101 protein-coding genes, 1 other RNA gene, 3 pseudogenes and 1 CRISPR repeat array (2 of these 106 only partly in view) are annotated in these 115,343 nt (G+C 36.8%); of the genes and pseudogenes, 41 read left to right on the forward strand and 64 right to left on the reverse strand.

What is annotated here, in order from left to right; genetic code table 11:
* Positions 1-1,723 carry the 3' portion of a ribonucleoside-diphosphate reductase subunit alpha gene (locus tag E4O01_RS12275; protein ID WP_253692470.1) on the forward strand. It extends 815 nt beyond the left edge of the window, so only the last 1,723 of its 2,538 coding nucleotides appear in the window; the start codon falls outside the window, past its left edge; it ends in the stop codon at positions 1,721-1,723.
* 80 nt (positions 1,724-1,803) lie between these two features.
* Here E4O01_RS12275 and E4O01_RS12280 read toward each other — a convergent pair whose 3' ends face one another.
* Positions 1,804-2,691, reverse strand: coding sequence for a fructose bisphosphate aldolase (locus E4O01_RS12280; protein WP_253692471.1), 888 nt, complete (start codon positions 2,689-2,691; stop codon positions 1,804-1,806).
* 240 nt (positions 2,692-2,931) lie between these two features.
* Here E4O01_RS12280 and E4O01_RS12285 point away from each other — a divergent pair, with 240 nt between their 5' ends.
* Both E4O01_RS12285 and fusA read left to right on the forward strand, forming a co-directional pair.
* Positions 2,932-3,831, forward strand: coding sequence for a hypothetical protein (locus tag E4O01_RS12285; protein ID WP_253692472.1), 900 nt, complete (start codon positions 2,932-2,934; stop codon positions 3,829-3,831).
* A gap of 81 nt (positions 3,832-3,912) precedes the next feature.
* Positions 3,913-5,964: an elongation factor G gene (gene fusA / locus E4O01_RS12290; protein ID WP_253692473.1), complete on the forward strand. Its 2,052-nt coding sequence runs from the start codon at positions 3,913-3,915 to the stop codon at positions 5,962-5,964.
* Between the two features lie 7 nt (positions 5,965-5,971).
* Here the strand turns inward: fusA and E4O01_RS12295 are convergent, their stop codons facing one another.
* Positions 5,972-6,904, reverse strand: a complete 933-nt coding sequence (locus E4O01_RS12295; RefSeq protein ID WP_253692474.1) for a DUF4299 domain-containing protein — start codon at positions 6,902-6,904, stop codon at positions 5,972-5,974.
* Between the two features lie 90 nt (positions 6,905-6,994).
* On the reverse strand, positions 6,995-7,882 hold the full coding sequence (locus E4O01_RS12300; RefSeq protein WP_253692475.1) for a hypothetical protein: 888 nt from the start codon (positions 7,880-7,882) through the stop codon (positions 6,995-6,997).
* 135 nt (positions 7,883-8,017) lie between these two features.
* Here E4O01_RS12300 and E4O01_RS12305 point away from each other — a divergent pair, with 135 nt between their 5' ends.
* On the forward strand, positions 8,018-8,371 hold the full coding sequence (locus tag E4O01_RS12305; RefSeq protein ID WP_371819572.1) for an FtsX-like permease family protein: 354 nt from the start codon (positions 8,018-8,020) through the stop codon (positions 8,369-8,371).
* A gap of 12 nt (positions 8,372-8,383) precedes the next feature.
* Here E4O01_RS12305 and E4O01_RS12310 read toward each other — a convergent pair whose 3' ends face one another.
* From E4O01_RS12310 to gyrA, 8 genes are all read right to left on the reverse strand, one after another.
* Entirely contained in the window at positions 8,384-9,085 is a 702-nt protein-coding gene (locus E4O01_RS12310; protein WP_253685980.1) for a CPBP family intramembrane glutamic endopeptidase, read from the reverse strand.
* On the reverse strand, positions 9,082-9,357 hold the full coding sequence (locus E4O01_RS12315; RefSeq protein ID WP_253692477.1) for a hypothetical protein: 276 nt from the start codon (positions 9,355-9,357) through the stop codon (positions 9,082-9,084). The genes E4O01_RS12310 and E4O01_RS12315 overlap by 4 nt, the downstream gene beginning before the upstream one ends.
* Before the next feature lie 108 nt (positions 9,358-9,465).
* Positions 9,466-9,687: a hypothetical protein gene (locus tag E4O01_RS12320; protein ID WP_253692478.1), complete on the reverse strand. Its 222-nt coding sequence runs from the start codon at positions 9,685-9,687 to the stop codon at positions 9,466-9,468.
* Positions 9,680-10,135 (reverse strand): hypothetical protein, encoded by a 456-nt coding sequence (locus tag E4O01_RS12325; protein ID WP_253692479.1) that lies wholly within the window; start codon positions 10,133-10,135, stop codon positions 9,680-9,682. The genes E4O01_RS12320 and E4O01_RS12325 overlap by 8 nt, the downstream gene beginning before the upstream one ends.
* A 104-nt stretch (positions 10,136-10,239) precedes the next feature.
* Entirely contained in the window at positions 10,240-11,079 is an 840-nt protein-coding gene (rlmJ, locus tag E4O01_RS12330) for a 23S rRNA (adenine(2030)-N(6))-methyltransferase RlmJ (RefSeq protein ID WP_253692480.1), read from the reverse strand.
* Between the two features lie 3 nt (positions 11,080-11,082).
* Positions 11,083-12,486: an MATE family efflux transporter gene (locus E4O01_RS12335; protein WP_253692481.1), complete on the reverse strand. Its 1,404-nt coding sequence runs from the start codon at positions 12,484-12,486 to the stop codon at positions 11,083-11,085.
* A 16-nt stretch (positions 12,487-12,502) separates the two neighbouring features.
* Complete coding sequence (locus tag E4O01_RS12340) at positions 12,503-13,237, reverse strand: potassium channel family protein (RefSeq protein ID WP_253692482.1); 735 nt, start codon at positions 13,235-13,237, stop codon at positions 12,503-12,505.
* Positions 13,238-13,246: 9 nt separating this feature from the next.
* Entirely contained in the window at positions 13,247-15,694 is a 2,448-nt protein-coding gene (gyrA, locus tag E4O01_RS12345) for a DNA topoisomerase (ATP-hydrolyzing) subunit A (protein WP_253692483.1), read from the reverse strand.
* A 164-nt stretch (positions 15,695-15,858) separates the two neighbouring features.
* Here gyrA and nagB point away from each other — a divergent pair, with 164 nt between their 5' ends.
* The 4 genes from nagB to E4O01_RS12365 are packed head-to-tail and all read left to right on the forward strand — an operon-like array spanning position 15,859 to position 21,017.
* Positions 15,859-16,653, forward strand: a complete 795-nt coding sequence (nagB, locus tag E4O01_RS12350; protein ID WP_253692484.1) for a glucosamine-6-phosphate deaminase — start codon at positions 15,859-15,861, stop codon at positions 16,651-16,653.
* Complete coding sequence (locus tag E4O01_RS12355) at positions 16,653-17,771, forward strand: AI-2E family transporter (protein WP_253692485.1); 1,119 nt, start codon at positions 16,653-16,655, stop codon at positions 17,769-17,771. The genes nagB and E4O01_RS12355 overlap by 1 nt, the downstream gene beginning before the upstream one ends.
* Positions 17,772-17,782: 11 nt before the next feature.
* Positions 17,783-18,838, forward strand: coding sequence for a ribonucleotide-diphosphate reductase subunit beta (locus E4O01_RS12360; protein ID WP_253692486.1), 1,056 nt, complete (start codon positions 17,783-17,785; stop codon positions 18,836-18,838).
* 13 nt (positions 18,839-18,851) lie between these two features.
* The gene (locus E4O01_RS12365) at positions 18,852-21,017 is read left to right on the forward strand and encodes a methyl-accepting chemotaxis protein (protein ID WP_253692487.1); all 2,166 of its coding nucleotides are present in this window, start codon (positions 18,852-18,854) and stop codon (positions 21,015-21,017) included.
* Between the two features lie 9 nt (positions 21,018-21,026).
* Here E4O01_RS12365 and E4O01_RS12370 read toward each other — a convergent pair whose 3' ends face one another.
* Complete coding sequence (locus tag E4O01_RS12370; protein WP_253692488.1) at positions 21,027-22,031, reverse strand: oxidoreductase; 1,005 nt, start codon at positions 22,029-22,031, stop codon at positions 21,027-21,029.
* 151 nt (positions 22,032-22,182) lie between these two features.
* Here E4O01_RS12370 and E4O01_RS12375 point away from each other — a divergent pair, with 151 nt between their 5' ends.
* The 4 genes from E4O01_RS12375 (at position 22,183) to E4O01_RS12390 (ending at position 25,252) form a co-directional block, all read left to right on the forward strand.
* Positions 22,183-22,710: an RNA polymerase sigma factor gene (locus E4O01_RS12375; RefSeq protein WP_253692489.1), complete on the forward strand. Its 528-nt coding sequence runs from the start codon at positions 22,183-22,185 to the stop codon at positions 22,708-22,710.
* On the forward strand, positions 22,697-23,026 hold the full coding sequence (locus E4O01_RS12380; RefSeq protein ID WP_253692490.1) for a hypothetical protein: 330 nt from the start codon (positions 22,697-22,699) through the stop codon (positions 23,024-23,026). The genes E4O01_RS12375 and E4O01_RS12380 overlap by 14 nt, the downstream gene beginning before the upstream one ends.
* A gap of 194 nt (positions 23,027-23,220) precedes the next feature.
* Complete coding sequence (locus tag E4O01_RS12385) at positions 23,221-23,973, forward strand: PLDc N-terminal domain-containing protein (protein ID WP_253692491.1); 753 nt, start codon at positions 23,221-23,223, stop codon at positions 23,971-23,973.
* A 37-nt stretch (positions 23,974-24,010) separates the two neighbouring features.
* Positions 24,011-25,252 (forward strand): TraB/GumN family protein, encoded by a 1,242-nt coding sequence (locus E4O01_RS12390; protein WP_253692492.1) that lies wholly within the window; start codon positions 24,011-24,013, stop codon positions 25,250-25,252.
* Between the two features lie 4 nt (positions 25,253-25,256).
* Here the strand turns inward: E4O01_RS12390 and E4O01_RS12395 are convergent, their stop codons facing one another.
* From E4O01_RS12395 to E4O01_RS12425, 7 genes are all read right to left on the reverse strand, one after another.
* Positions 25,257-26,612 carry an MATE family efflux transporter gene (locus E4O01_RS12395; RefSeq protein WP_253692493.1) on the reverse strand — a complete coding sequence of 452 codons (1,356 nt, stop codon included), beginning with the start codon at positions 26,610-26,612 and terminating at the stop codon, positions 25,257-25,259.
* 82 nt (positions 26,613-26,694) lie between these two features.
* Positions 26,695-27,345, reverse strand: coding sequence for a TetR/AcrR family transcriptional regulator (locus E4O01_RS12400; RefSeq protein ID WP_371819574.1), 651 nt, complete (start codon positions 27,343-27,345; stop codon positions 26,695-26,697).
* A 279-nt stretch (positions 27,346-27,624) separates the two neighbouring features.
* A CRISPR array of direct repeats spans positions 27,625-27,990; the repeat unit is 36 nt; unit sequence GTTTGAGATCCATCTTAAATTACACAACTCTCAAAC.
* A 93-nt stretch (positions 27,991-28,083) separates the two neighbouring features.
* Positions 28,084-28,758 (reverse strand): type II-A CRISPR-associated protein Csn2, encoded by a 675-nt coding sequence (csn2, locus tag E4O01_RS12405; RefSeq protein ID WP_253692495.1) that lies wholly within the window; start codon positions 28,756-28,758, stop codon positions 28,084-28,086.
* On the reverse strand, positions 28,755-29,060 hold the full coding sequence (gene cas2, locus E4O01_RS12410) for a CRISPR-associated endonuclease Cas2 (protein ID WP_253692496.1): 306 nt from the start codon (positions 29,058-29,060) through the stop codon (positions 28,755-28,757). Before cas2 ends, csn2 begins: the two co-directional genes overlap by 4 nt.
* Before the next feature lie 4 nt (positions 29,061-29,064).
* Positions 29,065-29,937 carry a type II CRISPR-associated endonuclease Cas1 gene (gene cas1 / locus E4O01_RS12415; RefSeq protein WP_253692497.1) on the reverse strand — a complete coding sequence of 291 codons (873 nt, stop codon included), beginning with the start codon at positions 29,935-29,937 and terminating at the stop codon, positions 29,065-29,067.
* The gene (gene cas9, locus E4O01_RS12420) at positions 29,934-34,121 is read right to left on the reverse strand and encodes a type II CRISPR RNA-guided endonuclease Cas9 (RefSeq protein ID WP_253692498.1); all 4,188 of its coding nucleotides are present in this window, start codon (positions 34,119-34,121) and stop codon (positions 29,934-29,936) included. The genes cas1 and cas9 overlap by 4 nt, the downstream gene beginning before the upstream one ends.
* 68 nt (positions 34,122-34,189) lie before the next feature.
* Complete coding sequence (locus E4O01_RS12425) at positions 34,190-35,392, reverse strand: DDE-type integrase/transposase/recombinase (RefSeq protein ID WP_371819575.1); 1,203 nt, start codon at positions 35,390-35,392, stop codon at positions 34,190-34,192.
* Positions 35,393-35,800: 408 nt separating this feature from the next.
* Between E4O01_RS12425 and recQ the strand changes: the two genes are divergently transcribed.
* From recQ to E4O01_RS12450, 5 genes are read left to right on the forward strand one after another with little or no spacing between them, the layout of a single operon-like run.
* Positions 35,801-37,672: a DNA helicase RecQ gene (gene recQ, locus E4O01_RS12430; RefSeq protein WP_253692500.1), complete on the forward strand. Its 1,872-nt coding sequence runs from the start codon at positions 35,801-35,803 to the stop codon at positions 37,670-37,672.
* A gap of 22 nt (positions 37,673-37,694) precedes the next feature.
* Positions 37,695-39,176: a DUF1538 domain-containing protein gene (locus tag E4O01_RS12435; protein ID WP_253692501.1), complete on the forward strand. Its 1,482-nt coding sequence runs from the start codon at positions 37,695-37,697 to the stop codon at positions 39,174-39,176.
* The gene (locus E4O01_RS12440; protein WP_253692502.1) at positions 39,173-39,820 is read left to right on the forward strand and encodes a P-II family nitrogen regulator; all 648 of its coding nucleotides are present in this window, start codon (positions 39,173-39,175) and stop codon (positions 39,818-39,820) included. The genes E4O01_RS12435 and E4O01_RS12440 overlap by 4 nt, the downstream gene beginning before the upstream one ends.
* 9 nt (positions 39,821-39,829) lie before the next feature.
* Entirely contained in the window at positions 39,830-41,149 is a 1,320-nt protein-coding gene (locus tag E4O01_RS12445; RefSeq protein WP_253692503.1) for a hemolysin family protein, read from the forward strand.
* Positions 41,146-42,444 (forward strand): hemolysin family protein, encoded by a 1,299-nt coding sequence (locus E4O01_RS12450; protein WP_253692504.1) that lies wholly within the window; start codon positions 41,146-41,148, stop codon positions 42,442-42,444. The genes E4O01_RS12445 and E4O01_RS12450 overlap by 4 nt, the downstream gene beginning before the upstream one ends.
* Here E4O01_RS12450 and E4O01_RS12455 read toward each other — a convergent pair.
* From E4O01_RS12455 to E4O01_RS12530, 16 genes are all read right to left on the reverse strand, one after another.
* Positions 42,407-43,426, reverse strand: coding sequence for an AAA family ATPase (locus tag E4O01_RS12455; RefSeq protein ID WP_253692505.1), 1,020 nt, complete (start codon positions 43,424-43,426; stop codon positions 42,407-42,409). The genes E4O01_RS12450 and E4O01_RS12455 overlap by 38 nt on opposite strands.
* Positions 43,427-43,501: 75 nt before the next feature.
* The gene (locus E4O01_RS12460) at positions 43,502-44,248 is read right to left on the reverse strand and encodes a hypothetical protein (protein ID WP_253692506.1); all 747 of its coding nucleotides are present in this window, start codon (positions 44,246-44,248) and stop codon (positions 43,502-43,504) included.
* A 10-nt stretch (positions 44,249-44,258) separates the two neighbouring features.
* Positions 44,259-44,951, reverse strand: coding sequence for a potassium channel family protein (locus E4O01_RS12465; RefSeq protein ID WP_253692507.1), 693 nt, complete (start codon positions 44,949-44,951; stop codon positions 44,259-44,261).
* A gap of 13 nt (positions 44,952-44,964) precedes the next feature.
* On the reverse strand, positions 44,965-46,689 hold the full coding sequence (locus E4O01_RS12470; protein ID WP_253692508.1) for a TrkH family potassium uptake protein: 1,725 nt from the start codon (positions 46,687-46,689) through the stop codon (positions 44,965-44,967).
* An 18-nt stretch (positions 46,690-46,707) separates the two neighbouring features.
* Positions 46,708-47,544 carry an FAD-dependent thymidylate synthase gene (thyX, locus tag E4O01_RS12475; RefSeq protein ID WP_253692509.1) on the reverse strand — a complete coding sequence of 279 codons (837 nt, stop codon included), beginning with the start codon at positions 47,542-47,544 and terminating at the stop codon, positions 46,708-46,710.
* 72 nt (positions 47,545-47,616) lie between these two features.
* Positions 47,617-47,835: a hypothetical protein gene (locus tag E4O01_RS12480; RefSeq protein ID WP_253692510.1), complete on the reverse strand. Its 219-nt coding sequence runs from the start codon at positions 47,833-47,835 to the stop codon at positions 47,617-47,619.
* Positions 47,836-47,848: 13 nt separating this feature from the next.
* On the reverse strand, positions 47,849-48,571 hold the full coding sequence (locus tag E4O01_RS12485) for a hypothetical protein (protein ID WP_253692511.1): 723 nt from the start codon (positions 48,569-48,571) through the stop codon (positions 47,849-47,851).
* A complete protein-coding gene (locus E4O01_RS12490) occupies positions 48,549-49,145 on the reverse strand; it encodes an EexN family lipoprotein (protein WP_253692512.1) in 597 nt (198 codons plus the stop codon). Before E4O01_RS12490 ends, E4O01_RS12485 begins: the two co-directional genes overlap by 23 nt.
* 47 nt (positions 49,146-49,192) lie before the next feature.
* A complete protein-coding gene (locus E4O01_RS12495) occupies positions 49,193-49,606 on the reverse strand; it encodes a hypothetical protein (protein WP_253686031.1) in 414 nt (137 codons plus the stop codon).
* Positions 49,607-49,641: 35 nt separating this feature from the next.
* Positions 49,642-50,688: a hypothetical protein gene (locus E4O01_RS12500; RefSeq protein WP_253692513.1), complete on the reverse strand. Its 1,047-nt coding sequence runs from the start codon at positions 50,686-50,688 to the stop codon at positions 49,642-49,644.
* Between the two features lie 28 nt (positions 50,689-50,716).
* Positions 50,717-51,748 (reverse strand): hypothetical protein, encoded by a 1,032-nt coding sequence (locus E4O01_RS12505; protein WP_253692514.1) that lies wholly within the window; start codon positions 51,746-51,748, stop codon positions 50,717-50,719.
* Positions 51,749-51,756: 8 nt separating this feature from the next.
* Positions 51,757-52,497: a LolA-like protein gene (locus E4O01_RS12510; RefSeq protein WP_253692515.1), complete on the reverse strand. Its 741-nt coding sequence runs from the start codon at positions 52,495-52,497 to the stop codon at positions 51,757-51,759.
* Positions 52,498-52,513: 16 nt separating this feature from the next.
* A complete protein-coding gene (locus E4O01_RS12515; RefSeq protein WP_253692516.1) occupies positions 52,514-53,722 on the reverse strand; it encodes an ABC transporter permease in 1,209 nt (402 codons plus the stop codon).
* Positions 53,723-53,739: 17 nt separating this feature from the next.
* Entirely contained in the window at positions 53,740-54,429 is a 690-nt protein-coding gene (locus tag E4O01_RS12520) for an ABC transporter ATP-binding protein (RefSeq protein WP_253692517.1), read from the reverse strand.
* Complete coding sequence (locus E4O01_RS12525) at positions 54,426-55,268, reverse strand: hypothetical protein (protein ID WP_253692518.1); 843 nt, start codon at positions 55,266-55,268, stop codon at positions 54,426-54,428. The genes E4O01_RS12520 and E4O01_RS12525 overlap by 4 nt, the downstream gene beginning before the upstream one ends.
* Complete coding sequence (locus E4O01_RS12530; protein WP_253692519.1) at positions 55,243-55,995, reverse strand: hypothetical protein; 753 nt, start codon at positions 55,993-55,995, stop codon at positions 55,243-55,245. Before E4O01_RS12530 ends, E4O01_RS12525 begins: the two co-directional genes overlap by 26 nt.
* A gap of 179 nt (positions 55,996-56,174) precedes the next feature.
* Here E4O01_RS12530 and sppA point away from each other — a divergent pair, with 179 nt between their 5' ends.
* A complete protein-coding gene (sppA, locus tag E4O01_RS12535) occupies positions 56,175-58,004 on the forward strand; it encodes a signal peptide peptidase SppA (RefSeq protein ID WP_253692520.1) in 1,830 nt (609 codons plus the stop codon).
* Positions 58,005-58,040: 36 nt separating this feature from the next.
* On the forward strand, positions 58,041-59,147 hold the full coding sequence (gene ychF, locus E4O01_RS12540) for a redox-regulated ATPase YchF (protein ID WP_253692521.1): 1,107 nt from the start codon (positions 58,041-58,043) through the stop codon (positions 59,145-59,147).
* Between the two features lie 217 nt (positions 59,148-59,364).
* On the opposite strand, the gene E4O01_RS12545 is transcribed toward ychF, so the two are convergent.
* On the reverse strand, positions 59,365-60,921 hold the full coding sequence (locus E4O01_RS12545) for a hypothetical protein (RefSeq protein WP_253692522.1): 1,557 nt from the start codon (positions 60,919-60,921) through the stop codon (positions 59,365-59,367).
* A gap of 388 nt (positions 60,922-61,309) precedes the next feature.
* On the opposite strand from E4O01_RS12545, the pseudogene E4O01_RS12550 reads away from it, so the two are divergent.
* The 3 genes and pseudogenes from E4O01_RS12550 to E4O01_RS12560 form a co-directional block, all read left to right on the forward strand.
* Positions 61,310-63,400: pseudogene (locus E4O01_RS12550) on the forward strand (methyl-accepting chemotaxis protein); the annotation flags it as partial.
* Between the two features lie 84 nt (positions 63,401-63,484).
* Positions 63,485-63,802: pseudogene (locus E4O01_RS12555) on the forward strand (CZB domain-containing protein); the annotation flags it as partial.
* A gap of 145 nt (positions 63,803-63,947) precedes the next feature.
* Positions 63,948-64,553, forward strand: coding sequence for a hypothetical protein (locus E4O01_RS12560; protein ID WP_253692523.1), 606 nt, complete (start codon positions 63,948-63,950; stop codon positions 64,551-64,553).
* Between the two features lie 141 nt (positions 64,554-64,694).
* On the opposite strand, the gene E4O01_RS12565 is transcribed toward E4O01_RS12560, so the two are convergent.
* The 6 genes from E4O01_RS12565 to E4O01_RS12590 form a co-directional block, all read right to left on the reverse strand.
* Entirely contained in the window at positions 64,695-65,678 is a 984-nt protein-coding gene (locus E4O01_RS12565; RefSeq protein ID WP_253692524.1) for a formylglycine-generating enzyme family protein, read from the reverse strand.
* Between the two features lie 149 nt (positions 65,679-65,827).
* Complete coding sequence (locus tag E4O01_RS12570) at positions 65,828-67,471, reverse strand: IdeS/Mac family cysteine endopeptidase (protein WP_253692525.1); 1,644 nt, start codon at positions 67,469-67,471, stop codon at positions 65,828-65,830.
* Between the two features lie 73 nt (positions 67,472-67,544).
* Positions 67,545-69,455, reverse strand: coding sequence for an IdeS/Mac family cysteine endopeptidase (locus E4O01_RS12575; RefSeq protein ID WP_253692526.1), 1,911 nt, complete (start codon positions 69,453-69,455; stop codon positions 67,545-67,547).
* Between the two features lie 12 nt (positions 69,456-69,467).
* Positions 69,468-70,439 carry an InlB B-repeat-containing protein gene (locus tag E4O01_RS12580; RefSeq protein ID WP_253692527.1) on the reverse strand — a complete coding sequence of 324 codons (972 nt, stop codon included), beginning with the start codon at positions 70,437-70,439 and terminating at the stop codon, positions 69,468-69,470.
* Between the two features lie 20 nt (positions 70,440-70,459).
* Positions 70,460-72,025: a transglutaminase domain-containing protein gene (locus E4O01_RS12585; RefSeq protein ID WP_253692528.1), complete on the reverse strand. Its 1,566-nt coding sequence runs from the start codon at positions 72,023-72,025 to the stop codon at positions 70,460-70,462.
* Positions 72,026-72,043: 18 nt separating this feature from the next.
* The gene (locus tag E4O01_RS12590) at positions 72,044-73,534 is read right to left on the reverse strand and encodes a lipoprotein 17-related variable surface protein (RefSeq protein WP_253692529.1); all 1,491 of its coding nucleotides are present in this window, start codon (positions 73,532-73,534) and stop codon (positions 72,044-72,046) included.
* Between the two features lie 201 nt (positions 73,535-73,735).
* Here E4O01_RS12590 and E4O01_RS12595 point away from each other — a divergent pair, with 201 nt between their 5' ends.
* Positions 73,736-75,001 (forward strand): leucine-rich repeat domain-containing protein, encoded by a 1,266-nt coding sequence (locus E4O01_RS12595; protein ID WP_253692530.1) that lies wholly within the window; start codon positions 73,736-73,738, stop codon positions 74,999-75,001.
* An 88-nt stretch (positions 75,002-75,089) separates the two neighbouring features.
* On the opposite strand, the gene pcp is transcribed toward E4O01_RS12595, so the two are convergent.
* From pcp to E4O01_RS12625, 6 genes are all read right to left on the reverse strand, one after another.
* On the reverse strand, positions 75,090-75,743 hold the full coding sequence (gene pcp / locus E4O01_RS12600) for a pyroglutamyl-peptidase I (RefSeq protein ID WP_253677662.1): 654 nt from the start codon (positions 75,741-75,743) through the stop codon (positions 75,090-75,092).
* Between the two features lie 14 nt (positions 75,744-75,757).
* Positions 75,758-76,756 carry a DUF979 domain-containing protein gene (locus E4O01_RS12605; RefSeq protein ID WP_253692531.1) on the reverse strand — a complete coding sequence of 333 codons (999 nt, stop codon included), beginning with the start codon at positions 76,754-76,756 and terminating at the stop codon, positions 75,758-75,760.
* Positions 76,749-77,423, reverse strand: a complete 675-nt coding sequence (locus tag E4O01_RS12610; RefSeq protein ID WP_253692532.1) for a DUF969 domain-containing protein — start codon at positions 77,421-77,423, stop codon at positions 76,749-76,751. The genes E4O01_RS12605 and E4O01_RS12610 overlap by 8 nt, the downstream gene beginning before the upstream one ends.
* 68 nt (positions 77,424-77,491) lie before the next feature.
* The gene (locus E4O01_RS12615; RefSeq protein WP_253692533.1) at positions 77,492-79,147 is read right to left on the reverse strand and encodes an ATP-binding cassette domain-containing protein; all 1,656 of its coding nucleotides are present in this window, start codon (positions 79,145-79,147) and stop codon (positions 77,492-77,494) included.
* Entirely contained in the window at positions 79,147-80,955 is a 1,809-nt protein-coding gene (locus E4O01_RS12620) for an ABC transporter permease (RefSeq protein ID WP_371819576.1), read from the reverse strand. Before E4O01_RS12620 ends, E4O01_RS12615 begins: the two co-directional genes overlap by 1 nt.
* 129 nt (positions 80,956-81,084) lie before the next feature.
* Positions 81,085-82,407, reverse strand: coding sequence for a hypothetical protein (locus E4O01_RS12625; RefSeq protein WP_253692535.1), 1,323 nt, complete (start codon positions 82,405-82,407; stop codon positions 81,085-81,087).
* Positions 82,408-82,578: 171 nt separating this feature from the next.
* Between E4O01_RS12625 and E4O01_RS12630 the strand changes: the two genes are divergently transcribed.
* The 3 genes from E4O01_RS12630 (at position 82,579) to E4O01_RS12640 (ending at position 86,539) form a co-directional block, all read left to right on the forward strand.
* Positions 82,579-84,690: a methyl-accepting chemotaxis protein gene (locus E4O01_RS12630; RefSeq protein ID WP_253692536.1), complete on the forward strand. Its 2,112-nt coding sequence runs from the start codon at positions 82,579-82,581 to the stop codon at positions 84,688-84,690.
* 72 nt (positions 84,691-84,762) lie between these two features.
* On the forward strand, positions 84,763-85,530 hold the full coding sequence (locus E4O01_RS12635) for an alpha/beta hydrolase (protein WP_253692537.1): 768 nt from the start codon (positions 84,763-84,765) through the stop codon (positions 85,528-85,530).
* A gap of 109 nt (positions 85,531-85,639) precedes the next feature.
* Positions 85,640-86,539 (forward strand): adenosine deaminase, encoded by a 900-nt coding sequence (locus tag E4O01_RS12640; protein WP_253692538.1) that lies wholly within the window; start codon positions 85,640-85,642, stop codon positions 86,537-86,539.
* A 1-nt stretch (position 86,540) separates the two neighbouring features.
* Here the strand turns inward: E4O01_RS12640 and E4O01_RS12645 are convergent, their stop codons facing one another.
* From E4O01_RS12645 to E4O01_RS12665, 5 genes are read right to left on the reverse strand one after another with little or no spacing between them, the layout of a single operon-like run.
* On the reverse strand, positions 86,541-87,329 hold the full coding sequence (locus E4O01_RS12645; protein ID WP_253692539.1) for a sulfite exporter TauE/SafE family protein: 789 nt from the start codon (positions 87,327-87,329) through the stop codon (positions 86,541-86,543).
* 33 nt (positions 87,330-87,362) lie between these two features.
* Positions 87,363-88,250, reverse strand: coding sequence for a DMT family transporter (locus E4O01_RS12650; protein ID WP_253692540.1), 888 nt, complete (start codon positions 88,248-88,250; stop codon positions 87,363-87,365).
* A gap of 20 nt (positions 88,251-88,270) precedes the next feature.
* A complete protein-coding gene (locus tag E4O01_RS12655; RefSeq protein WP_253692541.1) occupies positions 88,271-89,305 on the reverse strand; it encodes a virulence RhuM family protein in 1,035 nt (344 codons plus the stop codon).
* Between the two features lie 13 nt (positions 89,306-89,318).
* Positions 89,319-90,083 (reverse strand): prolyl oligopeptidase family serine peptidase, encoded by a 765-nt coding sequence (locus E4O01_RS12660; protein WP_253692542.1) that lies wholly within the window; start codon positions 90,081-90,083, stop codon positions 89,319-89,321.
* A gap of 19 nt (positions 90,084-90,102) precedes the next feature.
* A complete protein-coding gene (locus tag E4O01_RS12665; protein WP_253692543.1) occupies positions 90,103-92,118 on the reverse strand; it encodes a helicase in 2,016 nt (671 codons plus the stop codon).
* A 175-nt stretch (positions 92,119-92,293) separates the two neighbouring features.
* On the opposite strand from E4O01_RS12665, the pseudogene E4O01_RS12670 reads away from it, so the two are divergent.
* From E4O01_RS12670 to E4O01_RS14930, 5 genes and pseudogenes are all read left to right on the forward strand, one after another.
* A pseudogene (locus tag E4O01_RS12670) lies at positions 92,294-93,271 on the forward strand (adenine-specific methyltransferase EcoRI family protein).
* Positions 93,272-93,302: 31 nt separating this feature from the next.
* The gene (locus E4O01_RS12675) at positions 93,303-93,461 is read left to right on the forward strand and encodes an adenine-specific methyltransferase EcoRI family protein (RefSeq protein WP_253692544.1); all 159 of its coding nucleotides are present in this window, start codon (positions 93,303-93,305) and stop codon (positions 93,459-93,461) included.
* Complete coding sequence (locus E4O01_RS12680; protein ID WP_253692545.1) at positions 93,430-93,648, forward strand: adenine-specific methyltransferase EcoRI family protein; 219 nt, start codon at positions 93,430-93,432, stop codon at positions 93,646-93,648. Before E4O01_RS12675 ends, E4O01_RS12680 begins: the two co-directional genes overlap by 32 nt.
* A gap of 74 nt (positions 93,649-93,722) precedes the next feature.
* Positions 93,723-94,610 (forward strand): DUF262 domain-containing protein, encoded by an 888-nt coding sequence (locus E4O01_RS12685; protein WP_253692546.1) that lies wholly within the window; start codon positions 93,723-93,725, stop codon positions 94,608-94,610.
* Positions 94,611-94,780: 170 nt separating this feature from the next.
* Positions 94,781-94,885 (forward strand): HNH endonuclease, encoded by a 105-nt coding sequence (locus tag E4O01_RS14930; protein WP_371819577.1) that lies wholly within the window; start codon positions 94,781-94,783, stop codon positions 94,883-94,885.
* Between the two features lie 38 nt (positions 94,886-94,923).
* On the opposite strand, the gene E4O01_RS12690 is transcribed toward E4O01_RS14930, so the two are convergent.
* Complete coding sequence (locus tag E4O01_RS12690) at positions 94,924-96,537, reverse strand: ATP-binding protein (RefSeq protein ID WP_253692547.1); 1,614 nt, start codon at positions 96,535-96,537, stop codon at positions 94,924-94,926.
* Positions 96,538-96,644: 107 nt separating this feature from the next.
* Complete coding sequence (locus E4O01_RS12695) at positions 96,645-97,784, reverse strand: vWA domain-containing protein (RefSeq protein WP_253692548.1); 1,140 nt, start codon at positions 97,782-97,784, stop codon at positions 96,645-96,647.
* 108 nt (positions 97,785-97,892) lie between these two features.
* Between E4O01_RS12695 and E4O01_RS12700 the strand changes: the two genes are divergently transcribed.
* Both E4O01_RS12700 and E4O01_RS12705 read left to right on the forward strand, forming a co-directional pair.
* Positions 97,893-98,099, forward strand: a complete 207-nt coding sequence (locus E4O01_RS12700; RefSeq protein WP_253692549.1) for a type II toxin-antitoxin system VapB family antitoxin — start codon at positions 97,893-97,895, stop codon at positions 98,097-98,099.
* A complete protein-coding gene (locus E4O01_RS12705; RefSeq protein ID WP_253692550.1) occupies positions 98,084-99,073 on the forward strand; it encodes an asparaginase in 990 nt (329 codons plus the stop codon). Before E4O01_RS12700 ends, E4O01_RS12705 begins: the two co-directional genes overlap by 16 nt.
* On the opposite strand, the gene E4O01_RS12710 is transcribed toward E4O01_RS12705, so the two are convergent.
* Both E4O01_RS12710 and E4O01_RS12715 read right to left on the reverse strand, forming a co-directional pair.
* Positions 99,070-100,665, reverse strand: a complete 1,596-nt coding sequence (locus E4O01_RS12710) for an ABC transporter transmembrane domain-containing protein (RefSeq protein WP_253692551.1) — start codon at positions 100,663-100,665, stop codon at positions 99,070-99,072. The two genes, E4O01_RS12705 and E4O01_RS12710, sit on opposite strands and share 4 nt — an antisense overlap.
* A 2-nt stretch (positions 100,666-100,667) precedes the next feature.
* The gene (locus E4O01_RS12715; protein ID WP_253692552.1) at positions 100,668-101,078 is read right to left on the reverse strand and encodes a hypothetical protein; all 411 of its coding nucleotides are present in this window, start codon (positions 101,076-101,078) and stop codon (positions 100,668-100,670) included.
* A gap of 61 nt (positions 101,079-101,139) precedes the next feature.
* Between E4O01_RS12715 and rsmI the strand changes: the two genes are divergently transcribed.
* Complete coding sequence (rsmI, locus tag E4O01_RS12720) at positions 101,140-101,811, forward strand: 16S rRNA (cytidine(1402)-2'-O)-methyltransferase (protein ID WP_253692553.1); 672 nt, start codon at positions 101,140-101,142, stop codon at positions 101,809-101,811.
* Positions 101,812-101,885: 74 nt separating this feature from the next.
* Complete coding sequence (locus tag E4O01_RS12725) at positions 101,886-102,164, forward strand: flagellar biosynthesis anti-sigma factor FlgM (RefSeq protein ID WP_371819658.1); 279 nt, start codon at positions 101,886-101,888, stop codon at positions 102,162-102,164.
* Between the two features lie 144 nt (positions 102,165-102,308).
* Here E4O01_RS12725 and E4O01_RS12730 read toward each other — a convergent pair whose 3' ends face one another.
* Positions 102,309-103,331, reverse strand: a complete 1,023-nt coding sequence (locus tag E4O01_RS12730; protein ID WP_253692555.1) for a hypothetical protein — start codon at positions 103,329-103,331, stop codon at positions 102,309-102,311.
* Between the two features lie 129 nt (positions 103,332-103,460).
* Between E4O01_RS12730 and gltX the strand changes: the two genes are divergently transcribed.
* The 3 genes from gltX to E4O01_RS12745 all read left to right on the forward strand — a co-directional run bounded on the left by gltX (position 103,461) and on the right by E4O01_RS12745 (position 106,857).
* Positions 103,461-104,981 (forward strand): glutamate--tRNA ligase, encoded by a 1,521-nt coding sequence (gene gltX / locus E4O01_RS12735; protein WP_253692556.1) that lies wholly within the window; start codon positions 103,461-103,463, stop codon positions 104,979-104,981.
* 175 nt (positions 104,982-105,156) lie between these two features.
* Positions 105,157-105,681 (forward strand): hypothetical protein, encoded by a 525-nt coding sequence (locus E4O01_RS12740; protein WP_253692557.1) that lies wholly within the window; start codon positions 105,157-105,159, stop codon positions 105,679-105,681.
* A gap of 114 nt (positions 105,682-105,795) precedes the next feature.
* Positions 105,796-106,857 (forward strand): adenylate/guanylate cyclase domain-containing protein, encoded by a 1,062-nt coding sequence (locus E4O01_RS12745; protein WP_253692558.1) that lies wholly within the window; start codon positions 105,796-105,798, stop codon positions 106,855-106,857.
* Between the two features lie 15 nt (positions 106,858-106,872).
* On the opposite strand, the gene E4O01_RS12750 is transcribed toward E4O01_RS12745, so the two are convergent.
* Positions 106,873-108,666, reverse strand: a complete 1,794-nt coding sequence (locus tag E4O01_RS12750; protein WP_253692559.1) for a leucine-rich repeat domain-containing protein — start codon at positions 108,664-108,666, stop codon at positions 106,873-106,875.
* A 191-nt stretch (positions 108,667-108,857) separates the two neighbouring features.
* Between E4O01_RS12750 and E4O01_RS12755 the strand changes: the two genes are divergently transcribed.
* A complete protein-coding gene (locus E4O01_RS12755; RefSeq protein WP_253692560.1) occupies positions 108,858-110,018 on the forward strand; it encodes a glycerate kinase family protein in 1,161 nt (386 codons plus the stop codon).
* A gap of 66 nt (positions 110,019-110,084) precedes the next feature.
* Here E4O01_RS12755 and E4O01_RS12760 read toward each other — a convergent pair whose 3' ends face one another.
* Complete coding sequence (locus E4O01_RS12760) at positions 110,085-110,432, reverse strand: DUF805 domain-containing protein (RefSeq protein ID WP_253692561.1); 348 nt, start codon at positions 110,430-110,432, stop codon at positions 110,085-110,087.
* Between the two features lie 150 nt (positions 110,433-110,582).
* Here E4O01_RS12760 and E4O01_RS12765 point away from each other — a divergent pair, with 150 nt between their 5' ends.
* On the forward strand, positions 110,583-111,869 hold the full coding sequence (locus E4O01_RS12765) for an ArsB/NhaD family transporter (protein ID WP_253692562.1): 1,287 nt from the start codon (positions 110,583-110,585) through the stop codon (positions 111,867-111,869).
* A gap of 73 nt (positions 111,870-111,942) precedes the next feature.
* Positions 111,943-112,458 carry a cob(I)yrinic acid a,c-diamide adenosyltransferase gene (gene cobO, locus E4O01_RS12770; protein WP_253677668.1) on the forward strand — a complete coding sequence of 172 codons (516 nt, stop codon included), beginning with the start codon at positions 111,943-111,945 and terminating at the stop codon, positions 112,456-112,458.
* A 6-nt stretch (positions 112,459-112,464) separates the two neighbouring features.
* Here cobO and ssrA read toward each other — a convergent pair.
* The 4 genes from ssrA to E4O01_RS12790 form a co-directional block, all read right to left on the reverse strand.
* Positions 112,465-112,815, reverse strand: a transfer-messenger RNA (tmRNA) gene (gene ssrA, locus E4O01_RS12775).
* A 17-nt stretch (positions 112,816-112,832) separates the two neighbouring features.
* Positions 112,833-113,597, reverse strand: coding sequence for an ABC transporter permease (locus E4O01_RS12780; protein WP_253692563.1), 765 nt, complete (start codon positions 113,595-113,597; stop codon positions 112,833-112,835).
* The gene (locus tag E4O01_RS12785) at positions 113,569-114,546 is read right to left on the reverse strand and encodes an ABC transporter substrate-binding protein (protein WP_253692564.1); all 978 of its coding nucleotides are present in this window, start codon (positions 114,544-114,546) and stop codon (positions 113,569-113,571) included. The genes E4O01_RS12780 and E4O01_RS12785 overlap by 29 nt, the downstream gene beginning before the upstream one ends.
* Before the next feature lie 79 nt (positions 114,547-114,625).
* Positions 114,626-115,343, reverse strand: the 3' portion of a protein-coding gene (locus E4O01_RS12790; RefSeq protein WP_253692565.1) for a tetratricopeptide repeat protein. It continues 416 nt past the right edge of the window; the window shows 718 of its 1,134 coding nt (coding positions 417-1,134); its start codon lies off the right edge, out of view — the gene reads right to left on this strand; its stop codon occupies positions 114,626-114,628.

Consider the following 115,343-nt stretch of genomic DNA (forward strand, 5'->3'; position numbering starts at 1 on the left):
CCTCCATTTAGGCTTGAAGGAAAAATCGAACCGGATAGAATGGGTAAGGCGTTTTTACGATATGACCAGTTCCTTAAAGGTTACGATGGCTACCCCCACCCTTTCAAATGCCCGAAAGCCATATCATCAGCTTTCTTCATGCTTTATAGATACGGTCCCCGATTCTCTTGACGGCATTTACCGCAGCATAGATAACTTTGCCAAGGTTTCAAAATTCGGAGGAGGAATGGGACTTTACTTCGGAAAGGTTAGGGCCGTAGGCTCGCCCATCCGCGGCTTTATGGGAGCGGCGGGCGGAATTATCCGCTGGATAAAACTTGCAAACGATACGGCTGTTGCCGTTGACCAGCTCGGCGTAAGGCAGGGCTCGGTCGCCGTCTACCTCGATGTATGGCACAAGGACATTCCGGAATTTTTACAGCTCCGCACAAATAACGGCGACGACAGAATGAAGGCCCACGATGTTTTCCCCGCAGTCTGCTATCCCGACCTTTTTTGGAAAACCGTACGCGACGATATAAATGCTTCTTGGTATCTCATGTGCCCCCACGAAATTTTAAAAGTGAAGGGTTATGCCCTCGAAGATTTTTACGGAGAAGAATGGGAAAAAAGATACAGGGACTGCGTTGCCGATTCCCGTATCAGCAAAAGAGAAATCCCGATAAAAGAATTGGTACGCTTAATTTTAAAGTCGGCCGTAGAAACGGGAACCCCCTTTGCCTTTAACCGCGATCACGCAAATAAAACAAATCCCAACCCTCACAAGGGAATGATTTATTGCTCAAACCTATGCACGGAAATTTCCCAAAACATGAGCGAGATAAAACATAAGAGCATCGAAATAAAAACGGAAGACGGGGACACAGTCGTTGCAACAACTACCATCCCCGGAGACTTTGTTGTATGTAACCTCGCCTCCCTCGTTCTGGGAAACATTGACGTAAACGATGAAAAAGAAATCGACACAATAGTTTCTTCGGCAGTGCGAGCCCTGGACAATGTTATAGATTTAAATTTCTATCCTATTCCGTATGCACAAATTACCAACAGCAGGTACAGGTCAATCGGCTTGGGCGCTTCAGGCTATCATCATGCCCTTGCAAAAAACGGCATCGCATGGGAAAGCGAAGAACACCTTGAATTTGCCGACAAGGTGTTTGAAAAAATCAACTATGCAGCCGTCAAGGCCTCATCTCAAATTGCTAAAGAAAAAGGCTCCTATTCCTACTTTGAAGGAAGCGACTGGCAAACCGGTGCCTATTTTGAAAAGAGGAATTACATGGATGAAAAATGGAAAGTCTTGGCAGAAGAAGTAAAATCAAACGGAATGAGGAATGCCTATCTTTTGGCTGTCGCACCGACAAGCTCGACCTCGATCATAGCAGGCACAACAGCCGGTGTAGACCCCATTATGAACAAGTATTTTTTAGAGGAAAAAAAAGGTTCGCTAATGCCGAGGGTTGCGCCCTCTCTTTCTCAAGAAACCTATTGGCTTTATAAAAATGCCCACAATATTGATCAGACCTGGAGTATAAGGGCAGCAGGCCTGCGCCAGCGCCACATCGACCAAGCCCAATCGGTAAACCTCTATATTACCACCGACTTTACCTTCAGCAAGGTGCTTTCATTGTACATAAAGGCTTGGGAAGAAGGCGTTAAGTCAATCTACTATGTGCGAAGCCGCTCCCTCGAAGTCGAAGAATGTGAAAGCTGCAGTTCGTAAAAGCTGATTACAAAAAAAGAGCAAGGCTAGTCAACCTTGCTCTTTTTTATTGATCCTCTAAAACATAGTTCTTAAAAAAACTATGTTATTGAAGCTTCATAAACGCCCTTGATGGTTTTTTCCAAGGTTGCGTTAAACTCATCATCGCTTTGACTTGCAGAAAGGCCTTCGGCGAGAGCTCGGGAGAAACTTGCAATCATACCTCGGTTTTTAGCCAGAAGCTTGTTTGCATCGTCTCTGGAATAACCTCCTGAAAGGGCTACCATTCTAACTACCTGAGGATGCTTTGTGAATTCCTCGTAAAGGTTTTCTTTTGTCGGAATTGAAAGCTTGAACATTACAAGCAAGTCTTTCGGCAAGGTCTTAAGATGCTCTTCCAATTCTTTTTTGAGAATTTCTTCACACTTAGCCTTGTCGGGTGATTTAATATCTACTTCAGGCTCAATAATCGGAACAAGACCGGCCTTTGCAATTTGAATACCCAATTCAAACTGCTGATCTACAACAGCCTTGATACCTTGGGGATTTGCTTCCTTTATAACCGAGCGCATCTTTGTTCCAAAAATGTGCTTTTCTACAGCGTGCTTTAGCATAGCATCCAAATTGGGTATCGGCTTCATAAGCTGAACGCCGTCCTTTAATTCTGCAAGACCCTTATCGACCTTTAAAAAGGGGAGAATCTTTTTCTTTTCCCATAAGAAGTCGGCGGTGGGCATTCCCTCAATTTCGCGCTCCATTGTTTGCTCAAATAAAATTGCACCTAAAATATTATTGGAATTAAAAGCCTTACCTGTGATTATTCTTGTGCGCATAGCATGAACAAGATCAAACATCTCATCTTCATTGGAATAAGCCGTTTCAGGAACTCCGTAAGCCGCCAAAGCTTTAGGCGTACTTCCTCCGCTCTGATCCAACGCCGCAATGAAGCCCTTGTCATTCTTCATTCTTTCAAGTTTTACTTTATCCATAATTCACCTCTTTAAAAATATTTACCGCAAGTAATCCTGCATACTCTTCTATTATAACATATAACCTTTGTTTCGCTCAAGGGCTTAATTATTTCCACGGAAATCAATTTTGTAATATTTTTTTGATAAAAGATATATCCATGAGAGCTTTAAACATAATGTGAGATAAAGAATCTTTAGCTTGCTATTTATTTTATTTTTTGATAAAATAAAGCCCGATAAAATATTTGGAGATATTAAATGACAGACAATATGGAGAAACTGCTTAATCGCTTATTTTTTAAAGATATAAACGGTATATGGACAGGAAGTATAGGTAATAATAAATTTCTTATTAGACAAGATAAATTAACCGATCAAGAGCTTGCTCTTAAAACCTCCTGTGCCGTAAGCGGATCAAAGGGAGCGTTATTCACTTTTTTAGATGAGCAAAAAAAGATGGGAAGGGTAAAAACATTTAATATGGATGAAGATTTATTATCCTTAACTTATTCCTATGGTGATACTGATTTTGAGTTTGAATCTTTTTTAAAAGATCTTTCAGCTCTTCTAAGAGAATTAGAATCAAAAGATGTTTGCTTTTCATGTAGTAAAACAAGAGAAACAAATACTTATAAAATTAAGGGTGTTCCAACCTTTTTATGTTCTGAGTGTGCAGAAAATTTTAAAATGAAGATGGAAAAAGTAAACAATGAACCTAATAATTATTTAACCGGAACCTTATGCTGCATCATAGGTGCCCTACTCGGCTCTGCAGCTTGGATCTTAATATGTTATTTCGGTTTTTATGCGTCCATTGCAGGCTATTTTATAGCCTACTCTGCATTTTATGGTTATAATTTTGGAAAAGGAAAGGCAACCAAGGTAGGGGCTATAATAAATATCTTTGCTATAATTTTTGCCCTGCTTTTTGCTGAATATATAGGTTTATTTTTAGCCGTCAAAAAAGAAGCCGGTTTAGATTTTTTATCTTTTATAAAATTCTCTCCGGTCTTTTTTTTCGATCCGGAATTTATTAAATCTATTCTTCCTAGTCTAGGTCTTGGCTTTTTGTTTGCCGGATTAGGTTCTTATAGAATCATCAAGGATATGTTTATAAAGGCAAATGAGCTTTCAGGCATATCTATAGAAAGAATCTGACAAATTCAAAGCTCCCGATTGTTTTTTTTTGATTTTTTTGATATTATTTCCGCTTAAATAAGATTTTTGGAGAATGTGAAAATGCTTGATAAGATGCGGAATATAGGAATAATGGCTCACATAGATGCGGGAAAAACCACCACCACCGAGCGTATTTTGTTTTATACGGGAAAAATTCATAAGATAGGCGAAATAGATGACGGTCAAGCAACCATGGACTGGATGGCCCAAGAGCAGGACAGGGGAATCACTATCCAAAGTGCCGCAACCACCACTTATTGGAAAAATTTTCAGATAAATATAATCGACACACCCGGGCATGTAGATTTTACGGCCGAGGTAGAACGCTCCTTGCGTGTATTGGACGGAGCCGTTGCTGTTCTTTGTGCAGTCGGAGGAGTTCAGCCCCAGACCGAAACCGTTTGGCATCAAGCCGACCGCTACAAGGTTCCGCGTATTTGTTTTGTAAACAAGATGGACAGAATCGGTGCCGACTTTTTTGCAGTCTTAAAAGATGTGCACGAAAAATTCGGAGTTGAGGTTGTGCCGGTTCAAATTCCTATTGGAGCAAGCGACAGTTTTGAGGGAGTCATCGATCTTATTTCAATGAAAGAGATTCACTGGGATGCCGCAACCGAGGGTGAAAAATACGAGTATGCCGAAATAGCCCAAGACCGCCTTGCCTTGGCAGAAGAATGGCGCGAAAAAATGCTCGATACTATTTCTTCAGTTTCGGACGAAATCACCGAGCTCATCCTTGAAGGAAAAGATGTCCCCGAAGAGCTTATCAAAAAAGAAATAAGAAAGGCCGTTTTAAATCAAAGCTATATTCCGTTTTTGTGCGGATCGGCAAGAAGAAACATAGGCGTTCAGCCCTTAATCGATGCAGTTGTAGATTTTTTGCCTGCACCTGACGAAGTTCTCCCGGCAGAGGCTCTCAATCCCAAAAAGGAAGAAAAGATTGCAGTTCCGTGCAAGGTAGAAGGAGCTCCCTTAGGCCTTGTATTTAAGATTCAATACGACAAGGATGCGGGAAGCCTCTGCTATGTCCGAATGTATTCGGGAAAAATCAAATCCGGCGATCAGGTTTTTAACACGGGAAAAAAGAAAAGAGAACGCGTAAACAGAATCTTGCGTATGCATTCAAATAAGTCGGAACAAACGGATTCCGTTCAGGCCGGAGATATAGCCGTTTTTATCGGGCTGAAACTTTCGCAGACAGGAGATACCCTGGGTTCCGAGGGACAGCCTCTCTTACTTGAATCCATGCAATTCCCCGAACCTGTTATTTCCGTTTCGGTAGAACCTAAAAGCTTATCGGAAAGCGACCGCTTAAAAGAAGTCTTGGAAATTCTTTCAAAGGAAGACCCGACCTTCACAAGCCGCGAAGACAGTGAAACCGGACAGCTTATAATTTCAGGTATGGGAGAACTCCATATAGATGTTCTAACCCGCAGAATGTTGGACGACTTTAAGGTAGAAGCCAGAGTCGGAAACCCGCAGGTTACTTACAGGGAGTCTATCACCGCAGAAAAAACTCAAACCGAAAAATACAGCAAGCAGCTGGGCGGAAAAGACAACGAGGCCGAGCTTACCCTCACCGTCCGCCCCCTTGAACGGGGAAGCGGAAACCGCTTTGTTTCAAAGATTAAAACCTTCCAAAAGTCCGGTTCGGGCGGCACCAATGCTCTCCCCGAAGAACTTTTAGAAGCAGTTAAGCGTTCTATCGAAGGTTGTTTTAGTTCGGGAATTAAGGTAGGTTATCCTTGCACTGATATTGAGGTAGAACTTGTTTCGGTAAAATACAATGAACTTACGGCAACACCCTTCGCCTACGAAGCCGCCGCCGCAAAGTGCTTTGACGACGCTTGCAGTGCAGCCGCCCCCGTGCTCTTGGAGCCCGTGATGGCTGTGGATATTATGAGCCCCAAGGAATTTGTAGGAGATGCCATGAGTCAGATTACCCAGAGGGGAGGTCTAATCTCAAGCATGGACTCAAAGGCAAGCACAGACATTGTACATGCCCAAGCTCCCATGGCAAAGATGTTCGGCTTTTCCACCGACCTCCGTTCAGCCACCCAGGGAAGGGCTTCCTTTACCATGAGCTTTAGTCATTTTGAGATTAAGCGGTAAGTCATTTTTATCCTGACTCTTTTTTTAGAATGCTTAAAATTTCTTCTTTTGTTAAAGCATCAATTAAAATATATTTAGCGTCTATAAATCTATATTTATCTTTCGGCAGGCGGGTCATAAAATCCGAATACTCCATAACTCCTGCTCTTTGATAAGAGTCTTTATCATCAGGGTTTCCGTTAATAATAGCTAGAGATAATTCCCAAGTGCTTATATCTTCATCTTTTACAATCCTTCTATTTTTGTATTCCACACTAGGCTTATAAGGCAAAATAGTTTCCGTATCTTGAGTTAGGGCATAAATCCCGATAATGTTTTTAGTTTTATTATCTTCAAAAAACATTTGGTTTGCCGAAAAAGCGTCTAAATACTGAATGTCCTTAAAGAATTTACTAAATGCCTCTATCGGATTCTCGGAATTTAAAAATCCTTCTACAATTTTACGGTTAAAAGCCGCTTCCCGGAAAATACCGAAACTGATGTATTCATCCGTATCTTTGTTTTCAATATAAGATTTTATTCCGAATAAGATATCTTCCTGATAATTAAATTGTTCGATATTCTCAGCGGTAAAATATTCACCTCTTTCATTGACAATATCGCTTCCCAATTTTTTAGCTAAATCTTTGATATAGGTAAGGGCGATTTGCCAATCTTCCTGTGTGCTTGGCGTGAAAACCCGCACAGCATAATGATTGAGACCCTTATCAAAAGAAAGTTCAAAACCGCGGGAGCTTTTTCCTAATACTCCGCATAGTAAACATTCATAATCTGCAATGGATGAATTATAGAATCTTTTCACGTCAAAATTATCTTGCGCTTCGTCAAAAGCAAATTGGTCTATTTTTTGTGAAGAAAATCCTAAACATTCTTTTAACTTCATAGGAGCTTTAGCTTTTAAAAAAGTTTTTTTGTTGTTAATATAAAATGATACGCTCATAAGTTTCTCCGTACAGCCTGAAGAACAGTTCTTTGATGTTAGTTTAACCTGCATTATAAAAAAATGTCAAGGTGAAGTCGAGGATAAATACTATTTTTTATATTTGTATTGGACAAATTTATTATCTTTTACAGCATACAATACATTACCATTTTTATTTATATATATTTTAGCTATTTTTGTATTATCTTTTTTAAATGATTCATTACTGCATATATTTAAGATACCATCATTATCGATATTCCAAAATAATTCTACCGGTGAAACAGAAGATTCTTTTATTGTGATTATACTTTTATCTTTTGATTTGTATTCTTTTTCGACTATTTTACCTAATAACGCACTAACATAATTCTTAGTATCAAAGATAATAAAACCGGAATATTGTTCTATTATGTTTTCTGAAGAAATTATTGATAATGAACTATTTAAGATTTCCTCATTAGTCCACTTAACATAAATTCTTTTATCTACTAATGATAAAAAGTTTTTTTCATTAAAATTATATATTTTTATGCCTTCAACGGTATTAAGAATTAATCCATTTTCATATATATCATAAAAACCGCCCCAATAATAATGAGATATTGTTCTTTCCAAATTTCTGTCATTTTTAATTACATCACAAATCTTTTTACTATCATATTCTTTTCCGTTTTTGAAAATTTTGAATAATGTATCATTTTTATCAAAATTTTTATCTAACAGATTTTCCATTCCGTTAACAAAAAAAATACAATAAATGCCATCATCACTTACATAGATATTGCTATACCAACCCGGTATTTTCCATATAGGTGCAGAATCCTTTTTTTTAGTTTCATAACAACAAGTTGTATCATTTTCATAATCTATATGCAGGTAATAAAGTTTATTATTTGAGTATTTATTATAAGTCGCAGTAGTTAAAGGAGACTCATCACAAAAAATAAGATTTGCCAAAAAAACAAACAGAATGTTTAAAATATTTTTTTTCATATCGCACCTCAATGCAGCACAACTGCATTATTTGTGTAACCCCTCTTAAGGAACCTTTAAAAATCTATTTTTCTTAGTATCAGTAATTATTTTAGTAGTTTTTTTATAAATTGTCCAGTGTAAAAATATTATCGGTTGATAAACAGTTACTCTGCAATTATGCTTAATTTAAGAACGAGAAAAAATGAGTTTGCGCTTTTTAAATCCGTCGGCGCCGATTCAAACATAATCACAAATCTTTTTTATAAAGAGGCAGGTGGGTTTTTGATCAAGCCGCTCCTAAAGGCAATCCCCTTCTTTTTGGCTTTTGCTGCAATTTTGATTATAAGATTTGATGAGGTCTTTGTTTTAAACTTTTTGCTTTCATTTAATTGGGGCTTTTTTATCTTCTACAGCTTCTGCTTAAGTGCCTCGATTATCAGCTCCTACTATTTCGGCAAAAAAGAAATAGAAGACGGAGGAATAATAAGCGGGATAGACGGATTTTAGAAAACAAAAAAGTTAAGAATTAATACTTGTTAAGAATACACCAAGAACACTTAATGAATTACCTGCCATGTGAACAATAATTGCATATGCATTATTGTCATATTTTTCTTGGTAATAGCCGGCAACAATTCCAAGCATAGTTGTAAAAATAACTGTTCGAAGTACAAAATTCCCGCTTACACCTGTTGTTATTAGAACTAAATGTCCCAGCCCAAATATAACAGCACTAATAAACACAGAAACACTGATATGCTGTTTGAATATTTTTATCCCTTTTGCTTTTAATGGTTTTAGCATGTTCAATAAAAAGCCACGAAACAACAATTCTTCTGAAATACTTGCATAGATAAATACAAAAACAAAAAGCTGCAATGCTGATGAATGTTTCATAAATGGATGTACCTCAATATTTTCTACAGATGTTTTTGCAACCGTAATAATTGTCATAATAGTATTAATGAATATTGTTGCCAAAAGCCCTATCAATATAGGTCTCCATATTGTTTTGAATTGTGGAATTTCAATTTTGTACCCTACATGATTTTTCAAACTGAAAATTGCAGTTAGTGAAAATAACAGCATAAGGGAGTGCGTAGCAAAAGAAGGAATAAAAAAATCATTATTTAATTGCAACTTACTTCCCAAAAATGTAGATACTAAAAATATTGTTATGGTAATTAAAATTCCATAAAACACTTGTTCTTTGTCTTTCACATTATAACCTCGCCTTTACTATTATTTGATTGCAGCCAATCTGTACTTATTCTAGTATTATTTGATTCAATCCAAACTCTACTTTTTATTCCATTTCTTTCATCATCAATACTTTTTAAAAATAATTCTCTAATTTCTTCCTTTTCACTTGGAAGTGTTATTTCCCATGGTGCATCAGTATTTCTCCAATCACCATTGTTTAGCCAATACCACTCAAAATCGTCCTTTTCTCTACTTACTAAATTACACTTTTCTGAGCTAGCAATAACCATATTAAAAAATACTCCTTTCCTTACTGTGCGCAACATCCGTCTACCATTCGCTTAACCTGCATTTGCGGCTCATCCTCAATGTCAGGTTGAAGCGGGTGTTATACACTTTTATTTTCTTACACTTTGCGTATAAATTTTTGCATTATTAACAAAAGTTTCTAAATCCATCTTGTCAAAATACTCTCTTTGCCATTTTGTATAATCAAAACGTTCTCTTCGCACAGCAGCAATAAAATATTCTGCTTCAACGACTCCCATAGATTCTACAAGACACTCCATACCGCGAGAAAGAAGCTCTATTGTTGCAGGCGGTGTAATTATTTCAGTCATAACTTTCATTACCTCCATTTAATAAATCTATGAATTCTATCGGATCAAGCAATTTTAAAGTATCGCTTTTATACTTCAACATACGTTTATCTGTTGTCAAAAGGTAGTCGCATTTCATCATTTCAGCACAAACTATATGACAAGAATCCTTCATTTTCACTCCTGCTGCCATCACAATTTTTGCCTTTTCAATGACTTTTTCTGATTTTTCACTACCTAGATAATCAGAAACATTATCATCTAAAAAGTTCTTTATAGCAATTTTTCTATCCATATAGGGATTACAAGAATTTTCATAGTCCAAAACAAATGAAGAAGCAAGTTCTAGATGTTTTTCTTTTATAAGCAATTGAACAAGCAACTTTGCCTGTGTTTCAAGTGAAATGGGCAGATAATTTTGGTCGTCATATGGTCTATTATAACAACAACTATCAGGATAAACTTTCATAAAATAATTATACCATATTTTGAATATTTTTGCACTATAGCAAATTGAAAATCATGAACTGCAAGCATTGATTTCATTTTTAAAACCGCAAATCCCGCCAATCTTCAACCTAAACTACCCCACACCCTCTCAACATACTCACAAATTCCCTTTACCCTATCTTCCATGCCCCAGGGAGGATTTGTGATTAAAAGGCCTGAGCCTTGAAGGCCGTATTCGCTTTCAGTATCTATCTTACTTGAAAAATGCTTGACCTCAAAATTTAGAATCTTGCCGTTTGCAGTTCTGCTTATCCTGCTTTTTAAATTTGCACACTCTTCGGTTTTGTGATTTAATATTGGATACCAAATTATAAAGATTCCTACAGACCATTTTTTACAGACTTTTTCAACAGCTTCTGCAATTGCTGTATAGTCGGAGTCGACTTCATAGCTGGGATCAAAGAGGGCAAAGCCGCGGATAGGCAGAGGAGGGGTAAGAGCTCTAATCGTCTCATAGCAATCCCTTTTGTGCACATGAACATTTTCTGCGCTCCTGTAAAGCTCTTTTAATTTTTCGGCTTCGGCAGAATGTAAATCGCATAAGATTAAATTAGAATCTTTTTGTAAAAATGAACGGATGATTTCGGGAGAGCCGGCATAAGAGGAATTTTCATCATAGTTTTTTAGGCAAAAATCCAAATAAGACTTAAAGTCTTCAGGAATTGGAATAGGCAGTTTTTCTTTTTTATATAAATTCAAAAGACGGACTATCCCTTCTTCCGCTTCGCCGGTTTTTAAACTCCACTCACTTAAAAGATTATAGGAAGCACCGCCTGCATTTAAATCGAAAGCCGTAAAAGGTTTTTGCTTTTGAGTATAAAGTTTTAAAAAAGAAAACAAAGCAGCATGTTTAAAAACATCGGCCTGATTACCTGCATGAAAACCATGTCGATAACTCAGCAATTTCTATACCCTCTTATTACACCACACGCCTTTGCGGTAATGATATAAAATAACGGTAAACTCCGCGAGCTCCGATAGAATATATGAAGTCCAAACCATATATAACGGAAGATGCAAAACATTTACAATTAAAAATAAAAACGGAATCTGAACGAACCAACGCGAACCGAGGGTAGAATAAAGCATCGGCCTTGTATGACCTGAACCGGAAAAAACGGAAGCAAAGCCCAAACCTGCCGATAAAATTATAAAGGAAGGATAGAAAATACGCAGCATGACGCTTCCTTGATTCAGCATTTCAATATCGCCCGGGAAAAAGAGGTGCAAAAACGTTTGAGGTGTTCCCATAATAATTATTGCAAAAATACCTACTATACTTGCCGACATAAGAGCCGTTATTTTGGATGTAAGTTTTGCTTCTCGAACATTGTCACGGCCGAGACTTTGGCCTACCAAAGTTGCTCCTCCCATACTAAACCCAAAAATGGGCATAAAGGCAAATTGCGCAAGCTTTCCGCCGACTCCTGCAATAGCAACAGCGTCGGCTCCATAGACGGTTACAAACTTCATAATCGTTACCTGAGCAAAGGTACGCACAAGAGAATTAATACCTGAAGGAAGTCCTATGAGTAAAAGATCCGTATCTATTTTTTTGTCGAGTCTGAAAAGTCCCTCAAAGCTTATTTTTATCTTACGCTTTCCGCTTAAAAGAATAAGGATGCCGTATAAAAAGCTGATACTTCTTGCAATTACCGTCGCAAGAGCTGCTCCAAAGACTCCCAATCCAAGCCCCGGAATGCTTGTACCCGGAACTATATCAAACATAAAAAGAGGATCTAAGACCAAGTTTATGATAGTCGCTATTATCATAATATGGAGAGGAGTTTTTGCATCTCCGGTACATCTGAAAATCGTATTTACGGAGTATGAAGAAAACATAACGGGAATAAAAAAGATTCTAAGCCAGCCGTATTCAAGGGCCGAATTTACAACTTCTTGATCCGGAAGAAAGAACCACAAAAGAGGTTTTAAAAATATTGCCAAAAGGAGACCTGAGATTACTGCAAGCACAACTTTAAAACTGATAGTCTGCTCTGCAATGCGCTGAGTTTTTTCCATGTCGCCCCGTCCATAATTTTGAGCAATCATCGAAACGGAACTGGCCCCTGCTATCTCATTCAAAATAGTAAAAAGCATATAAATAGAAGAAAAGAGGGTTACTCCGGATAAGGCCGTCTTAGATATCTGCCCTACCCAAACCATATCGACAATGTCATAAAAGTTTTGTAAACCTGCAGAAATCATTGTCGGATAAGCCAATCTCCATAAATTTTTTGATATTTTTTGAGAATTTAATTGCAGATCCATATTTTTACAAACACACTTCGAACCGCATAAATTTTCCATAAGCACATACTCTCCTTTATTTTTTTGAAGAAAAAAGATTTTTAAATATTGAAGTCTTCACAGTTCCTTCTTTTTTTAAATTATTCTTTAAGCTTATCTTTCCGCCCGAAAAGTTATAGATGTGCTCTTCGGAGGCAACAACCAAAAGAACATCATCTTCTTCAAACTTATACTCAGGGTCATCCATAAAAATAAAGTCTTCACTTTCTTTTTTTCTGCGGGCAATAATGTTTACGCCCATGTCTTTTCTTATATTGGATTCTGCAAGGCTTTTACCGACATATCTTGCCTCTACCCCGACTTCGGCAAGGGCAAGGTTTTTTGAAATAGGCATAAATTTAAGAAGGAGATCTGCTGCTAAAATAGGCGTTGTTCTTTTGGCGGCCTCACTGTCAGGATAAATTACTCTGGTAGCTCCGACGGTTTTTAAAAGCCTTCCGTGTTCATCGGATTGGGCTCGCACCACAATGTTTGCAATGCCGAGAGTTTTCAAAATTGTCGTACTGATTACGGAAAGCTCCACCTTGCGGCTAAAGTCTACAATTACGGTATCTACCTTAGGAGGCAAGATTTTGCGCACCGAAAGCTCGCTTATTTCTTCTATTACGACTGCAGAAGAAGCCTTGGGTTTATACATTTCGATCAGTTCTTTGTTTTGGTCGATGATGATAACTTCGGCGCCGATTTTTATAAGCTCATCGAGCATCCGTATGCCGAAGGTTCCCAAGCCCATAATCGCAAATTTTTTCATAACCTTTTCCTATTCTTCATCGCGGGCAACAACATCAAGTCCTATAAGCATATCGGGGCTTTCAATATCCAATATTCTGACCCCCTGAGCTGCCCGGCCCATGGTGCCTACAGAGTCTATGCTGATGCGGATAGTTTTTCCCTGCCCTGTTATGCAGACAACTTCATCATCATCAAAGACGGTAAGAAGGCCGACAACCTCTCCGGTTTTTTCAGAAATTGTGTAAATGCGCTGTCCGCCGGTTCCTCTTCCGTGAGCGGAAAATTCGGAAAACTCTACTCGCTTGCCGAAGCCGTTTTCGGTCATAACAAGCATTTTTTGATTTTCCGTTACGCGGAGTGCTCCCGTAAGCTCATCTTCTGAAGAAAGTTTTATTCCGGTAACACCGCGGGAAGAACGGCCTTGAGAGCGGATATCCTCTTCGCTTGTACGGAGGGCCTGACCTCGGCGGGTTATGAGCATGATCTCATCCTTGCCGCCTGTAAGAATTGCGCTTACAAGCTTATCGCCCTCATCCAGTTTTATGGCTATGATTCCGCGGGTTTTTGCATTTGCAAAATTGTCTGTGGTAACTTTTTTTACAACACCGCCTGCGGTCGCCATCAAAAGATAGGTCTTATCGTCGAATTCTTTTAAAGAAACGACAGCCGTAATTTCTTCATCGGAAGAAACTGAAAGAAGAGATTTTATGTGAGAGCCGCGGCTCGTCCTGCTTGCTTCCTGTATCTCATGCACCTTTAGCCAGTAGGCCTTGCCTGCATTTGTGATAAACATAATATAATCGTGGGTCGAGGCCGTAAAAATCTGATCCAAAAAGTCGTCTTCTGCAAGGTTTGCGGAATTGGAACCCTTGCCTCCCCTGTTTTGACTCTTATAAGCCGTGGCAGGAATACGCTTGATATATCCGAGGTGGGAAATTAAAATAACCATCTCTTCTTTTTTGATAAGGTCTTCGATATTGAGCTCTTCAACCTCATCGGCTACAATATCGGTTTTGCGCTCATCGCCGAACTTTTCTGCTATCTCGTTAGTTTCTTCCTTTATCAGGGCTAAGATCTTTTCTGGATGGGCAAGAAGGTCTTTTAAGTGAGCGATTAAAACCTGCAATTCCTGTAATTCTTTTCTGAGGTCTTCAATTTCCAAGCTTGTCAAGCGCTTTAACTGCATATCGACAATGGCCTGAGCTTGCACATCATCAAAGCCGAACCTTTCCATCAAGCCGTTTTTTGCAGTTTGAGTATCGCGGGAGGCCCTTATTATTTTGATAACCTCATCTATGTTGTCGATGGCGACGATAAGGGCTTCCAAGATATGAGCCCTTTCTTCCGCCTTGCGTAAATCGAATTTTGTTCTGCGGGTAACTACATCGACCCTGTGCTCAACAAAGTATTTTACAAGAAGTTTTAGGTTGAGGGTTTCCGGTCTTCCGTTTACAAGGGCTAGGTTTATAACTCCGAAGGAAGATTGAAGGGCTGTCTTTGCAAAGAGTTGGTTTAATACGACCTTTGTAATAGCCCCCCTCTTTAACTCTATAACAATACGCAAGCCTGTTCTATCGGAAGTTTCATCGTTTACGTTTGCAATTCCGTCTATAACTTTTTCGCGGGCTAATTCTCCGATGCGGGATACGAGGGTTGTTGTGTTTACCTGATAGGGAACTTCGGTAAAGACTATAGTTTCTTTTCCCTTTTTATCTACCTCAATTGTAAATTTACCGCGTACCAATATTTTTCCGCGGCCGGTTTTAAAGGCCTGCTTTATTCCCTTTCTTCCATAGATGACTCCGCCGGTCGGAAAGTCGGGGCCCTTCATGTATTTACAAAGCTCGTCTATTTCGATTTCGGGATTGTCTATGTAGGCCGAAACGGCATCTGCTATTTCGCGCAAGTTATGGGGCGGCATGTTAGTTGCCATACCGACTGCAATTCCGCTTGAACCGTTTGCAAGCAAGAAGGGAAATTTTGCCGGAAGAACGGTCGGCTCCTTTGTGGAATCGTCAAAGTTCGGAATAAAATCGACGGTTTCTTTTTTTATGTCCTCGACCATGGTTTCGGCGATTTTGGCCATCTTGGCTTCCGTATATCGGTAAGCAGCGGGCGGGTCGCCTCCTATGGTTCCGAAGTTTCCTTGAGGATAAATGACCGGATAGCGTAGAGAGAAGTCCTGTCCGAGGCGGACTAGGGCATCATAGACCGAAGCGTCGCCGTGAGGGTGGTAACTTCCTAATACGTCACCTACAATCTTAGCACACTTTCTGGTGGGGCCTGAACTGCGTAAACCCTTTTCTTCCATTGAATAGAGAATTCGCCTGTGAACGGGCTTTAGGCCGTCCCTTACATCGGGCAGGGCTCGGCTTACTATAACTGACATTGAATAATCTATGTAGGCTCTTTTTACTTCATTTTCGATAGGAATCGGAATTACGGCTCCGCCTTCCTTAGTTTGTATCTCTTCCACGCATTATACTCCGAAATCTATAAATTCGCGCTATTCTAGCATAAAAAAGGGGGCTTGGTCAAGGAAGCGGAAAATGACAAACAAATAACCCGAATTTATTTACTAATTTCGAGTTTTTTTGTATTATGTAAGTCTTAGGCTGTCAGCCTATGAGGAGAAACTCTATGAGACTTATCATCAAAAACAATTATGACGATTGTTCAAAATGGACTGCCGATTATATAGGCAATAAGATTATCGAATTTAATCCTACCAAGGAAAGGCCCTTTGTTCTAGGCCTACCCACCGGTTCAACTCCCTTGGGGGTTTATAAAGAACTTATAAAAAAACACAAAGAAGGCATCCTATCTTTTAAGCATGTCGTCACCTTTAATATGGATGAATATGTGGGCTTGGAGGCATCCCATCCTCAAAGCTATCACTACTTTATGATGGATAATTTTTTTAATCACATTGATATCGATCCTAAAAACATTCACATCTTAAACGGAATGGCAAAAGATAAGAAAAAAGAATGTGAGGATTACGAAAAGGCAATCCGTTCTTACGGAAAAATTCATTTGTTTTTGGGCGGAATAGGAGCTGACGGACACATAGCCTTTAATGAGCCCTATTCTTCCTTAACCTCCCGCACAAGGGAGAAAACCTTAACCCAAGATACCATCATAATGAACTCCCGCTTTTTTGAAGGAAATGAAGACCTTGTTCCAAAAACAGCTTTAACCGTAGGTATCGGCACTATTATGGATGCAGAAGAAGTTCTTATAATGGCAACGGGACATGCTAAGGCTGAGGCTGTTCATCAGGCGGTAGAGGGAGGTGTAAGCCATGTCTGGACGGTAAGTGCTTTACAACTTCATCCTAAATCTATTATAATCTGCGATGATGCAGCAATAGATGAGCTTAAAGTAAAAACCGTAAAATATTTTTTGGATATCGAAAAGGAAAAAAGAAACTAATGTATCAAGAAAACAAGCACAGGCTTCAAACTATCTCATTTTTTGTATTACTTGCAGGAATGCTGATTCTTGTGGGTAAATTATTTTTACCCTACGCAAGCGTTTTATTGTGGTCGGCTGTAATTTATATTTTGGTAAGCCCCTTATATAATAAGATACTGTCCAAGATGAATAAAGAGAAAAAAACTTTCCCGATAAAAAAGAGATTGCTTGCAGGCAGTTTTGCAATAATGACGGTTCTTGTTGTTGCCGGTGTCTTGTTTTTTGTCGTGATAAAAATATTCGGCCAAGGAAAAATTCTTGTTCAAAATATTCAAAGCTTTTTGGAAAACATAAACAATGCAGATTCCGGATTTTCAAAAACAGATATAGCCTCAGCTGTAAACCGATTGTCGATGGGGACGGTAGATATTTCAAACCTTGATTTACAAAAAGAATTTTTAAGCCTTTTATCCGCCTCCTCGGATCGGATATTAAGGTATGCAACAAGTCTTGTAAAAAATGCAGGTTCATTTTTTTTATCCCTTGTTTTTTTTGCCTTTGCTCTTTACTTTTTTTATGTAGACGGGGCCTATCTTTTCAGCCTGTTAAAACATGCCATTCCAATAGATAACGAAACATCAGGCAAACTGTTTTCTAAAATAGGAGAAATTACAACAAATCTTTTTAAAGGACTTTTCTTGGTTTCCTTTTACCAATGTCTTGCCTCTTTAATTATCTATCTTGCATTTGGAGTTCAAAGTGCTCTCTTGCTTGCGATTTTAACCTTTTTTAGTTCATTTTTACCCCTTGTCGGCTGCGGCTTAATTTGGTTTCCTGTCGGAGTCGGGTTATGCTTCACTGACAGTCTGCTAAAGGGGCTTATCTTTTTGGTCGTTGCAGGCTCGATAATCAGCTTTATGGATAATTTTTTACGTCCCTTCTTTTTAAAAGATAGAATAAAGATACATCCTCTTTTAATCTTTTTTTCGATGCTGGGCGGAATAAGCATGTTCTCATTCGACGGAATCGTTTTAGGTCCGATGATTGTAATTTTGTTCTTTACGATTTTGGATATGGCTTTGGATATAGAAGAAAAAAAAGAAAATGACGATGACAATTTTGAGCATTTAGTATAAGGAGAAAATTTATGATAACGGAAAAAACTATTTTGCCGCATAAGGCATTGTTTAACGAAAACGGAGATATAGAAACTCACAAACGCAAGATGATCGGAGGGAACACCACCAATCTAAACGATTTTAACAATATGAAGTATTCATGGGCAAGCGATTGGTACAGGCAGGCTATGAATAATTTTTGGATACCCGAAGAAATAAATATGACCACCGATGTTCAAGACTATCGAAAATTATCCGCACCGGAAAAAACAGCCTACGATAAGATTCTTTCTTTTTTGATTTTTTTGGACAGTATTCAAACCGCAAATCTTCCCAATGTCGGACAATATGTAACGGCCAATGAGGTAAACTTATGCCTTACCATTCAGGCCTTTCAAGAAGCTGTTCATTCGCAAAGCTACAGCTACATGCTTGACACAATTTGTTCTCCCGAAGAGAGGACCGAAATTTTATATCAATGGAAGGATGATGAACACCTTTTGCGTAGAAACAAATTTATCGGCGATCTATACAACGAATTTCAAACCGACAAGAGCGCTCTTGCTTTTTTAAAGGTCTGCGTTGCAAACTACATCTTGGAAGGCGTTTATTTTTATTCCGGTTTTATGTTCTTTTATAATTTGGGAAGAAACAATAAGATGCCCGGTTCGGTACAGGAAATCCGTTATATTAACCGGGATGAAAATACACATCTTTGGCTTTTCCGTTCGATGATTCAGGAGCTGCAAAAGGAAGAACCTCAGCTGTTTACTCCCGAAACCGTAGAGCTTTTTAGAGCCATGATAAAGGAAGGCTGCGAGCAGGAAATAGCTTGGGGAAATTATGTTATAGGAAACGATATTCCCGGGCTTAACAGTCAGATGGTAACCGACTATATCCAATATTTGGGAAACCTCAGATGCGAAAACCTCGGCTTCGCTCCGATTTATGACGGCCACAGGGAAGAACCCCAATCCATGAGCTGGGTCAGCCAGTACAGCAATGCGAATCTGATTAAGACGGATTTCTTTGAAGCCAAGTCTACAGCTTATGCAAAGTCCTCGGCAATGGTAGACGATCTATAGGATGGGAGCTAAAATGAAACATAAATCAAAAAAAACAAAATCTTTGCGAATAAGGATAGCCTTAATTGTCGTTGTCTTGACTGCCATACCTGCTTTCATAGTAGGTTTGGCAGATTATTTTATTGCTCTAAATCAAAGCAGGTTGGCGTATGAACGGCAGACACAAGAATTAATAGACGGAGCCGACCTATATATCGATAATTTAATCGGCAGTTTAAAAGAACTAAATACAGCCCTTTCAAATATCGATCTTATAAAAAATGTTGATGGAAGTATTACGTCTTATATAAATTTAAAAGCCGATACTGCAAGCGGCAAGGTTGATATGAATCCTTCCGCTTTTGATTCTAACGAAAAAGCTCTTTTCAATCTCATAAAATCCTTTCAAGATTCTTTTTCTTCCATAATATATATTACCCTTGCCTCAGAAAGTGACGGCGGAATATTAATGTGCCCGCCCAAAGAGAGAAGTCCCGGATATGATGCCCGAACCCGAGGCTGGTACAAAGACTGTATACAAAGTCCAAACAATCAGATTCTTTCGGATTTATATATTTCTTCCACTAACGAAGTTTCGATAGAAATTACAAACAAAATAATAAAGAACGGAAAGCCTCAAGGTGTAGTTTCGACTTCGGTAGATCTTTCCTATATTCAAAAAATTATTCAGGAAAAAAATATAAGTGAAACAGGTCATACACTAATTATCGACAAAAAAGGTCTTATAGCCGGGCACAGTAAACAAAAAGAACTTATAGGCAAACATGTAGAAACCTTAGGTAAAGAATATGAAACTCTTTTGAAATCCGGTAATACCGAATTTACAAAACATTCTATGGGAAATCAAGTTTATTATTCCAAGATAGTACATTCAAAAAATGCAGATTTAGGCTGGACATATATTTATACGATTAGTTCCTCCGAATACGAAGCGGTGGGAAAAAAAGTTTTGATAAATCTTGTAATAATACTTGCAGGAATTTTTGTTTTGACCATTCCTGTTGCTTATCTCACCTCAGCCAAAATAATAAAAATGCTTAGAAAAATAGCTGAAGCCTTACATAAAGTAGGAGAAAATAATCTTTCAGTTTCAATTCCAGTTTTAGCTTCAGGCGAGATAGGTGAAATAATAATTCTTTTAAATGAAACCATTAAAAAATTGGGAAATTCAATTCGAACGGTTGCAGAAAATACCCATAATATGAATGAGGTTGAAAATAGCTTTGCCGCAAGTATAAGCGAAGCCGCAAGTGCAGTTGAACAAATAACAGCAAATATACAAAGTGTTAAGAAACAAACTGAAATTCAAAATTCAAGTGTAAGTGAAGCTTTATCAAGTGTTGAACAGATTATGAAGCGAATAAGAGAACTAAATTCAAGTATTGAAATTCAGTCCTCCAGTGTAGTCGAATCTTCCACCGCGATTGAACAAATGGTTGCAAATATAGATTCAATTACAAAAACACTCGAAAAAACGGATGATGTTATTGTAAATCTTGTCGGAGCAACAGCCGATGGAAAAGATTCCCTTATCACTTCAAATTCTGTAACAAAAAAAATTGCCGAAGAATCCGGGGGCCTACTCGAAGCTTCTACCGTGATAGAACATATAGCAAGTCAAACAAATTTATTGGCTATGAATGCGGCGATTGAAGCGGCCCATGCCGGGGAAGCCGGAAAAGGCTTTGCCGTCGTTGCGGATGAAATAAGAAAATTAGCTGAAGAGTCCAGTGCACAAGGTAAAACAATTACGGAAACCCTAAAAGCTCTAGGAAGTGAAATTGAAAGTTTATCCGTTTCTTCACATACTGCAGAAGAAAAATTTAATATAATATTTAATTTAGCTGAGCAAGTTAAAACGATGAGCTCTACTTTAACTCTTGCGATGAAAGAACAATCGAATGGAAGCAGTGAAGTTTTAAATGCCATAAAAAATATTAATTCGGTAACAAATGACGTAAAAACCGATTCAACCGAAATGCTTACGGCCGGTAAAAATATTTCGGGCGATATGGAAAAACTTGATAATCTCACACAATTTATTACGCAAAGCATGAACGAAATGGCTGTAGGAGCGATTCAAATGAGTAAGACTGTTCAAGAAGTAAATGAAATGACACAGGAAAATAAAACAAGTATTGAAAATTTAACAAATGAAGTAAATAAATTTAAGGTATAATATTGTTATTTACTTATTACATAAACGGCCGGGACATTCTTCAGCTTTAGTGTACCATTTACATTTATTGCAATCGACGCAGGGCTTATAAAATTCATCCTTTATCGATTTTTTTGCAAAAGCCGGATCAGCTAAAAAGGGGCGTCCATAGGCCGCAAAATCTACGGCCCCGGTTTTAATCAATTCGTTTCCCCTGCTTATTGTTTTAATCTCGTTTACTGCAATCACAGGAACCCTTACATTCTTTTTAATAACGGAAGCTGTGTAAACTACTTCATTAAAATTAAAATTTTCCGGGATTGCGATAGGTCGTTCCGAAGGTATACCCTTGGAAATATGCAGCATGTCAACTCCTATTTTTTCCAAATTTTGAGCGGTTTTTATATCCAAATCGAGGTCATCAAGCCAGCCCATTCTATATGAAATTATAAAACCCTCTCCTGCAAATTCCCTTATGCCGGAAATAATTTCTTCTGCAAGTTTAAGTCGGCGCGGAATATCGCCGCCGTAAGAATCGGTTCTATGATTTGCAAGAGGCGAGCTCATCATATTTAAAAAATAAGAGTGGGCACCATGAAGCTCTATACCGTCAAGCCCGGCTTTTTTACAAATTCTTGCAGCATCAATAAAACTTTTACGGATAGAGATAATTTCTTCCGTAGTGAGGCTGTCAATTTTTCGGGCACTGTCATCATAAAAAGCAAAACCGGGATATGCCAATTGGGCAAAAAAGCGGCAGCCTCCGGCATGGCAGGCTTTTGCAATCTTAGCTAAATATTCTATATGCTCTTCCGAATAAGCCCCGCCTCGGACATTCTTCCCGGGAATTACGGAAAGCGCCTGACTTACCAAAAGCCCAATGTTTTTATCTGCGGCAGTTAAATACTCTTCCATAAGTTTTTCGCCAAAGATACCCTTATTATATTCAAAACCGAAACGTACCATTGGCGCCATCACCACTCTGTTTATAAATTCAATATTCTTAACTCGGACAGGTTCAAAAATTTCAAGCATACTCTTTTCCTCACAAAACTATTCTATATTATATCTATATATTAATCGAGAAACAAGACTATCGGCTTGAAAAGTATAAATTAAAATAAATTTGAACTTTTTGCTTTTTTGCGACGATATTAGTATGAGACCTTTGGTTAAGAATTTGAAAATGGAAAATAAAATCGATTTAGACCTTTTGATTGATCAAGCGGGAGATTCTCTTTGGCGCTTTTGTTTAAGGCTTGAAAAAACAAGACTTGATGCTGAAGACCTATATCAAGAAACTATGTTAAAAGCAATTAGACTGCAAAACAAAATAGAGTTTGATAAAAACCCTAAGGCTTTTTTATTTTCGATTGCTGTCGGAATACATAAAAATAAATTTCGTAAGTTTTTTAGAAGAGTTAAACTTGCACCCCCCTCGAGTTCTGCACTTGAATCTCTCTCTTCTCCTTATGAAGTTTTACCCGAAATTGAATTCGAAAAAAAAGAATTGAAAGAAGAAATTGAAAAGGCTGTTTCTTCTTTGCCCGAAAAAATTAAGATAAGCATTTTAATGTTCTATTCGGCGGATATGAGCATTGCTGATATTTCAAAAAACTTAGATATACCGGAAGGCACGGTAAAGAGCAGGCTTAATAAGGGCCGCAGTATTTTAAAAAGTATAATAGAGGAGAGCGGATATGGAATCAAATAACAAAACCGATATTTTGATAAGTGAAATTTTAAACACAGGTGAAAAAGCTCCTTTGCATATAAATAAAAAAATTTATGCACAGATAAATATGCAAAACAATAATCTTTTGGATGTTCCTATATTTATTATTTTGATAAATATAATTACCGCAATTTTTTCGGGTATTATTTTTATAAACATAGGTTTGATTTTTCCTTTTTTTATATTTAAACCTTTTTTTATATTTTTAGGGATAGGAATTATAAACATCACTATTTTTTTAAGTATTCTTTTAAAATTAAAATATAGTACTAAAGCGGTTCAATATGGATTTTAGAATCCGTATTGAAAGTTTTTATGGAGGTGTGATAAATAGTTCGGCAGAAATCCGGCCTCACTATTTATCTGCCGAGTTTTGTACCTATAGGTACAAAACCTCGCATTATTATATGTGTGTGCTTTACAGCACACACTTGAAAAAACTTTTTTCAGGATTTTATAATCCTTACAAAAAGTTTTTATGGAGGAAAAATGTTTTTTGTTTCACTTATTACTGTTATTATCACAGTATCGATTTTTGCACTTGCTGCCCGCATTCTTATTGCATATTGGGTTTACAAAGATGCACAAGAAAGAAATGACGAAGCCTTGGTTTGGGTTTTAATTGTGTTTTTTTTATCGGCAGTGCTCGGACTCATTCTTTATCTTGTAGCAGCCCGAAAAAGCAGAAGGATAAAATGTTCCTCATGCGGATTTACTCAGACTGCAGGAATACCCTATTGTGGAAGCTGCGGTAAACAGATGCCCCCTCTTTCGGAAGCCTTAAATAAAAGAAGTAAGGCAAATCTTTGGCCTCTTATTAGCGCAGGTATTTTAACCCTTTTGAGTTTAATTTTTTCGATTATATTATCGATTTATATCTTTAAATCGGCTGTCAACGGAGAAATAGAAAACTTTTTTCCGAATGCAGACATAGCTCTTATGCAAAGTCAAACTAATTTTAATAACCTATATAGGGCGTCGTTTAAATATCGGACTTCCGAAAAATTCAGCACCTTTACAATAAAAGAAGGCCGAAACTTAAAATGTTCATGGAATATAGATTCAGGTAATATTTCGGTAGAAATAATTTTCGGTGAAAAGATAATTAAATCTTTTGATAACAATAAAGACGGAAACATATTAAACACCGAAATCGATATGGCGGATTATGTCGGCAAAAAAATTAAACTCAAAATCAAATGCAGCAAAGCATCGGGTTCTTTTGAATTTAATGCCCGCTAAATTGATTTAAAATTAAAACTTTTATGAGAGGTATAAAATGAAAAAAAATATTTTGACTGTCATTTTTGCTTTATTCTTTTTTTTAAGCTTTGCTCTAGGCTCAAAAGAGCAAAATGAGTACACGGAAAAAGATTATTATGAAGCCTTAAAGGATAATACATTTTCTATAAATTTTGAAGATAAAAAATATCTTGATAAAATTTTTGAAAAAGAAAATGTAAATAATTATGATATTATCCTGATAGGAGAAAACCATGCCATTTCGGCCAACTATATTTTAAAATTTGAGTTTTTAAAATATTTACATGAAAATTATGATTTTAATCATCTGCTTGAAGAAATTCCAATAAGCCAAGCCTTTTTAATTAATATATATTTGGATTCGGGAAATGAAAAAATCTTAGAGCAAATAAAAAAACATACATATAAAACTTATTTTTGTACTCAAGATCATTTTGATTTTTATAGAAAATTATATAAATACAATCAAACTCAACAAAAAGAAAACCGCATAAAAATAATCGGCGCAGATGTAGAACACCAGCCGATTCTTGCTTATGTCGCCATGTATTTTTTAATTAAAGAAAAAGAAAGTTTAAAACATCTTTCGGATATAAAAACTTTATTGGAAAAACTTATAGTGAAGGGAGAAGCAGATAAAGATATTTATTCCATTGCTCAAAAATGTAATAAGTTACTTCTTGATGAAGAAATGGGAGAAAAAGTTTTAGGTGAAAAAGATTTTCAACTATTAAAATTAATCAATGATAATATTTTAAACTGTAAGACCCTTTATGCAGCCCCTCAAAATGAATTCAATAAAAAAAGAGATAAGGTGATGTATGATAATTTCCGCATATTGGATGACCGCAAAAATAAATATTTCGGCATCTGGGGGAATTTTCATGTTTGGCAAGCTCCGGTAAACGGTCTTTTGCCATTTGCTTCATATATAAAAGCGAATAAATCTTACAGCGAGAAAATATTATCTATTATGATTCAATATATAAATTGTATGTATTCTAATCCTCATAATGATTATAAATCGGAAAAACTTGAAAACAGAATGTTTTATCTTCAAGCCTCCTATCAAGATATGTTGGAAAAAGATAAAGGGAATATATACATGTACAGGTTAAATTATAAAAATTCTCTCTTTAACAAAATGAATACCAACGGAAAAAAAGCAATGCCGGGAGAAACTCTTATAACCGATCTATATCAATATTTGATAACGGTAAAAGATTCTCCCGCTTGCAAAAAGGTAGAGTTTAAATAAGAGCCTATGCGCTCAATGCTTTGTCTTTGGTTCTTAAATCTTTTTTAAAAAGTTTAATCACTATGAGTGTAGATAAAATCATAACCAGAGTTTCTATTATCGGACTTGAAATCCAAACTCCTCGTGTTCCAAAAAATACGGGGAGAATTAATACGGCCGGAATATAAAGTAAGAATTGCCTCGCAATTACCAAGATGCCTGCGTACTTAGCCTTACCCAAGGCTTGGAAGAGTGTTAGATTGATAATCATAATTGCCGACAAGGGAAATAAAGAAATAGAAAGTATTGCATTTGTTCTTCCTAAAGATATAAGTTCTTTATTTTCCAAGAATAAACCTAAGACCCTTTCAGGCATAATTAAAAATACCAGCCAGAAGATAATGGATAAGAATAGTCCGAAACCGTAAAAGAGAAAGGTTCCTTTTTTTACCCTGTCAAATTTTCCGGCTCCAAAGTTAGTTCCGGCAAAGGGCTGATAGCCCTGACTTATTCCCCAAAGAGGAATAAAAGATAACATTAAATATCTGAAAAAAGCCCCCATCAAAATTACTTGATCTTCTCCGCCGTATCTTTTTAATGTAGAATACATAACGGCCTGCTGTAAAAGAGCAAACACCTGCATAAGCATTGCAGAAAATCCTACAGCAAGAGTTTCTTTTACGATTAGTTTTTGCAGTTTAAAGTGTTTAAATCTGACATTTTTGCTGAAGAAAGCAAAGTAACAAAAATTACAAATTGCAAGAACAACTTGAGATATAACCGTTGCGATAGCGGCTCCCTCAAGTCCTTGCTTTAAAACTACTACAAAAACTGCATCCAAGATTATGTTTAAAACCGCACTTAGTCCCATTAAAAGCATTGCAAGGCTCATTCGGCCTTCGCCCCGCATTACCATGTTTGCGGCCTGACCGAAGTTTACAAAGATTGAGCCGATATACACAATCCTGAGATAGTTCACTCCTAAGCGGAGCATTTCTCCTTCAGCACCTATAAGACCTAAAAGCTGCGGCGCAAAAATTATACCTGCTGTTGTAGTCAAAATCGAAAAAAGAAGAGTAAGAATAAAAACATTCCCCATAATGGAATCGACTGTTTCTTGATCGTTTCTGCCAACCGCTCTTGAAAGAACCGATGCAGAACCTATTCCGATTAAAACGGCAATACCGTTATTTATTAGTGTAAATGTATAGGCAATACTGATCGCACCTATGGCAATGGGCCCAACATATCTCCCGACAAAAATTGCATCTACAAAATTGTATAAACTGATTACAAACATTCCGATAATGCCCGGGATGCTGAGTTCGAGCATGAGTTTGAACATGTTACCTGAAATTAAATGTTCTCTTTTATCCGTCATAAGAACCTCCATAACTGACGTATACGTCAGTTATATTATATAAAAAAGAAAAATAAAGTCAATAGAGATTAACAAATTTTTGTCATTCGATTGTAAAGCTTTTTTTTACACAAGAATAGATTAGGTTATGCATCTCGCTCTTTTCTTTATTAAAAACAGTTTTATCTTCAAAAAGTTCATAGATTATAAGGATTCCGTTAAAGAGACGAGAGTAGAGTCTTCCGGCCTTATTTGTTTTATACTTTATTTTTTTACCTGCAAAAGCTCCTTCTTTAAATAAATGCTCCAAATTTTCGCTTATAAACTTATGAGCCTGAGCTTCAAGCTCTAAAAAAAGAGATTCATATTCTTTATCATATAGAATTTCGGCAAGAAACATTAGATAGAGCCGTTTTTCGGGAACATAATCAAAGAGTTTTGCTTCTAGAGCTTGGGTTACAATTTCGTAAGGGTCGGCAATTTTTTTTGCAGAACTAAAAATTTCTTCGTTGCGTCTGTATCGAAAATAGTTTCCTTCCTGCATTATAGCAAACATTATAGATTTTGTGCTTTTAAAGTACTGGTAGACCCCTCCCTTTGAAAGGCTGGTGGCAGCAACAATATCTTCCATTGTAGTATTATGAAAACCTTTTTTTAAAAACACCTTTTTTGCAGCTTCCATTATTTCATGCGAGCGCTCTTCTTTTGTCTTTCTCGTAAATTTTGCCATATCTATATTATAAGGAAAAAGCAAAAAAAAGGAAGAGCGGACTACAAATATTTTACTATATTAAGAATTTTGGCCTTGAATCTGATAGTTTTATAGTCTCAAATATTTCAGATTAATAAATACTAAAAATTATCAATATGTAAATTGATTATGATAACACAAACAAAAATAAGATGAACGAAAGCGGTTGGAATTGAACCAACTGCCAAAGGTATTCCTTCCATCGCTCCTATACTTGGTTTCTTCTTTCGTTCATCATTAATAATAGATTAACTCAATATCGATTAAAATTCAAGCATCAAATATTATTTTTAATCTTAAATTACACAACTCTCAAACCGTAAACATTCCTGCAAAATAAAAATGTCTGTTTGAGATCCATCTTAAATTACACAACTCTCAAACTGTTCATTTGTCATTTTGTTTAATCTCCTTGTTTGAGATCCATCTTAAATTACACAACTCTCAAACGCTATCATAGGATTTTTAATCGGTAAATTAGTTTGAGATCCATCTTAAATTACACAACTCTCAAACCTCCGGTGATATTGCTAATGTTAATGAAGTGTTTGAGATCCATCTTAAATTACACAACTCTCAAACTGTCATTCCTTGTTTCCATTTAGTGTATTTGTTTGAGATCCATCTTAAATTACACAACTCTCAAACGTCAGATATGGCGTAGGGGAGAGCCTATCACACTATGGATAGCGGTAATCTAAGATGATTACTCTTTAATACTACCATGAGAATTATTTATTGTCAATATATTTCACAAAGGTCATTATCAATAATATAAGATTTTTCACAATCTTCTTTTGTCGATATGTATGACCCCTCTATTAAAAAGAGATTTGTTTTTATATATCGGGCAAATTTATATAGCTCGGATAGGTCTTTGAAATTTAAAAACTGTTTCAGGTTTATAAAAATAAAGCATCTTATTTGATTTAATTCCACAGAAGCACTTATATAGTCTATAATTTTTTCAAGTAAATTCTTGTATTCTGTTTCAAAAGAAATATTAACAGCTTTAAATATGCTAGTCAAATCAAATTCGTCATCTCTTTTGAGGGGTATGTCTAAAGAAAAAACTATCTCATCTATGTACTTTAATATTTCACTTTTTATACCGCATGTTTTTATATAATTGTACTCATCGGAAATACTTTGTTTTAAAATCGAATAAATTTTATTTAGATTTTGTTTATTATTTATATCAATATTTATAGGATTTAATATAAGTTCACATGTTTTTGAGACAGAAAGCTCTTTATTATCTTCCGATAATACGAATTTTCCTTCATTGCCTAAATATTGACTAAAAAGCTCAGATGTAAATTCGGTAAAAAAACTTTTATTTTCTATGGTTAAAACATTAACTGTGTTTTCTAAAAAGACTATTTGATTTTCGAGATCAGGATGTACTAATTTCATATAACAACGAGCCTTTCATCAGTATTTAAATATTCTGTTTTTGATTCTCCAATAATAATTTCCATCCTTGCATATTGTTTTTCGGTAACTGTTAATACTTCAACCAAGCCTTCAGGCGGTTTGTTCTTTTCTATATTCTTTACTACAGAATCTCTATTTGTAAGATTTAAAACTAATTTTGAATAAACAGATTTTTGCTGCATAATAAAACCGGATTTAATTAAAAACTTTCGAAATGTCGAATAATTATGCCTATTTTCGGGTGTTATTACGGGTAAATCAAAAAAAACTATAACTCTCATAAATCTATAACTCATCGCGGTAAAATTTAATTTGTGAAATATCCTTTTCATTTAGAGCATCAAAGATACTGTGCACAAAAATTTCGATAGCCTTATTTAGATAATGCTCTTTATTATTTATAAACACCTTTTTATTTACAACATCCACTATTTTTAATTTTTCCTCATGTTCAAATTTTTGAGGATTAAGTTTAAACACTTCCGCATCTACCAAAGGCCTGAAGGGTTCCATAAGGTCTGAGGCAAGATTAAAAGGATTAAATATATTATCATGAAAAATTCCGAGTTGTGTAATATAACCGTTTGCAGTTATTTCACGATTAAATGCAGAAAGTAAGATACTGTATCCGTAATTTAAAGCGGCATTTATAGGGATATCCAAACTTCTGGAAAACCCTGCTCCAAATAGTGCTGCAAAATATGCTTTTGCAGCATGAGCCTCCTTATTTGTTTTATCGTTAATGTCTATATCGGTAATATACTCAGCCAGTAAACTCGCTTGCGGAAGCTTCAGTTTTTCTAAGAGGTATTTTTGCTGTCTTATTTTTTCTGTTACTACCTCAGTCCATACAAGCTGTTTAATATTCTTATCCCATTTTATTTGAAGCCTGATTTTTTCGCCGGTATCATGACTTCCGTAATATCCTACCAATTCAGAAGCCGGATTCCGTTTTTCATCACAAAAAATTATCTTAACCTTTTGTTTTATAAGTTCATTTAATAAGGCTGCGGTTATAGAAACCGCTGTCGTTTCAATGATTAAAACCGAAATTTCTTCTATAAAAACTTTTTGAATTTTTTCTCCTCTAACTACGAGGTGATTTAAGTGTAAATCCAGTTTTGCTCTATTTGAAATGACAACGGTTCTCCAACTCATATTTTTAACAGATCAATCCTTTTTTCAAAAACGCCGGTTATCGATTGATAAATTAAAATACAGTTATCAAGACTTGATATTTTATTTCCTATTCGTGCATTTCCTGCATTTTTGCTTCCTCCTATATATTGTAAATCCGCTAAATTCCTTGTTGCAGAAAATAATTTTAAAATCTCTAAAATAGCTTTAAGCTGATTTTCGATTATTAAAGATTTAAATTTATCTTTCCCTTTGATTAATGTATCAATGGTCGCAGAGTTAGGTCTTTTTTTGTAGATAGTATTTCTATGTTTTGATAAAAGCATATCATAGATCTCCAAATTTTTCTTTTGGAGAAGTTCATAAAACTCTTTTTCTCCTATTTCATCAGTTTTTTTCTTTTTTGATAGTTCTTCTTTTACATAGGATCTAAAAGATAAATCCTCATAAGTATGGATTGTTTTTCCAATTTTCTCTCGTTGACTTCTTATTTCATTGAATCTTATGATTTTTTTAAAATAAAGGACATCGTCATGTGAACAGCAAAATTGAACAGCGGGTCTTAGCACAAAGGAGTCGCCGGTTTTTCCGGTAATGTGGCAAGGGAATCCGTTAATTTTTAAGAAAGAGTTGATTTTTATTTTAGAAATCAAAATTTTGAATTCGTTTTTCCCTATCTGGTTTTTTAAATAGCTTTTTAATCCATCTTGATTTTTTTGAATATCCTTTACCAAATATAAAGGGATGGTTTCTAAGCTGCGTATCTTTTTTCCTTTTTCTTCGTATTCTACAAGGGTATAATATGCTGCAGAAACTTTATTATAGCCGCCATATTTTGAAATATTCGAAAGAGGACCTTCTTTTTTTAGAGGATGTTGCCCCAAACCTTTTTTCATAATAGTTTGGTCAAATAGCCCTCCTTTTTTACAGGATGCTTGACGTGTATAAATAGGACTATTCCTTTTAAGCATATCCTTTACAGTGACAATTGTTTTTTCTTTTTCCCATGCCGTAATATTATTTCTTTTTACATCATAATCAAAAACCTTATAGTAGTTATAAGTATCGGCAATATTCGGATTATCCCGTTTCTCTTTTATAAAATTCCAAGGATTATTTGTAAATTTTGTATTATATACATTTCCGACAACAATATTTAAATATGCATCATGGGCATGATGAAAGTCGTTTATTTCTCTGCATTTTACAATATCGAATTTATTTCTAAACATTGATACTGTTTCAGCCTTAGAGTAAATAATCTTAGTTTCGGGGAAAATTTGTTCCAATACCTTTGCTGCAACCTTGGTTGCCTGTCTTGTTTCTACAAGCTGCCGAGCAATGAATTTTGCTGTTTCGTCATCAGAGATTGGAGTTGCCCTTGTTAATCTGTTCAATTTTTCGAGGCTTATAAAACTATGTTTTTGTAAAAAATTCCAAAAGCCTCTTTGCTTTGATTGAATTTCAGTCTTCAATGGATATTTATCTTCCTTGTTTTTATTACAGCTGCTGCATACTAAAACCCGATTATTTATACTGTCATCTTTAATTTTTGATTGAGGGTAAATATGATCGATATCATACTTGCCTGTATCAAATACATGTCCTATTTCAATTGGTTTACCGCAATACATACACTTCCCAAGCTGTGTGTAATAAAGATAAAGTTTGTCGCTGCGAAGTCTTAAGTTATCTTCATTTTCTATTTTACCTGAAAGATCCTTTATCTCGGAACTAAAAGCATCCACATCATTTTTACAGTTACTGTACAAATCCTGTAAAATTTTTAATCTCGTCTTAGTTCTTGCAGGCTCAAGTTCTGCACCCTTTGCCATTTCGATAAATATTTTTTTAGGAGGGGCTTGGGTAATATGAGATATTTCTTTTACAAGTTTAAGAGTTTGCCATAACATTTTTTTTACCGACGGCGATAAAAATAATGGTTTTACCAAACCGTTATATGAAAATCGTTTTTCGGTATCTTCAAACGCCGAATTTATCTTTTTAATATTTTCAGTAAATTTAAATTCATTGCTGAGCAGTTCCATTAAATTATTTTGAGTTTCACGCATTGCCGTTATTATATTTACAGGTTCATTAAATCCGGGAATTTCTGATGTGACAGTTTCAAGGAATTTGCGTGATAGACGGCCCCAGCCTGAAAATTCAAGGTTTAGAATTTTTTTGATTTGCTCATCGGAACAAACCTTACCATACTCATTCTTTATTTTAGCTTTAAGAATACTCTTACCTTCTCCTTCATCATAGATAGTAGCCCATTGTATAATCTCTTCAAGCATATTCTTTGTAGAAATTTCATCAATTTTATTACCGAAAATATTTTTTAGTTCTATATATGATTTTAATGAAGATATACATTCTTTATCGATGCCTAAAATAATTACTTCATCCGTTTTATTGCAAATACCTTCATGTTTTATAAAAGTTGAAATCTGCTTTTGTGTAATTTTTTTATATTTTTTAAATAGCTCTTCATATATTCTTTGTTTTAATTTAATATCGCAGATATTTTTTCCGTCAATGGTAATCTGTAAATTATTAATTTCATTTAAAACGGTAAACTCGGAATATAAAAGAGAGTTTTTAGGTAAAACTTCTTCTCCTGTTAGGTATGTACAAAAATTAGTTCTGCTTGTAATAAAGGCTTCAGCTGTTTTATCCTTATCAATATGATTAAAAAAATTCCAAGGTGTAGTTTTACCCGAAGGAGTTTTTTCTTTTTTTATGACCCAGCATCTATCAGGAAAATATTTTTTATGTTTATCGTTTATAGGCCCAATATAATAAGGAATCTTAAATGTTAAAAGCATTATGATTTTTTCACTGACAGATAAACCATTTTCATCTTTTTGTTTTAAAAAAGAAAAATGATTTTCTGCATTGGCTAATATCCTTTCCAATTCCATCCTGCGCAATTGATAAGGAATTTCTGCATTGCTTTTAGATACCTGCTTAGGCAAAAAAGTTCCTATTTCAATTTCGGACAATATATCATTTATTTCTTTTATATCCGATTTGGATGAAAGGATAGTTTTTAAAAATTTATAAAAATCTTCTTGACCGGTAGTCTCTTTTATAATCTTTTTTTTACTTCCGGTTTTACATACCCCTACATATCTTGAATAATTACAATTATTGTTTTCAGATTGCTTATATCCGAATACTTTTCTATAATCCTTCGGGAAATATTTTTTTATAACATTTTTTAATTTAGTCAAATCGCTCTTATGCTTTTCGTATATCTTAACCTTTGCAAAAGAAAGATACTGTTCATCTCCTATTACCTTTGAAAGAACCGAACAATTATATACAGCCTTTGCTTTTAACAAAAGCTCAAAGGAGTCTCCTAAAAATGAGGCCAGCTCATCGCTTACAGCGTCAAAGTCGTCTTTAGAAAAAGATATACCGTTTTTCTCAGCATCTTTTAAGTCGGGATTATCATAAAGGTCTGCAAAGTTTACCTTGTTACTCGATATTAAATTCGTAATAGCTTTTTTTTGTTTGTCGGACGGCTTCAATCCTAAAAGCTTATTTAACCGGCTTTGCTTTTCCGAATTTTTTAAAGAGCTGTCCTTTAAAATATCCTTTATTTTTTGAGCATCTGCATCAATATCGAGCTCCATATCCTCACGCAGATATTCAAAAAGAGCCTTTATAGAAGTATCGAATTGATTTTCCGAATCGAAGTCTCCCTCAAATAAAAAATGGCCTCTTTTTTTGATAATATTATGGCAGGCTAAATACAAAAGCCGCGGATCAAGCTTTACCTTGTTTTCAATCCAAGCCTTTATCAGGTGATTTATAGTAGGATAGGTTTTATGATAGGTCTTATCGTTAAAATCTTTATCATTAAAAAGACTATTTTCCTGTAATATGGTCTTGTCTTCTGCATAAAGAGGGCTTTCTTTCATTCTTTGGAAAAATCCCTCATCTTTTTTTGCAATTTCTTCGGCAAACAGCTCTTGAAGCAGTTTTATTCTTTTGTTTCTTCTCTCAATACGGCGCCGGGCTCCTCTATATAGCCTTCGGCCTTCGGCTGTTTCTGCCGTATCGAAAAGCCTCATACCCCAAAGGTCTTTATGATTAGCCTTTAAAAGCTTATAGTCACCATCAGTAACTGCCCAGCCGACCGATCCTGTTCCTACATCCAATCCGAGAAAATAATCCTTAATTTCCTTTTTCATACCGTATTTCCTCATGTAAAAATCTAACCCAAATGATATGCGTTACTCAAGTAAAAATCTAACCGTAGTTATGTAGACCAGCTGTGAGCCATTGAAATAAGTTTGCTCTGTAGCTCTTGTGTTTTATCAATCAGCTGTTGTAAATCTAGTCTGTCCTTCCTACGTCGCAGTTCATCTTTTTCAGCATCGCTTATATCAGAACTCTCCATAAGCCTACGATACGGTGTCTTAGCTTCATCATATTTCTTTATGACCTTTGCGTCTACCCTGTGCTTTGAAATAATCTTCATTGAAGGAAAAAAGAAGTTTACAAGCATGTTATATTGCTCATAAAGGTCAGCCATAACGCTTCGTGTCTCCTCTCCCTCAAATCGATAGTAGCCGACAATGCGTCTTACCACACTGTCATTTTTCTGTTCAACAAAACAATTATCATTCTTTTTATACGATCGGCTTCGAGTAAAGATAACATTATTCGTGTTGCACCATTGCAAAAGCTGCATATTCTTAAACTCGCTTCCGTTGTCGCTATCAATACCTTTCATCTGAAACGGTAAGTTTATTTTCACATCCTCTATCGCTTCTTTTACCCATCGGTGAGCTTTGTTTAAAAGGGCTCTATTTTCCGTCCAACCTGAATGAACATCAGTAAGGGTAAGTGTGCAAATATACTGTCCTTTAGTACTTATACCACAGTTTGCGACAGTGTCAACCTCAAAAAAGCCCGGTTTGCGTTCATCCCAGTCGAAAAAGGTGCGGATTGGAATGAGCTTATTAAGATTCTTTGAAGGCCGTGTTGTTGAAATACCTCGGATAGAATGTTTTGGAATTTCAGGCTTGAGAATCCTACCGACCGTTGCGCTTGATATGCGAGCAAGTTTTGCTTTAAGTTGTTCATCATAACCGAACTTTTGAGCAAAGTAATCGATATTATCACGTATAAAAGGCACGAGCCGTTTTGAACATAGGTACATCGAAAAAATCCATAGCCGGATGACTTGCTCTTGTACGTCTTGACCGTAGTATTTTTCATAGGTTCGCTTTTTTCGTGTCTTTTTAATAACATTCACACTCTTTTTGGCGACGTTGTTAAAATGCGTTATTTTTATGTATGCACTGTTTTTCAGAATGTGAATTGCATACTTTCGGTTGTATTTGGTTGTTGCGACAAACTCATCGAGGATTTTCGTCTTTTGTTTCTTGCCCGCAGTGCAGTACCGTTTCACTATTTCCTCAGTCAGCTTCTTTCTCATTTTCATATCTAACCTCATTTTGCCCTTCCTTAGGGCTTCTATTTTAAGTTAGATTTTTACGTGATGAACAGCTTTTTTTTCGGTTAGATTTAACGTGAGGCAATGCGCATACTTGACCATTCCTTTAAAAAAGATTAAAATATACTCACACAATTTAAGATCCATCTTAAATTACACAACGAGTTCAAATAAGAATTCATCAAAATCGTCCTCCCTTGAGGAGCGACCGCTCATTGTGGAGCATCAAGGCTTAACTATGTTAAGCCTTTTTTTATTGATTATTCAGAATTATAGCTTATTTTTTCCCGGCTGTCCAGAATTTATATCAAATTACTTGCCCCAACGGCTTGTATACTTACTACTTCTCATAACTTTTCGTTTGATGCTTGCTTAATTTGGCGTTTTAGGGTATAATATCATCCATATATGACGCGCGGATCAAAAGGTTCTGACAGTAAAAAGACAATCTCCTCCCCTGAAGATATTTTAAAACAGGTCTTCGGCTATGATGAATTCAGACCCTTCCAAAAAGAAATTATAGATAGTATTCTCCAAAAAGAGGATGTTCTTGCGGTGATGCCTACAGGAGGCGGAAAATCTCTATGCTATCAGATTCCGGCCCTCATTTTTGAAGGATTAACCATAGTAGTTTCTCCCCTTATTTCTCTTATGCACGATCAGATTTGCGGTTTGGAAACGATAGGGGTAGAGGCGGTTGCCTTAAACAGTTCCTTGGACTGGGAAAAATATGCCGATAACATACGCCGTATTAAGAATGGGGATGTTAAAATCCTCTATGTTGCTCCTGAAACTCTGGTCAGTGACCGCTGTAAAGAACTCCTCTCTTCAATAAAAGTGGATTGTCTTACAATCGACGAAGCTCACTGCATTTCGGAATGGGGACATGACTTTAGACCTGAATACAGACAGTTGGCCGAGATACGCAAACTTTTAAAAGAGACCGCATGTCTTGCCATAACGGCAACGGCGACTGAAAAGGTACGCTCCGACATAAAAAAAATGCTGAAGCTCAAAAAGACTAAAGAATTTATTGCCGGCTTTAACCGCAAAAATATTTTTTTGGAAGTGAAAGAAAAGCAAAAGCCTTTCGAACAGGCTTCGGAATTTTTAAAAGAACATAAGGGAGAAAGCGGAATTATCTACTGTTTTTCCCGCAAGCAGGCAGACACTCTTTCCGTTCAACTGTCGGTTTTAGGATACAATGCAAAACCCTATCATGCGGGACTTTCCGATGAGCTTAGGCAAAAAACTCAAAACGATTTTATCAATGACGATATAGAAATAATTGTAGCAACCGTAGCCTTCGGAATGGGTATAAATAAACCTAATGTAAGGTTTGTCATTCACTTTGATTTACCCAAGAGCATTGAGCAGTATTATCAGGAAATAGGCCGAGCAGGGCGGGATGGAAACCCGGCACATGCTCTTTTGCTTTTTTCTGCTGCCGATATTTTTAAGCTTAAATTCTTGATGCAGGATAAATCTCCCGATGAGGTAAGAAAAGCTGAAACTATGCTTTCCGCTATCAGTAATTATGCACAAGCCAACAGCTGCCGCCGCCGGGCGATTTTAAAATATTTCGGAGAAAATATTTCTGAAGAAAAATTAAAAGAAATACAGGGCGATGCACCTTGCTGTGATTTTTGTTCCAGAGAAAAAATAGAAAAAACCGACTTGACGGTTCCTGTTCAAAAATTCTTATCCTGTGTTGTCAGAACCGGCTGCCGATTCGGAGCAAGCTACATAATCGATGTTCTTTTAGGTTCAAAACAAAAGCGCATACTCGAAAACAAGCACAATGACCTTTCCGTCTGGGGAATAGGTACGGAATTTAACAGGGAAGGCTGGTTTGCCCTTGTACGCGTTTTATTGGCTGAAGACTACCTTATAAAGGATGAAGACTATTCGGTATTGTCGCTTACACAAAAAGCAAAAGAAGAGCTTCAATCCCGAACCAGTATTTTACTTCCTTTCGATTATGAAAAAGATAATTCCTCTAAAAAGGAAATAAAACAAAAATCAAAACCCCAAACAACCGAAATCAAATTAGATGCCCGCGGTACGGCAATAGTGAATGCACTAAAACAAAAACGCAGAGAACTCGCGGATGAAGCAAGAGTTCCGGCTTATGTTATTTTTTCGGATAAGACCATCTTCGACTTAGGTTTTAAAAAACCGTCCAAGATTGCAGAACTGGATAATATCTTCGGCATAGGAAAAGCAAAAAAAGATAAATATGGAGAACTTATTGTTCAACTTGTTACCTCTCATAAGTAAAAGGGGATTAAGGTCTTAAAATATGAATATCCTGGTTGATAAATTTAAAGAAGTCTTAATGTCGGTTTTACCCATCGTCATTTTAACTACCATTTTGAATTTTGCATTTATTCATATAGATTATCAAGTCTTTATAAGGTTTTTAATCGGAAGCGTATGTATAATATTCGGTCTTGCATTTTTTCTATTCGGAATCGAAATGAGCGTTACAAAAATCGGTTTACAAATGGGAAAAGAAATTACAAAACGGAATAAAATTTTTATCTTGATTTTAGGAGGCTTTGCCCTAGGCTTTTTAATTTCGATAGCAGAACCCGATTTACAGATTTTGGCAAGCCAAGTAAAAACCGTAACAAAAAACGGAATTCCTGCACTGAGACTCGTTGTAGTTGTTTCAGTCGGTGTTGCAGCCTTCGTTGTTTTCGGTATATTGCGCACGGTATTCAATGTTTCACAAAAAATTGTTTTTGCCGTTTCATACGGAATTATATTTTTGCTTTCTTTATTTTCTTCTGCAGAGTTTATGTCCATCGCCTTCGATTCTTCGGGAACCACAACGGGAGCCATAACAGTTCCGTTTATTTTGGCTTTGGCTGCCGGTGTTTCCGAAATGAAAAAAGATTCGGCCGCTTCCGAAAGAGATGCTTTCGGGCTTGTAGGAATGGCTTCTGCCGGAGCAATCTTAGCAGTATTGGCTTTGAGCGTTTTAGGAAAAACAAAAGAAATATCCGCCGATGATTTTGTTTTTAATCTGGATGTACATACACAGATTTTCTATCCATTTGCAGAACATTTTCTTCCTGTTCTATATGAATGCCTTATATCGCTTTTACCCTTAACCGTAATATTTTTAATTACAAACTTTATAAGCATTAAACTGCGCGCAAAGGATTTAATTCCCATACTCAAGGGTTTGATAATTACATTGATAGGTTTATTTCTATTTATGTGGGGAGCAAAATCGGGATTCTTGGATGTAGGAATCGCAATGGGCAGCCGCTTAGGCGAAATAGGAACGCACTCCTTAATTCTTTTTATCGGAGCATTGATAGGTATTGTTTCTATTTTAGCAGAGCCCGCAGTTTATGTTTTGACAGTACAAATAGAAAACGTAACGAGCGGCCATATTCCGCGCAAGATAGTTTTAGTCTTTTTATGTATCGGAGTCAGTTTTGCGGTAATGCTTTCGTTACTTAGAATTATTGAACCTGCGTTTCAACTGTGGCATATTCTTCTTCCCGGATATATAGTTTCACTTTTGCTGTCCATTGTTGTTCCGGATCTTTTTGTAAGTATAGCCTTTGATGCCGGAGGTGTTGCATCAGGACCGATGACTGCAACCTTTGTTTTATCCCTTGCGCAAGGGCTTGCCAATTCCACACCGACGGCAAATGTTTTAATAGACGGCTTCGGCATTATAGCGGCCGTTGCTCTGGCTCCTATTATTTCGCTGCAAATTTTAGGATTGATTTTTAAGATTAAAAGCGGAGGAGAACAAAAATGAAAAATTTTTCCCTTCTGATAATTTTGGTGCCTTTCGGCCGTGCGCGTAAAATCGTAAAATACGCTAAAGATAAAGGACTGACAGGTGCAACAATAATGATTGCATTCGGAACCGTAAAAAGCAAACTCCTTGATTTTTTAGGAATTCAAGAGACAAGAAAAGAATTGATTTTAACGGCAGGAGATGGAGAATTTTTAGACGGCCTCATGGATGATCTAAATAAAAAATTCAATCTTACACGGAAAAATTTCGGTATAGCATTCCGTATGCCTTTAAGTTTTATTAATATTGAAAATGCCTTAGAGGGCGAAAAACCCGTATTTAAACGGGAGGAGGTTAAAACTATGAAATCTGCAATTTTTACTGTCGTTAATAGAGGAAAAGCCAATGAAGTTGTCGATGCTTCTTTAGAAGCAGGAGCACGCGGCGGCACAATAATTCATGCACGAGGTTCAGGTTTAAACCAGACAAAGGTTATCTTTGACATGGAAATCGAACCCGAAAAAGAAATTGTTTTAACTATTGTCGATGATGAACAGCTTGAAAAAGTTGTTGAAGCAATCAGAAAAAATTCCGATGTAGAAAAAGACGGACACGGAATTCTTTTTGTTATTCCGATAAGCAAGGCTTACGGTATAAAATAGGTTTTTATAATGAATGAGCCCCCTCCGCAATGGCTTTATATTTTACTTTTAATTATCCTTCTTTTTTTATCGATGATATTTTCATCGGGTGAGACGGCTTTTTTATCCGTAAATAAATTGAAAATAAAATATTTACGGGAAAAGAAAAATAAAAAAGCTGCAAGAGTTGAAAAGATTTTAAAAGACAAACAAAAATTCTTAACAACTTCTTTAATCGGAAACAGTCTGGTAAATATTTTAATCTCAGTAATTTTAACCGCACTGATGGTAGAATTAGTTGGAGCAAAGGGATTAAGCATTGCTGTAACTGCTGCAACTATTGCGATTTTAATCTTCGGCGAAATTCTCCCCAAATCGGTTGCCTTGGTTTTTTCCGAACCGATAGCTTTAAAATTTTCAGGCTTTATTTTATTTTTAATTAAAGTACTTGCTCCTATTGAATGGCTTTTTTCGGGCTTTACAAAATTCTTTTTAAAATTTTTAGGCGTAAAAAATCTTCAATCGAATGAAGCTTTAACCGATGCAGACTTAAAAGATTTTTTTGATGTACGCCAAGAACACGGAGATTTGCGCTCGGAAGAAAAAGCTGTTTTGGAAAAAATTTTAAGCTACGGCGACATAACCGTAAAAAATATTATGACTCCGAGGCCGGATATAATAGGACTTACGGCTGATGCAAGCCCGAAAGAAATTATAGAGCTTTCTCATTCGTCAAGATTTTCGCGCTTTCCTGTTTATGAAGAAGACATCGATGAAATTATCGGTATTTTTTACATTAAAGATTTTTTGTTTTCGGAAGCCGCTGCAAAAGATTTCTTGCAAGAATCAAAAGAAAAATTCGATATAAAAAAATATCTGCGGAAGCCTGTTCTTGTTTTTGAAAATACCGAGCTTTCAAAATTGCAGGAAATATTCAGAAAAGAAAAGCAGAACATGGTTGTAGTTATCGATGAGTACGGCGGAACTTTGGGCATTGCAACTCTTGAAGATTTAAATGAAGAGATATTCGGGAACATTGCTGATGAGTATGATACCGATGACGCCGCTGCAGAGGAACCCCATCTTGAAAACATAAATGATGAAACGGCACAAAATATAAACAATACTATTTTGGGCAGCATGAGGCTTAGCGATTTAAATGAAGAGCTCGGCACAAATTTTTCTTCGGATTATTACGATACGATAGGCGGTTTGATTATGGAAAAATGCGGAGAGGTTCCGCAAATCGGTTCTACAATAAAAATAGAAAACTATAATTTTACCGTTATAAAAATTGAAGGGAACAGAATAAGCGAACTGGAAGTAAATATTGCAGGAGATGAAGAATGAAGTTTGAATTAGCCTTAATGACAATCGAATTTATCGCTCTTCTCCTTTGTGCATTTTTCTTTTCTGCATCCGAAACGGCAATTACTGCAATTACAAGAACCGAATATAAGGCAATAAAAAAAGGGCGATCAAAAAAGAGTAAAGCTCTTGTCTTTCTTATTGAAAAAAAAGATGAGATTGTAAGTGCAACTCTGATAGGTACTAATTTTGTCAACACTCTTTCTTCTGCTTTGATAACTGCCTTTGTCATAGACATGTACGGACCGCAGCATATTCCGGCAGCTACTGCAATTACGACAATTCTTATAATTATCTTTGCAGAAATTTTACCAAAAGCAATAGCGGCTTACAATGCCGTAGAAATTACAAAAACCTTTTTGATTCCCTTATCGGCTGTAAGATTATTTTTAAAGCCCTTTATTTTTATTTTTTCGCTGATGTCCAACTTTATTATTAAGTCGGTTTCAAAGAGAAGGGAAAATCAAATCTCGGAGTTGTCAGAAGATTATTTAGAAACGCTTATAAATATAAGTTTAGCGGACGGTACTTTTCAAACAGGAGAGCATGAGTTAATTAAAAGAGCTGTGAGACTGCATGAGTTAAAACTACAAAGCATAATGACAAAAAAAGAAGACATTGTCAGCCTCGATATAAATTCATCACCTGAAAATATGGTAAGTATTTTTCGCAAAACAATGTTTTCCCGTCTTCCGGTTTACAAAGGAGAAAAAGATAAAATAATAGGCAGCGTTCATTATAAAGATCTATTATTTTATAGAAGTCATAAATCAAAAACAGATATAAACAAAATCATACGGCCTGCTTTGTTTATTCCGAAAACTGCAAATATTTTTTCGGCAATAAAAACTATGAGCAAAAATAAAAGGAACATGGCTTTTGTTGTAGATGAATACGGTTCTACGGCGGGACTTATCACAATTGACGATATAAGCACGGCTATTTTCGGTTCAATTCAAGATGAGTATACTAAAACAAAAACAAATCCTTTAAGCGGAATGAAGATTGTTGACGGTACACATATCTTAATTCCCGGAGCGGTTCCTATTATCCAACTGAATAAAATTTTAAATACAGATTTTCATTCGGACTATAATGATACGATAGGCGGTCTTATTCTTGAAACGGCAGAATATTTACCTAAAGAGGGTGAGCTCATCAACATAGGTGATATTGAATTTAAAGTTGAAAAAGTTGAAACGAGTAAAATTATTTTTCTTATTGCGGATGTTTCTAAAATTACGGCTGCGGCACAATTCCCAAAAGCTTTTCAATAATATCGTCAGCTGTTAAATTGTCGGCAGCAGCTTCATAAGAAAGTTTAAGTCTATGCCTCAAAGCTGCGTAGGCAACAGCCTTTACGTCTTCGGGGATTACATAATCCCTTCCGCTAAAAAGAGCTTTTACCTTTGCACATTTTTGAATGGCTATTCCGGCACGCGGAGATGCTCCGTAGAGAATGTAGCTTAGATAATTTCCGTGAATATAATCATCTTGTTTTACATTTTTTACAGGCCGTGTCGCAGCAATAATTGAAACTATATAGCTTGTAATTTCGGGAGAACACTTGACCTGCTCTACTGCACTTCGTAAGGTTTCCAAATTTTCGGGAGTCAAAATGGGTTCGGCAGTGCCGGCACCTGAGCTTACGCCGAGGCCGTGACCCATGTTTTGATTCGGTTTAAGACTTGAAAATTTATTTACTATATCTATTTCTTCTTGGATAGAAGGATAGGGAACAAACAGTTTTAAAAAAAAGCGGTCAAGCTCTGCTTCGGGCAGGGGATAAGTTCCCTCTTGTTCGATGGGGTTTTGAGTTGCAAGCACAAAAAACGGAGACGGCAAAGAAAAAGAATTTTCTCCTATTGTAACCTGCCCTTCGGCCATGGCTTCCAAAAGAGCGGATTGCACTTTTGCAGGAGCTCTGTTTATTTCATCTGCCAAAATAATATTCGCAAAAACCGGCCCCCGCCTTACTGAAAATTTACCGATGCTTTGTTGATAAATCAGAGTTCCTATCAAATCGGCAGGAAGAAGGTCAGGAGTAAACTGAATACGCTTAAAACTTACATTGGAAAGTTCTGCAAAAGTCTTTACGATAAGAGTTTTTGCCAGACCGGGCACACCTTCTAAGAGGACATGACCGCCTGCAATGTAGGCCGTTAAAATTCCTTCTATGAGTTCTTGCTGGCCTACAATCCTTTGAGCCATCTTTGCTTTAAAATTTTCTATTATTGTTCTATAGCCGGTATCAATCATAATATCATTTTACGCCTTATGTTAAAATTTTGCAAGAGGTTGAATACTTTACAGATAAAAGATTTTCTATGTCCTCTATTTTTTGTTATTTAGAATTTTAAAAAATCCTTTTTTTGTTTTTTTGGCAGATTCTTCTTTTTTTGGAGGTATAAAATTATTGATAAATTTACTCAAAGCTCCATGTTTGGATGTATCGACTAAAAAATATGCTATATCCCCTATGGTAGAAAAAACAGGTATTAAAATATTATCACCCTGTTCTACAGGAAGATGACTTACGGAAGCTTCTTTAAAGGCTTCTCTAATATTTATCTGCGGAACAAGGTCTGCAATATTTAAATCATTGTTATAATCTATTTCGGTTTTAATTTTTTGGGAGGCTTCTACTATTTCTCCATTGAGATTAACTATTGCTATAGGCAGTTCTACCATATCAATTAAACTTTTTACCAAGCCGTTAAGACTTGCAATTTTTAGACTTTTTTGTGCGGTGATTGTATTGGATACGCTAAGAGCATCTTGTAAAAAAAATCCTGCAGTGCCTAATTTTGCAACTTTTTTTTCGGATAAAATTCCTCCGGCTTTTATGGTTTCCATTAGGCTTAAAAAATCTTTTTTCTTTTTTAGCGCACCTATAATAATGTTAACTGTTAAGATTAATTGCAAACCGGAAAATATAAAACCTAAAAACAAAACAAGTTCAGAATCTCCCTTGAGGGGGATTTGCATACCTACACTGTATGCCCAAAAAGCTGTTGCAATCATAAAAATAAATGAGACAGCTAAACTTATAAATAATAATTTTTTTCCAATAAAAGTCATATTTATTCCCTTACATATTTCTAAATTCTTCAAGTTTTATATTTGAGCCTATCAAAAAAAGTTTATCGCCTTCTCTCAGCTCAAAATCATCTTCAGGATAATGCATAGCCTCCTGTTTGACAGGGTTACCGACAGAATCTATATCCAAATCCATCCTGACAAGGGCAATCAGATTAATGTTAAGTTTTTCTTTTAAAGCGAGAGCTCCGACGGTTTTTCCGATAAAAAATTTTGGAACAATAATTTCCCTTATCGAAAAATCTTTTGTAACCGTAATCGAGTCCATTACATCGGGAGAAATAAGACGCCTTGCAATTCTTGTTGCAGCCGATATTTCAATATTTAAAACCTCGTTTGCCCCTACCCTTCTTAGAACGGTTGCGTGGAGAGGCGAAACGGCACGGGCTAAGACATAGGGAATATCTCTTTGCTTTAAAAGAGTTGTAGTTAAAACGCTTGCTTCTATATTATTGCCTATAGCGACGATGGCAACTTCTACATCATCTAAAGGAGCTTTTAAAAGAGCTTCTTCATTTGTAGTTTCTACAAGCATTGCTGCCGGAACAATTTTTTTTATTCTTTCTACTGCTTGAATATCATGATCGAAGGCTACAACTGAAGCGCCTCCATCTACAAGAACTTCACAAATTCTTGACCCGAATTCTCCCAGACCTATGACAGCAAAGTTTTTATTTGTTTCCATAATATTTTCCTCCCTATCCTATAGCTATATTTCCATAAGGATATTCTATATCGTCATTCTTTTGTTTTGTGCCGGCAGCAGTTAAAAAGGTTAAGGGGCCGACTCTTCCAATAAACATTAAAATTATTATAACTATCTGTCCAACCGGCGAAAGAGCAGCAGTTATTCCCGTAGAAAGCCCCACAGTTGCAAAGGCAGATACGGTTTCAAATAATAATGCCAAAAAAGGAAGACTTTCGGTAATTGTCAATAAAAAAATCCCAATTGCAATTGCCGCAAGCCCGAAGCCGAAAATTAAAAAAGCTTTTTTTACTTGTTCTTCAGGAACGGAATTATTTTTGATTACAACAGTTTTTTGATTTTTTAAAAATGATCTAAAAAATGCAAAAACAACCGCAATCGTATTCAGCTTAATTCCTCCTGCTGTACTTCCTGCAGCTCCTCCCATAAACATTATGAGTATCATAAAAAGCAAGGTTGCATTTGTTAAATTTATAAATGAAACAGTCGAAAAGCCTGCGGTACGCAACGTTATGGCCTGAAAAAAACTTGCAAGGTATTGGCTTCCCACAGATAATTCTTTCATAGTATTGCGGTGTTCAAGTAAATAAAAAAGAGCAAACGAAATAAAAAGAATAAAACCGGTAAGGCTTAAAATCATTTTTGTATTTACCGAAACTAAATAATCGGTCTTTTTTTTCTTCAAAAACTTATTTGTTATATTTGTTTTGATCTTAGCCAAAACATCATAAATAACCGCAAAACTTATTCCGCCTAAAATTATGGTAAACCCTATTGTAATGTTTATAATAATATCGGAGGTAAAAAATTCTAAGCTGTTTGAAAAAAGAGCAAAACCTGCATTACAAAAAGCCGATATTGCATGGAATGCCGCAAAGCCTAAGGCTTTAAGATTGAATCCTAAAATACGGGAAAATCCTATAAGTAAAAATGCTGCACTTAATGCTTCTATAAAAAAAGTAGAAAAAACAATTACCCGTAATGTTTTAAAAAGATTTGACATATCATCTTCACTAACCATGTATGAGATTGTAAGCTTTTCACTGACCGTCATTTTTTTCCGGAAGGCAAACATTCCGAAGAATGAAAAAACCATTATACCTAAGCCGCCGACTTGAATTAAAACAATCAGAATAAATTTTCCGGCTATCGTAAGTTCGGAAGAAACATCTATCACACTTAGGCCTGTAACGCATACGGCGGATGCGGAAGTAAAAAGTGCTGTTAAAAAATTTAAAGATTTTCCGCTTGCAGATGCGGCAGGAAGCATAAGTAAAAAACTGCCGATGATTATTACCATAAAAAAAGAAATAATCAAAGTGCGTGCAGGATTTGAAATAATTTTTGCAGTTAGGCCGGCTCTCTTGCTTATTAATCTGATTATTTTTCCAAACAAAAATATGTTTTTAAAAATGTCAAAAACAATACTTAACTCTTCAGAAATATTTTTAAAGCCTATTTGTATTTTAAATATAACAAAAATTAGAATAAAAATAACGGCAGTTAAAAAATCGAAAATATTATTCTGAAAATATTTGCGTATATATTTTTCCTGCCTGACAGCAAAAAAAGTTTCTGTAAGCACGAATAGGAGAATTAAAATATCGATTATATGGATGATACTTGAGGGAATATTTTTAAAATAAAACTGCTGTAAAAATAAAACTACAAGGCTTAAAGCGAAAGCCGCAAATACAAAATTATCACGCTTTCTCATTCAGGTTATCCTTTAAATTTATATTTGTCTCCCTGTCTTAAGTTTTTCATTAAAGCGGTCAAGATCTTTTCCTTGTAAGCCGCTGTCTTTTCCGCCAATTAAATTACGGATAGCTTCAAGTTCTTCTGCCGAAAAATTTACTCCGTTTTTTTCATGCCGTTCAAAAGCAGCGCAGGCAAGAGGCGCTACGGTTTTACAAATTTCAAACATAACTTCGGCATAGTCTCTGATTTCTTTTTGTGCATGAGCATCCATACGCAGTCTTAAAAAATGGAAAAGGTTATGCAAATCTATTTGCCAATACCATTCGGTATAGGTAGAAAGAGGGAGATTGATTCTGGCAAGTTCTCTTGCAATATTTTTATCGAGCAATTTACAGTAGCCTGCATAAATTTCTTCTTGTTGCTTTTGTAGGGAATTTATAACTTCATTTTGAAGGTCTTGAGGAACAGCCTCATTCATTCTGCCTTGTTTGTTGTCAGAGCTTTGTAAGGCGATATCGTTTCCGGCCGGTACATAAAACTCTGCTTTTAAGATAGAATACCGTCCGGAAATTTCGTTCAGACGGGCTGTTCTGTGCCTAATCCACTGGCGGGCTACAAAAATGGGCAGCTTTACATGAAAGGTAAAAACCACCTGTTCAAATGGAGAGGTGTGCTTATTCCTCAAAAGATAGTCTATTAAAGCGGCATCTTCCCGTACGGTTTTAGTGCCTTCTCCATAAGAAACACGGGCTGCCTGCACTATACGGGCATCGGTACCCATATAATCTACCAATCTGATAAAACCTTTATCAAGAACCTTAAACTCTTTATCCAAAATTTTTTCCGCTTGCGGAGCTATACAATGTGCCATAGTGTAATGATAACAGAAATTGCAAAAATTTTCAACCTCTTGCTTTTTCTAAATTTTAAGAATGTTTATAATTTAAAATAAAATTATTATAATAATGCTTCCTATAGTTCCTAATATCAGCCACACAAAAAAGAACCATCCTAAAAAAATATTTACTTTTCGTTTTTTCTCATCGTTTTTGTATTTTTCATTAACATTTTTAAAACCTCTACATAAAAAATAGATCAACAATCTAATTTGTATTAAAATGCCTATCCCTAATAATATTTTATCAAATAAAAAATTATTCATTATTACCTCTTCTTTACTTATTCCATTTATCGCCTGTTGCTTTTCCCTGTTTTTCAATGATTACATCTATCAAAAATTCTATCATAAAAGCAAATGGTAAACAAGCAAGAGAAAGAAAAAGAAGAGAGATGTTTAAATTAAAAATATCTATTTCAACTTCTCTTCCCAGGCTCATAGTAATAATCAGCAGAATAGTAATTAAAAATGTAATATACAGCACAATAGTTTTAATTCCGGCTGATAAAATATTTACCTTAACTCCTTTTAATTTCTTTTTAATTTTTATTTTAAAACCGGCAAACAAACAAAATAATTGTACAAGAATAGCAGTACTGATATTTATAATAACTTCTTTTGAATCAAAAAATGATATTGGAAGATAAAAAAATCGTCTTGAAGCATATAGAAAATCATTATAATCAAAACCGTTAGGCGTGTGAATAAACATACATAAATATACAAGATAAAAATTTATTACTGCTATAATAATCGAGGTAATAAATACGCTTTTACGTATCTTTCCTTTTTTATAATAAACAAGTTCTATGGTTAAAAGTAATGAAATAATATACCATTGAATGCTTACAGTATCAATATTATACATGAATAGATAAAAGATAAGTTCTGTTCTGCCTGCAAGTAAAGCCTTAAGAAGTCCGGTTAAAATAAACAGACTATTAAGCAAAATTAAAATATTTATAAGTTTAAAAAAATTATTTAGATCGATTTTTATCATAACGATAAACAGCCTCCAATAGTTCTATTTTGACATCATTAATTTTGCCTGCGTCATTAAATGAAAATGTATATTTTTCTTTCGTATCAAAAACTGCATATTCTCTACCTTTATAAAATTGCTTGTTTTCTTCAATCATTTTTTTTGTATCCGTTATATGTAAATTTGATAATTCAATTAGTCTATCATAAAATTCGGTATCATATTCATGTCTTGCAGTAGATAGTATTAAAATAACATCATCATCATAACTTATTATTTGTTTATCCTTAATATCCATATGAGAAAACAATATAGGATCATATATTGCTTTCCAAAATATTTTTTCTTGCCACCAATGCTCAAAATCATATAATATCTTATCTGCAAAAATTTTTTCAGCTCTTTGCTTAACTTTTACAGACATTCGGGAGAAATGTTTTTTATCAGAAATAAAATTTGAAATCTCGCCTTTTTCCAAAATATATTCATAGAGAGCAAAATATTCATCAACAGTTTTGAGTTTTTTATTTTTACAAGATACTACAAAGAATATTGTAAAACATATAAAAAGTATGAAGATAATCTTCTTCATTTTATTCCTTCTTGCTATTAATTGCAAATAATTATTTACCGGTGTTTTCAAATTCCACAATGTAAAATAATTTTATCATTCGTACTTGCATATTCTAGAAGTTTAATCAATTCTTCTATTTTATGCAAAATATATTTTTTATCAAAATTAAACTCCGGTATTATATTTACTTCAGGAGCTAAATTAAATAACTCTTTCCATACGCCAACAATTTTTAAAAAAGTATTTAAATTATCCGATTCTATTAAACTTATACCATAATAGAAAAGGCCTTTTGTGGTTTTTGTCTTTGCTGTATTTGTAGATATAAACCATTTCAAAGTGTTAGACATATATATGATTATAGCATCATCAACTGCAATGTGTCTATATTGATATACCTTTTTTAAATCAACTTGATTATCAATATTAATAACATCATCCAAATTTTCAATAATACAAAACTCATGAACTAATGCCATCTCTTACTCCTTATTCAACTGAAAAAATATTTACATCACACGCCCTGAATAATTCTGGACACTACGCCCAAGAAAAAGACAGGCTTAAAGTCTTGATTAACTCCGGCTTGGAAAGTAAAAGGAACATTATCGAATAATGTGTAACCTGCTCCTAAGCCGAATTCCGCGATAAGATTTAATTTTTTTGTTTCATTAGAGCCGAAGCCGGCATCAGCGAAGGCTGAAATAAAAAATCCGTTTGAGCTAACTCCTGTTCGGGCGGCGTACCATCTAAGTTCAGTTCCCCAAATGTGCATTGAAGAATATTTTTTGACATCTTTAAACGAAAAACGCCGCGTCATCGATTCTTGAGACTTTTCTATTTCATAATCGGTTATGGTATTTACATTCTTAGACTTTATCCTATCGGTATTATAAAATGTATAAACAAAGCCTACATCAACATAGTACAGTTTAAAAGTTACCGGCAGCTCGAATTTAAGTCTGTAATTAATAAAACGGCTTTCGGGAATCCAGTCGGTAAAAAAAGAAAAAGATGTTGTCGCTTTAAAATAACCTAAATCTGCAAGAAAAACATCAAATCTAATTCCCTGCGATAATTCGGTAACGGTTTTAGGTTTCAATTCATTTTGCGAATTCTTAAATTTTATTTCATTAACATTCCTTCTTCCTACACGGGCAGGAAAAGAAATTTTTAATTTGTTTATAACAAATATAAAATCGTTTCTTGCATAAAAAATTTGATCCGAAACTTTTTTGTGCATCGTAAATGGAACAAAATCATAAAAAGCATTTATATTCCATTTAAAAAAATCTTTTTGAACAAACATTCCTATAGAAGAACTGACTGCCGGCCCGTTATCTGCCGAAAAAAAGATGCCTGCATTCGGAAAAACGCTTACATTATTTTCCCGATGAAGCCATCCGAATTTTACTGAAAGAGGAAACCCAAAATAATGCGGAAGAATATTGAATTTAGAAATTTTTATAAAATCATCTTCATTATTTTTTTTGACTTCTTTATCTTGAGAAAATCCCGCAATCATCATAAAACAAAAAACAAAACATAAAATCTTTTTCATTTTTACCCCTTAAATATAAATAATTTTATCAATCGTTTAAAACAACCGATAAACTTAATATTCCGTTTAATATATCTTTTTTATTTAAAAGATTTTTTGAAAGATATACTATTTTAAATTTAAAATCATAAATAAACAACTCGGTCTGAATAATTCCCATAAGTTCTTTATCCTGCAAGCCTTGTAAACCGGCAGTAATTTGAGCATAATCTTTTAAGCCTGTACTGTAAAAAAATCCGTAATTGATACCTTTAGAATTATAAGCACCTTCGGCTATTAAAGTAAAAGTATAATCATTATCTTTTACAAGGAATGTTTTAGAAATACCGGCAAGTACGCCCCAATCATCAATTTTTTTATTTATAAATTTTACAGGAAGTCCTGCATTGGAATAAATTTTAAAATCTAAAGGCAGATTAAATAAAACTTCTAAGGCTGTTTTTAGTGTATATTCTTTCTTATTATTTTTAGCCGGTTCAAAAAGCATATCCGATTCCAATCCGATAAAAAAAGAAGATGATGAATATGCAAATTTTGTCCAAACGGAATACCAATCAGGCTTTTCAAAAATATCGACAGAACGGCTATCGAATGCATAGCCTAAGTCTATTATAAAATTTTTTATAGGTATATCGAATTTTACATGCCACAAAACTGTATCCGATTTTATCATTTCAGGAATATTTAAATAAAAATAATTTTTAATAATACCTTCCCCAAAATAAATTAAATCTTTTCCGGCTTGAAACGAAAAATAATCGGTAAAAGCGGAATAATTCAATCGTCTAAAAAAAGGTCTTACAATTTTTTTGTTTTTAAATTCATCTCTTGAAAATTCATTTTTAAAAAAAACACCCGGTTGTAAAAATAAATTTTGATTTTTAAATTCAAAATCAAAATTTAAAAAAGCTGAAGTATCTAAGTTAGAAATAATTTGAGGTGCATAAGTATTTGCATCGGTATTAAGGAAAACATTTAAGTTATTTAATTCAAAACCGGGACTGATTGCATGGAGATTTATAAAACTAAAATAAAATATAAAAAAAATAAATTTCTTCATAGTTCTTCCTATTTTTTTATCAAATTCTCCATCTTTTGAGTCAAATGCTTTAATTGAGAGTATGAAAAAAGCGATGCGGGTATATCGGCCTTTTTAATACTCATAGTTATCCATGAGCTGTAAATATTTTTTTCAAACAGCATATCGTACACATCTATTTTAGCAAAACAAGGATAACCGTCTATATTTTCTATATGATAAACTATTTTTTTTATCGGAGTTTGTTTTGCATCGGTAAATTTGAGTTCAAAAATATTTTTAGCTTTTTTTGTAAATATAATATATTTATATGAAGCTTTTGAATTTTGTTTTTCGAGAATAAAATCATTATTCTTGTATTCAATAATTTTATAATTGCTCTTAAAATCGGTTTTTAAAATATCCTGCACTTCAAATTCTTCTATTTTATATGCACCGGATATTTTTAATGGTGTTTTCAAATTTTTAGTGTAAAGCCAGTACCCTTCATTGGAACTAAAAAAATATTGTATTTTATTTTTTGATTTTATTCTTACAAACTGCCCACTCTTATTAAAAAGGCAATAAGAGGACAGCCTGCTTTCTTCTTTTAAATCCTTATTATATTTTATTATTGCTTGTTCAGTTAAAAAAGTTTTAGAGGCTTCGATATATCCCGAATTGATTTTTAAAAAATATTGATAATCTTCATCATCAAATTTTTCTTCTGAATATAAAACTAACGAAAAAATTAAAAAAAGTAATCGTAAAAAATATTTCTTTTTATTCATATGATAACTCCTTTGACTAACTTATATTATAGTTTATAAGTTTTATACTGCTATGTTTTTTAATAGTATAAATCGGATATATAACCGAAATTAGAGCCGTAAAGAATATAAAGATTTGAGTTTTGATTACTGCTTCAGCTGTAATAAAAAAATTTAATAAGTAATAAGAAGTTGAGCCCGGAGGATTCATTTTTATATCAAAGGTTTGAGTAATAATATTTCCTGCTTGCGATAACAAAATGCCTCCGATAGTCCCTGCAAGAGATAAAATACATACTTCTAAAATTAAAACCAAAATAAGCAAAGATTTTTTTAAGCCGATGGCTTCCATTGTGCCGAATTCGCCTATCCTTTCCATAAAACTTGCCGAAAGACTTTGTGTCAGAGCCACAAAAATTAACACACACAAGATTCCGCTTATTACGGTAAACTGTACATTAAACAAATTACTTATCTGCTGCCATGAAGGATTAAGCGTTTTCCAGTTTCTAACTTCAAAATTTAAATTATTCTCTTTAAAAATAGAATTTAATTTGCTTTCAACTTTTTCAACATCCTTATCATTTTTTAAGTACAATCTTATATATGAAGCCGTATCGGGCATACCGAAAAATTCGAGAATATCTTTTCGGGAAGCAATTAAAAAACCTGCATCATTTTGAGGAACTCCTGTATCTATATTTCCTGAAACTTCGAAAGAACCTGCTGCAATCCCTTCTTCTCCCATAGACGACATTATATTTACATAATTATTATTTTCCAAATTCAAACCGAGAGATTTAAATAAACCTTTTCCAAGAACAAGGGTATTGTCTCCTTCAAAAACAGGAACCCCTTCGGTTGCTCCTAAAGAGTGCGGCTCATCATATCCTGAACCCCAAAATATTGAAGAAGAATTTTCCGTGCCTATTATCCCTTGAAAATTTAGAACAGAATCGAAATTTTCTATTTCGGGCATTTTATCAAAAACATTTTTAAGTTTATTCAAATCTTTAGATGTAAGTATTAAATCTGCCGTATTTTTTTTATCCCAAAAATCTTTAACCGCAGCTTGAATATGCCCCGATTCTTGTATAAAGCCTATAGCCATTCCTTGCTCTGAATATTCTACAAATCCTCTGTATAATAAGATTGCAGCAGAAGCAATTGCAATTAATAATATGGAAAGGATGCTTCTTTTTTTGTGAAACTTAATATTATCCCAAGCACTTTTTATTAAAAACATTTTTCCTCCAAAAAGTTTTATTCCCCTGAAGCTTCATTCAATGAACCGCTGACCATTTTATAAATCTTATCCGCATAATTTTTTATAATAGGATCATGCGAAACAAAAATTCCTACTCCGCTTTTTTCTTTTAAGTATTTACGCAAATATTCATAAACTTGATTTGACCTATCCGAATCAAGTGAAGAAGTTATTTCATCCGCAAGAATATATTTAGGATTGCAGGAAAGAGCTCTGACTATCGAAACTCTTTGTTTTTCTCCGCCTGAAAGTTCATTGGGTTTTTTATAAATCAAATCTTTTAAATCAAAACATTCAAACAAAGGCATGAGTCTTTCTTTTATTTCTTTTTTTGATTTTTTTTGAATTTTTAAAGGTATGGAAGCATTATCAAAAATGGTTTGAGATTTTATCAATTCAAAAAATTGAAAAATAAGTCCGCAGTTTTCAAGCCTGAACTTAGCTCTTCCGCCGTTATTCATTTTATTTATATTCTTATCGCCCCATTCTATTTCTCCCGAATCGGGATAATCTATTCCTGTAATTAGATTTAAAAATGTGGACTTCCCTGCCCCGGAATTACCGTAAATCCAAATCATACTTCCTTGTTCGGCACTAAACGAAATATTTTTTGTAACTTCAATTTTTTTTGTGTTAATACTGTAAGTTTTATATAAGTTTTTAACTTTAAGTTCAGCGTTTATCATAAAATTAAGATTCCTTTTTTATAATTTTCATAAAGCAATGAAACAAGCGGGTGATCAGGGAAAATATTTTTTGCCTTATAAAAATGATACCAGCCTTTTTTTGTATCATATGTTTTCATGTAAAATATAGAATACCATATATAGGCATTAAATTTATCAACCTCATTTAATTCTTCAATATATTCTTCCGTCGATTTGATTTGAGAATTAAAATTAGATGTGGTTTCATCGGCAGCCGCAATCTGCCAGCAAGATAGTTTTACAAAAGCGGCCTTATTATTTTTATCTTTTAAAAGAGCCATTCTATATAAAACCGGAAGGGTTAAGATTGTGTTAAACCGTTTTGTTTCGGGAAGCGGAAGTTTTGTATAGAGGTAATCTGCATACTTTAAATATACTTCACCTTCCAAACCGGATAATTTTAAAAATCTTTTTAAATCTTTATCTATTTTTTTTATCAGTTTACCTTGATGATTCATTCCGCCGTAATTATAAATTGTCGAAAGAATTTCGGCATGTTCAAGATATAAGATTAGAAGTTCATTTTGTTTTTTTATATCTCTCATCTTTTTATTTTCTAAAAGAATTTTTTCCAAAGAATCCGTAAGAGAACCTATTCCGTCTATTAAAATTTTCAAATCTTCATCGCTGATGCTGCTATTTCTATAATATTCGCTAAAAAGAGAATCGCACTCATCTAAACTAAAGATTTTTGTCTTATCCGGATCTGACGGATTTACGGAAATGTCTTGTGCAAAACAAAAAAATGAAAACCCGATAAAAAGAAAAAAAATCGATGTTAATTTATGTGTTCTATTTTTTAAAGAATATTTGATCATTTTTATTTAACTCCTCAACCACTAAACTGAAATTCTCATCGGCTATCAATCCGGCTGCGGCCTTTAAATCTTTTTTGGATGAAGCTTCATTTTCAAGTGCAAAATAAACCTGCGATCTGAAAATAAGGGCCAAGTATTTTTCATAATTGTTTTTTGCATTTGATACAGCCTTTGAAAATTCCTTTAAAGAATTTTCATATCCGCCGCCGGCTATAGGAGGAGCAAAGAACATCCACAATCCGTAGGATATACTTGCCGGAGCAAATTTTTTATCTTTTTTTAAGGCATCAACATAAAGCAATTTTGTATCATTGGCTTCCTTATAAACATCCTGTCCGGATAAAAAGCCTATGTACTGTGATTTAATATCTGCCCAGCTGAGTAAAAACCACTTACCGGCCTGCGAATTCTTTTTCCCTTGCATAAAAGCGGTGCTTTTATCGTTTTGAGTTTTCAACTTTAAAAATATTTTTTTCTTGTTGCTATTGTCTCTATTCAAAACATTCAACTCTTCTAAAACCAAAAAATTTTCGAGAGTCAGTTTTTCTTCTTCAGATATTTGCATTTTTTCGGTCTTTTCTCGATATTCCGCAATAGAAATTTCCATTTTTTCTGAAGCCGTATTATACAGTTCGGCTTTGAATTTATAAAAATTATCATAAATTTCTTGCGAGCTTAAACTAAGATTGAATGTAAGGAGCAAAAAAAAGATTAATTTTGTTTTCATAATCACCCTCCGATTTCTTATAGATTATATTTTTTTTAACAAAAAGTGAAGTGCAGGGAATCATTTTTATTATGACATTTGTCATAATAAATTTCTAAAATCGCTAAAATTGCTCTTAGTTGAAAAAAAAGCGTTTTTTTGCTATGATATTCGCCTCAATTTTATTTTAGGAGATAAATATGCAGGAAAATCAAGAACAAAGAAAGGGCCCGAGTTTTTTTAGAGCGCTTTTTAGAGGAATAAATATTTTACGTCTGATAATAATAAACATCATTTTCTTCTTTTTCTTTTTTAGTTTTTTAGGAGTTATGGGAACAATCCCTTCTAATGCAAAAACCATTACCCGTGTGCCGAGCGAGGCCGTATTATGCATAAACCCTTCCGGTATTCTTACAGAAAAGGAAGCGGATATTTTTTCTGCCGGTATTCCCGGAATCGGTAAAAAATCAGTCATACTCGTTTCAGACCTTGTAAAGGCCATAAAAAACGCTGCATTTGATAGGCGCATAACAAGCCTTTACTTGGACTTTTCAGAGCTGGCAGGTCTTTCATCAGGACATTTAAGCGAGTTGGGAAAAGCTTTAGAAACTTTTAAAAACTCCGGTAAAAAGATATACGCCTATGCCGTAACCTATTCCATTCCGTCTTATTTTTTGGCATCCTATGCCGACCGCATCGGAATTGACCCCTTAGGAGAAATCTCCTTTGCAGGCTTTGCTTCCCGCCCGGTATTTTTTAAAGGGTTGGAAGAAAAATTCGGCATTAAGTGGAATGTAATACAGGCCGGGGCCTACAAGGGCATGGCCGAAACCTATTCCAGAGATGCTCTTTCTCAAAATGTAAGAACTAATCTAAAATCCATGTTCGATAACTTGTGGGATAAATACACCTCGGATATCGCCTCCAACAGAAATATATCTCCCGAAAAAATCAAAACCTTTGCCGAAAAAAATAATTCAATTATAAAAAAATATAACGGCAATGGAGCAAAAGCGGCTTTAGAAGAAGGCTTTATTACGGACATAGCCTCAGTTGATGAATTTGCTGCAAACATAGGCTTTGCCGACAGTAAAACCTTTTCGGTAAATGTAAACACAATAGACTATAATTCGTATAATGCAAATTTTATGGAATTGCCTTCTCAAAATTCGATAGGAATTATTCATGTAAACGGTGCAATTACTTCAGTAAGTACAGGTCCTATAGACGAGGCAGCTGTAAGCTACAAAATAGTCGATCTTTTTGATATGGCCCAAGATGACCCGACCGTAAAAGCCATTGTCTTGCGAGTCAATTCAGGCGGAGGAGAGGTATTTGCTTCCGAAGAAATCAGACGAGCTGTTGAAAGAGCCAAGGCCTCAGGAAAACCGGTTGTAGTTTCGATGGGTTCCGTTGCTGCCTCAGGCGCCTATTGGATTTCTTCTTCAGCCGATTATATTTTTGCAAGCCCCTACACAATTACGGGCTCAATCGGTGTATTGGCTACAGCCCCATCTTTTAAGGACGCCGTAAAAAAACACCTCGGCATAACAAGCGATTTGGTTTATTCCGGTCAAAAGCCTTCGTATTCCCTCTTAGAAGATCCATCGCCGGAAGAAAAAGAAGTGCGGCAGCTTGAAGTTATGCACATATATAAAACCTTTATCGAGACGGTAGCAAGAGGCAGAAGCCTTCCCGAAAACACCGTTGCAGAATTAGCCGGAGGACGAGTCTATTCGGGTGAGCAAGCCTTAAATTTAAAATTGGTAGATGCTCTCGGCTCCTTGGATGAAGCAGTAAAACATGCAGCAGAACTTGCAAACATAAAAGAGAAATATTCCGTAAAGGAAATAAAAAAGCCCCTGCCTTTTACTGAAGCCGTAATGAAAGGCATTTTAGAAGATCTTAACGCTTCAACACTTTCGCAGATGAATTTTGCAGACATCAAGGCCTTCACGGAATTTTTAAATTTAAAATCAAAAAAAGGCATCTATGTTTACAGTCCCGAATACCTCATTTGGGAAAACTAAGTCTGTAATAATAAAGAATTTTTTCGGAGGAAAGATATGGCTATAAATTGCGGAATTGTCGGACTACCCAACGTAGGAAAATCTACTATATTCTCGGCTCTTACAAGTGCACCTGCTGAAGTTGCAAATTATCCGTTTTGTACAATAAACCCCAATGTGGGAATTGTAAGTTTACCCGATGCCCGTTTAAAAAAATTGGCAGAACATTTTAACCCTAAAAAAGTAATTCCTGCAACCGTAGAATTTGTGGATATTGCAGGTCTCGTAAAGGGAGCCTCAAAAGGAGAAGGTTTAGGCAACCAGTTTTTATCTCACATAAGAGAGGTCGGAGTTATCGCCCACGTTGTACGCTGTTTTGATAATGACGACATCGAACACGTTGCAGGAAAGGTAGACCCCGCTTCCGATATCGAAACCATAAATATCGAGCTTGCTCTTGCCGACCTTGCAAGTTTGGATAAAAGAGCTGAGCGGGCCGAAAGAGCAAGCCGTATGGGCAAGGAAGCCCAAAAAGAAGCTGCTGTCGTAATGCGGGCTATCGAAAAAATCCGCCCCCTCTTGCAGGAAGGAAAAGGAGCCCGTCTTGCCAGCCTAAGCGATGAAGAAAAAGCTGCAATCTATGATACTCACCTAATTACGATGAAGCCCCAAATGTACGTCTGTAATATAGATGAAACTGAGGCATGCAAAGATAACCCTTATGTAACTGCCGTCAAAAAAATTGCAGAATCCGAGGGAGCCGATACCGTTGTAATTTGTGGAAAATTCGAAGCCGAATTAGCCGATTTGGAAAGTGAAGAAGAACGATTAAGCTTTTTGGAAGAAGCAGGTTTAGAAGAATCGGGACTTTCACAGCTTGCAAGAGCTGCCTATCATTTGATAGGGCTTAGAACCTTCTTTACAGCTGGAGAAGACGAATGCCGCGCATGGACAATTCATGCAGGCGATACAGCTCCAAAGGCTGCCGGAGTTATCCATACCGACTTTGAAAAAGGATTTATAAAAGCAGAAGTATATAGTTTTGAAGACTTCGTAAAATACGGCAGTGAACAAAAGATAAAAGAAGCAGGACGTTACCGCCAAGAAGGAAAGGCTTATGTAGTCAACGACGGAGATATTATGTTCTTCAAATTCAATGTTTAATTTTCGGCAGGCAGATTATTTTTAACTTAAAATTATATAAAAAAAACAATAAATTTTTATAAAAATACTTGACATTTTTATATATTTCAAGTATACTCAGGCCACACACAAACGATACACACTGTTTTTCACTAGACTCACTCATTATCCTCCTTTTGAGTGGGTCTTCTTTTTTATACCTTCATCATCTTTTTTTCAATCCAAACGTAATTTTTGCTTAATTTGAAGCTAGATCAAATACCGCATCCAAATCAAATTTGTCCGTCTTTATTTGAGAAAGTAAAATATTTTGGTCCAATTTTGCTTCAAAGGGAGAATTCTTAAAAAACTTAAAAAACAGTGAGTTATGATTTTTTGTGTCTTGGTCTATTTCTACAAAGAGCTTGTAGGTTCCGGTTATGTTCCGTTTTGCAAAAATATACAGCCGCTCTCCGTTTTTTTGCCCTGTTGCCGCAGCCTTTGATTCCGCTGCAAGAAAAAAACTTTTATCGGGGGTTACATAGGATACGGCAAAGGATCCGAATTCTCCCAACATATTTTTTCCGTTAAAATTAAAGGTTCTTATCAAAAGACCTTCTTTGTTTTTGCCGCTTCCTGTCTGTACCGGAAATTTTTGTACATCATTTTTTGAAAGTTCTTCTATAATTTTATTTAGAACATCGAAGCCCTGATCGTCATTTTCGATGAGGGTACTCATAAGCCTTTTTGCAAAGGCGCCGTCTTGGCTTGAGTTTAACCGCTCTATCATTTCGGCCGGACTTAATCTTTTTTTTGTCAAGACTTTTTCATTTTTGGGCTGATTATCTATTTTAAAAAATTCAGGGGCTGACGGAGCTTGAGGAATTGCAGGGCTTACAGTGTTCGGCTTAGGTATGGCCGGTATTTCCGGGATCGGCGGCACAGACGGAATGGGAATCGGATTTGAGTTTTGAGCAATTATAGGCAGAGATGTAAATATCGAAAAAATCACAGCGATTATAAAAGGGCTTATCGGCATATTTGCAAGCCGGCTTTCAACAGTTTCAAGCCGAGCTTGAAGGCTCAAGATAGTTTTTTCCAGCCGCCGTTTTTCTTTTTCTAGGGTTCGGCGAGGATCTTCTTCTTTTTTTGCCGAAATTTTACCCCGTACAGTTGCAGGACTGGTCTTATTTAAGAACATTTCCTCAGCCTCGGCTCTTTTTTCAGGATTACCTATATTGGCAACAAGCTTCATAGCCTCATAGCCTATTTCCGGATTTACATTATAAGCACTTATTTTTTCGAGAGCAGTCGCAGAGGCTCTAGGAAGACAAAGAACCCTGTCAACATAATCCTCGTATCTTACTCCCGCTTTTTTACAAAGCGGACGGGCCTTTCCAAGCAGGCGGCCGAGTTCTTTCATAAGGCGGCCGTCTTCTACCATTATGACCTGCCGAATCTCATCGGTTAATTCCAAAAGTTCCGGCGACTCTTCAAGCGTAATCTTATAAAAACCCTTCTTTTCGGCTTCAGCTAGAAGGTTGTGAAAAAGAGTCCAAAACTTAGGGCTGTGCACCCGTGTCGAATAAAACCCGCCCTCTTTTTCGCACTGCTTGTGGTGGGTATATTCATGCACCGCCGTGTAAATAAGTTCATTATCGTTTGCAAAATTCTTATTGTGAAGAATAATTTCGTGCGTGTCCGGCTTATAAAGCCCGTTTACTTTTTTACTGCTCTTGCCCGTAAAAACCACCGAAAACTCAAGCTCGGTATCCGCCGTCTCAAGTAAAATTTCTTTAACCCTATCCTGATTCATAGCTTCATTATATACTATTTAAGGTAAATTTTCAAAGTGATAAAGGAACAATAAGATAATATGGTAGTTAGTACATAGGTTTAAATACCATATTTTAAGCGCCTTTTTATTGGAATGTATAAAGAAATCCGATTTTTTTCATTCTTTCAAAACACTTTCTATCAATTCACAGGCATTCGTCAGCTTTAGTTTCCAAATTTTAGCATCATTCATTATTTCTTCATAAAAGTCCTCTAGAATCTTTACTTGAAACCACTAAATAACAGGCTCGTCCATTCTTTGTAAGAAAAACAGAGGCATAAATATAAAAGTCAAATTAAATAAATATAATAAAAAGCCGATTATTTATAAGTAGGATTAAAGTATTCTGTTTTAAAAGGAGAACATTATGAAAAAACGATTTTCTATCCGTAATAAACTAATCGTTATTTTCGGACTGTTAGTAAGTATCGCACTCTTTATTTTTGGAATGTTAGCGGTAAATATTGCCGAAAAAGCTGTAAAAGAAACAGCCGAAAAACACTTGATTGATAAGGCAAAGGATACGGCTGAAATTATAGACGGCAGATTAAATGCCTTTTTCCAATTTTTGGAAGGTATTGCGAAATCTCCGGTTTTAACTGATCCGGAAGTACCATATGCTCAAAAAATGCAATATTTAGAGAAACAAAGCGCACTCAATAAGTCTATTTTGGAGTTGAATATAGCCGATTTACAGGGTAACCGCTACACCAACAGCGGTAGAAAGATATTTGTAGGAGATCTTGCATGGTTCAAGACATCATCTACAGGTAAAAGATTTGCTTCAGAGCCCATAATATCCAGAACTGACGGCTCCCTGATAAGTGCATTTGCAGTTCCCGTATACAATGATAACCAAAAAATCGTAGGCGTTCTTGCAGCTGCAGTAGATGGATTAAAACTGTCAAATGACATAAAAGATATAACTGTAGGAAAAACAGGCGGATGCTATATCATCGGATTAAAGGGAATAACTATTGCCGATAAAGATACGGAAATAGTTTCAAAACTCGAATCCAGTCTGGATAAGGCAAAAAAAGATCCCGCCTTTGAAAGCATTGCAGCATTAGAAACAAAGGCTCTATCCGAAAAAGAACCTTCCATAGGCTCTTTTTATTGGGAAGGCGACCTTGAAATAGCTTCTTTTGCTCATATCAAAGAAACAGGTTGGACTGTAATTATTTCGGCACCAATAGAAGAATTTATGGGAACAATCGACACATTAAAAAATTATCTTTATATAGTGGGTCTCATTATTTTAATAGGTTCTTTCGTTATAATCTTCATTGTTGCTCTACGCATTGTAAAACCGATTAATGGTGCCGTTTTAGCTTTAAAAGACATTGCACAAGGAGGAGGAGACTTAACGGTACGGCTTCCTCTCAGAGGAAATGATGAAATTACAGACCTATCCAACTATTTTAACCGTACAATAAAAAAAATAGAAGAATCCATACAAACAGTAGGTTTAAATACTTCCACAATGGAAAACATAGCCTCTGAACTTGCAAGCAATATGAATGAAACCACAAGTTCCGTACAACAAATAGGAGCTAATATTGAAGGAGTAAAACAGCAAGCAATGACACAAGCTGCAAGTGTAACTGAAACAGCTGCAACAGTAGAAGAAATAATTCGAACAATAAAACAACTTAACGGAAGTATTGAAAGTCAGGCTGCAAGCGTTGCCGAATCGTCTTCGGCCATTGAAGAAATGGTAGCAAACATAAGCTCCATAACAAACACTCTTGGAAAAACCGATAATGTTATTAAAACTCTTGCAGAGGCCACTGCGGATGGTAAAGAAACCGTTACAAATGCAAACACGGTAACACAAAAAATATCTGAAGAATCAGGCGGTTTGTTAGAAGCTTCAACAGTTATTCAGCACATTGCAAGTCAGACAAACCTTTTGGCTATGAATGCAGCCATTGAAGCAGCCCATGCAGGAGAAGCAGGAAAAGGGTTTGCCGTCGTTGCCGACGAAATAAGAAAACTTGCAGAAGAATCGAGTTCTCAAGGAAAAACAATTACCTCAACCTTAAAAAATTTATCAGGCGAAATTGAAGTATTATCGGATTCTGCAAAAACTGCTGAGTCAAAGTTTAATGCTATCTTCAATCTATCCGAACAAGTAAAGCAAATGAGTACAACTTTGATGAATGCAATGCAGGAACAACAGCATGGAAGTCAAGAAGTGCTGACGGCAATCAAAGATATAAACAGAATTACCGCCGAAGTTCAATCCGGTTCGGAAGAAATGCTTAAGGGAGGGGAAGGGGTCGCAGAAGAAATGAACAAACTTGACGGACTAACTCATGTCATAACAGACAGTATGAATGAGATGGCAAAGGGAGCTTCCCATATAGGAAATGCAATGGAAGAAGTTGCAGTAATAACCCAAAAGAATAAGCAAAGCATCGATAATCTTGTTAAAGAAGTAAGCAAATTCAAAATAAGTGGAGAAATGAATCTTCTAAAAAATAAAAAAGAGGATACAAGCATTAATCTTATCAATGCCGTTAAGATACATGTAGACTGGAAAGTTAAGCTTAGGGCCGCAATCTCAACAAAAGAAAAACTTGATATCGAAACCATTTCGAAAGATTCGGAATGCGAATTCGGCAAATGGCTTCATGGCGAGGCAAGAACAAAATACGGTCACCTGTATTCATATAAAGAATGTCTGGCGAAGCATGCAATCTTTCATGCGGAAGCAGGTAAAGTTGCCTTTGCAATCAATAACGGACGCTTTAATGAAGCAGAATCCATGTTAAGCGCAGAAAGTTCATTCAGCACTGCTTCAAACGAAATCGCCGCTGCCGTAACCGCCCTAAAAAATGAAACGGGCTTGCGCTAAAGCGTCTGATAAAAAAAGGCTCCCCAAATCGGCGGAGCCTTTTTTTCATTTCTATTGAAGGATCGGTGTCAATATCGCCGGTCTCAAACTGCGGCGGACAACCTGTCAAGCCGGACATAATCCCCAAAAACACATTATTCATTGAATGTCCCGAAACGAAAACTTTCATACCGCCGGTAATGTATACGAGTGCGCTCAAAAGCAGGGCAAAGCCAAAAAGTTCGATAAAATCCCGTATATTTACAGTATAGTGAATAAGCGAAAACGCACCGATAACAGCACCATCGGCAGCGGCTATGCCGTTTTTTTGTTTTTAAACGGAGGGGCGGCAACCTGCAAGCCCCAACCGCGGAACGGCATTTCTTCCCCCGCGGACTGTAAAGGTGTTAAAAACCGGGTGATAAAGCCGACAAAAAGCGTTGACCGCGAAAAAACAAAGTCAGGTATGCCGTCTAACAGCGTTTGCCCGGCTATAAAACGGCAGCTACGGAAAACATGTACCGCAAGACGGCCGGAAAACCCGCGGCAGGCGGAATCTGCCGTGTACCGTCATCAAGCTGCCCGCCTTTGCCTTAAAGACTGTTTTATCGGTAAGGATTCCTGCAGGAAAAGCAAAAACAATATAATATCCCGTCAAGTTTTCCGAAAAAAGCGAATATTCGGCATCTTCGCCAAATCAACATACCCCGGCGCAGAGCGTAGCCGAGAAACGGCGGGTATTAAACCCTCTGCACGAATAAAAAAGTCTTGACCGGTTAAGTTTGCCTATCGGGGTTAAAACCGCCGCAAGCACCAAGAGGAAAACCGCATACACCGGAAAATACAGCTCTGCGGCACGGAGTATTCCCCTTTTTTAAACAGCCTTGTCTAAGGTAAAACGTTACCGTTTTACCTATCTTTTGCGGGCAATACGCAGTCCTAACGAATGGTCGCTTGCTGACGGAAATAAATTTGTACTGCCTGAAATCCGTGCCGCTACTTGACAGGAAGTAACATTAATACCTCCCGGAGAAGCATTTTCAAGGTAAGAGCCTCCTCTGTGGCTTCGATTATTCAAAGAAGCATCCGAAGGGCCTTGCGGGTCGCTGCCCAAATCTCCGCCGGTTATAGCTTTATACTTATCCCAGCACCATTCCGAAACATTACCCGACATGTCGTAAAGCCCGTAGCCGTTCGGTTTTTTTTGCTTTACAGGATGCGTTTCGTTATGGCCGTTTGCTTTATACCATGCATATTCACCGAGCGTTGCTTCCGTATCGGTACCCGCCCACTTATGCGAGGTGCCGCCGAGAGCTGCCCATTCCCATTCAGCCTCGGTCGGTAGACGAAAGCCTTTTTTACCCGCGTCCATACGTACCTTTTTAGAGGCTTTTGCATCCGTCTTTGTGTATACGGTATTAGTGTCTTCGGTATAATATACGCAGTCGTTTTCGGTAAAACCTGCCAGCTTGGTAAGTTCATTACAAAATACGGCACAATCATACCATGTCATTTTTTCCGCAGGATGTTTTTCCGCACCCGGAAGGCTTTTAAAATGACTGGGATTCTTACTCATTACCGCTTTCCACAGCTCCTGCGTTACCTCTGTTTCCGAAATATAATAGTCGGAAAGATTTACCGTGTGAGGCTTATTATCCTGCTCCGAAGCAGCTCCGAGATTACCTCCGGTTACAGAGGCAACGGGTTTCATCATAAAACGCACGCCCTTTACCGTATATTCCGTATCTTGAAACGGGGCTTGGCTATGCCCCCCCCCGCCGGAAGCGGCAGGGTTATCGGCACTTACACGGCAGCCGCTTATTATAAGCACCGCTGCAAAAAGCACGGCAAAAATACCCGCCGCCTTTTTATTACAGTTCAATTTACACTTATTCATTTAAAAATCTCCTTAAAAACAGGGAATCTTCTAAACAGCCGGTTAGTAAATACGTTTTAGCAAATACTACAAATCATTTGCTCACAGACAAGCCGATAGATTTGATGTTTTAGAAATTCCCTCTATAAAATATATAACTATTGCACATCTTACGGATGAGCATCCAGCCATTCTTCAAATTCTTTTTTTGCCGATTTCATGATAATTACTTCTTCAATGCGGGTATCGCCCTTATCGTTTTTGGCACCGTAATTTATCTTATGCGGAACTCCGCCCGGATAATGTACACCGAATTTTACGATATGAGAATATGCATCATTTGAATCGGAATTCCACAGTTCAACGATGTTATTGTCTTCATCAAAAACAACGCCCCAGACAGTAACAACATGAAGCGGATCAAGAACGTTCTTTACCGGTTTGATGATAACGGCGATTGCGTGCCCTTCTTTAAGAGCTTCTTTTATCATCTGTTCAAACTCTGCTTTGGTCTTGACCGCCCTGCTTATAATAAGTTTTGTTAAATCGTCTTGTCCGCCGAATACGTCCTTTACAATACCGGGGGGAGCCTCTTTCTGGAGAGGGCTGGTATTGCCGCGTAAATACCAATTAACTGCGGTATTTAAATCGGCTCCCGTATTGGGAAAACTCTTTCTGAATACGTTTGCAACGCTGCTTTTCTCACCTTCACCTGCATCACCGGAACCGCCTTTGTATTCGCCTGCATATATTTTATATTCCTCCGTACCGGCTATTATGCCTTTTTTTTGCACGTAGCGGGCAAGGTTATCTTTATTTTCCCTCATCCACCAGTGAATTAAGTCGGCGGTTGACATTGCCCAGCACATCTGATTATCCTGAACCGCTTTAAATTTTTCCGTGTAGCACAGCTTCCGTGCATTAAACCATTTTGTGCTTGCAGTTTCTTCCCATTTGCGGTATAGAGGGCTTGCCGCCGCTTCAGGTTTGAGATCGCCGTCTAAAGGTTCCGTTATGCCATGTATCCACTTTGTTGTAAGTACGGGTTTGGGATGAGCTTTTTGAATAATCGGTATTTCCCGAATGAGTTTTGCCTTATCAGTGTTATCGGTTTTAAACACAAGATACGCCCTTCGCTCAAATAGCGATTTGTTTTCTTTAAGCTTTACGGTAATTGTATCAATATTCCCTGCCGAAACGGATGTATGCTCTACCCAATCGCCCTTTCCGTCGGCATATCTAAGACTGTAAAAATATTTCGAGTGCGTAGTTTTTTTTGTAATAACCGCTGAAGCCGATTCAGTTTGATAGTCCGTTTTTATTTCCGTTTTATCGAACGTAACGGAGGAATCGTCCTTTATCTGGAAACCGATAGAAGTACGTTTTTTACCGTCGACCCAAACATTAACGGTTGCGGGTCCCTTTTTCTTGCCTGTAACAAGACCGTCTTCCGTAACTGAAACCAGATTTTCCTCATACTTGTATTCTACTTCTTTATTTGTCGCATTTTCCGGTTTAATAACGGGTTTCAGCTGAAACTGTTCCCCCAACTTAACCGGTAAAGTAGTATCTTCTTCGATAAGTTCATCATTTACATCGTGAAGAACAACTTCAGTTACCGGAACATACTTCGGTATAAACGGAGCGGGCTGCCCGGAATTGTCCGGGTTTTGTCCCTGTCCCGAGTGCGGTTTGACAGTACCGCCGCCGGAAGGGTTTGTTTTTGCGAGACTATTCGGACAGCCGGCAAGAAGTACAATGAGCGCCGTAAGAGCACCGAATAAACCTGCATATAATATCCGTTTTTTATTCATTTAAATCTCCTTAAAATATATCCGCAGCGCATTATCAGCGTGCGGACATTGTGTTTCTAAAAACTCACAATTTTCAGTTCCCGGCATCCAGCCATGCTTTAAATTCTTTTTTTGCCGATTTCATAACAGCTACTTCTTCAATGCGGGTGTCTCCCTTATCGTTCGGAGCAGCATAGTTTATTTTATGCGGTATTCCATCAGGATAATATACGCCGAATTTTACAATATGCGAGTTTCTGTCATTGGAATCGGAAGTCCACAGTTCAACGATGTTATCGTCTTCGTCAAAAACAACGCCCCAAACGGTAACGACATGCAGCGGATCGATAATATTGGTTTTCGGTTTTATAACAACGGCAATAGCATGTCCGTCATTTAAAGCACCATTTATCATATCTTCAAACTCTTTTTTGTTATGCGCGTAACGGACTTCTATCAGCTTGTTTAAATCTTCCTGTCCCGTAAATACGTCTTGCACAATACCGGGCGGAGGAATCTTTTGCAAACCGTTGGAAGCGCCGCGCAAATACCAATTAACGGCGGTGTGTAACTGTAAGCCGATATCGGCGTACCCCTGGCGGAATACATTTGCAATGCTGCTTTTATCTTTTTCGCCTATATCGCCTAAACCGCCCTTGTATTCGCCCGTGTAATATAAATATTCGGCTTTACCGGATGTAATTCCTTTTTTTCGCATATAGCGTTCAAGGTTGTCTTTGTTTTCCCGCATCCACCAATGTAAAAGGTCGGAGGTAGACATTGCCCAGCACATATTGGCATCCGTAACCGAACGATAGTTTTGCGTGTAGCGGAGCTTGCGGGCATTAAACCATGTGGTATGTGCGGTTTCTTCCCATTTGCGGTAACGCACATCAGTTCCCGTTTCGGTTTTAATTTCGCCTTCCGCCGGAGGTGTAATGCCGTGCACCCACTTTGTAATAAGCTTGGGGTCAACGAGGTTCGGCGTTTGGGTAATGTTCAGCGTGTGTACGGCTTTTTTTTGTTGTTGCTTTCCTCGTCTAGCCGATTCTATTTTTGAAACAGTCAGCGAAACCATTCTGGGTACGGGCGCTTTATTTTCGGCGATGCGGAGCGTAAGCGTTTCTTTTTTTGTATTTTCGCCTGATTTTTCCACAGTCAGCCAAGGTTCGGGAGGATTAACCGTCAGCACGTACTTGGTGCTGTTGTATTTTTTTTCAATAACAAGCGTTTCGGTAAAAGCATCGCGGCTGTGTTTTATTTCCTTTTTACCTTCAACCGTAAAGGTATAATCGTCTTTAATGTTAAAGTACATAGTGTACTCGCGTCCGTTTGACGCTCTCGCCGCGATTTCGGCACTTCCGATGCCGTTTACCGTAATAATTCCTTCGGGGCTAACGGAAATATCGCCTTTTTTTACCTCGTATTGCAGGTTTTTGTCCGAAGCATCGGGCGGGTCGAAAACGGGGATAAGCCGATACGGTTTATTCAGTTCAAGATTCATAGAATACGTTATCGCAAATTCCGTACCGTCTTGCGTATCTTTTCCCTTAAAAGTTATATTGCTTACGGGAACCGTACCTTGACCGGAAGATACCGGCGGTTGTCCCGAAGCGGGCCTTTGTTTAAACGATACCTTTACCGACGTATCGGAAGTAAGTTTTACCGCCGCGGTTAAATCGCCCTCGTTTCTTCCCGAGACTATTACACCGCCCGTAACGTTCCAGCCTGCAACCACGTAGCCTTCACGCGGCTGAGCGGTAAAAACGGCGGTTGTGCCGTTTTCGGCTTTTGCACCGGATGCAATGCTTTTTCCGTCAATAGCCGCCTGAAGCTGCCCGCCTCCGCCTTCAACTCCGAATTGTACCGCATGCCGGACTTTTAACGGCTCCGGCTTTATAGGGGCGGAACATCCGAGTGCTAAAACCGAAATAAGGGCGGACACCCCGAAAAGGTTCAAAAAAAGCCGAACACCTGATATATGTTTTTTTGTATATTGTTTCATAGTATAATCCGTTTAACGTATAGTATTATCACTAAAGGTAACGTTTACTTTTACAGTACCGTCTTTAAGTTTTAATATGTGACTAGTGCCTGTTCCTTTTATCTCCACTCCGCTAAGAGATATCTCCCATTCGGCGGGAAGTGTCTGCGGCATCGAAATAAACGTAATAGAACCTTTTCCAAACGGATTTAGTAACTGCACAGTTTTGCTATTTTCATCATAATCCATGTTTGCAAATACAGAGGTTCCCGCAACTTTATCAAAAAAACTGAAATACTTGCCACCGTCATTTATTACCAGCCGGAAATCTTTTTTATTTCCGTTTATATCTTCCAGTTGTCCTTCAGCATCCCAGTTAACATTTTCAACAAGATGTTCTAAAAACTTTACTTTAATTTCAGTGTTATTTTTTACGGTCAGCTCGGCGGTTTGTTTATCGGGTGATACTTTTAAACCTTTACCTGTCCACCTCAATATATAATAGCCGTCACCGGCTGTCGACGGAGTTGCGGTAAACATAATTTCCGTTCCTTCGTATACTTGACTTCCGCTGTGAATGGGGTCCCCGTTGTCCTTTCTCTTTGCGGTAACGGTACCTCCCGCCGAGGGGTCGGCACTAAAAGTTATCGTATATTTTTGAGCTTCCTTAAAACTGACCTTTACATCGGCGTTGCCCGTTACGGTAAGCGTTACCGTTTTTGTACCGGCAGCGGCGGTTAAACCTTCCCATTTATCAACCTTTTTCCCCGAATCGGGATTTGCGGTAAAAATAATTTTTGTTCCTTCATATATTTGCTCTCCGCTTGTAATTGAATTGCCGCCGCCGGTTTTTGCCGTGAGAGTTCCGCCTGCACCCGCTTCAAATTTGACTGTGTATTGCTTGGGCGGTGTAGAAGGCTTTGACTCATTGGGACAGCCCGTTAAAAAAAATAAAACTGAAAGTAAAACTCCCGCACCTATTAGCTGTGTTTTAATTTTTTTCATATTAAAATCTCCTTAAAATATTATTTATAGCTATAATTTTTACGCATATCGCGCAGTATATTATATAGGTCTTCCGCTTCATTATCGGATACATCCGCCTGATTTACCAGTTTTTCCGCTTTTTTTATGGTTTCGGTAAATTTTTTGCGGTTTTCGGCTTGGGGCGTAAAATAATCTTCATTACCGTGATAGTATGCGTCTTTCATTTTTGAAAGCATAAGTTCTCCGCGTAAAGCGTTTTTTCCTCTTTTAACGGTGAGTTTATCGTCTTCCCCTACCAAAGATGTATTTGCCAGCACTTGGTCAAAAAGGATTTCCGCATGTTTTTGTACATTGCCCCCGCTGTAGCCGATACTGTAAATATAGTCTTTTTTAGGCTGTGCGGGATCGGTATTGATAAAATACAAGCCGCTTTTTCCGAGTTCCAGCCGTTTGTATGCATAATTGTTTAGCTTATTGTTCAATGTATACAGAGCGGTCTTTTCACTTCCGTCAAAGCGGCTTTTGTATATTGTTTTATCGGTATGAGAAAGCCAGTACCAAAAACCTTCGTGATAAAGCGGGGGTGTTTTTTCATTGCCGCGTCTGAAAATTCCCGCGTCGGAATCGTATTTTGTGTCGGTACACGCTTGGGTGTAAGACTGCGCTCCCGGACGAAGATGACCGAGAACACCGTAAAACATAGTGTCCGAAGTTAAAAAATATGTTCCGAACGAATATGAACGCGCCTTTTCCGATGCTTCGGCGTTATCGTCCCATGTCAGATCCGAATTATACCAATTGCCGTCTATTTGCACCTTGTTCCACATATGTCCTTGAGGATCGTTCGGGGAAGGGCCGTCTACAAAATCGCTTTCAATGCCTATTCCGCGTAAAAGTCTTCTGTACGCAAGGCTGTAGCCTTGACAAATCGCCTTACCGTCTATCAAAGCTCCTAAGGTGTCCGCCGAATGCATTCCGTCGTTATATTCGGTTTTTTCGGCAAGCGCATTATGCAGCGTATAGGCTATTTCGGCATCGGTCATCGGTTCGCGCAAATGCCCGTAAAAGGCTTCGATACCCGCTTCAAGCCGGGCGAAGTACCGTTCAAGCGAGTGCGGATACACCTTATAATCAAAACGATATTTGGTAAGTTCGTTTTCGTTGTGCGGGTTGTAATTATAAGCGATACCGCCGTCTTCGACTATGTGAAACACAAACGGATACCGCCTTAAAAATTCATTATACAAGGCCTTATGTTCTTCATTTTCCCTGCCGCAGCCGATAGCGAATTCGCTTACATCCGCGTCCGTTTCAAAGCGGAGCACGGCATTCAGCATACGCTCAAAGATGATTTTTTTACGCTCTTCTTCCGTACCCGTAAAAGGGGGTTTTGCAGGAGGCGTTCCGCTTTCAGGGCGGGGAAGGATTTCTCTATTTTCCGCGAGGGGCGGCACGCTTTTTTTATGAGAAAAATGCGGTTCACGGTGCTTGTCTATTCCCGCAGGACAGCTGCAAAGCAAAAGCCCTCCGATAAAGATTCCCGCGCACGCGATAAACCGCTTATATGTTTTTATGTTACCGTACTTTTTGTCTCCGTATTTCAAATAAAAACTCCTTTGCAATTACGGATTATATCCTAAAAAAGGCCGTGTTGTCATTTCGACAGTCCCGCCGCACAACTCCATACTCACCTTTAGGTCATTATTTCCGGCTGTTTTATTAAGCGAAATATTTTTAATATATATGTCGCGGTTATTGGTATCCTTTGACAGACCGTAATTACCCGAACCGAGCAAGTCGTTCCCCGGATCGCAAACAGATAAATAATACGGATTGGCAGTTGAACCGGGTTCCGGCAAGGGATTGATCAAAACACCGATAGGCATATAAATTTCATTAACATGGAATAAACGGGCATTTTGTAAAGATTTATTCTTCCATTTTTCTTTACTATCCTCGTTACGGGGAGACAAAATAACGGTAAAAATAAAATGGCTTCTTATATCAGCATCCGTTTGTATTTTTTGAAACCCCTTTTTAATAACCGGTCTGCTGTGTTTAATGCCGTTTTGATCGCTTAACTGGTCTGCGGTTGCAATACAATAATTGACGGTCAACTCCCCCGTAAGATCGTTTGCTTCAATACCGCCGTTTTTCGGGTTATTTATACCGGCTTGGATATTAACTGCAAGGTGTTCACCGGCGTCTTTTATGCGGTACAAATCAACATATTTTTGAATTTGCGTCATATCGAACTGTACGGCACTGCTATTCGAAAATTTGGACATCGCATAATAATATGAAGCAAATTTATTTGTATCGACTTTTACAAAGTTGCCGTTTGTTTTGCCGAATACGTATTTAAGTACGTCATCTTGGGTAAAATAAGATTCGCTCTCTTTTGCCGTTTTTGTAGAAACAGGTCCGTATTCAACGCTTTTATTCCCGCCCGAAAGCTTTTTATATATAATCTTATAATCCGCCATTATTTTTACTTTATCGCCATGCACTTTTGTCAGGAGGGCGGTAAGTTCATATTCGGAGTGTTTTCCCGATACAACCGTCTTACTGCCTGCGCTCAAAGAGTACGAAAAGGAAACGAACCCCTCACCCTGAGCCGCATTGGCATCGGCAATAAATGTATCAAGCGGCATATTTTTTTCTATTGCCTTGTCAAATACAAAGATATTACCCGACAAATAGTGCAAAGAACCGAGTTCCGTACCTGCATACGGATGGGTAAAGCCTGTAAAGGTTAATTCTTTTTCAAAGGGCTTTCCATCTTTTGTGCCCTTTACCTTTACGGTAAAGGTTCCGGCTTTATCATCGTAGGCAGTAACCGTGTTTCCTGAAAAGGTCAGCCCTGCAACACTTGCAGAAGGTGCATTCGTACCGATTTTTGCCGCCGCATCGGAGGCGGTTATATTTCCCTTTGTTAAAGCAAAGGCGCTCATAATATCCTGTTCCGAAATTTCGCCCGGCTGTATTTGCGGATTAAGCGGTGCATTTGAGTTTATATCAGTTTTCGGTATTGCCGAATTAGGGCATCCCGCAAATAAAAAAATGCAACATATTATAGCAGCTGCCATTATATTGTTTAATATTGTTTTCATAAAACTCCTAACATAAATATATCATTTTAACCAGACATTAACAAACAGAGAGCGAATTTAGTTACAAGAATATTAATAATTTTCTCTTGATTTTATTATTTTTTAGATATATAATGTTATTGTAGATAATTACAATTGTTGTAAATTAAGCTAAAAAATTTATTCTAACCAAAACCTTTGATATTTATAGGAGATTAAATTATGAAAAATATTGCAAAATATACAGTTATAAGCATATTTATTCTTATGCTGTACACCGCCTGTCCCCATAATAAGAGAGCCTACCCTGACATAACCTCCGGCTCACAGGATTCCGTTCCTTCCGCACCCTATGTCGAAGGCGGTATTTCGCTGGTAGTAAGTAAGCATAAAAAAACGATAGAGCTTACGGTAAAGGCTTCCGGCTCTTCAAATATTGTACTTGAAGGAGCGGACAAATCGAACATTACATCTAACAACACCGATACCGTAACGGTAAACGGCAGAGTTCTTATTATAAAACCCGCTACCGGGGGACAGCTTACCGAATTTACCTGCATCGACCAAAAAATCATGCGCATTAATGCCTCAGGATGTAAAACGCTTACAAGCTTAACCTGCAATAAAAATCTGCTGGACACCCTCAAAGTGCACACCGAAGCAAAGTTGACGCACGTAACTTGTACCGAGAACAGGCTTACGGACTTTGATACCCAATCCTGCAAAGAACTGGTAAGCCTTGAATGCGGAAAAAATAACTTAACATCGCTTAATCTTACTAATTTAACACATTTGAGAAAAGCCAACTGCCGCGAAAATCCCCGTCTTACACAGCTTACCGTAACAGGCTGTATAAACTTGGAGGACCTCGATTGCAGCGGCAGCAAACTGACCGCCTTAACTGCGGATAATCTATCCAAACTCAAAGAGTTGGACTGCAGCAAAAATAATCTTTCTCAGCTTACCGTAACGGGCTGTAGTGTTTTGGAGAACCTCAAATGTTCACAAAATAAACTGCAAACCTTGGATGCCGGGAATTTACCTAAACTCGATACTTTAAATTGCAGCAGCAACGAATTGACACAGCTCAATGTACAAAATTGTCCCGAATTATCAAGCATAAACTGTTATGATAATAAACTTCCAAACTTGAATGCAAGTAATCTTACAAAGCTGCAAACCCTGCTGTGCGACACCAACGAACTTACCGGCATCGATATTTCCGGTGCCGCGGCAGTGCTTCATGAAATTGAATGCTACAATAACAAATTAGATGCGCAAGCCGTAAAAACGCTTTTAAATGCCCTGCCGGATAGAACTTCCGCCGTAACTGAAGGGAAGATTGTGCTGTGCAAAAAAGAAGGTGAAACCGGCAATATAACCGATTTTACACAGCCTGCCGACTTACTGGCTGCGGTAAACACGGCAAAGGGACATAAATGGAAATTGTACAAAAAAACCGATACGGAACCGGGAGAAGAAATATAAAAATCAATACAAAACCGCCGATTAAGGTATTTAACCCTAATCGGCGGTTTTATTATAAGTTAGAACAACGCTTTTAAAGCTTTTAACTTTAGCAAATTTTGCCGCCCGAAACCTTTATATCGGCATCGTTTTCGACAATGGCTTCTATTGCAAGTTCGATTCCCCTTACAATCATCTCAAGGCTCATCGAGGGAGTTGTTGCAGGCTTTCCGACAGCCTGTTCGGGCAAAAACGGAATATGAATAAAGCCGCTTTTCATCGGCTTGCCTTGGGCTGTTCTTGCGGCTGCAATATGAGCAACACCATAGCAGACATGGTTGCAGATAAATGTCCCTGCCGTATTCGATATTGAAGCAGGTATTTTGCCTGCCTTTACCTTCTCGACAATGGCCTTAATCGGTAAAGTAACAAAGTAGGCAGCAGGGCCGTCTTTTACAACAGGCTCATCAATCGGCTGATTGCCTTCATTGTCGGGAATTCGGCAGTCGTCAATATTTATACCGATTCTTTCTACCGAAATATCTGCACGGTTTCCGGCTTGACCGATACTTAAAACAACATCGGGATTTTCTTTTTCAATCATTTCTTTTATCTTTGCTACGGATTTTCCGATAACGGTCGGAATTTCCAGCTTGATAATTTGTGCTCCCAAGATTTGATTGGGAAGGAGCTTAATCGTTTCGAGGGCGGGATTTACCTTTTCCCCGCCGAAAGGATCAAACCCGGTAACTAAAATCTTCATTATATCACTCCTAATTAAAAGGCAAGAGTCAACATCAAAATAATGTGAACAATAATCAAAGCAAAAGACATAAGAGCTTGAGCCTTAATCAATGTGTATTTATTTTTAGTTTCCAAAATTGCCGCCGGAACAATGTTAAAGTTTGCAGCCATGGGCGTTAAAACTGTACCGCAATAACCGCAAGTCATACCTAAAGCTCCTACAACGGCAGGATTACCGCCTTGAGCAATTACAAAGGGAACACCTACACCGATTGTGATAACGGTAAAAGCGGCAAAAGCGTTTCCCATAATCATTGTAAAGATTACCATTCCAAGACAATAAGCTATAACGCCCAAGACCGGAACACCTTGCGGAACAATACCGCTTGCAAAGTGACCGATGATTTTACCGATACCTGCTGTTGCAAAAATTGCACCCAAAACACCGAGCAGCTGAGGAAGCAAGCTTGAAGAGCCTACCTGCATTAACATTTTTGAAGTATCGTTTATTGTATCCTTCATTTTAGGTTTAGTTAAAATTATTGCAAAAATAAGGGAAACTATCGAAGCCAAACCTACAACTTGTGCCGTTGAAAAACCGAATATAATTTCTTTTCCGGCAGCATTTGTTCCAAGCGAAATTTTAAAGCTCTTCATTTGAGCTAATAACATGGCAACAACACCGATCAAAACGGCAGGAATAAAAATTTTATTGCCGACCTTTTTTGAATTTTCGGCAATTTCTTCTTTTGTTGCAGAAGCGATATCTGCAACTTTTACCTTTTTTGTAAGAGTAAATCCTCCCAACACAAAGAGTAAGCCGCCTATAATGGCGCCGCCGTAAGGAACATTAAGAACGATTACCTTACCGAACATAAACAAAAGCCCTAAGATTCCCCAAAACAAGAATGTTCCGATTGGGTTCTTTTTATCTTTTAAAGAAATTACTGCTGTAATAATCGAAACAAGCCCGCAAAGACCGTAAACAATTTCATCTATTACCATTGTATTATTATGGATAAAATTAAACATCTGCCTTCTCTCCTTTTCTAAGATTTTTTTCAAAGAGCCAGCATTGAACAAGGGCGATAAGAACCATTACAACTCCTGCAAAAATTGAATACTTAGCTACATCAGTATTGCTGATATCAAACCCTTGTTCTTTTAGAGTGCCGGTAATTAAAAGAACACCGGATGCAACGGGGAAAATATTTTGACCGAAAAAGTTTCCGTAGTTTTCGGAAGCTCCCGCAAGACCCTTAATTTTTTCGATGTCGTCTTCGGTAAGCTTTATATGTTTTTGAGCCGCACCTTCAGCCATCGGGAGGATTAAGGGTCTGATAAATTGAACATGACCGCCCAACCTGATCGAAAAAGCCGAAGCAATTGTCCTTATAAGAATGTAAAGCCAAATAACCATACCCGCACTTGCACCCTTAATTTTTTTAATAAAGTCTGCAGCACGCTCTTTTAAACCATAACGCTCCATAATTGCAATTACGGGGAAAGAAACAAAAAACAAACTCATATATCTGTTGTTTACAAAACCTGTTCCAATTGCATCGAGAACTTCAACAAAACCCATTTTTGCTATTAGGCCTGTTACAAGTCCCGAAATTAAAACAACTGCAACTACATCGAGCTTTAAAATAAAACCGGCGATGATAATAACAACGCCTATTAAAACCAAATAGTTCATATGCATCTCCTTGTATAATTTATCTTGAGTATTTTATCACTAATAGGACGTCTTGTCTATTACGAAATTTAAATCTCTTTTTCCATCGCACCCAAAGAAATCAACCTCTGATTAAGTCCCGAAAAGATCATAATTCTGTCGCTTTCAATATCGAAGTTTATTTTTTCTCCGATTTTATAGGTTATGTTTAAAAAGACAACTCCTGTCAAAATAAGATTCCCTATCTTAATCTTAACCGTAGTTTCCATACCTGTGGGCATCGAGCTGTATATAGATCCTTCCAGTTTTCCATTCTCATGTATTTTAATAAACTCAGGCCGAATACCGAGAACAAAGTCATTTTCCGATCGGGCTTGAGCATTTAAATCAATTTCCGTCTCGTTAGCCTTTGCAATGTGATATTTAAAGGGCACAATCTTATTTTCTTTTTCGGCGTTTTTTGTACGCTCGGCTTCTTCTTCCCTTTCTTTTTTAATTTCAGCTTCCGTTTTTAAAAGCCATTCTTTATAATCGATTTTTTGTGCAGGTTTAAATTTAAATTTTAAACCTTCTAAACAAGTTAAATTAAAATCTCCGTCTTCACTAGACTCGCCTACGGCTTCTACAAAATTTATAGAGGGGTTACCGATAAAGTCTGCCGTAAAAAGGTTTACAGGTTTTTCATAGATATCCAAGGGGGCATCATATTGCTGCAAAAGGCCGTTATCCATCAAGCATATCTTTGTCGCCAAGGTCATAGCTTCAAGCTGATCATGAGTAACATAGATAAAGGTCGATTTTGTGTCCAAATGGAGGCGCTGCAATTCACTGCGCATTTCAAGACGCAGCTTTGCATCGAGGTTTGAAAGGGGCTCATCCATAAAAAGAACCTTAGGCCCGGGAGCCAATGTTCGGGCAATGGCAACCCTCTGCTGCTGTCCGCCTGAAAGCTCGTTAGGATACCTATCCATAAACATTCCGATTTTTACGATGCGGGAAACTCGGCGGACTATCAAGTCTATTTCTTCGTTTTCGAGTTTACGCACTTTCTTTACAACTTCACCATTTGAATCTACAAGCACATAATTTGCATTTACTGAAACTCCGTTCTTTTTATGCCTATCCAAAAGAGCAGCTCTTTTTTCATCCAAGCCGGCAGTTATTGCCTTTATTTTTTCTTCCCGATTATCAAGCTTTTCAAGCCCGTAAGACAAAACGGTTTTTGCCGTATACTCCGAGACGATAAAACCATCAATAATTTTAATTAAGGCAATTTTTTCGTCCGGCTTTTTACCGGCCTTTTTATCCTTAACTTGAGAATCGGAAATAATTTCGATAAGTTTTTCGCTTTCACTTAAAATCTTTTTTAAATCGTCTATTCTTTTAATTTCAAAATCGCATAGGGGCATTTCTTCTTTGATATTTTTTAAACCGAAACTTATGTTTTCATAAACAGTCATATTCGGCCAGAGGGCATAGTTTTGAAACAAAAAGCCGACCTTTCTTTTATTTGCGGGAATGTTTATACCTTGCTCGCTGTCAAAAACGGTTTCTCCATCAATGATTATCTTTCCGCTTGTCGGCGTTTCAAGACCGGCAATCATTCTAAGTGTTGTTGTTTTGCCGCAGCCTGAAGGCCCCAACAAGGTAATAAACGAATTATTTTCTATGGTTAGATTTAAATTATCCGTTCCGTAAAATTTTCCCCATCTTTTTGTGAGGTTTTGTAAAATTATCTCAGGCATTATCTTCCTCCTAGTCCCGAATCAATTCCGGCCTTTGTAAGTTTGTTCAATCCGAAGTTGACGGCCAAAATAAATATAATTAAAATTAAGTTGATTGCACTTGAAAAGGCATATAAGCCCATTTCGTCATAATAGTCCAACATGGTTGTGCTTATCTTTGACTGACTACACAAGAGCATAAATAAGCTTAGCTCCCTGACACAGGTTATAAAGGGTAAAAGATAGCCGCTTAAAATCGCCGTCTTTTGAATAGGAATTATTATCCTTGTCATGCGCTTATGCCAAGGCGTATCCTGTATCAAAGCCGATTCTTCTATCTCGTTGCTGATTTGAAGCATCGAGTTAAGGGAACTCCTTGAAGAAAAGGGTATATACTTAATTGTTCCGACTATTACCAAAAGCAAAAATGTATCATAGATGCCCATCATCGACCCGAAGATAAAGAAGGCTATACCTACAGCGAGAGAAGGCAAAAGGTATGGCAAGAAGGCTATATCGTTTACATAGTTTGCAAATTTGTTTCTTCTGTGCTTGCTTACTGCATAGCCTATTAAAAGCCCTATTGTTCCTGCAAGGAATGCACAAGAAACGGCAACGAGTATGGTTCCTCTAAAGCTCATCCAAAAGGCGCGGTTATATAAAATACCGAATTGGCCGTACATACCGACATCTTCTGCAGAGTGATGGGTCCACCATTTTAAGGTAAGATTTGCAAAGTCCCCGGTTCTAAAAAAACTGTAGTCTCCCGGATTGGGTAAAAAGGTTTCAAAGGCAAAGGAAATAACAGGATATATTCCTGTAAATAAGGTAAAGATAATTAAGATTGTAGGAATTAAATATTGTCCTATTTTTCCTACATTGACCTTGCTGACCTGTCCGCTTTTGCCTGTAATTGTGGTATAGTTTTTTCGGGACTTCATACTGAGTCTGTTTGTAATCAATATTAAAATTCCGAAGACCATCATCACTACGCCGATAATACTCGCCTGTCCCGTCCTTACAACCTTTAAGTCTATGTATTTAGTGGAAAGGGTTGTCAATTTTAAATAGTGAGGAACGGGATAGCTTCCCATAGCGCTTCCGAATACGAGCAAGATAGTCGATAGGATTGCAGGTCTTAATAAGGGAAGAGTTACTTTGCGGAATATCTTTGATTTTGAGGTGTTTAAAATCAAGGCAGCTTCTTCCAGATTGGAATCCATATTCTTAAATATGCCGCCTATTAAGATATAGGCAAAGGCTGCATAGTGCAGGGACAAAACAACGATAGAAGGGAAAAGGCCTTCTGCCCACCATGCAGGCATTGTAATACCGAAGAGCTCTGCAAGAATTCCGTTAGAGCCTCCCGTAACGGCCGTGCTCTTAAAAAGGTTCATCCATGTAAGAGCCAAGGTCCACTGAGGCATTATATACGGAAAAATAAAAACGATATTCAGATATTTTTTGCATTTTATATTTGTACGCGTAATCAAATATGCAAAAACACCGCCTATTAAGATAGCCCCAATGCAGCTGAATACGGCAAGCAGCAAGGTGTTTGTAAGCGGGCTCCAAAAATTTCTCAATGAAAGAGAACCGGTAAAAATATCCTTCCAGTTAAAAACGGTAAAGCCATCCGGTCCATACATAGCATCGATTGTACCCGGATGAACCGTAATTGTATCTAAAAGAATAGTTACTATCGGAGCTATAGTTGTTACAGAAAGCACAACACCGAATATAAGCAATATAAGGTTTTGAGGCTTTCTAAAAAAATCCTTACTTTGATTTAAAAATACCGGATTTGTCTTAGTCAAAATCTCCTCCACACATTATCTTTATTGGATTATACTATAACTAAAACATTTACGCAATATTCTTATAAAATCTAAGCCTCTAAAAACTTGACAATAGTTTTTAGAGGCTTTATAAATTCAGCTTAATTTCTTAATAATATTTTAGTTTCTTAAAGAGCTGATCCATTCACCTACGGTAAAGGTTACGCTTGCACAGTATACGGGATCTTCGACAATTAAGCCGCCTTTCCCTTCTCCTGTCCACCAGTCATAACCCCTGTCGTTTTTAGCAGGGAATTTATTTATCTTTTTGATTTCGCCTTTTACTTCTTCTTCGACATATCCGTCCATGCTGTGATCTTGGTTGATAGCAGGGTTCGAGCTGTATCCGCCCATGTCCTTTCCCCAAGGATGGAAGCCTTCTTTTGTAGTTACCATATATGCGATAAATGCACATGCTGTCCAAGGAAGAGGAGCATTGTTTAATACCTGCAAATAGTGCTTATAAGCATAACCGCCGAAGCCCTTATATCCGTCCTGATAAGCAGCAACAGTGATATTGTTTACTGAAGATTCATCAGTCTCTTTAATAGAGCGCAGTTTGGAATAAACCAATAAACCTGTTTGATCTTTGGAAGATTTTTTTACCAAGTCTACACTGATGGGGCCGTCATCGGTTTTTAAGTTAAACTGAGAAACGAAGTGCTTAATCCAGCTGAGAGCATATTTTCCGTTTTCGTTTAAACCGAGTTCTTTTGCCTTTTTTTCCAAGCTGTCTACAGTTGGTTTAAAATAAGCCTTGTCCGTTTCAGGCAAAGCATCATAGGCGGCTTTTACAACCTTTGAGTATTTTTCGTGAGTAAGCATGAGCAAAAAGTTTTTTCCGATAGGCTCTGATTCCAAACCCATAAATAAGGGACTTTGGCCTTCCTTTACAAAATCCCATACATTTAAAAACTTATTTGAAGCATCTACATTATTATACATAAAAACCTTGTTCAAGGTCTGCAAGGCCAAAGGATTTCCGTTTTCTTTCATGTCGGTTCCTTTAGACTCTTTCCACTCTTTAGGAACAAAGTTATGCAAAATACCCGTATCAATCATCTTAGACTTAATCTGGGCTCCATCCTGGATAAGAGTCATAGAAAATTCGGGCTTAACGTTTTTGTTATCGTTTGTAAGCTGATCAAAAATAGTATTGTTCTTAGGCTGGGACCAATCGATCTTTCCTGTATAGTCGGGATATTTTGCCTTTATAGCCTCAACAAAGGTTTCTCCCGCTGTTTTACCTCGGCTTGAGTTCCCCAATCCCTTTAGAACCTTTCCGTTTGACTCTTGATATGCCTTTTCAAAAAGCTGATCAAGGGTCATGCCTTCTGCTTCTTTTATAACTTTAAGAACAGCATTGTTCTTTTCCGATTTACCGCCGCAACTTGAAATTACAAGCAAAACAGCAATTGTTAACAGTGATATGATTTTTTTCATGTAAAATCTCCTATATATCCTCATAATTATATTATAGATTGTTTAAATGCACAAGTACCAAAACCATAAAGCTAAAAAGAACAAAAAAATTAAAATTAATACTTCTATTATGTTATATAGTATGATAAAATAATAAAGAATATTTAATAAAATGTAACTAGGAGTAAAAAAGTGAAAACAAATAAGGATAAAAAAAAGACCCGTAGAAGTCTTATTTTTAAAATATCTATTGTAGTGTGCTGCGTCTTTATTTTTTCGGCAAGTCTTCTTGGAATAATAATCTTTAAACAATTTTCATCGGTCATTATCGAAGATATAAGAACAAGTCTATCTGCTCGCCTGGATAATGAAGCAAATATAATTTACAACTCAATTTTTTCAAAAATAGAAACAAAATCTATGGACTATGCCCTATTCATTTCTAATATTGGATTTGAAAATCTTGAATTTCTCAACGATATAAGCCGGACAACTATGGGATCCGATCACACGATAGTAGGCGGTGGCTTCTGGCTTGAACCCTATGTTATCAAAGGAGAAAAATTTTACGGCCCCTATTGGTACACCCAAAACAATGAGGTAAAAATGACTTGGGAATACAGTAATGAAAAAAATGATTACAAAAAATTCGATTGGTATAAAAATGACGGTATATCAGAAAATAAAAAACTGGTTTGGAGTGAGTTGTACAATGACGAGATCACCGGAGTACCCATGATTACCGCAACAGCACCCATTCTTTTAGACAAAAAAAAATTGGGGGTTGTCACCATAGATCTGGGGCTTACACCTTTGAGCTTGTACTTCGAAAATTTGGAATTTAACGATATAACCAGGTATTCTTTATCTTTGGTAAATAAAAATGGAATCTGTTTAAATAATAAAAACAAAGATATAATAGGCAAAAAAATTTTTGAACCTAGGCCGGACAATGAAAAGATATTTGAAACCGGAAAAACATTATTATTTATATCTCCAATAGAAGACACGGGTATTTATATAACAATAGAAGTCACAAAGGCAACAATATTTAAAGATTTTTACAGATTGCTTGCACTAAATATTATAATTGCAGCAGTTTTTGTTTTTGTGCTTATTTTTACTATTATTTTCTCTATGAAAAAAATTCTTGTAAAACCTCTATTTCAAATTGGACAAGCCCTTAAACAAATTGCTTCGGGAGACTTAACGGTTAGGCTTCCCATCAATTCACGGGATGAAGTAGCGGAACTATCCTTACATTTTAACAATGCAATGGAACAAATAGGAAGCGCAATAAGCTCTTTTGAAAAAAATACCCAAATCATGAGCAGCATAGGTAACGAACTTGCAAGCAATATGACTGAAACAGCAAGTGCAGTAAATCAAATAAACGCAAGTATAGACGGAGTAAAACAACAAGCAGGTATACAGGCAGCAAGTGTAGACACCACATCTAAGACAATAGATACAATCATAAACCGTATTCAAAACCAAAATGAAAGCATTGAATCTCAAGCAGCAAGCGTTGCACAATCTTCATCCGCTATCAAGGAAATGACGGCAAATATAAGCTCAATCACTCAAACCATCGAAAAAACTGATAATATGATTGGGGAGCTTGCCAATGCAACTGCAAGCGGAAAAGAAAATGTTGCAAGTTCCAATACCATTACTCAGCAAATAGCAGAGGAATCAGGCAGCCTATTAGAAGCATCAAGTGTCATTCAACACATTGCAAGCCAGACAAATCTTTTGGCTATGAATGCAGCGATTGAAGCTGCTCATGCCGGAGAATCCGGAAAAGGTTTTGCAGTCGTAGCTGATGAAATCAGAAAGCTAGCTGAAGAATCGGCAACACAAGCTAAAACAATTACATCCACACTTAAAAACTTAAGTACGGAAATAGAGACTCTTTCGGGATCTGCAAAAAAAGCAGAAGAACAATTCAATTTTATCTTTAAGTTATCCGATCAAGTAAAGATGATGAGCCGAGATCTTACGGATGCCATGAAAAAACAAGAAAACGGAAGTAGAGAAGTTCTTTTTGCTATTCAAGAAATAAATTCCATAACAGAAGGAGTTACATACGGTTCGGCAGAAATGCTGGAGGGAGGAGAAGCAGTTGCTGATGAGATGAAAAAACTTAACAATTTAACCGATATTATAACCAATAGCATGAGTGAAATGGCATCCGGAGCCGTACAAATAAATCTGAGCATACAGGAAGTAACCCGGATTAGCCAAAAAAACAAAAAAAGCATTGAAATATTGTCCGAAGAGGTTAAAAAATTTAAGGTATAATATCTAGTTTATTTGTAAAAAAAGATATATAATGTTAGGATACTCTTAAATTTTTTATTAAGGAGATTTTTCGTGTTTTTTGATAATTACCCTATAAAACTTTCCGATACGACAAAGCCGTTTTTTTTAAAAGGCCTAAAAACTGCCCCGGCTATTTTGCTTATTCACGGCTACACGGGTTCTCCTAGGGAGATGATTTGGCTGGGGCGCCAATTAAATGAAGCCGGCTACAATGTATATATACCGCGTCTTCCCGGTCACGGCACAAATAAAGACGATTTTTTAAGCACAAACTGGAAAGATTGGCTGCGCAAAGTATGCGATGAATACATAGATCTCTGTGCATTGTATGAAAGAGTCTTTGTGGGCGGTCTATCAATGGGAGGCGTGTTGACCGCTCTAATAGCAGCCCGTTTTAACCCTGAAAAGATTTTTCTATGCGCCCCGGCCTTCATTGCAACGGATAACCGGATAAAACTAACTCCTCTTTTAAAGTTTTTTGTCAAAAAAATATCTACCGTCAAAAAGCCGTATGAAAACGATCCTGAATACGGGAGAGCTATTTCGGATTATAACGGAGTGGAATACTTGGCAAAAACGGCTGATCTTTACAAATTACAAAGATTGGCTTTAAAAAACATGGTTTTTATAAAATCTCAAAGCCTGACAATTTTATCGAAAGCAGATAAGCTAGTACCTTTTAAGGTAAAAACACTCATCGATAAAAATTTAAGAACGCAAAACGAATATCTACTACTTGAAAAGAGCAGCCATATAGTTACGAACGATGCTGAAAAGGAGCTTGTAGCAAAAAAAATAATAGAATTCTTAAAGGATTAAACTTTTTAATAAAATTTACCGACAATATTGCAGGATTGTTGTATATTTTATATGACTTTTTTAAAAAAGAGTGATATACTTTATACTATATGGTTACAAGGAAGAATTAATGAGAGATTTTGATTATTATAAAAACCAGCCCAAAGCTGATACTCATAATCATTTAAATTTAAGTATGAATTATTCTAGATATAAAAAGTGGGCGGGCTTTGAAATTCCAAATTTTCCTCGCAAAATGAACGGGCTTGATGAAATGCATGAAATAATCGGCCAATATACTCGTCCTGCATGTACTACAGCGCAGCATGTTATAGACCTAATAGAAATGTCCATATTAAATGCAATTGAAGACAATGTTGTTCATATTGAAGGCTCTATAGACATAGGCTTTATACGACAATTCAATGGGGATTTGGATGCATTTTTACGCGCTATAACCTATATAGTAAAAAAATATAAAAATAAAATCAAAATCATTCCCGAATTGGGAATATCAAAAACCATAGACCAAAATTTTTTAAAACAATGGGTAGAACCCATGATGAAAAGCAAGGTTTTTAAAAATGTTGACCTTTACGGACCCGAAATTTCCGAGGGCATAGAACAGTGCGTATATATATTCAAATTGGCAGAAAAATACGGCTTAAAGAAAAAAGCCCATGTCGGTGAATTTTCGGATGCGGCTTCAGTAAAACACTTTGTTGAAATGTTCGATTTAGACGAGGTTCAGCATGGTATAGGAGCAGCCCAAAGCGACAAGGTCCTGCAGTTTTTAGCAGAGCGAAAGGTCCGCTGCAATGTTTGCCCCCAAAGCAATGTGATGCTGGGAGCGGTCAAAGACCTAAAATCTCATCCATTACGTAAAATGATGGATGCAGGTGTACCGATAAGCATAGGAACCGATGATATTCTCTTTTTTGGGAAAACAAACAGCGAGCAGTTTTATGACCTCGTAAGCGAAAAAATTATAACCGAAAAAGAAGCCGACAAGCTGATGGCAATTAGATAATCTAAAATAATCCTAGTATCATTTCGCCGAAGACGTCATAAAATAATTTTGCAAACAATAAAATTATAACCACAATCATAAGAGGCCTTATAAAGGCAGCCCCTTTCTTTAAAGCAAATCCGGCACCTAAGTAATTACCTATTACACCGCATATCCCTGCCGGCGCCGCAATGGAAAAAACAACCTTATTATTCAGTAAAGCAGCAGTCAAAGAAGCATAATTTGAAGCTAAGTTTAAGAGTTTAGCATTTCCTGAGGCTGTTTTTAGGTCGTATTTCATCCATGCGGAATAAGCTATAATTGCAATTGTACCTGTTCCCGGTCCTATAAGCCCGTCATAAAAACCTACACAAGCACCTATTAAGCCGGCCAAAACAAAAGCCTTTTTTTGAGGAATTTCCTTGGATTTGTTTTCGTTGCCGAAATTTCTTTTTATCAAAAGAACAGCCGCTATCACAGGAAATATTAAAATCAAAGCAGTTTTTAAAATGCCTTGGTCAATTCTGAGGGCAATTTTCATTCCGATATAAGAGGCTCCAAAAGAAAAAACGGCCGAAACCAAAGCTATACGCCATTCAAGAGCCCCATGTTTAAAAAAACGGAAAGTTGAAAGGGTCGTCCCGCAGGCTGCCGAAAATTTATTACAGCCTATTGCTGTATGAGCCGGAAGGCCTACAAAAAAATAAGCCGGGAGAGAAATAAGCCCTCCCCCGCCGGCAGCCGAATCTACAAAACCTGCAAGAAAAACACAAAAACATAAAAAAATCATTGCCTGTATCGATATATACATAAAGAACCTCTTATACTATTTTTTCGGTAAACATCAATTTGCACCTAAATGCTTTTTTACCTTATCTTCATGGTGTAAAAACATAAAAAGAGCTACTGCAAATATTATAGCAAAACCTAAAAAACTCCACCGGTCGGGAAGCTCTCCCAAAAAAGCGAAGCCGAAAAGTGCAGAAAAAACTATTTGCGTATAATCATAAACCGAAATTGAACCCGCCGGAGCATGGGCATAAGCGGCAGTAACACAAAACTGCCCGCCCGTTCCTACAAGACCCGCAATCAAAAGAGTTATAGTTTGCAAAAGACTCATCGGGTGATAAAATATGATAAATACGGGAAGAAGAATCAATATCGAACAAAACGAAAAGAAAAAAACTATAGTTGCACCTTTTTCTTTTTTTATTGAAAGGTAGCGCACGCAGGTATAAGCTGCCCCGGCCATCATTCCCCCAAAGGCTCCTATAAGGGCTGCAATAACATGACTCTTATCTGCAAAAGCAGGTTTTATGATAAGAAGGCTTGCCGAAAAGGCCGTTATCACGGCAAGAATTTGATACAGCTTTATTTTTTCTTTTAAAAACAAAAACGAAAAAAGGATGGCAAAAAAGGGCGCTAACTTTGCAAGAATAGAAGCGTCTGCAAGAAGCATGTGTTCTATCGCATAAAAGTTTCCTACAATTCCCATGGTCCCAAAAATCGCCCGCATAAAAAAGAATGGTAGATTTTTTTTATCCAAATTAAATTTTTCCTTTGAGCGTATAAGAACAGCAAATGACACAACAGCCGCTATTAGATTTCTAAAAAAAGCTTTTTGCATCGAAGGCAGATCCCCTGCAAGCTTTGCCAACAAATTCATCGATGCAAAGCAAAGCGCCGAAAAAATTAAAAACATAATACCCTTTTGTTTTGATGTTAATTTCATTTTTCAACTCCTAAATTCTTTTACATATCCCCTATATCGTATCTTTCTTTTAAAAGTTTTTTTAGTTCCCGATCAAAATCCGATTCTATTTTTTGTGTTTTATTGAATATATCATATTCGGATTCGGCTTTTTCTTTTGCCTTGGCATATGAAACTTTTCCCTTATTTTGAAGAATGTCATATCGGCGGAAGGCTAAAAATTCATTAACACTTTGAGAAAATTCCTGCATGGTAAAGGTATTTTCTCTTTCTATGATATCCTCGATATAATCAAAATATCCGGTAATAGCCCGTTCAAGTCTTTTTATCGATTTTTCATCAAGATAGTTTTTTGCGATGCTGACATCCGATTTTAAAATACGACCATTCGGAGAATTCTTCCATGTCATAAGCCCCATGTTTTCTTTTTTACTGTCTGCACTCTCGTATACAATTTCAGCGGCAGTTTTTCCGCTTATGGCATAATGAAATTTATTTTGCACCATAGCATAAAAATCTTTTGTAATATGATTGTCTTTATCATAATCTATAGAACATTCGGCAAAAATATCAGTTATCTGCTGCCATATACGCCTTTCACTTGCACGGATTGAGCGGACTCGCTCCAATAATTCTCTAAAATAGTCCTTGCCAAAAAGGGTTTTACCCTGTTTTAATCTTTCATCATCAAGGGCAAAACCCTTTATCATGTACTCTTTTAAAACCCCTGTCGCCCAAATACGGAATTTTGTTGCCTTTTGAGAATTCACACGGTAACCCACCGAGATGATTGCATCTAAATTATAAAACTTCGTATCCTTCGTTTGTGTTTTTCCGGGAATAGCACCATGGTCAGTGGTTATTTCCAAAATGGAAACAACCACTTTTTCATTAAGCTCTCCCTCATCAAAGATGTTTTTTAAATGCTTGGATACGGCAGGTACTCCTACACCAAAAAGCTCCGCCATTCCTTTTTGAGTGAGCCAAATGGTTTCATCTTTTACAATCACATTAACCGATACGTTTTCCTCTTTTGAGGTGTACATCAAAAACGAAAGCTCCTTTAAATCATTCATCCTTCAAACCTCCTTATAGATTTTCACTTAACCATAAAACGGCCTCGTCGAGCATTTGAATACTTATATAATGATCCATTCTTTCGACACTCATAAGCCTTAATAAATCTTTATTATTATAAAGCGGAAGGGTTGAGTCGTAAAATTGTTTTTGGATTTTGTAAGAAACGAGAGAGTCCTTTATTCCGTGTAAAAGAAAAAGAGGCCGATCTATGAGTTTGTCGATGTTTTGTGCGGGATCAGCTTTTTTTGTTGCCTCATCAAATTCGATATGGGCTTCATCATATTCTTTTTCGATTTGAAGGATTGCATTTTGCCAATCGCAGGCACCGTTAAAAACGACCGCAGTTTTAATGCTCGGATTATGGGTAAAGATTCCTGCTGTAGTAAAACCGCCCATAGAATGTCCCGAAACTGCAAGGCGTTTTTCATCTGAATTAAAATTTTTTATGGCATAGTTTTTTATTATGGGAAACTCGGCAAGGTTTTGCATAATGGTAGGCAAAAAAAACTCGTTTAAAGCCTCATCATAATCTTCAAACTTATTTCTTTCACCGTGGTGGACAGCATCGGGTAAGATTACTTGATATCCCAAGGTGGAAAAAACATAGCCCATCAGCTTTTGCTTATTTTTTTCTGAAGACCAGCCGTGATAATAAAATAAAGTAGGAAAAGGCGGAAGAAATCCGCTCATCTTTGCAGGATAAAAACGCAGGCAGGGTATGCCTTCTATTTCGACCCTCTCTTCTATTATATTTTGATTTTTGTATTTTCCCATAACGCCTCCCTCAGCACGGTCATTCCGAAAAAATAGAATTGTGAATCAGCTTTATCTTTGAAATATGAGCAATAGAAATTTTCAACCTATCCTTAGGATTATCGCACGCAAGAGTAAGAAGGGCATCTTTTTCTTCTTTTAAAATTTCCTCGGGAACTCCGCTTATTTTTTCCGGACCCTTTTCTGTGTTCAACTCTATTTCAAGGATGTGTTTACCTAGGATTGCCTGCTCCGCTATTTTTTGTTTTCCCAAAAAATCAAGCCCGGATGCTTCCTTTTTTGTAAACTTAAAAACTCCGTCTTTAAGCTGCTCCTCCGTAATTATAGCTTTACGGTTTATCCTGCCGCTTACAATTTTGGTATCTTCCTTTGCTAACTGTAAATCTTTTAGTATTGCACTTAATTGCGATAAGGTCTTTGAATATTTATCTTCCCTTTCTTTTTGATGTTTTACCCAATCAAGTTTTTTTGTGTAATCCTTTTTTTCTTTTTGAGAAAATAAATTAAGCCTTTGAAAATTTCTTACAGAAGGAGATTGGAGAGGTCTATTTTTATAAAAGATAAATTCCAAACCGCTTTTGTAAACGGCTTGTTCAAAATCTTTTAAATCTTGAACATTTAAAAGATAGACCCCCTCTGCTATTTTTTTATGGACAAGCTTTTTTAAAGGAGTATCGAGCTCAAAAAATTTTTCTTTTTCCTTGGCAACAGAAACTACAAAACCGCTGTATAATTCCAGTGAAGTAAAATTCTTATACCACTCGTTTATTGAAACTCTTATATTTTGAGGAATCTCATGCCCTGTTGCCTCCGATAAAATTTTATACACATTCTCGGAAGTAAATCCTAACTGAAAAATCTTCGAACATGCTTTTTTTGTAATTTCGAATTTTCCCGTCATTTGAATTAAGACCGGCTCCATACACTCCGCTGTATCTAAAAGGCTTTTTAAATTGCTGTCAGGTAAAACGGTAACCTCAAAAGATGGATCTATTAAAAGAGGCTTTTTAGGTTCAGTTACATTTTTTAAAAGCTCAGGGTTCAAATAAATCAAATGCTTATCCCTGCATAAAAGACCGAAGGTTTCAGCAATCTCTATAAAATTTAAATGAAGGATGTCAATTTCATTTTTAATAAAGGATGAAGAAAAATTTTGCATACACAAAAGAAGAAAAAATTGTTCTACATCATCTTCTTCATAATAGGTACTATCATAAAAACCGTTTAAAAATTCAAAAAGAATTAAAACAAGTTTTTGTAAATTTTCCTTTCTCGTTTTAAATAAAGAAGCAGCAGTAAAATATATCAAACGTTCAGTTTTGTTTAACTGAGAAAAAGCCTCCCATTTTGCTCTTTGAACTGTAAAGCCGTTTTCCGTCCTAAAAATAAGCCCTAAGGATTCGCATGCCGAAAAAATAGAGTAAATATATTTTGTCTTTTCCGAAAACCAAGGAAAAATTTCTTTGAGTAAATCTTCATATCTTTTTTTAAAAGAACCGTCATTTTTTAAAACGGTTTCGTTATGAATACAAAAGGAATAAAGCCCGGCAAGGGCCGTATCGTTTATATTTATTTCTTTAGCTTTTGCCTGCCCCGATTTTTCGGGCATAAAAAAAAGATTGTTCGATAAAAAAGGCTCTATAGTTTTTTGTAAAAGAGGATTAACCTTATAAACCTTATCACCGTCGCTGTTTTGAACACGGTACAATAGCAGGCGTTCTTCCGCATTTAAAAGTTTTTCTGATAATTCGGCGTAGGATATTTTTTTTGAAAAAAACAAAGAGAGCATCGCCTGCGTAGGATTGGGAATTTCTTTTACGGCTTTTAAAATCAATATATCGTGAGAATCGAGACTTTCTGCAATTTTTTCTTGTATCGCAGGTTTTCGTAAAAAAGCACTCAGCTGTTCTGCAAGTCTTTGCTTATTAAAGGGAGTTTTGATTTTTCCCAAATAAAGCTGCATTAAATCAAAAAAATTATGGTCGGGCAATTTTACAAGGCTTTCCCGCCACTCGACAACATCTTTGGGATTCATCTTTTCCTCCTCTTACCGAAAGCTTTTTAGCGAGGTAGTATTTTATCACATAAGGGGAAAAAATAAAAGTAGGAGAAGGCTTAGTAAATTTTACCGATTGGATGCTTAAACTTAAAAAAGATTGTTAAACAAAAGAGATAGAAAAATATCGATTAAAATGATAAAATATCAAAATATGGCAAACGAAAACTTACATAACGCAAAAACGGCAAAAAACGATGAATTTTACACGCAATATTCCGACATTCAAAAAGAAATAAATGCTTATTTGGAATATGATACAAACGTTTTTAAAGATAAAACGATTCTACTTCCTTGCGATGATCCTGAATGGAGCAATTTTACAAAGTTTTTTGCCCAGAACTTTGTTAATTTCGGATTGAAAAAACTTATCAGCACCAGTTATGCAGTTGAAAATAAAAGAATAAAATGGGATTGGCAGCCGACTCTCTTTGAAACTGAAAATCCTCTATTTGATGTTGATAAAACAAAAGTCAAGGGAAAAATATTTACCCTCACCGCCGATAAAAATGAGGACGGCAAAATCGACATCAACGACTTGTAATGGCACTACATGGATGGGGACGGCGATTTCAGAAGTGAAGAGGTAAAAAAACTGCGGGATGAAGCGGATATCATTATAACGAATCCCCCCTTTTCTCTCTTTCGGGAATTTTTAGCATGGATTGTAGAAGCAGATAAAAAATTTGCTATCATTGGAAATAAAAATGCGGTTACCTATAAAGAAGTGTTCCCGCTCATTAAAGAGAATAAAATATGGACAGGAAAAACCGAATGGGTTGGAGGGTTATGGTTTGAAACAATAGATACAAATGATGTTGATAAAATAATAGATGGCAAGAAAATGAAGAATAGTCCTTCTGTTTGGTTTACCAACCTTGACCACGGACGGCGGCATCAGCCGCTTAAACTCATGACGATGGCGGATAATATCAAGTTCAATAAAAAACTGAAAGGGAAGCCGTATCAGAAATACGATAACTATGACGCAATTGAAGTGCCGTTTACCGATGCAATCCCCAGCGATTACCGGAAAAATGATGTGACCCTCTTGACAAACACAAAAGAACTTTCACAATTTGTTAGTCCGCTCCACATCACATCGAACCGAACAAGGACAATCTGCGCCTGAACTGTCATCAGGCACAAGATGTAACGGCATTATGGGAGTCCCCATCAGCTTCCTCGACAAATACTGCCCCGAACAATTTGAAATCATCGGACTTGATCGGTATGTCGCCGATAATCCAAACTACGGACACCGTTTTACAATCGCAGGACGGGAAACCTATGCCCGAATCCTCATCAGACACAAAATGTAACGGTGTAATGGGAGTACCCATCAGTTTTCTAGATAAATACTGTCCTGAACAATTTGAGATATTATGGACAACGGATAGAGGAGGAGACGGACAATTGGATGAATTCAAAAAGCCGCATAGCAGATACGATGCTCCGGTTATCAACGGTCAAGGAATTTATAAAAGAATTTTTATTCTGCATAAATAGCAATATGTCGAGAAAATCTAAGTACTTAAAAAATATAAAAACTTCTGTTATAATTATCCCTACGGAGACGGATGATGATTACCACATTGCGGACAGACATTACAATAAAAGATATTTGCGACGGCTTTGTGTACAACGAATACGAAGGCAAGGGACTTTTCGGTCTTTCAGGGAAATTAACGATACAGCCCGAATATCAGCGTAATTATATTTATGCGGATGGGAAAAAAGACATTGCTGTTATCGATTCCATCCTCAAGGGTTATCCGCTCGGCTTAATCTATTTTAACAAAACCCCTGACGGCAAACTTGAAGTCTTGGACGGACAGCAGCGCATTACCAGCTTCGGGCGATTTGTCACTGGAAAATTCGCCATAAAAGACACTCACGGCATGGAACAATATTTTAGCGGATTAGCTTCCGATTTGCAAAATAAAATTCTGCAAACAAAATTATTGATTTACGAATGTGAAGGAACAGAAAGCGAAATAAAAGAATGGTTTAAAACAATAAACATTGCAGGAATACCGCTCAATGAGCAGGAGCTGTTAAATGCCATTCATTCAGGCGAATTTGTAACAAAGGCAAAAGAGGAATTCAGCAACAGCCAAAATTCTCATATTCAAAAATGGAACGCTTACATTTTGGGCAGTGTAAACCGGCAAGATTTTTTACACTGTGCACTTGATTGGGTTTCCCGCGGAAACATAAGCGAATATATGAGCAGGCACAGACATGATACTAACATCTTGGAATTAAAATCATATTTTAATTCCGTGATCGACTGGATTTCCACAGTATTTATCGATTTAGAAAAAGAAATGCGTGGGCTTGAATGGGGAGTTTTGTATGAACGTTATCACAAAAATTCTTACAATCCTCAAAAAGTTTCCGCCCGTATAAAAAAACTCTATGCAGATTTTTTGTTAAAAATAAAAAGGGGATTTACGAATACATTTTAGACGGAGAACAAGATAAAAAACTCCTTGAGATAAGAATCTTTGACGAGCCTGTAAAACAAGCAGTATATAAAACACAATCTACCGAAGCGATATCAAAAGGTTGTTCGAACTGTCCCCTGTGTGCGTTAGGAAACGATAACAATCAAAATAAAATTTGGAAACTTTCGGAAATGGAAGCCGATCATGTAACAGCATGGACTAACGGCGGCTCGACCGATATTTCAAACTGTCAAATGCTTTGCAAAACGCATAACCGGGCAAAGGGTAATAGATAAACTACTTTACAGAAAACCAATTTAATACAGGATATTTTCTATTCCGCCTTCCACTCCCCGATAGTTCTTTTCTCCTCATCAAAGCTTGACCCTATAAAAATTATCTTCTTTCCTGTTGTCTTGTACGGCTCGGCATAGCCCTTCTCTTTTATCTGAGCTATCGCATCTTCGGCTGTGCCTGCACTCATCAGCTTAAACTCAAAAATGTATATCGAATCCTTCGTATGCACTATACAATCAGCCCTGCCCCTTAAACTGTGGATTTCAGTTTCTACAAATTGCCCCATAAGCTTAAAGATTAAATAAACTGCCGTCTGATAGTTTTGCTCTCTTAAGTTTAGTTTGTCTTTAGGCAAGTTGTCATAAGGAACTCCGGCTATTATAGCCTTCATCCTTTCCATAAACTCATCTACATTCCCGGCTCTTACATCCTCTACAAACTCCCATACCGAAACACCTGTTTCGTCAGGCCCAAGAGAGGTGTATGCAGGTAAAAGATTTTCTAAAAAGCCGTAGCGCACCTCATCATTAGGAAAGCCTAAGCGATACAGATCTGCTTCTTCCACATATTCCTTTATTGTTAAATATCCCGACTGAAAAAGTATGGGGAGGGGATTTTTTGCATCTGCTTTATATAGCTCTATACCCGACTCATTTAATTCAACCTTTCCATCAAGCTTAGGTATATTGTAATAAGCATCTTTTAAGTAATTTACCAAAAAGGTCGGTGTCCCTGTTGAGAACCAGTAATTTTTTAGTTGACCTGAGTTAAGAGTGTTTAATATGCTAAAGGGATTATATACCGATTCTCCTAGAACGCTGAACTTATAGCCGTCATACCTCTTTTTTAATTCTTCAAGCATTTTGGTATATGAGTTTTTAGTGTTATTTGCCAATCGTTCTATTTCGGGCTTAAAGGTGCTTTCTATTTCAGTTTGAGTTAAACCGCATATTTCGGCATAGTCATTGAGCATACTTATGTCTTGTAAGTTATTTAAATCGCTGAAGATACTTACCTTACTGAACTTTGTTACTCCCGTTAAAAAGGCAAAACGGATATACTGATCGCAAGTTTTTATTACCGAGTAAAAGGCCTTGAGGATGTTGCGGTACTCTTCGTTCAAAGCTTCGTCTACTCCCATGGTTTGTAATAGAGGCTTGTCGTACTCATCTACCAGAATAACTACTTGACGGCCGGTTTTTTCGTAAGCTCTCTGAATTATCCCTGCAAAGCGTTGGGCTGGTTCTTCTTCTTGTTTGTTAGCTCCATATATTTCTTCAAATTGACTTAGGGCAAGGTTTAAATGACTTTTTAAGGAATGAGGCTCATCGTACTTGCCTATATTAAAATCCATGTACAAAACAGGATATTCAATCCAAGCATCCGTTTTTTCAAATTCGGCTCTCTTTTCCTCGGCTTTTTCGATGTACAAGTCTTTAAATAATTCTTTTTGTCCTAAAAAGTAGGCTTTGAGTGTAGAAAGAAAAAGGCTTTTGCCGAATCGGCGAGGGCGGCTTAAAAAATATACCTTACCTAAATTGGCCAACTTAAAAGCATATAGAGTTTTATCTACATATAAAAATTTTTTTCTGCGCAGGTCCTCAAAACTTTGAATCCCTATAGGTACTTTTCGGGATAAATCAAAATCCATGATAAGCCTCCTTAAATAAGATTATAACACAAAAATAGAAGATTATTCAATGTTTTGAGTCTAAATAAAGTTATACAAGTTTGATTGAAAAATTTATCCTAATAGTTTTAATATGATAAACTATGAGGCAGTATTATCGGGTAAATTTTTACGCCTTTTTCAGCGGCAAGTTTATCTACATTTTCTTTTGTTACCTTTCCGCGAGGTCTTGGATGAGGAGGGGCATCGCCTATCAAAATTAACTTTTTATCCACATCGGCATCCAAAACACGCCATGACTGACGAAGTCCCAAGAAGATGCCCTCATAGACAGCTTCGGGAATATCTCTTCCGCCGAAAACTTTAAAACCGTAAAGGGCTTTTTCAAACTTTTTTAAGTTATCCGTAAAAACGCAAGCCTCTCTCACCAAAAAATCTTCACGATAATCCTTGTACAAAATCAAAGCAATTCTATAAGTTTTATATTGAGGAAGAATGTCGCCAAGCATTGAACTTATGTTTTTACGCACTTCCGCAATATCATCCATCATGCTTTCAGTGGAGTCTAACGCAAAGAGTAAATCAAGATGATCTTTATCTCCCTTTTTTAAAATTTCTTTTATAATTGGGAGAATATCCTCAGGGCCCTTTGCATAAATCATCTCTCCTTCAGTACTGTCGGCCAGGTCGGTAAAGGTTTTTACAGCCTCATCGCTGTAGGCAAGGTCGGGGGACGGGTCTTCTTTAACGGGCTTTTGAGTTACTCTCAAAGTAAAGGGATTATCCTGAAAAATTCCCGTATAATCCCCGTAAGGTTTTGAAAAGGTGCGGATATTAAAAAAGGTTCCGTCCTTTACTTCGACCTCACCGCTTCGCGACCAATCATATCCGTACAAAACTACATAGGGAATCCAAATATGATAGGCTTCACCCAGAGGGGTATTTATTTCGGGAGTCGAATCTATAAGGCTGTAAAGCTTTTTTTCGGGCAGTAAAAACTCGCCGTTTAAAAGGCGTTTTTCGTCTCCGTTTATTTCATTATAATTGGGATCACGGTAGGCATAATTATCCAACTTTAAATCGGGATCCTTTGTTGTCTCGGTTAAAAGTACACTTTTTATATCGGCCTTAGCTCTTATGTATAAATGATAACCGCCCTTGGGGTTTTGTATAACAAGCAAATCTTCCCTTGAAATGCTTAAGTCTTCAGCTTCAAGAAAAACAGAAAAAAAAACAATAACAATCAATAAAAACTTACTTTTTTGCATATACTAATTATCGGATTAAATTCTTATTTTTTAAATAGAAATTTTTATGCATATAACCAATATTGACTATATGCATAAACTATACTAAAATTATGCATGGAGAATAAGATGAGAACAACTATTGTATTAAATGATTCAAAGATTCAAAAAGCATTTGTATTGACAAAAATAAAAACCAAAACAGAGCTTATTGAAGTTGCCCTTGATAACTTAATAAAAAAATATCAAATTCAAGACCTAAAAAACTATTTCGGTAAATGCAGCCTAGACATAGATCTTGATAATTTAAGGATAAAAAGATGGAAATACTTTTAAAATCTTACAGAGGCAAAATTGAAGACCTTTACACATTAGGCTCGATAGCCGTAGTCGATAAAGACGGAAACCTTGTATACTCTGCAGGAGATCCCAAGGAAGTGTCTTTTCCGCGTTCGAGTGCAAAACTTATTCAGGCTCTGGTTCCTCTTTCGCTTGGGGCCAAGGAAAAATTCAATTTAAGCCGTGAAGAAATAGCTCAAATCTGCGCCTCGCATTCGGGTGAAGATTTTCATATCAAAACCGTAACGGGAATCTTAAAAAAGATAGGCCTCGATGAAAGTGCCTTAAAGTGCGGACCTCACTACCCTTTTAAACGTGAAGTAGAATTGCAGATGAAGATAAATAACGAAAAACCCAGCGACATACACAATAATTGCAGCGGTAAGCATTCCGGTATGCTGGCGGCAGCCGTATTGATGAAGGCATCTACTGAGGATTATTACAAGCCGCATCACCCCGTTCAGCAAAAAATAAGGGAAATGATAGAACTAATCTGTGATTGCAAAATTCCGGATGATAACATCTCGGTTGACGGCTGCGGCGTTCCCGTCCACTCCCTGCCCCTTTATAATTTTGCATTCGGAATGGCACGTATGGCTGACTACGAAAACCTTCCTCAAAATTTATCTAGCCATGCAAAAGACATCATAGACTCCATAACGGCCTGTTCCGAATACACTTCCGGCACGGATAGAATCGACCACCTCCTGGTCAAAAAATACCCGGGCAAACTCGTCGTAAAATCCGGAGCAAACGGATACTTCGGCGGCCTTTTACCCGATAAAAAATACGGAATAGCAATCAAAGTATATGACGGAATTTCAAAGACAAGAGATATCGTTTTGGTTCACTTGTTAAAAAAACTCGGAGTAATCGCTGAAGCCGATTACGAATATTTTGACAACATTGCCGATAAGAGCATTAAAAATCATCGGGGTGAAACAGCCGGAGAGGTTGTACCTCGGTTTTAAATTTCTTTTATTTCGGTATTCTCTATTTTTAAAAGGCGGTTGTAGTTTAGACCGCCTAAATTGTCTGCCTCATGAGCCGTTAAAATTAAAATTTTAGGACTTAAACCGTTTATTATTTTTATCATATTCTCGGTATTTTCTGCATCCAGTCCCGAAAAAGGTTCATCAAGTAAAACTATTTTTTCACTTAAATTTCTTATAAGCAACCTTGCAAAATCAATACGGCGTTCTTCTCCGCCTGAAAATTTCTTTTGATTTTCAAGCTTTGTGCTTAAATAGGCTATATTAAGTTTTTTTATTGCATCTTCGGCAGCAGTATTTTTTGACTTATCAAACAATGTAATATTCTCTATTAATCCTGCATCAAAAATATGAGTTTTTTGCTCCAGCATAAAAACATAACTTGAAAGGTTAATATCCGTTTCTTGTAAAACTCCGTCTATATAAAGTTTACCCGTATTTTTTTCAAATCCTGCCAAAACATTAAGTAAGGTACTTTTGCCGGAACCGCTTAGCCCTGTTACAAGAATTCTATCTCCTATCCGTAAGGCTAAATTTTCCACGTTCAAACATTCTTTATCTTCTTTAACAATTACACAATCCTTAATTTGTACTTCTTTAAAATCTTTTAACCTATGCAGTTCCTCTTTTTCTTGCAGAACCGAATTTATAGTTTTTTCGATGGCTTTAGAAGACATTATACCGGCATATCTTTCGCCTATAATTTGAAAAGGTCCCGCTATCGATTCGGCAATTTTGGTAAGGGCTATCAAACCGGAAAAGGTCAATAGCCCGGCCCTTATAAAAAAGGCTCCGGAAACCCATGTTAAAAGAATAATTAAAAGCCCTGCCCCGAATGCTGATGACATAATAAGATTTTCACGCTTTGCAAGTTTTATTTCGGCTTGGGTATAATCATAATTTGCATTCCCGGAATATTTTGTTCCGGCTTCTTCCGCTCCATACATTTTAATTGTTCTAAAACCGTTCAATACATCGCTTAATTTTTTTATAAAAAACGAACGGGCGTCCGATTTATTTTTTTGTAAGCCTTCAAGTTTATTTTGTGTCAGCTTAGGAAACAAAACAGGAAAAACACAGATGAGCAAAATTACGGGTAAAAAAATCGGCTGAATGTATAAAACCGACAAGAACGAAAAAACCAAATTAAGAACCTGATATAGACAGGATAAAAGAGCATCAAAATAGTTTTGCTCCAAACTTAAAACATCGTTTAATAATAATGATTGATAATCGGAATAAGATTTTTTTTCTTTATGAAGAACGCTTTTATTTAAAAGACTTAAAATAATGTCATTTTTTAGCAGGCAGGAAATATTTTTACAAAATTTAACACGAGAATAATGAGCTAAAAAATCAGATAAAACGGCCGCAAAAATATAAACCGCAGTGCAGACTGCAAGAAAAATCATTTTATTCAGTTCGTAGTTGAGAACCGAATCGGCTATAAGCTTTAATAGAAAAGCCGTACCGACATTAAATAAAGAAGCCGCTGCAGCTAAAATAATTACCAAAAAAAACGATAACTTATTTTTAAAAAAATATTTTAGTGCAAAGGCGTTTTTTTTCATTTTTAACTCATAAAGCGGCAGTTAGAGCAGCCCAGTATGTGGACTCGTTTTTTCCCCTTTCTACGGTCAAAATACCTTGCAATAAGGTGGGCTTCATTCGGAACGGTTTTATGGCAGACAGGACACTGACGATGCACCTCACTTTCACAGCTGGGATAACAATGCGGACAGCCGTATATATAGCACAGCTTATCTTCTATTCCCGGATAAACAGCAGACTTCACCTGTTCCTCACGGCCTAAAAGCGTACCGCACACAGGACACACTCCGGGGTCTCCGCGTTTACCCGTTTGCCGAATCTTCTTTCCACTTGCATGTTTTGCAGTTGCGCTAAAAAGAACATAACCGAGCACAATCAAAAAAAGGCCGATAAAAACTAATATCATCCATGATAAAGGCTGTAAATCCGTCATAAATACATCATACAACTTTTTTTCTATTGATTCAATACTAAAACTATGATATAATGACTAAGTGGGAATTTTATTTGTTGTTGCCACTCCTATAGGCAATCTAAAAGACATCAGTTTTAGAGCTTTAGAGACTTTTAAAGAAGCGGATTTTATCGCCTGTGAGGATACAAGGCACACTTTGGGCCTTTTAACTCATTACGAAATTTCAAAGCCTTTAATTTCATGCAGGGCAGTAAATGAAGCCGCTGCTTCCGAAAAAATTGTAAAACTTTTAGATGAAGGAAAAAAAATAGCCTATGCAAGCGATGCCGGAACTCCTGCAATAAGCGATCCCGGCTCTATTTTAGTTAGAATGGCAGCAGATGCAGGCCATGAAATAGTACCTATTCCGGGGGCTTCAGCCTTCGGAGCTATAATGAGCATAGCCGGGTCTTACGATAAAACGATAGTTTTTGAAGGATTTTTATCGCCTAAGGCCGGAAAACGCAAGCGGAGACTTCAAGAGCTCTTTGATTTTGGCGCTGGATTTGTTTTATACGAATCTCCGTATAGAATTGTAAAGCTCTTGACCGATATTGCCGAAATAGATAGTAACCGGCGGCTCATTGTAGGAAGAGAACTTACAAAACTCCATGAAGAAGTTATAAGAGGTCCGGCAAACGAAGTTCTACAAAACTTTGAACAAAGAGCCTCGATAAAGGGGGAGTTTTCGGTTTTTGTTACAGGAAAATAGGATTTTTATAAAAATAAAACCTTAACTTTTGACTAAGATTAACCGATAATCGGTTAGGAAGGCAGGAAAAAATGATGATAGAAAAATTGGGCGGAGTTGATCCGATCAAAAACTTACAAAACACTCAAAAACCAAGAAGAATGGAAAAGGTAGGAGCTTCTGATTCAATCCAAGTATCTCCTGAAGCTCAAAAACTATCTGAGATCTATTTTGCAATGGATGCTGCAAAAGCAGCTCCTGATGTCAGAAGAGAAAAAATAGAAGAAGTTACCAGAAAATTTCAAGATCCCTCATATATAGACAGAGTTTTGGATCAAACAGCAGATAAAATTTTAAATTCCTTAGGGTTTTAATTTAGAAAACCTTTTTGTTATAGGTTTTGACTAAGCTTACCGATCCAATATCCTTGTTTGAATATCATCTTTAAAACAGCAAAGGCTGTAGGCTCTTATAAGTCTACAGCCTTTTTTTATGCTTTTTAAAATCCATGCATAATTTTACTGATACATTATAAGATAAGGTCTGGGATTCAAGCCGAAAACTTCTTTCGGACTCATCATAGGCTGGTCATAACCGGCACCCGCAACGGTCGGCTTTGAAAAAAGCTTAAAAGATTTTAAGGGGATATTTTTTGCAAGAGCATTATAAGCATAAGAATCTCTTTTTAACCGAGGCGGTCCGAAACCATCGGCACAATGAATAAGCTGAACTCTTTCATAATCGCTTCTTACATTTGCTCTTTGTTTAATCATTATAGAATTAAATTGGTGAATTACAAGCATTCTGCGGCCGGTAATATTATTCTCCTTTATGTACTTGTCCATAATTTCTTGGGCCTTATTTATTTCATCGCCTGTAACCGAACCTATAACCTTCATCGGCTGCGTTGTACGCCATTCGGGATCCAAGGCAAGGTGTACATTAGGATATTTTAAAAAAGGAAGAATAGCATTCATAGCCTGTTCTACAGTATATTTTCCGATTTGATGATCGATAAATACATACCAACCCCTTTCGGCAGCAAATTCTATATATTTTTTTACTGTAGAGCTCCTAAGAAGACCTATATCGCCCCCCGGCCAGCATGTTCCGTAAATTAAATAAAAAGCCGGAATAATTCCCCTCTCGTTATTTACTTCATCGTAATTTGCAGCAAATTCATTCATAATCGGTTCAATTTGTTCAGGAGAATATCTACCCAAAATGCCCATGGTATAAGCACCCGGTTTTCCATAAAGAGCAAAAATATCGTTATTTAATAAAACGGATTGCAGCTTTGATTCATCGAATTTAAGAGAAGCTTCCATTTCTTCCTTGGTTTTTACGGTGTAGACCATAATTTCATTCTCACTTTGACTTTCTTTTACCCATAAAGCTGAGGGAAACACAGGAGACCACTTATAAGGAAGAGAAGACACCGGTACATTTTGCTTTATATCCCCGGATTCGGAAAAAGCAACCGAAACAAAAAACAAAAAAAATATTGCCCTAAAAGCAAATTTAACAAGAGACTGCTTCATTAATACCTCTATCGGCTAAAAAAAAAGAAGCTTTAATTTAAGCCTTGCAGTTATCAAAAAAAAACTGTATAATGCTCTCCTTAATAAACTTGACATTATTCTATAACAGTTCCAGGAGGTTTTGTAACTATGCAAGTTAAAGTCAGATATGCTCCCTCTCCAACCGGCTTTCAGCACATAGGCGGAGTCCGTACAGCCTTGTTTAATTATCTTTTTGCCCGCTCAAAAGGCGGAAAATTTGTTTTGCGTATTGAAGATACCGATAGAACAAGGTACAGCGAGGAATATGAACAGAACCTTTATGATACCCTTGAATGGCTCGGCCTTGAATGGGATGAAGGCGGCCCAAAGGGCGGCCCCTGTGCACCCTATATTCAGTCTCAAAGATTTGAAATCTACCGCAAATATGCCCAAGAACTCGTAGATAAAGGTTTTGCCTACTATTGCTTTTGCGATTCGGAACGGCTCGACAGAATACGCAAAATTCAAACCATGAACAAAATGCCTCCGGGCTATGACCGGGCTTGCCGCAATTTAACAGACGAAGAAATTAAAGCCAAAATGGATGAAGGAGTTCCCTATGTTATCCGCTTAAAAGTTCCGCTTGAAGGCAGCACAAAGTTTACCGATGCCCTCTTAGGCGACATTGAATGGAAAAATGAAGACATTAACCCAGACCAAATCCTTTTAAAAAGCGACGGTTTTCCCACCTATCACTTGGCAAACATCGTGGATGACCACCTTATGGGCATAACCCATGTTATGCGCGCCCAAGAATGGCTTCCTTCAACCCCCATGCACGTGATTATGTACAAGGCCTTCGGCTGGGAACCGCCTCAGTTCTGTCACCTCCCTATGGTTATGGGAAATGATGGGCAAAAACTTTCAAAGCGTCACGGAGCTACCAGCTGCAACGAATTCAGAAACAAGGGGTACTTAAAAGAAGCCATTATCAACTATGTAGCCATGCTCGGCTGTTCTTACGAAGACGGAAGGGATATGTACAGCCTTTCAGACTTAGAAAAACTCTTCGACGTAAAACACTTGAACAAGGCCCCGGCTGTATTCGATTATAAAAAACTGGAATGGTTTAACGGCCAGTACATGAGGGAAAAAACCGATGAGGAGCTTTTTGAACTTACATGGCCCTATATTGCAAATTCAGGCCTTTTCGGAAAAATAGACGAAGAGCAATTAAAAAATGCTGGCTGCCGTTTTGAAAATCAAACCTATTTAAAGCCGGCTCAAGAGCAAAAAGAAATCTTAATGAAGGTAATGCCCTTGGTAAAAGAAAGACTTCATCTTTTAAGCGAAATAACCGAAATGGTGCGCTTTCTCTTTGAAGAACCGGCAGTTCCTCCGGCTGAGGAAATAATCCCCAAAAAACTCGATGCCGAGACGACCAAGAAAGTACTTCAAAAAGCCATAGAAGCAATGCCTAAAATCAAAGGTCTTGACGACCACCAAGGCGGCGAAGTCTTTAGGGCAGAAGCCGATGCTATGGGTATAAAAATGGGAGACTTTATGATGCCTGTTAGAATGACTGTTACCGGCAGCAGAATAAGTCCGCCCCTTGTAGGCTCAATCCAAATATTGGGAATCGAAAAAGCTGTCAAACGCATAGAAAAAGCCATAGCGGAACGTTTTTAATTTTAGAGATATTAATTTTATTAAACCTATTGACTTTTTTAACAATTAGTTGTATTATGTTCTCATAATGAGAAAGAGTGTTTTACAGTATATTCGGTATTTTTATAAAATCAAGAAAAAACAGAGCACTCCTAATAATTGCTATACAAGAAAAGTCTTGTAAGAGGAGATAATTATGAAAAAGCAAAAAAAATTAACTGCCTTTGCAGTTTTGGTAATCGGATTAATCTTAATTCTAAGCGGCTGTCCGCAAGCAGGAAAAAGCAAAATTTCACAGGAACTACAAAATGCAACAGAGACCTTGCCCGGCAAATTAACTGATGCCCAAATTGAGGCAATGTTAGCAAATGTTGTTTGGCAGATGCAAAACGCAGAAAACAACGAAGAGCGGTTTATTGTATTTTGTGAAAGTAAGAGACTTACTGCAAGAATCGAAAACGGCGACTATGTAAAAGATTATGGAAACGAAAACGGTCCTACACCTTATAAACTTGAAAATGGTATACTTGAATTTATAGACAATAACGATGCCGAAAAGTGGATTGCCGAAATTCACTCAATCGATTCAAATTCTTTTGAAGCAACCTTAAAAGAAATTAAAGCAAAAAAAGAAGAACCCATAAAATTAAAGTATAAAAAAATAACTGATAACGCCGCTGAAATAATTGAAAAAATTAAAGAAGTTAACGCTCAACCGTAATATCCTCCTCAAACAGAGGAAAATAAATAAACCTGTATGGAACTGCTCCATATAGGTTTATTTTATAAAATGTAACTTTTCTAATAACTCTATGTTAAATTTTCGGAGTTAATTATGAATTTAAATTTAAAGTACAATCAAAATCAAGAAGCGGCAGATAAAATTGCGGCTTCCTTATCGGCACTGCAAGAAGAAAAATTATTTCATATTGATGTGTACGGCCTTGCAGAAGAATTAAACTTAAACAAAGAAACCATCTTAAATATTTTTATTCAGGGTGTGTATGACGGTTTTTTTACCATCGATTGGATCTATCATTGCCCGACCTGCGGAGGCGTTGCCCATGAAACCCTTTCGATACATGAAGCTGTTTCAGAAAACTACTGTCCTGCTTGTCAAAAAAACTTTAACAATACCTTGGACGACAATATTGAAGTTTTCTTCTCCATTCATCCGAATATAATACCCTTGAAGCCTTCATTAAAGGAAACCTATCTTGCAAAAATAGAAAACGATGTAAATACCGGGAATTACCTCACATGGAAAAAAACTAATTCCATAAAAGGAATCGATTTAATTCAAAACAATCTTTACAGAGAACTCATGGGTTCCGATGTTTTGATAGCCGAACAATCTCTTCAAATAATGAAAACGGCAATACTATTTACCGATATCAAAGGCTCAACTTTTATGTATTCGGAATTAGGAGATGCAAAAGCTTTTGCCCTTGTCAGAGAACATTTTAGAATTCTCTTTGATGTAATAAAAAAATTCAATGGTGTTCCTGTAAAAACAATAGGCGATGCGATTATGGGTGTGTTTATGAACTCTAAAAATGCAGTTGATGCCAGCATTGAAATACAAAAAGAATTGCACGGCCATTATAAGAACAATCCTGAAATTGAAAGAATTGAAGTAAAAATAGGCATCCATGCAGGCCCCGCTCTTGTCGTTACCTTAAACAATCGATTAGATTATTTCGGCACAAGCGTCAATATGGCTGCCCGCATCCAAAATGCAGCCAGACCCAATGAGGTAGTAATTTCGGAAGAGCTTTTTAACGACAAGGGAATACAAAAATCCATAGCCGAAATTACGGATAAGGTTCAACGCCAGCGCATAACCTTTAAAGGAATGAAAGAAGAGTCTACGGTTTATCACATAAGGGTCGAATAATTAAGTTTATAAAACTTAATGTCCTGTAAACTTCTCACCGGCGGAATTAAACACATTCCATTTCTTTATATTTGCAGTATTGACCTGCCGGCCGGAGCAAATGTTATTATCCGTACTATTTTCCCGTCTGTCAACTACGTATATATTTCCCATATCTCCGCTTGGGCGGGAAGGTAAAGATGTTATGAGTATTTCCATCTCTTTTTCTTTTATGCGGTTATTGTAACATGATACGTATTTTATATTATTATTGTTTAAAAAACTGAGCCCCATAAGTAAGTTATCATGACACCATAATTTTTCCAATTTTGGATTATTTCGTAAATTCAAAAATTGCAAACGATTTTCGCTTACAGATAAAAACTTCAATTCTGTATTTTTTGTAAGATCGATATTACTAATTTCATTTTTCTTACAATACAATGTATTTAATTTTGTATTATTAGACGTATTAAGGGCTTTTAGTTTATTATCTTGGCAATATAATTCTTTTAATTTTCTATTGCTGCTTATATTCAATTCTGTCAACATATTCGTTTTACAGCCAAGCTCTGTAAGATTTAAATTTTGCGTTATATCCAAAGATGTAAGCCGGTTTTCGGATAAATAAAGATACTCAAGGTTTTTAAGATTGGAGCAATTTATTTGAGATATATTGTTTTCATTGCAAGACAATGTTATCAACTTACTATTTTTTGATACATCCAGTTCACTTATATTTGTATTGGAACAATAACATTCTTGCAATTCAGGAAGATTAGAAATATCAAGAGAATTTAGTTGGTTATTATAACAACTCAATATCTCAATATTTTCATGTCCGTCTAAAGATAAAGAAGATAGATTATTGTTATAACAGTAAAACTCTCTAAGACTTAAGTTTTTGCTTATATCCAATTCGGATAATAAATTATCACCCGCTCCAAGAAAACTTATTTTAACATTTTTCGACAAGTCGAGATTTTCAAGCTTATTATTACCGCACCATAATTTGATTAAAAGAGGACTTGAGCTGATATCTATAGATGTGAGAGCATTCCCGGAACAAGCAAGAAATTTTAAATCTTTACAATTATCCGTATTTAAATATGTCAGCTCATTGTCATGGCAATATAATGTTGTAAGAGAGGTATTTTTGGACACGTCGAGAGACTCCAATTTGTTATTTTGCAGTTCTAAATGTGCTAATCTTGTGATATGTGAAACATCCAGTTCTCCAATTTGATTTTCATAACAAAAAATTTTTTTCAAATCGAAATTTTGGCCAAGATCTATATTGGTTAAACGATTTTTAAAACAAGACAAATATACAAGATTTCTGTTATTTGTAAGCTGCAAGTCTGTAAGATTGTTGTCAAAACATGAAAGGCTTGTTAATGAGGGGTTATTAGCTAAATCAATGCTTGTTATACGGTTTCCATCACAAAAAAATCTATTTATTTTACCGTATATAGTTATAGTATCACTATCAATGACATAATCACGATAGCCGGCCATACCGGGAGTAACATATGACGTTATATCTTCTTTTTCATCTATTTGTTTATTTCCGTTTAAATCAATCCATATAGGTTCACGATTATCGACAAATCTTTCAACCTTGAGTCTTATTTTGTCCCACTTTGATTTTGCCGTAGTCAATCTTATAGATTCCGTATTCGGTAAATTTATCGATGCTTCTTCTTTATCGTTTTTGCTGTCGGCTGTTTTTATATCGTGTTCTTTTTCCGGCTTATTGTCCGAACAAGCTGCCGCAACAAGAATAAAACTTATAAAAATTACAGCCTTTTTTAGTTTTTTAATATCCATAAAGCAAAACCTCTCATTAAAATTATTAAATACCTAAGACTATGATGACGGTTTTTCAACATGATGTCAAGGGTCAATCGATTTGAAAGATAAAAGGAAATTATAATCTCTTTTAAATTTGCATTCCAAACATTTATATGATATAATTTTTCTTGCATTTATGTATAAATCTTTGTATAGAGGTTAATTCTATGAAAAAGATACTGCTTATCCCTGACTCCTTTAAGGGAACAATGAGCTCGGCTCGAATATGCACCTTGATGAAAAACTCGGTACATGAAATTTTCCCTGAGGCTCATGTTCTTTCAATCCCTGTAGCTGACGGAGGGGAGGGCAGTGTCGATGCTTTTTTAGAAGCCGCAGGCGGAATAAAAAAAACGGTTAAAGTGAAAAATCCTTTTTTTGAAGAAATGAAGAGCTTTTACGGTATTTTAAAAAATGAGAATACGAATGCCGAAAAGACCGCCGTAATTGAAATGGCCGCCTGTGCAGGCCTCCCCCTTGCCGTGGGAAGGCTTAACCCTTCTCTTACTACAACCTATGGGGCAGGGGAACTCATAGCCGATGCCCTCGAAAACGGCTGTACAAATATTATAATCGGTCTGGGCGGCAGTGCTACAAACGATGGGGGCTGCGGAGCTGCGGCTGCCTTGGGAGTAAAGTTTTTTGACAAGGAGGGCAAAAGTTTTGTTCCGACAGGCGGAACATTAAAAAACATTGAGCGCATAGATATGTCGAGCTTAAACCCTCTTGTAAAAAAAGCAAGGTTTACGACCATGTGCGATATAGATAACCCTCTTTTCGGGAAAAACGGAGCCGCCTATATCTTCGGCCCGCAAAAAGGTGCAGATCCTAAAATGGTTGAAGAACTTGACCAAGGCCTTAAACACCTGGCTTTAATTGCAGAAAGAACCGAAGCTTTCAATTCCTATTCCAAAGCTGCTGAAATCCCCGGTGCAGGGGCCGCCGGAGGAATGGGCTACGGTACTCTAATCTTTTTAGGTTCCGAATTAAAAATGGGTATTGAGATTGTTCTTGATACCGTTGATTTTGATAAAAAGCTCAACGAAGCCTCCTTTGTTTTTACGGGAGAAGGAAAATTAGACAGTCAAAGTTTAAGAGGAAAAGTCATTGTAGGTGTTGCCAAAAGAGCCAAAAAGAAAAATGTGCCTGTTATAGCCGTTGTCGGTGATGCGGAAAACGGAATAGAGCCTGTTTATGATATGGGTGTCTCTGCCGTATTCAGCATAAACCGCTTAGCTGTTCCTTTCAGCCAAGCACAAAAAACGGCTGAAACTGATTTGATATCAACAATGAAGGATATCTTGCGTTTAATCAAAAAACTAAAATGATGCTCTCATAAAAAAAGGGATTTACATTCATAATTTGTAAATCCCTTTTTATTTATTAAAGAAGTTTTATTCTCCTACTTTCGGATCAGAACCAAACTCGTTATCGCCTTTTGTTCCTTCGGTTGCCATCAAAACGATCATCCATATAGGACCAACTAACGGAATAAAAGATATAAATATCCAATACCAAGGCTTATCTATATCATGTAACCGCCTTATTTGTACTGCAAGAGAGGGTAAAAATACGGCTAAACCGTATAAATATCCTAAAAATCCGGTACCTAAGACAAAATCAAGAATACTAATTATTAGAACGATGACTGCATTAAATAACACAAACATCCAATATTCTTTTCGCCGGGCACGACCCTCAAAAACAACATACTTTTTAAGTACATCCAAATAGTAGTTCATAATCAAACTCTCCTTAACAGTATTTTTATTGTTAATATTTTGATAATATAATTGTCGCTCAATTTTTATATTTTGTCAAGTGTTCATTTTCCCATATGTTGACAAATAGACTTATTTAATGTAATAATTCTCGCTTTAGGAGATAACATCATGGTTACAGATCCCCTCATTCTTGCAGCCGTATTATTCGGGCTGACCTATGTTTTGATGATTACCCTGACCAACCACAGACCCATAGTTGCCTGTTCGTCAGCCCTCATCTTTGTTCTTTTAGGAATTTTACCTTATAATGAAGTTTTTTTTGCAATAGATTGGAACGTTATTTTAATGATTGCAGGAACAATGGGCTTGGTTGCCCTATTTACCGAATCCAAGATGCCTCAACGCATTGCAGATAAAATCATAAACAATGTACCCGATGTAAAATGGATAATAGTATGTCTATCTCTTTTCGCCGGTTTTATTTCAGCTTTTATGGATAATGTGGCTACGGTACTTATGCTTGCTCCCATTGCAATTGTTCTATCAAAAAAGCTGAATATGTCGCCCGTTAAGCCCATAATCGCTATTTCGATTTCGGCAAATCTTCAAGGAGCGGCTACCTTGGTGGGAGATACAACCTCAATTCTTTTGGGAAGCCATTTAAACATGACCTTCTTTGACTTCTTTTGGTATTTGGGAAAACCTTCTCTTTTCTTTGCCGTTGAAATTGCAGCAGTGGCAGCCACAGGAATTATCTATTTTATTTTCCGCAAAGCAAACGAAAAGCCTGATAAGGTTGAACTTACCAAAGTAACGGATTATTTCCCCTCAATACTCCTTCTTGTAATGATTGTTCTTATGATTGGTGCTTCATTTTTGCCGGAAGATAAAAAACCTCAAACTATAAACGGACTGATTTGTACAGGCCTTATGATTGTGGGTATTATTTACAATATCATAAGAACAAAAAAATTTGATATTCTAAAGGTTGTAAAAAAAGAACTCAGCCTCGAAACCCTCTTTTTACTCATGGGACTTTTTACGATTATAGCAGCCGTTACCAAAGCCGGAGTCATTCAAGCCATTGCCGACTGGTTCTTAACCCTCGGTTCAAACGTATTTTTAATTTACACAATCATTGTATGGGGCTCGGTTTTAATTTCGGCCTTTGTCGATAATATTCCCTATGTAGCTGCAATGATTCCCATTATACAAATACTTTCGGCAGGGCTTAATGTTGCTTCTCCCATTTTGTTCTTCGGTCTGCTTTCAGGTGCAACCCTCGGAGGAAACATAACCCCTATAGGAGCGTCTGCAAATATTACTTCCCTCGGTATTTTAAGAAACGAAGGCTATCAGGTAAAAAACGGCGAATTTATGAAGATGAGCGTTCCTTACACCCTTACGGCAGTCATGATAGGCTATGTTCTTATTTGGCTTTGTTACGGTGTATGATTGTATCTTTAATAAAATGCCTGTATAATTATAGTTGACTTTATAAGTCGAATTACTTTTTTGGAGGAATAGAATGAAAAAAGGTTATGTTCAAGTTTACACCGGAGACGGTAAGGGAAAAACTACGGCAGCTTTCGGACTTGCCCTTAGAGCTGTCTGCGCCGGATACAAGGTTTATATCGGTCAGTTTTTAAAGGGAATGAATTACAGCGAGCTAAAAGCTCCCGAGTATCTGCCCAACCTTGAAATAGAGCAATATGGAGAAGCTCATTTTGTTCATAATGATCCTACCGAAAAGGATATTCAAAGAGCAAATGAAGGCTTGGATAAGATTGAAAAAATAATTATGTCAGGCGATTACGATGTCGTCATCATGGAAGAGGTCAATGTTGCCCTTTTATACGGTCTTTTTGACATTGAACGCATCCTGCACATCATCAAAAATAAGCCCGAAACGGTTGAGCTCATCTTGACAGGCCGCTATGCAAATAAAAAGATAATTGAAGCTGCCGACCTTGTAACGGAAATGAAGATGATAAAACATTATTTTAATGACGGTGTACAGGCAAGACGCGGTATAGAATCTTAAAAACGCCGATGGAGATGGGGGGAATTGAACCCCCGTCCCGAAAAGGGAATCAGAAGCGTCTACAGGCTTATCGGTGCGAGGTAGTTGTCGGGATCCGGTAGCAGCACCGAAAGCGTCGAATCCTTAGTGCAGAAAAAGTCCTTTTTAACGTCCGCACACCGCTAAAAAGCAAGCCCCGATTGGCGTCGGAATCATGCCCCGCTCGGAGCAGTGCAAAGCAGATTCCGCGATTATGCAGCTAAGGCGTAATCGAAACTGTCGTTATTTTCGGCAGTTATAATGTTTGCCGAATCAGGAGATCGGCACTCCGCCTGCAGCTTAAGCCTCCGTCTTTCCGGTCGAAACCGGAACATCCCCAAGCTGTGAGTAATTTACTATATTTGTATGGAAAAGTCAAGAGTGGAAACTTTTTTTACTCCCTTTTGCAAAAAGGCTGCAAGTAAAACGGCTATCCCTGTCCATGCAAAGATAGAGGCAGTTTCAAGCTGGACCTTAGCCGTCTGAAAAGCGGAACCGATGCCGTATTTCGGCTGGCTCAAGACCTCAGCCATTATAACAACCTTTACGGCAAAACCGGTACTTAAAACATAGCCGTTCTTTAAAAAAGGCCTTATACATGGGAGGTATAAACTTTTTAATCTTTTACTGAAAGGAACATTAAAATCATAAGACATTTCTATTAAATTCTTGTCTATATTTTTTACCCCATCCACAATGTTTCTATACAAAATAGGGAGAACTATCAAGCTTGCAACAAAGATGGGTGTCATGTTCGATTTAAACCAAATCAAAGCTAAAAGCAAAACGGATATTGTAGGGCTGGATTTTAAAATATTTTCGAGAGCAGACAGGAAATCTTCAATATTTTTATTTAAACCGGAAATTATTCCGAATGCAAAGGCAATAAGTGAATCGACGGCCAATGTTATAAAAATCCTAATAAGAGAGCTTAATATGAAAACATAGGTTTCTTTGGTTTTTATAATAAGAACAAAAGCCGAGACTATTTCTTTAAGAGGGGGAACAATAAGCGGAGCCTTTAAGATTTGTGCAAAAAGCTCCCAAAGGATGAGACAAAAAAAGACACCGCTTATTTTATAAATTTTAAACTTATTTTGCCTTGTAGTAAAAAGCATCATCAGGCAAACTTCCGCCTATAAATTTAGGATTTGTTTCAGCTAAAACCTTTAAATAAGCTTCTACAGCAGATCTTGCTTTTTCAGCCTCGACAAAAGCTATGTTCAATTTTGGGATAGCCTTCGATAGAATAGGAGGCGGGGGCAATGCAGCAATTTGAGAAGCGTACTCGGCAGCCTTTTGAGGGTTTACATTTACCCATTCAGACGACTCTTTAACCTTATCCAAAAAAGCTTTTACATATTCAGGATGCTTTTTTGCAAATTCGGCATTAACAATTAAAGAGGCTTGAGGATAAGAAGCTCCGGCGAAAAACTTTTTCCATTCGGCTTGGATATCTATGATTACCTTGGTACCGGGCTTTTTTGTCATAATCATGCTGAGAGAAGGCTGTGCAGCAACTGCAAGCTTAGCTTTTCCGCTTATAAAGGCCGGGGGAATATCTCCTGCGGCCGCTACATACTCAAAACTCACATCCTTATCAGGATCAAGACCGTTTTTCTTCAAAATTTCACGCACCGTTAAATCGGGAGCATTATTCCTTCCAAAAGAATAAAGAGTATTTCCTTTTAAATCACTCACAGAAGAAACAGGTTCGGAACTTATAATATAAAGATTTCCCCAAATAATGGGAGCCAATAATTTTATATTTTTTTGTTTGGAATATAAAACCGATGCAAGATTGGTCGGCACAACTGCAATATCTGCTTCGCCCGATAAAACTCTTGCCTGTAAGAGTTCAGGACCGGCAAGAACTTCATATTCCGTTTTAAAATTATCAAACTGTACCTTTTCATACACAAGCTTAGAAAGAGCTGCAGCCGGCGCTCCTGCGGGCACCGCAACTTTAACCTTAAAACCATCATTTACAGATTTTTCTTTATTTCCTCCTGCAAATAGTAAGCTAAGACCAACAAACAAGAAAAAAAAATTCAAACACGTTTTTTTCACATTTTCCTCCAAATATAATTATTGTTGATATGTCAAGCATACTATAAATAGTATTTTTGGGTCAAGAGATAAATGTAGTTTATCGGCCCAAAACATTTAAAGCTATTTTATCTTCAGGGTTTATTTCTAAAACCGTTCTAAAAAATGCTTCAGCTTCTTCCTGCCGTCCTCTTTTCAGTGCAAGGATTCCCAAATTCGAAATAATTTTAATATTTTCAGTGTCAAAATTTAAAGCATCTACAAGATATTTTTCGGCCTCATCAAAACTCTTTAACTCCATACAACAAATTGCCAGCTCATTGTAAGCATCACAAAGAGGTGCTTTGTCCGGAACTTCAGACGATTCTAACAGTTCTATAGTCTGCAAAAAGGAAGATTTGGCATCTTCCCATCGGCTCATTCTTCTCAAAGCCCAAGCCAATAAAAACCAAGCATTCCACACTTTAGGATTTTTTCTCAAAAAAAGCTTTATACTTTCGGCGGCTTTTTCTTCTTCGCCTAAATCGATATATCTGTGAGCTTCTTGAAAAAGGTCATCGTCTAGAGCTTGCTCTGAAATAGTTTTAAGCAGCTTTGAAGCCTTAGCTTTTCTTACTTGTGCTGTCTCAGAAGATGAGGTTTCGATCTGTAAATAAGTTTGCAAAAGAGACTTTGATTTTGCATAGTTTTTCCGTTTAATGAAAAAATAAGCGGCGTTAAAAAAAGCATCCGGCAGAGGCGGTTCAGAACTAATCAAATCCAAATAGAAATTTTCAGCCCTTTTACTAAATGAGGCAGCTTCTTCAAAAAACTCTCTC

Source organism: Treponema sp. OMZ 790 (genome assembly GCF_024181285.1).
Taxonomy (GTDB): Bacteria; Spirochaetota; Spirochaetia; order Treponematales; family Treponemataceae; genus Treponema_B.

Coding starts and splice junctions, on each gene's coding strand:
- E4O01_RS12395 (WP_253692493.1), bottom strand. CDS start 26,612: ATGACGGATAAAAGAGAACATTTAATTTCAGGTAACATGTTCAAACTC.
- E4O01_RS12690 (WP_253692547.1), bottom strand. CDS start 96,537: ATGGATTTTGATTTATCCCGAAAAGTACCTATAGGGATTCAAAGTTTT.
- E4O01_RS12325 (WP_253692479.1), bottom strand. CDS start 10,135: ATGAAAGTTTATCCTGATAGTTGTTGTTATAATAGACCATATGACGAC.
- E4O01_RS12780 (WP_253692563.1), bottom strand. CDS start 113,597: ATGATGCTTTTTACTACAAGGCAAAATAAGTTTAAAATTTATAAAATA.
- E4O01_RS12605 (WP_253692531.1), bottom strand. CDS start 76,756: ATGTTTAATTTTATCCATAATAATACAATGGTAATAGATGAAATTGTT.
- E4O01_RS12590 (WP_253692529.1), bottom strand. CDS start 73,534: ATGAAAACAATATTAAACAATATAATGGCAGCTGCTATAATATGTTGC.
- E4O01_RS12510 (WP_253692515.1), bottom strand. CDS start 52,497: ATGAATAAAAAGAAATATTTTTTACGATTACTTTTTTTAATTTTTTCG.
- E4O01_RS12560 (WP_253692523.1), top strand. CDS start 63,948: ATGTCCCGAAACGAAAACTTTCATACCGCCGGTAATGTATACGAGTGC.
- nagB (WP_253692484.1), top strand. CDS start 15,859: ATGAGACTTATCATCAAAAACAATTATGACGATTGTTCAAAATGGACT.
- E4O01_RS12280 (WP_253692471.1), bottom strand. CDS start 2,691: ATGGATAAAGTAAAACTTGAAAGAATGAAGAATGACAAGGGCTTCATT.
- E4O01_RS12380 (WP_253692490.1), top strand. CDS start 22,697: ATGGAATCAAATAACAAAACCGATATTTTGATAAGTGAAATTTTAAAC.
- E4O01_RS12750 (WP_253692559.1), bottom strand. CDS start 108,666: ATGGATATTAAAAAACTAAAAAAGGCTGTAATTTTTATAAGTTTTATT.
- E4O01_RS12705 (WP_253692550.1), top strand. CDS start 98,084: ATGGAAATACTTTTAAAATCTTACAGAGGCAAAATTGAAGACCTTTAC.
- E4O01_RS12525 (WP_253692518.1), bottom strand. CDS start 55,268: ATGATCAAATATTCTTTAAAAAATAGAACACATAAATTAACATCGATT.
- sppA (WP_253692520.1), top strand. CDS start 56,175: ATGCAGGAAAATCAAGAACAAAGAAAGGGCCCGAGTTTTTTTAGAGCG.
- E4O01_RS12320 (WP_253692478.1), bottom strand. CDS start 9,687: ATGACTGAAATAATTACACCGCCTGCAACAATAGAGCTTCTTTCTCGC.
- E4O01_RS12655 (WP_253692541.1), bottom strand. CDS start 89,305: ATGAATGATTTAAAGGAGCTTTCGTTTTTGATGTACACCTCAAAAGAG.
- E4O01_RS12340 (WP_253692482.1), bottom strand. CDS start 13,237: ATGAAAAAATTTGCGATTATGGGCTTGGGAACCTTCGGCATACGGATG.
- E4O01_RS12445 (WP_253692503.1), top strand. CDS start 39,830: ATGAATGAGCCCCCTCCGCAATGGCTTTATATTTTACTTTTAATTATC.
- E4O01_RS12665 (WP_253692543.1), bottom strand. CDS start 92,118: ATGAATCCCAAAGATGTTGTCGAGTGGCGGGAAAGCCTTGTAAAATTG.
- E4O01_RS12765 (WP_253692562.1), top strand. CDS start 110,583: ATGGTTACAGATCCCCTCATTCTTGCAGCCGTATTATTCGGGCTGACC.
- E4O01_RS12435 (WP_253692501.1), top strand. CDS start 37,695: ATGAATATCCTGGTTGATAAATTTAAAGAAGTCTTAATGTCGGTTTTA.
- E4O01_RS12460 (WP_253692506.1), bottom strand. CDS start 44,248: ATGACTTTTATTGGAAAAAAATTATTATTTATAAGTTTAGCTGTCTCA.
- E4O01_RS12615 (WP_253692533.1), bottom strand. CDS start 79,147: ATGCCTGAGATAATTTTACAAAACCTCACAAAAAGATGGGGAAAATTT.
- E4O01_RS12650 (WP_253692540.1), bottom strand. CDS start 88,250: ATGAAATTAACATCAAAACAAAAGGGTATTATGTTTTTAATTTTTTCG.
- E4O01_RS12315 (WP_253692477.1), bottom strand. CDS start 9,357: ATGGTTATTGCTAGCTCAGAAAAGTGTAATTTAGTAAGTAGAGAAAAG.
- csn2 (WP_253692495.1), bottom strand. CDS start 28,758: ATGAAATTAGTACATCCTGATCTCGAAAATCAAATAGTCTTTTTAGAA.
- E4O01_RS12570 (WP_253692525.1), bottom strand. CDS start 67,471: ATGAATAAAAAACGGATATTATATGCAGGTTTATTCGGTGCTCTTACG.
- E4O01_RS12680 (WP_253692545.1), top strand. CDS start 93,430: ATGCCCGAATCCTCATCAGACACAAAATGTAACGGTGTAATGGGAGTA.
- E4O01_RS12470 (WP_253692508.1), bottom strand. CDS start 46,689: ATGAGAAAGCGTGATAATTTTGTATTTGCGGCTTTCGCTTTAAGCCTT.
- E4O01_RS12365 (WP_253692487.1), top strand. CDS start 18,852: ATGAAACATAAATCAAAAAAAACAAAATCTTTGCGAATAAGGATAGCC.
- E4O01_RS12645 (WP_253692539.1), bottom strand. CDS start 87,329: ATGTATATATCGATACAGGCAATGATTTTTTTATGTTTTTGTGTTTTT.
- E4O01_RS12565 (WP_253692524.1), bottom strand. CDS start 65,678: ATGAATAAGTGTAAATTGAACTGTAATAAAAAGGCGGCGGGTATTTTT.
- E4O01_RS12700 (WP_253692549.1), top strand. CDS start 97,893: ATGAGAACAACTATTGTATTAAATGATTCAAAGATTCAAAAAGCATTT.
- cas9 (WP_253692498.1), bottom strand. CDS start 34,121: ATGAAAAAGGAAATTAAGGATTATTTTCTCGGATTGGATGTAGGAACA.
- E4O01_RS12455 (WP_253692505.1), bottom strand. CDS start 43,426: ATGATTGATACCGGCTATAGAACAATAATAGAAAATTTTAAAGCAAAG.
- E4O01_RS12505 (WP_253692514.1), bottom strand. CDS start 51,748: ATGAAGAAATTTATTTTTTTTATATTTTATTTTAGTTTTATAAATCTC.
- E4O01_RS12490 (WP_253692512.1), bottom strand. CDS start 49,145: ATGAAGAAGATTATCTTCATACTTTTTATATGTTTTACAATATTCTTT.
- E4O01_RS12710 (WP_253692551.1), bottom strand. CDS start 100,665: ATGAAAAAAAACGCCTTTGCACTAAAATATTTTTTTAAAAATAAGTTA.
- E4O01_RS12625 (WP_253692535.1), bottom strand. CDS start 82,407: ATGAAAAAAATCATATCACTGTTAACAATTGCTGTTTTGCTTGTAATT.
- E4O01_RS12760 (WP_253692561.1), bottom strand. CDS start 110,432: ATGAACTACTATTTGGATGTACTTAAAAAGTATGTTGTTTTTGAGGGT.
- E4O01_RS12725 (WP_371819658.1), top strand. CDS start 101,886: ATGATAGAAAAATTGGGCGGAGTTGATCCGATCAAAAACTTACAAAAC.
- E4O01_RS12755 (WP_253692560.1), top strand. CDS start 108,858: ATGAAAAAGATACTGCTTATCCCTGACTCCTTTAAGGGAACAATGAGC.
- gltX (WP_253692556.1), top strand. CDS start 103,461: ATGCAAGTTAAAGTCAGATATGCTCCCTCTCCAACCGGCTTTCAGCAC.
- E4O01_RS12515 (WP_253692516.1), bottom strand. CDS start 53,722: ATGTTTTTAATAAAAAGTGCTTGGGATAATATTAAGTTTCACAAAAAA.
- E4O01_RS12545 (WP_253692522.1), bottom strand. CDS start 60,921: ATGAATCAGGATAGGGTTAAAGAAATTTTACTTGAGACGGCGGATACC.
- E4O01_RS12640 (WP_253692538.1), top strand. CDS start 85,640: ATGAGAGATTTTGATTATTATAAAAACCAGCCCAAAGCTGATACTCAT.
- E4O01_RS12495 (WP_253686031.1), bottom strand. CDS start 49,606: ATGGCATTAGTTCATGAGTTTTGTATTATTGAAAATTTGGATGATGTT.
- E4O01_RS12355 (WP_253692485.1), top strand. CDS start 16,653: ATGTATCAAGAAAACAAGCACAGGCTTCAAACTATCTCATTTTTTGTA.
- E4O01_RS12530 (WP_253692519.1), bottom strand. CDS start 55,995: ATGAAAACAAAATTAATCTTTTTTTTGCTCCTTACATTCAATCTTAGT.
- thyX (WP_253692509.1), bottom strand. CDS start 47,544: ATGGCACATTGTATAGCTCCGCAAGCGGAAAAAATTTTGGATAAAGAG.
- E4O01_RS12660 (WP_253692542.1), bottom strand. CDS start 90,083: ATGGGAAAATACAAAAATCAAAATATAATAGAAGAGAGGGTCGAAATA.
- cas1 (WP_253692497.1), bottom strand. CDS start 29,937: ATGAGTTGGAGAACCGTTGTCATTTCAAATAGAGCAAAACTGGATTTA.
- E4O01_RS12685 (WP_253692546.1), top strand. CDS start 93,723: ATGATTACCACATTGCGGACAGACATTACAATAAAAGATATTTGCGAC.
- fusA (WP_253692473.1), top strand. CDS start 3,913: ATGCTTGATAAGATGCGGAATATAGGAATAATGGCTCACATAGATGCG.
- E4O01_RS12375 (WP_253692489.1), top strand. CDS start 22,183: ATGGAAAATAAAATCGATTTAGACCTTTTGATTGATCAAGCGGGAGAT.
- E4O01_RS12295 (WP_253692474.1), bottom strand. CDS start 6,904: ATGAGCGTATCATTTTATATTAACAACAAAAAAACTTTTTTAAAAGCT.
- E4O01_RS14930 (WP_371819577.1), top strand. CDS start 94,781: ATGGAAGCCGATCATGTAACAGCATGGACTAACGGCGGCTCGACCGAT.
- E4O01_RS12610 (WP_253692532.1), bottom strand. CDS start 77,423: ATGAACTATTTGGTTTTAATAGGCGTTGTTATTATCATCGCCGGTTTT.
- E4O01_RS12715 (WP_253692552.1), bottom strand. CDS start 101,078: ATGACGGATTTACAGCCTTTATCATGGATGATATTAGTTTTTATCGGC.
- E4O01_RS12675 (WP_253692544.1), top strand. CDS start 93,303: ATGGGAGTCCCCATCAGCTTCCTCGACAAATACTGCCCCGAACAATTT.
- recQ (WP_253692500.1), top strand. CDS start 35,801: ATGACGCGCGGATCAAAAGGTTCTGACAGTAAAAAGACAATCTCCTCC.
- E4O01_RS12450 (WP_253692504.1), top strand. CDS start 41,146: ATGAAGTTTGAATTAGCCTTAATGACAATCGAATTTATCGCTCTTCTC.
- E4O01_RS12300 (WP_253692475.1), bottom strand. CDS start 7,882: ATGAAAAAAAATATTTTAAACATTCTGTTTGTTTTTTTGGCAAATCTT.
- E4O01_RS12740 (WP_253692557.1), top strand. CDS start 105,157: ATGAAAAAGCAAAAAAAATTAACTGCCTTTGCAGTTTTGGTAATCGGA.
- E4O01_RS12580 (WP_253692527.1), bottom strand. CDS start 70,439: ATGAAAAAAATTAAAACACAGCTAATAGGTGCGGGAGTTTTACTTTCA.
- E4O01_RS12480 (WP_253692510.1), bottom strand. CDS start 47,835: ATGAATAATTTTTTATTTGATAAAATATTATTAGGGATAGGCATTTTA.
- E4O01_RS12745 (WP_253692558.1), top strand. CDS start 105,796: ATGAATTTAAATTTAAAGTACAATCAAAATCAAGAAGCGGCAGATAAA.
- E4O01_RS12465 (WP_253692507.1), bottom strand. CDS start 44,951: ATGGAAACAAATAAAAACTTTGCTGTCATAGGTCTGGGAGAATTCGGG.
- E4O01_RS12520 (WP_253692517.1), bottom strand. CDS start 54,429: ATGATAAACGCTGAACTTAAAGTTAAAAACTTATATAAAACTTACAGT.
- E4O01_RS12370 (WP_253692488.1), bottom strand. CDS start 22,031: ATGCTTGAAATTTTTGAACCTGTCCGAGTTAAGAATATTGAATTTATA.
- E4O01_RS12360 (WP_253692486.1), top strand. CDS start 17,783: ATGATAACGGAAAAAACTATTTTGCCGCATAAGGCATTGTTTAACGAA.
- E4O01_RS12425 (WP_371819575.1), bottom strand. CDS start 35,392: ATGAGGTTAGATATGAAAATGAGAAAGAAGCTGACTGAGGAAATAGTG.
- E4O01_RS12390 (WP_253692492.1), top strand. CDS start 24,011: ATGAAAAAAAATATTTTGACTGTCATTTTTGCTTTATTCTTTTTTTTA.
- E4O01_RS12595 (WP_253692530.1), top strand. CDS start 73,736: ATGAAAAATATTGCAAAATATACAGTTATAAGCATATTTATTCTTATG.
- cas2 (WP_253692496.1), bottom strand. CDS start 29,060: ATGAGAGTTATAGTTTTTTTTGATTTACCCGTAATAACACCCGAAAAT.
- E4O01_RS12385 (WP_253692491.1), top strand. CDS start 23,221: ATGTTTTTTGTTTCACTTATTACTGTTATTATCACAGTATCGATTTTT.
- E4O01_RS12575 (WP_253692526.1), bottom strand. CDS start 69,455: ATGAAACAATATACAAAAAAACATATATCAGGTGTTCGGCTTTTTTTG.
- E4O01_RS12730 (WP_253692555.1), bottom strand. CDS start 103,331: ATGAAGCAGTCTCTTGTTAAATTTGCTTTTAGGGCAATATTTTTTTTG.
- E4O01_RS12285 (WP_253692472.1), top strand. CDS start 2,932: ATGACAGACAATATGGAGAAACTGCTTAATCGCTTATTTTTTAAAGAT.
- pcp (WP_253677662.1), bottom strand. CDS start 75,743: ATGAAGATTTTAGTTACCGGGTTTGATCCTTTCGGCGGGGAAAAGGTA.
- E4O01_RS12485 (WP_253692511.1), bottom strand. CDS start 48,571: ATGATAAAAATCGATCTAAATAATTTTTTTAAACTTATAAATATTTTA.
- E4O01_RS12440 (WP_253692502.1), top strand. CDS start 39,173: ATGAAAAATTTTTCCCTTCTGATAATTTTGGTGCCTTTCGGCCGTGCG.
- ychF (WP_253692521.1), top strand. CDS start 58,041: ATGGCTATAAATTGCGGAATTGTCGGACTACCCAACGTAGGAAAATCT.
- E4O01_RS12500 (WP_253692513.1), bottom strand. CDS start 50,688: ATGAAAAAGATTTTATGTTTTGTTTTTTGTTTTATGATGATTGCGGGA.
- cobO (WP_253677668.1), top strand. CDS start 111,943: ATGAAAAAAGGTTATGTTCAAGTTTACACCGGAGACGGTAAGGGAAAA.
- E4O01_RS12335 (WP_253692481.1), bottom strand. CDS start 12,486: ATGGAAAATTTATGCGGTTCGAAGTGTGTTTGTAAAAATATGGATCTG.
- E4O01_RS12695 (WP_253692548.1), bottom strand. CDS start 97,784: ATGCAAAAAAGTAAGTTTTTATTGATTGTTATTGTTTTTTTTTCTGTT.